We start from the raw sequence: 115343 nt of genomic DNA on the forward strand, positions 1-115343 counted from the left end.
CACCGTATACACTATACTGATGCTGTAATTGAAATGGTGAAAGCCGGACTGGGCGTTACCGTAATGGCCGACTGGATTGTGAAACCTTATTTAAACGGTAGCAACCTGGTAGCCTTGCCCCTCCCCGAGGCCATCAGCCAGCGCACCTGGTATGCGGCTACCTGCCGGCAAACGCCTGCCATTCAAAACTTTTTGCATTGCCTCAAGTTGCATTTTGCAGGTAAGCTGGAGCAGCAGGACAGTGCGGTGTTGGCAGTATGAAAATAAAGAAGCTAATCCAATAATGTAAATCGATTTTTATCAATCGCTATTTTGCAGATACAAGGTATTTGCGCCGCAGCCACAATGCTACATTCACCAAGGCGATTAGTGCAGGCACTTCTACCAGTGGACCTACCACACCTGCAAATGCCTCCCCCGAATTTATACCGAACACGCCGATAGCGACAGCTATGGCCAGTTCAAAATTATTGCCGACAGCCGTAAAAGCAATGGCTGTATTGCTGCCATAATCAGCACCCAAGTACTTACCGATAAGAAAGCTGGCTATAAACATTAGGGCAAAGTAAATGCCCAAAGGTATAGCAATACGCACTACATCAAAAGGAATTTGCACAATAAGGTTACCTTTTAAGCTAAACATCAAAACAATTGTAAATAGCAAAGCCAGTAAAGTAATGGGCGATATTAAGGGTATAAATCTATCTTGAAACCATTCTTTGCCTTTTAACTTCAACAAACCATATCTGCTAACAATGGCAGCAAAAAACGGTACGCCCAAGTATAAGCCTACAGATTGCGCAATTTGGCCGATACCGATGTTAACCACCATTCCTTTGAGACCCAGCCATGCGGGCAATACGGTAATGAAAAACCAAGCATACAAACTATACAGTAATATTTGGAATATACTGTTTAATGCCACTAAACCGGCGGCATACTCCCGGTTCCCCTCGGCCAGCTCGTTCCATACAATTACCATTGCAATGCAGCGGGCAATCCCGATTAAAATAAGACCCACCATGTAAGCCGGATAATTATGCAAAAACATAACTGCCAAGCCAAACATCAGCACCGGACCGATTATCCAATTGAGCAACAAAGATGCAGTTAAAATTATCGTATTTTTGAACACCTCGCCTAATGCCTCATAACGCACCTTAATTAGCGGCGGATACATCATAAGTATTAATCCGATAGCTAAAGGTATGTTCGTAGTACCGCTCGAGTAAGAATTGATGAGCGCAGGTATGGCAGGTAATGTGTTGCCAATAAATACGCCTATAGCCATGGCGGCAAATATCCAAAAGGTAAGGTACCTGTCAAGAAAGCTTAGCCGCCTGCGGTTAGCGGCCGGAGCACAGTTGGTAATACTCATGCTTCCTGAACATGCTTTTCAATGAACTCCCGGCAATAGGTTTTAATCATTTCCCTTACCCGGCTAAATTCCAGCATTATCTCATCATCACTACCAGTAGCCTTCGCTGGATCCGGGAAGTTGTGATGAAAACGCTGGGCCTTTGTAGGGAAGTATGGGCAACGCTCCTGAGCGTTATCACAAACGGTTATCACATAATCGAAAGGTACATTCACGTACTCGTTTACATGATTGGATGTATTGGCCGATATATCAATTTCATCCAAAGCCATAACTTTAATGGCTTTAGGATTCACCCCATGCGTTTCAACTCCGGCGCTGTAAACCTTAGCTCTTCCCTGTACGAAGTGCTTTAAATACCCCTCGGCAATCTGGCTGCGACAACTATTGCCGGTGCATAACACTAAAATATTTTTCATGAAAAATTATATTCAAACCAACTAACAACAACCCGAACCAGGCATACATGCCGACGGATTAACAGCAAGATTAACTAATTGAATTTTAGGCTTTACTTCTACTGCGGGAGTGCAGCACTCCTCACCCTGCTCATTGGTACCGCAGCTACCACCGCGTTCAATGGCTTTGCATTGAACCGCGTCGGGGCGCAGGTCAACAATCAAGTTTTCACCATATACAATAATGTCTTTAGGCAACATATGCCGTGTCTCAAACCCCGCGTTGCCAAACTCAATCTTTACGATGCCGTTTGGATTTAGTGGCAATGACTTTTCAACCAGTTCGATAATAGACAATGCTTTGCTTACTTTCATGGCAGCCTCCTTTTCTTCATTCTGCGGCTCCCATAGCTGTACAATAATTTCGGTCCATGCGTTCATCACGCCGCCACAATCAACCGAGGAAATTGGCGCCTGCTTAATTTCGGTAATGTGATAAGCAGCATTTACCCATATATTTTCCGCATACTGAAATTGTAAGGTGAGTTCCGGCTCCAAAAGCAGGTGCTGCTTAAATGTTTCCCAATTCATAGCTGATATATTCATATCTATTGTAATATTACGATTAATTATTCCAAAAAATTTTAGCAGCAGTTGCTACCGCCTTTATAAGATTTAAAGAACTGGCTTAACTCGCTCTGCAAGGCGGCCCATGCTTTAGGTTCAATGCAGTAACAAACACTGGTACCTTCTATAGTACCTTGAATTATGCCTGCGTTTTTCAGCTCTTTCAAATGCTGAGAAATAGTTGCCTGCGCTAAGCCCAACTCTTCCACCAAATCGCCGCAAATGCAGGCGTTTGCTTGTATTAAATGTTGCAAAATGGCAATCCGCGCCGGATGCGCCAACGCCTTCAGCATGTTGGCCAGCCGGTTTTGCTGTTTTGAAAAAATCTCACTTTTTGTGGTTCCCATTACATCGCAATATTACGATTAATTATATTAACTGCAAATCATACCTACAGTTTTCCTGGTTATCCACCATAACTATGAATTCATGATTTGCTTCGCTACATTCTGCCCGCTGGTCAGGGCAGCTTCTACGGTGCCCATAGCTGTGCCGCTGTACATATACTCACCGGTAAAAAACAAGGTGTCCTCAACGGGTTGACTCAGTACTTTTAATGCATCGGGAGTATCTATAGTATCATAAGCATACGACCCGCGGGTGTAAGGTTCGGCTGTCCAATTGGCAACATGCCAGGCAACAAGCTGCTCCTTTAATCCGTCAACGCTGCGGTTAAAAATATTGCTTAATGATTGTAACGCGTTGGTCAATACCTCTTCCGGCGATAATGCTTTCCATTCCTCCGCGGGTGTGCCGCCCAGCCAACCAGTCAGTAATGGCACATGCGCAGGAGCTTGTGTCCACCAGGTGGGTATCTGTTCATCAGAAAACAAAAACAGCATATCCTTCAAGCTCTCACCTGCCAGTTGCTCCGTAATCTCATCTTCCCAAAAAGCATTATCAAACTGCAGCAAAACTTTAATGATAGCTCCGAAGCCCATTTTTTGTATTGCTTCGGCCTGCGCAACAATTGGCGGGTAAAATGTTACGGCGCCCTGTTGGTTTGCCGGTGCCTGCAGTACCCCTAAAGGCAAGGCTATAATTACTTTATCAGCTTCGTAACTGTTTTGTTCCGCAGTAATAACTTTTGCATTGCCTTGCTGCCAATGCAGTTCTGTTACCGGCTCGTTCAGGTAAATCTGCCCGTTATTTGCTTTAACTTCATTGGCTAAATACTGTATCAGCGCACAATAACCACCTTCAATACGGTATTGATGTTCGTCGTCCTCGTGTAGCCATTCGTTGCGCAGGGCCAGCATGCTTACTCTGGCCGGGTCGCTGGTATCGTAGCCGGCGGCGTAGCGGCGTACAGAGGTTTTTAGTTCCTCGAATTTGATATCGGTAAAATGAGTTTCCAGAAAAGCATCCAGCGTAGTATCTTCTTTCAAAGCGTTCAGCTTTTTCATGAGCAGGTCCCACCCCTCAATCATACCGGCATTTTTGGTAAAAGTACCATTACGGTACTGCCACATTTCGCCATCTATGGGGCTGTAACCGATGCCTGCCTGCTGTAATAATTCAAGCGTAACGGGCAGCTGCCCATGCACAAATTCGGCTCCCACTTCAGCCTGCTTAAAAAACAAGGAATTACCAAGGGTATGTATCCTGCCACCGGTACGGTTGCATGCTTCCAGTACGGTTACCTGTTTACCGGCTTTGGCCAAAGTATAGGCCGCCATCAGTCCTGCCGCACCTGCGCCAATAATGAGTACGTCTGCTTTTTCCATAGATGTGTAGATGCGTGCAATTTATAAATAATTTTATTAGGATGAAGGTCCGGCAACTGTAACCATACTATAATTATTATTTGCCTCAAATCTTTCATTTTCCTTATCATTGTTACTTAGAATACCTGAACTGCCATGAATGTAAAAGTAATAGCCTTTGATGCAGATGATACCCTGTGGGTGAATGAACCTTACTTCAGAGACACAGAAGAGAAGTTTTGCAGCATGTTTGGTGAGTACCTTTCGCAGCATAATATTGAGCGCGAGCTACTGCAAACCGAAATCAAAAACCTGTCATTATACGGTTACGGTATCAAAGGTTTTACGCTTTCGATGATTGAGGCGGCAATTAACATCACCAGCGGCCGGTTAAGTACCGAAGCAACCGAACGCATACTGGCCTTAGGTAAAGAAATGCTAAACCGCCCGGTTGAACTATTGGAGGATGTTGAGCAGGTGTTACAAGCCCTGCAACCACACTACCGCCTGGTGGTTGCCACCAAAGGCGATTTGCTGGATCAGGAACGTAAGCTTAAAAAGTCGGGACTGGCGCATTACTTTCATCATATAGAAATCATGTCCGAAAAAGATGAGGCCAGCTATCAGAAACTGATACGCCACCTGGACATACAGCCGCAGGAGCTGGTGATGATCGGCAACTCCCTCAAATCGGATATTTTACCTGTGCTTCAAATTGGCGGGCACGCCATACATGTACCCTATCACACCACCTGGATCCATGAAATGATTGACAGTCAGGTTGAGCATGAGAACTTCAAGAGTGTAGATCGCATACAGGAGGTATTGCCTTACTTGTTATCAAATAATTAATACCAACCTATTAGTTCCCGACCACTTTAACAAAGCTAAACGGCACCGCTTTTAAAGTATATCCTCTTTTGCGCAGCAGGGCTATCAACCCGTCTTTGCCCCCTAAGTGGCCGCTGCCTACTGCTATCATGATGCTTTGCTTACCCAGCAGGTTAACCATACGGTTGGCCATTACCAGGTTGCGTTTAACAATCAGTGTCTCGTTAAAGTCGGCATCGATAGGCAGGTTTTCGTTCATTGCGGTCATCATGTGTTCGATATCCTGCTTCACGTAAATTTCTGTAATCTTACGTATGGCTATATCGGGCGATACATAACTCTGCAGCATATCTTTCAGCATTCTGACCTGAGTAGCCATAGGGATCGCATCTATAGCATGCAACTGCTTCGCTACCGTTTCCAGTCCGCCAACAGAATCGTTGAGTTGCTGAGCTCGTTTGTACATTTCCATATCTATAGCCACCGCTTTACCGTTATTCATTAAAAATGCCGAAAGGAAAATCGGTTTCACCCGGTAAGCATTATTACCCAACATCTGCATCATAGGCGATGTTTTTATTACTTCTTGCAACTTGTGCAACGATGCGGTATCCAGTACTTTATCCAGGCGCTGTGTGCTGTCGGTAATCATTATACTGCTCATCATTTCCATCGGGTTTACTTTGCCAAAATCAAGCTCAAAGTATACCTGTTTGGTCTCGCTGAGCTTGGCTAAAACGGATTGCGGCACGCGGTAAAGCGTAGTATCGAACAGGTGTATGGTACCATACAGGTAAGTAGGTTGCTTAATGCCCCTGCCTGTAACTTGCCATAGTAATCCCTTTTGCTGAGCACTTACAGAAGCAAAATTAAATACGGTAATAACCAGAGAAATAAATATTATTATGACGGGCCGGAAATGATTCATATACTGATTTTACGAATGAATGCTGATAGTTATCACCATAAACATCCAGATAATTTATTGGTTAAACAAATGTAAAAGCTGTATCGGGTGTAAATATTTAGTGTGATTAACGCCCGGTTTTACTATTTTTGATATCCATGCTACCCATTACCAACCATTCGCTCGAAAAATTAGAAAACCTGCTGAAATGCTCGGGGTACAAGGTGCGTTACGAAAAAGGCAACTTTAAAACCGGTGCCTGCCTGCTGCAAAACAGCCGCATGATTGTGGTAAACAAGTTCTCGAACCTGGAAAGCAAGATACAGGCAGTATTAGAGCTGATCAGGCAATTGGAGTTTGATTATAAACAACTGGACGATAAACAGCTGTCACTTTTACAACAAATTAAACAAACCGAACTGCAGCTGTGATTATAACATTTTTAGGAACCGGAACATCACAGGGCGTACCTGTAATTGCCTGCGGCTGTGAGGTATGTACCTCCACAGATAAGCACGATAAGCGACTGCGCACTTCTATACTGATTGAGGCCGAAGGCAAAACCATTGTTATAGACAGTGGTCCTGATTTCAGGTATCAGATGCTGCGCGAGGGCGTTAAGCACCTGGATGCTGTGGTGTTTACCCATGAGCATAAAGACCATACCGCCGGGCTGGACGATATACGCGCCTTTAATTATTTTCAGCAAGAGGCTATGAATGTATATGCCGTGCCTCGTGTGCAGGAATCGTTAAAGCGGGAATTTGCCTATATTTTTGCCGAGTACAAATATCCGGGCATCCCCGAACTTAACCTGCATACTATTGGCCTTGAACCATTCAACATTGGCCCTGTAAAGCTTACCCCTATCGAGGTGCTGCACTACAAGCTGCCGGTGCTGGGTTTCCGTATAAAGGACTTCACATACGTTACTGATGCCAAAACCATTAGTCCGAAAGAAAAAGAAAAAATCAAGGGCACTAAAGTATTGGTAATAAATGCACTGCAAAAGGAAAGCCATATATCCCATTTCACCCTGGGTGAGGCCATAGCTTTTGCCCATGAAATTGACGCCGAAACTACTTACTTAACGCATATTAGTCACCGTTTGGGTAAGCACGCCGATGTGTGTAAGGAATTGCCGCCAAATATTAAGCTGGCTTATGACGGCCTGAAGTTGGAGCTATAAATCATTTTTGATAAACAAGAACGCCTCACTGAATATTCTCAATGAGGCGTTCTTGTTTATGTATACGCTTTAGCCTATCGTAAGTCTACCACTTCTACACCCGGATGCGCTTTGGGGTTAAAGGTAAATACATTGTCAGCAGCCGGCACGTTTGGCGTAAAGCTGCGGATATTGTAATTATAACGGCTACCGCTTTTATCATAAAGCTCCGCACTGTAAATCTGGCTTTTGGCCTTATCAATCAGCAGCTTTATTTTAAATATGGTCTGCTTCGGATCAGTTGGCGTAAGTTCTATGCCCTGGTATATTTTGCCAGCCTTTTTAACATCACCTGTATATAAGTACTTGTAACCTTTTTGGTATAAGTTAAACAACTGAGCCGGGTTCAAGCCGCTTGCACTGTTGTCGGCATCACTTACCTGCACCTCTTTGTCTTTCGGCACATAAGTCCACTGTATTTTACCATCATTTATAATTTCCTGCGCCGGTGTGGTTTTGTTGCCGGGCGCATAAACGGAAAGTTTGTATTTACCAGCCTTGGTTTTGGTGATCAACGTTCCGCTTTGCGTTTCGTTCAACCCTGCCTGCGGGTTGGATATTCCGATAGTAAAATCAGTTTTTACCGCATCGTATGAGCGGTATTTCTGGCTTACTTGTGCTAATATTTTACCGGCAGCAGCATCTTTTTGTGCAAATGCACCGGTAACGGTAGCTGCCGAAAGCAGCATGCTAAAAATCAGTTTTTTCATATGTATGCCTTATGCCTGTACGTTTATACAGTAAATTTACTGTGTTAGAACGCGCAGGCACCTATAAGGTTTAACGGCCCGAACCTTTCTGTAGTTCTTCCAGGTGTCGCTCTAAGCTATATTCATCCGGGTATAACACCTCGCGGGCCTTGCTACCCTCGAATGGACCCACAATACCGGCAGCTTCCAGCTGATCGATAATACGGCCGGCACGGTTGTAGCCCAGCTTCAGCTTACGCTGGATTAGGGAAGTTGAACCTTGCTGGTGTAATACGATGAGGCGGGCTGCATCCTCGAACATTGGGTCGCGATCATCCGGATCAAAATCCTTCGGACTGTTCTGTTCACCCTCGCCAACATATTCGGGCAGCATCATGGCGCTTGGATAGCCACGTTGATTGCCTATAAATTCAGATATCTTTTCTACCTCCGGTGTATCCACAAAGGCACACTGCAAGCGGATCAAATCACTGCCAGTTGATAGCAGCATATCGCCCCTACCAATCAACTGATCGGCACCGCCCGCATCCAGGATGGTACGAGAATCGATTTTTGACAATACCCGGAAAGCTAAACGAGCCGGGAAGTTAGCCTTAATAGTACCTGTAATAATGTTTACCGACGGACGTTGTGTAGCAATAACCAGGTGAATACCTACCGCACGGGCCAGCTGTGCTAAACGCGCAATGGGCATTTCCACTTCTTTACCGGCCGTCATCATCAAATCGGCAAACTCATCCACAACCAGTACAATGAAAGGTAAAAAGCGGTGGTTGTTCTCGGGGTTCAGCTTACGGTTAATGAACTTGGCATTGTATTCTTTCAAATTACGCACCTGTGCATCTTTCAGCAAATCATATCGCTGATCCATTTCGATACAAAGCGAATTGAGCGTATTAATTACTTTTTTGGTATCGGTAATGATCGCATCTGCCTCATCGGGTAGCTTGGCTAAAAAGTGTCTTTCTATTTTGCGGAACAGGGTTAACTCTACTTTTTTAGGGTCAACCATTACAAACTTCAATTCAGCCGGGTGACGCTTGTACAGCAGCGATACCAGGATAGCGTTTATACCAACCGATTTACCCTGACCGGTAGCACCTGCTACCAGCAAGTGCGGCATCTTGGCCAAATCGGCAATAAATACTTCGTTAGATATGGTTTTGCCCAGTGCAATAGGCAAATCCATTGTGGTGTTCTGAAACTTTTCGGTAGCCAGCACCGAGCGCATGGAAACCATTTCAGGATTTTGGTTTGGCACTTCGATACCGATGGTGCCCTTACCCGGCATAGGCGCAATGATACGGATACCCAAAGCGGCTAAGCTCAGTGCTATATCATCTTCCAGATTTTTGATTTTTGATATACGCACACCCGGCGCCGGAATTATTTCGTAAAGTGTTACCGTTGGGCCAATGGTTGCCTTAATTTTATCAATCTCTATATTGTAATGATTCAGCGTTTCAACGATCTTGTTCTTGTTGGCTTCCAGCTCGCCGGCATCTACACTGATTTTATTACTGCCATAGTTTTCCAGCAATTCCAAGCCCGGATATTTATAAGATGCCAGATCAAGCTTCGGATCGTAGGTACCAAACTTTTCAACCAAGTCATTGGCCGAAACTTCGGGGGCCTGCTCTATAGCCAGTTCAGGCAGCGGGCGGTTTTCTTCTACCGTTAGCGTAATCTCCACTTCGGGTTCCGGCTCGGGGATGATTATTTCAATGTCCTCCTCAATCTCTTCTTCTTCGGCCTGAGCAACAGGCTCGGGTGATAACACGATAGGCTCATGTATCATGGTGTCTGCCAAAACCGTATTTTGCAATACAGAATGCGGCACTACCGGATCATGCACAATGGTTTCGGCTACCGCGGCAACAACCGGCTTGGTAAGCGGATGCTGTTTTAGCCTTTCAGTTGGTACAGCATGCTCGGCTGGCGAAATCGGCATATTATCGCGCATACGGCTATTACCATTTCTGGGCCACTCAACCGGCAGCGAAGGATTTTCTCCTTCCAGTTCCATGTCGTCATCATGTACAGCGTCGGGTACTACGCTTGGCTTAGTCACCGGTTTAACTTTGCGCTCCGGCAGTTTAAAATCTATATTGTAAGCAATAATGAGTGCTGTTAAAGCGGCAAAAATAAGCAAACACCCGGTACCGGCCTGCCCTATCTGGGCATTCAACAAGCGGCTGCTCCAAAAGCCAAACTCCCCTTCCAGGTAATGTGCATAGTCGGTTATAAAACCATGGAAAAAACCAATAGCTACCGAACCGAAAACAAGCCCGAACAAAGAATATCCTAACAGCTTACCTATAGCAAACAACCGTACTTTAAACAATAAGCGGTATCCGATTACGAAAAATACAACTACAAAAAAGTAAGATGCAATGCCAAACCACTGGTACATAAACTGATTAGCCAGTAATGCACCCAATTTGCCGAGCCAGTTATCTACCACAGGATTGGTTATGCCGCCATCCATTAGTTCCTGCTGGGTTTTAAATAAGTTACCCCAGCCGCCGTTTGCCTTACCAACATAGCTTTGATCGTTTTGCCAGGTAAACAGGTAGGATGTAAATGCGATGAGCAGAAAAACAGAAACAACCAGGAACACCAAACCAATTATTTTAATGGCCCGTTCATTTCTTAAATCAAATGAAGGCAGTTTCCTCAACTGAAACTTTACCGCACGCTCACGCTCCGTAGGAACGCTATTGCTCTGGCGTGGCCGGTTCTCATCCTTAAACGAATTTGATTTAAACTGATTTCCTTTTGGCGGCATCTCTATCAACAGTTAAATTACAAATATAAAAGTAATACTTAAAATCTGCTTTGGCATGATTTTTAATCTATTAATTCTATAAGCAACTGAATATGGGTCGGTTAGAATACTACATTACTACAGAAGATTTGAATAGCCTGAATGCCTTGTTGGCTCAAAACCCAACACTGGCTAAAAGCGATGAAGAAAACGAAGTTTCGCCGCTGATGCTGTCATGCTTTTACAAAAAGCCAGCAGCAACCTCGCTATTACTAAAATATATAGATAAATTAGACATCTTTGAGGCTGCAGCAGCCGGTAAGTTCGATATGGTAGCTTATCTGCTGTATTCATCGCCCGAAAGTGTGCATGAATATAACGCTGATGGTTTCACCCCGCTGGCTCTGGCTTGCTATTTTGGCCACTATGAGGTAGCACGTTACCTGGTTTTAAAAGGTGCTGACATTAACCAACCGTTAAACAATGGTTCGGATATAAGGCCTATACACTTAGCCGTTGCGGCCAATCATTTGGACATTGTGCGTATGCTTCTTGAACATGATGTTCAGATTAATGTACAGCACAATAACGGTATCACACCATTACACTACGCCGCAAAACATGGCGATCCGGATATGCTGATCGCATTATTGGAACATGGCGCCGATATAACTTTAGCTATGGAAGATGGCTTGTTGGCTGCGGATTTAGCCCGCGATAATGGTTATGAAGAAATTGCAGAAATACTGAGCTAAGCCTACCTACAGCTTTGCTTATAAGTTTAATAGTTTTAAAAGGCTATCGCTGTTACAGCGGTAGCTTTTTTTATTTACAACATATTTCATAGCTAAAAATGTCTACACAATATATAAGGTAAGCATTATCGCATTCCTGTGATTTTATAACTTTGCTGCATACTAACCAATCAAATCACCTGCTAAGGTGTTTAACCTTTAAATCCGAATACTATGAAATCAGAAAAAATGGTAATGCTTACGGGCAAACAGTACCAGGAAATTAAAAGCCGACTCGAAACAGAAAGCTCCGTTAGTTATAATGTAGGCAGTAACGGCAAACCTGAAACGCTGAACATTACCGATATTTACCTGGATACCGACCCGGAGTTTACCCGTAATTACAACCAGTACGCCAAGGTATCTGACGATCATCATGTACAAGTGCGTGTAGAATATGATGAGCAATAACAGTTCCCGTTAATTCATTTTTAAACCCTGATTGATATACAGACAGCCGCTACTCAGCAAGCGGCTGTTTGCTTTGAATTTATTACAGAAATAGCTTTTTCATGTTATACATCAACCAAAATAACACATCCATCCCGGCGCTTGGCTTTGGCACCTACCAACTGAAGGGCGATGCCTGCGTACAGTCAACCGAAACAGCGTTACGCCTAGGTTACCGACATCTGGACACTGCCGAATTTTACCATAATGAAGCTGAGGTGGGCAAGGCTATGCGCAATAGCGGTCTTGACCGTAAAGAAATATTTTTGACTACTAAGGTATGGCCTACCAATATTACCAAGAGCAAGTTTTTACCTGCGGTAGAGGAAAGCCTGCGGCAACTTAAACTGGACTATGTTGACCTTTTATTAATACACTGGCCTGCAGATGATGAGTTAACCAACCGCACGGCTGTGGATATTTTAGCCGAGTGCCTGCACAAACAGTATGCGCGCCTGATAGGTGTAAGCAACTTTTCCATACCGCAACTGCAACAGGCCCAAAGCCAGGCACCCATAGTTTGCAACCAGGTGGAATATCATCCGTATTATTCACAGCAGGAGATGCTGGATTACTTGAACAGCAACAATATGTTCCTGACGGCTTACAGTCCGCTGGGCCAGGGTAATATGCTTGATGATGCCACTTTGAAAGATGTTGCAGCGCATTACGGTAAAAGCGTGAGCCAGGTGGTGCTGCGCTGGCTATTGCAGCAACCGGGCGTATCGGTGATCCCTAAAGCATCCAGTGAAAAACATCAGTCGGAAAACCTTAATATTTTCGACTTTGAATTAGATGCCGAGCATATGGAGCGGATATCGGCACTGAGCCAAAACAACAAAAAATATTGCTGATATTGTAACAATATTATTATATAAGGCAGCCATAAGTGCTTAATAATGTTAAATTTACTGGATAATTTATCAGCAGCATACTATGAATCAGAGCAAACTTACAGGAAAGATAGCATTAGTTACTGGTGGTAGCCGGGGTATAGGTAAAAGCATAGCCCGCATACTGGCTGCAGCCGGTGCATTTGTGATTGTAAATTACAACACAAACCGTAAAAATGCGGAAGATATTGTAGAAGAGATCAGCAACAAAGGCGGTAAAGCCATTGCCCTGCAGGCTGATGTATCAAATGCTCAGGCGGTTGATGGCTTGTTTAAATCTATTGAAGAGCAGGTTGGCTCGATAGATATATTGGTGAATAATGCAGGCGTTGCTCCGGTAAAGCCGCATGAGGATATCAGTCCGAATGACTGGGAAGAGGTATTGAACATTAACCTTACCTCCGCTTTTTTAACCATTAAAGCTGCAATACCTGCCATGAAACAAAAGCAGTATGGCCGTATCATTAACATCTCATCTGTTGCAGCTCAAACCGGCGGCGTGATAGGCCCGCATTATGCGGCATCAAAAGCGGGTATGCTGGGCTTAACGCACTCTTATGCTTCCTTGTTGGCAGCTCACGGCATTACGGTAAATGCTATAGCCCCTGCACTGGTTGAAACAGATATGATTAAGGATAACGAAAAGATAACGCCCGAGCTATTACCGGTAAAGCGTTTTGGCCAGCCGGAAGAGGTTGCCGATGTAGCCCTGCTGCTGGCTTGTAACGGCTACGTAAGCGGACAAACCATCAACGTGAATGGCGGTATGCACATGAGTTAAAAAAGGATATATGATATCTAAAAGGATGGTTATAGACCATCCTTTTTTGTTAGTGCACTACCAAACCTGAGACGTAATCATAAATTTACTTTCCGCATAAATTTTCCAACAGACCGTTTGCGTACATTTGCCATATTAGTTTTAATATGAAAAAACATATACTATTGGTAGCAGGCTTATTGTATTCATGCTTTACCTATAGCCAAACAGAAAATACGGAACAGCAGGTTGTAAAAAATCGGCAAAACAGCGCCGAGCAGCAGAAAAAGCCTTACGTAATCATGATTTCGGTAGATGGTTTCCGGTATGATTATGCCAAAAAATATCATGCGCAAAACCTGCTTAATCTGGCACAGGAAGGCGTATCGGCCAAAGGCATGATTCCCTCCTACCCATCCATTACTTTCCCCAACCATTACACCATGGTTACCGGGCTATACCCGGCGCATCACGGCCTGGTAAGCAACCGCTTTTATGATCGCAATTATAAAAGTACTTACAGTTACAAAGGCAAAACTACCACCGAAGGTAAATGGTATGGCGGTACGCCGCTATGGGTACTGGCCGAACAACAACAAATGCTGACAGCCAGCTTTTACTGGGTAGGATCAGAAGCGGATATCAAGAATACCTATCCAACCTATTACTATAAATACAACGAAAAGATCAGCATACACGACCGGATACAAACCGTTGTGAACTGGCTCAACTTGCCGCCCGAAATCCGCCCGCACCTGATCACCTTCTATTTTCCGGAGGTTGACCATGCGGGTCACACTTATGGCCCAAACGCTCCAGAAACACGCAAACAGGTACTGTTCATTGATTCGGCCGTTAATGAGCTGAACAAAGCGGTAAAAACTACCGGTCTGCCGGTAAACTTTGTGCTGGTATCTGACCACGGCATGACGCAGATTGACACCGAGCGCCCGCTTGCCTTACCTGCCATCGCAACAGACACCTCAAAATTTATCACTTCGTTCGAGGACATTTTGGTGGAACTATATGCTAAAGACGCCACTCAAATCCAGCGCACCTATACGGCGTTGAAAAAAGAAGCAAAAGGGTATGATGTGTACCTACGCAGCAAAACGCCCGGCCGCTGGCATTATGACGCTGCTAACGACCGCTTTAACCGTATAGGCGATATTTTGCTTGTGCCACACTGGCCGCAGGTATTTGCCATGCCGAAACGTAAACCAAACCCCGGTGTGCATGGTTATGACCCAAAAAAGGTTAAGGATATGCAAGCCATCTTTTATGCCTGGGGGCCGGCCTTTGGGCAGCACGAAACCATAAAGCCGTTCACTAATGTCAACATCTATCCCATGGTAGCGCAATTGCTGGGCTTACCAATTACCGAGCCGGTTGATGGTGATGAATCACTTGCTAAAAAGGTGTTGAAGAAATAATTGCAGGTTGGCCTAACTATGCTAATTGCTCTAATCAAGTGGTGATATAATACTGTTTTGCTTTATTTCAGGGCCAACTCTATATATTAACGGTTTTGATAACCTAAAGAAAATCTGCAAGCTGCAATACTTTCTTAGATAATTTTGATTTGCTCGCATTATTTTGTCGCAAATCAGTCAGCATATACGTATAGACCATAGCTAACGTTATTTAAACGTTTCAAAATTTAACTTTTACCAAATCCTTGATATTTCTTAATAAATGAATGACCCTAAAGTTTCAATAGCATTATGCACCTACAATGGAATAAAGTATTTACAAAAACAACTGGATTCTTTAATTCATCAGAGCTATACTAATTTAGAGATCATCGTAGTAGATGACAAATCATCTGATGATACACTGAATTTTCTTCAGGGTTACGCAAACAGAGACACACGTATCAAGCTACATCAGAATGAAGGTAATTTAGGTCTGGTTAGGAACTTTGAAAAAGCAATTAATCTTTGTACGGGTGAATACATTGCTCTTTGTGACCAGGATGATATTTGGGATCATGAAAAGATAAAGCTAATGGTTGAAAACATTGAAGATCATACTTTGATCTATCATGATTCACAACTAATAAGTGAAGACGAAAAGAATTTAGTTAAAGCATCTGAATGGTTTAATATGTATCAGGGGAGTAATCCTTTGGCCTTCATCTTTTTTAATTGCGTATCCGGACATGCATGTATGTTTAACCGCAAGTTAGTGCCTGTATTAAATGAATATGCTCCGTTAGAGAAACATTTTTATCATGACTGGTGGATAGCTTTCGTGGCGGCCAATTGCGGAACTATAAAGTATTTGAATTTACCATTAGTAAAGTACAGGCAGCATCAAAACTCAGTTACCGACATACAAAATGTTAAAGAGGAATCTTTAGCGATAAAGAACCCGCCATATAATGAAATCAACTTATCCTGGCTATATAAATGCCATACTTTCAATGGCCGTTATAAAAAGTATATAGGCCGTATCATTAACCTACTTGAACACAAAACCTGGCTAAATTCATTCACATTAATGTACCTGCTTATTTTAAAAGCACAGTATACTTATTTCATACACCGCCGAAAGAAAGGCCTGAGTAAGATTAACTATTTAAGAAAGGCAAGCTTTTACAAAAGAGAGTTTTAGCAAATTATCCAATACGGCCATATGCATCTACAAATTAACGCAGCCATTTGGCTGTTAAAATTTTACAGGGTTAGCCGGCATCGTTATTTGAAATGGTATATTCTTTCAAATGCTGTAATTATACTTTTCAAATACAGGCCGCCAGAAATCAACATATTTATCCCAGGCATGGCAACCAAATGGTAGTTGGAACTGATTAATCATCAACGCCCTTTCCAGACTAAGTTCAAAGGCAAACTTTAGTCCTACCTGGTATGAAGGAATGTTCATCACTTTCTTTTTACGATTTACCTCAATGCTCCAAAATACATCCTCGTTGAACTCATGTAAGCCGGGCTTTGATAGGTAATAGTTAATTTTATCTTGAGAAGTACGGATGATTTCCAAGAACTTATCTACTCTCCGTAGCGAAAAGCCGCCATTACCTACTTTATATTCGAATTGTCTGGGGCTGGGGAGGCCATCCTTTTTCATATCATAACGCGTGTGTAAAAAGCGCCTTAAACGGGATTTAATTACTTTAAAAGCACCTTTATCCGCAACAGGTCTTATCCATGGTGCACCAATGTAATCATAGTTCTGATTACACCAATGTGACAACTCATCTCTGAACACAAATGCGTCTAGCTGATAAATTAAGATGTACTCAAATCCCTCAAATTGTTGATAAAATTCAGCCGATAACATCAGTTTATTGTAGCCATCAATACTCTCAAAGTAATGATTAGCAAAACATACAACATTATTGATATTAATAATATCCGAAACCGGTGGGAGGTTGGTTTTCTCCGGTTTTATGATAATTTTAGGATAAGATGCAAGGATAAGCTCACACTGTTTTAGAGCAATCGTATCATAAGCGGAAAGGGACTCCTTATATATAGGAATCACAATACCTACTTTTCTTTTTGACTTAATGATACTCATTGCACTAAGATAATTCGTAGAGGTAGTTAACTAAATATTCAAAGTGATCTTGAAACAAAAAGTCATATGCGTTTTCGCCTTCCGGTACGACATTGATTACTTCAAAACAAACTTCCAGAATACGCGGTACCTTTAAGGCCTCTGCTACAGAATATGGAAAAGACTGATTCCCGATGAAGAGTTTGCACCCGGCAATAACTTTTGCCAGTTCAAGAAAGTTTTCTACCTGTATCCATTCCAGATCAGGCAGGATGCGTTTCATATCTTCAAACTCATCTTTTACTCCAATGAATTTTACCGTTGGGTACTTCTTCAAAAAGCTGTAGTCAATAAGCTTATTTCTATACCGGCTGCTTCTGGCAACAACAATCGTATCTTTAAAGTCAGTTAAAGGTGTTACAGTAAGCCAGCTTTGCCACAATGTTGGATTAACCCCAGTAATATAACCGCACCAGCGGGCAATATTGCCCTTATCTAATTGAATTAAGCCCGCTCTGAAATAGTCTAAATCAATATGTACTTTCTGATCGGTGTAAACCCCACAATGTTGTATGTATGCTTGCTGCTCAATTAAAGGGATCAACATATCGGACATGTTCTTGTTGAGCATTACATTGCCAAGAGGGTGAGTATAATTATCAAGAAGCTTTAATGGCTTGCCTAAAATAAAATACAAGTTGATGGCTGCGCCTGTAATTTCATGAATCTTTTTAAGAGTAGGCAGTGCATATATAATATCACCTGCATTTCCGCTATGTGTTACATTCAGTTGTTTCGTAGTATCTGTTAATGCTTTAATCGCATTAATACTGGTAAGCCTCTCAGCTCCTAAAAGGAAGTTGGTGTATTCCGTTACCTTATAATTGCCAAGCTCCCATTTGTATAATTTATACTTCGGCCTATCACTGTATTTAAGCCACAGCTTACTTAGCAGACTTCGCTTTTTAAACATATTTATTGTTATTGAAGTAATCGGTTGTTACTTTCAGTGATGCAAATTGAATATTATTTGTATTACTAATGGATACCTAATGCGCTATAGCTAAATTTAAAGGTGTATTTAATCTTAACTGTAGGAAATGAAATGCCTATGTATAGAGTAGTCTTATTTTATAAGCTCTTCGTAAAATTATTTTTATCTGCAGTCGTAAATTTCACAAATTGCAGTATCCTTTATGCAGTTTGATGGTTCATCGTGTCTTTTGAAGTCCTCGAGTCTGCGCTTAATATCTCCATCATCAGAACGGCCTCTTTTAATCTTTTCCTGATACTCTTCTAATGACCTGCAATAGTAGTGGTTGATTTGAATTTTTTCTACACTCGTGTCAGAAAATGGCCCGTCTACTCTCTGCAAATTTTCATTAACGCAAAAATAGCCTTTTTTGTAAATAACATAATGAGGGTTGTCTATCCACCTTACATGCTTTGTTTGCACAATACTTTTGATGTGCCTGTTTGTAGAAAAGGTAACATCTGACCGTAGTGTAAAACTGGACAACTGAGATTGATTTGTTTTATTTATCAAACCGCTCGACCCAAAAATAAGCCAGTTAATTCCTAAGCCACCGTAGCGTTCATAATCTTTCAAAAACAACGGCAAATCTCCCTTTGTAGATTTAGGCACAATAAATTCGTCGGTATCGATAAAAGCGGCCCACTGGGATAACATTTTGAAGTTTTTCAAAAAATGCTGGTATGCTTTCATCTGCATTGATTTACCACTAATAGGAATAACTGTAGCATATTGCTGCAAATGCAATTTTTTCAAAGTGTCTGCAATGTCAATCGAACTTTCATTATCATAAATAAAAAAGTGCTTCACACCAATCTTTAAATGATAATTCATCCATTCACTCAAATAATCATTTTCATCTTTGATGATACAGCATATACATAGGTCATAGCGATACCCGAATATAGTTTTGCGTAAATTCCTTAAATGTTTTTGCAGCATAGTGCTTTGTATAAACCAAAACGTACAAGACGTTAGTAATGCAAAAATAAGATTTAGATATTCCCAAGCAATGTAAACAGGCGTTTACATTAGACATTGAGTTAAAGTAATGCTTTTTGTAATTAAATTAATTTGTTTAAATGTGATTACCAAATCAAATGAGAGGGAGTACATGCAACTTCCTTTTTTATCTTAACTTTTGCGACTCTAATCAATTTTTGATCGCATAGTCATATATAGCTTTGCTTATTTGGGCAATCAGCTTTTCGCGTGTAGCCCTATCATCATAAGAGTCGTTCACAAAAATGGCTATAGCCAGGTGCTTGCCGTTTGGCAGTAAAACAATACCGGCATCATTAGTTGCAGAGGCCATTCCCTTTTCATTTACTGGTCCGGTACCGGTTTTGTGTGCAACCTGCGTTCCGGCAGGTAAAAGACCCTTTATACGGTTGGGTCCGGTACTGGTTTCCAGCATCAGCTTCCATAGGTAATTATTGCTCGTTTTGCTTAATGCCTTGCCCGTGTACAAAATGTTCAGTAGCTTAACCATCTCTGCAGGCTTACACCAATTGCGGTATTGCACAGGCCAGGCCGAAGCCATTTGCCGCTCGGAAGCCTTAATATACATCTGCTTCACACCAAGCTCACGCAGGTAAGCCTCAACTGCCGGTGTGCCGCCAACAACTTTCAACAGAATGTCGCAAGCGTCATTATCACTCTGGCTCACCATGTAGCTCAACAGATCAGCAATGGAGACATCCACATTACCGTTGGGATATTTATCGCGCAGGGGGCTGTAGGTTTCTGGCAGATCGGCCTTGGTGATATGAGTTTTCTGATCCAGTTTTAAGTGACCTGCATCTACCCAGTGCAGCACAGCCATGGCTACGGGAAACTTAAATACGCTATGCATAACATAACGCCGGTTGTTATTAACTGATAACGTATCGTTATCTTCGAGTATCGAAAAGGCAACGCCTACTTTACCATTGCTATGGTCAATAGCTTGTCTGATTGCCGCCCGAAGCGTATCTTTTTGTGCAGTAGCCTTTGTAGTACACAGCACGATAGTAAGCAAACCACAGGCGAAAATCCGGATAAAAGAGAAGCTGTTTTTCATGCCCAATATTAGGGAAAGTACAGCTTCTCTTGAGTGCTGTTGCTCGATTTATTTAGAAGTTGGCTAAATGCTTGTAAATCGCCATTACATCTTCATCTCCCAAACCGGCATCTTGTGCTTGCTTAAAGCTGTCATAAAGCGGCGTACTAAGCGGGGTATTCAACCCTTGCTCTTTTGCCAGGCGCAAATCCTTGCTTAAATGCTTCAGGGCAAATGCAGCCGGAAACTCATTGTTGCGTATTGCCGGAGACTTAAGTTTGGTAATACCACTGCCACAAGCACCTTCATTAATGATGGTAAGCATGTCTTCAGTTTTAACGCCATTGGCTTGGGCAAATAATACGGTTTCGGCAAGGCCTTGCAGGTTTAAGCCTAAAAAATAATTGATAGCCAGCTTGGCGGCGGCGCCTGCCCCAACCGGACCAACTAACAAAGTGAGCTTACCTAATGCATCAAACAAAGGTTTCGCTTTTTGATAATTTTGTTCGGTGCCCGCGGCCAAAATAATCAATGTACCATCCTGAGCGGGCTTAACACTACCTGATACCGGAGCTTCCATAAATTCAGCGCCCTTGTTGCGGCACTGCTCATGCAGGTAACGGGATGTATCGGGCGATACGGTGCTCACGTTGATGAACAGTTTACCTTGCACATCGCCAGCTAACAACGCATCAGCACCTGTGAATATTTCCTTTGCCGCAGCATCATCCGATACCATTACCAGTATTACATCGCTTTCCAAACTTAATTGTGCCAAGTCCTTGGCCGATGTTGCGCCAGCATCAAGCACCTCCTGCTCCTTACTGCGGGTGCGGTTATAAACCGCTACCGGGAAACCCGCTTTCAATAAGTTTTTAACCATGGGCGTACCCATATTGCCCAAACCTGCCCAGCCTATTTTTAGTTTACTCATAACTATCTTTTAAATTGAAGCCGCCAATATAGGCAGTCGTATAATTAAACAAAAAGAAGCTTTATAAGTTCAGTGAATGGATAACTAACCAATATACATTGAAAAAGCTGCTGCTCGTTCTGCTATTTCTGTTTAACGCCTTACTTGGCCATGCGCAGCTTACGCAAAATATGGGCTGGCTGTTTATTACACACCAGCAAAAGGTTAATAGCAAAGTAAACGTACTGGCCGATGTTCAGCTACGTTCTGCCAACCGTTACGCTTACTTAACCACTCTCCTTCTACGTAGCGGCCTCAGTTACCAGTTAACAAATAACCATTCGGTTGCTTTAGGCTACGCCTATAAAGGCGATTGGGATCACGAAGGTACCGGCACCGCTTACACCCTCGAGAACCGGATTTTTGAACAATACCTGTATAAATTCTCAATCGGCAAAACTGAACTTAACGCCCGAGCCCGGTTGGAGCAGCGCTGGGTTAAAGAAGAAGTGGTAAAATTTTCACAACGCGCCAGGGCTTTTGTAAGCGCCCAGATACCACTTTTTACCGATACTGCCTTTACCCGCGGTTGGTACGCGGGAATACAAAATGAACTGTTCGTTAACATACAACACAAAGAACGGGTTAACGGCTACTTTTTTGATCAGAACCGCAGCATGGTATCTGTTGGTTACAGGTGGAGCAAGAAGATCGATACCGAGCTGGGCTACCTGTATTGGTACCAGCGGGAAACCGATAATGCATTCCGACGAAACGTTGTACAGTTGATGATTACCACCCAATTTTAAAAATCAATTAATTATTTTTTATCTTAAAAGAATATTCAAAGTCTTTTTAATTTCAAGCGTAACAATTTCGGACAGATTTTGATATTGTCGGGCTGTAGTTATACTTTTATCACGTGCAATTGTTTCCAATTGTGCTTGATAGTAGATTTTTAGCCTGTACTCTGCCTTATTCAATAGTATGCCGCGGTCGATGCAAAGGTTCTTGGACTTGAATATTAGCAGAGAAAATGAACTGCAAAATATAGTAACGCTGGCAGCCGAAACCTGCCAGGCTGCCGCTGCTGTGCTTGTAATTTTAGATCAAGGAAAACTCATCGCCAAATACAAGGCAGGCATTGTAGCCGAGCAGGTTACCAGCCGTAATATTTTTTCTTATATTCAGCTTCCTCCCGGCCAGGTAACGGTTATACCCGACACTCTGCGCGACCAGCGCACAGCTTATGATGTACTGGTTACAGGGCCAGCCGGCATCAGATTTTACGCAGGCATTCCGCTCATTACTCACGACAATGACCAGTTGGGTGCTTTATACGTGCTTGACGGCGAATCCAAAACACTATCTCCCCGCCGTAAAGGGATGTTGCGGATACTGGCCCAACAGGCCGTAAATATGGTTGAATTTGATACCAGTTTGCATATTTTAAAGGAACAGTTCATCGACGCCAAAAACTCTGAAAACAAGCTTCGTTCCTTTTTTGAAAGCTCTAAATCCAATCACCTGCTTATAGGCAGGCATATGGATGTGATCACTTACAACAAAGCTTTTTTCGAAACCATTTATCAACTGATGCATATACGGGTTGAGCCAGGCATAAATGTGATGGAATGTATCCCGCCCAATTACCTGGATGATTTTATCTCCCACTTTCAGAATGCACTCGCTGGTAAATCGATTCAGCACGACCGTATACTGCAGTTCAAAGATGGCCCCCCCATATGGACCAGAATATCATATAACCCGGCTTACGATGAAGAGGGAAAAATCATCGGTGTATCTTTTAATGCAAGCGATATTACCCACCGCAAAATAAGCGAACAACGGATATTAGAACAGAACGAAGCTTTGCGTAAAATTGCCTACATGCAATCGCATGAGTTGCGCAAGCCGGTTGCCACCATTCTCGGCCTCATGAATCTGATAAAAATGCAGGGCTACGGCGATAATGAGGAACTGTTAGTGATGATGGAGAAAACCGTTAGCGATCTGGACAGCAGCATTCGTCAGATTGTTACCATGACCGAAACCCAACCCCGGGTACAGGACGTGCTGAAAGAAAATTATTATAATCAGGATGACATAGATATGGACTGGTAGTATTATCCCGGCCGCCATACTGTACAAAAATTCATGTAACTTTGCCCATAATATCTGTCGGGCGTGGCCCGCTGCATAAATTTATATGGCTGATACAAAAACCTTATATAATGATGTGCTGCAACTGCTGCAGCAATTGATAACTATCCCCTCCTTTAGCAAAGAAGAAGATAAAACAGGGGATGTGATTGAACATTTTCTGCAAAGCCGCGGCATTACCACTCAACGCAAACTAAATAACATCTGGGCTCGTAATCAATATTTTGATGCCGGCAAGCCTACAATCCTGCTCAACTCGCACCATGATACGGTAAAGCCAAATTCCGGCTATACCCGCGATCCGTTTGATGCCAAAATTGAAGACGGGCGCCTGTATGGTTTAGGCAGTAATGATGCAGGCGGCTGCCTGGTATCGCTAATTGCGACCTTTCTGCATTTTTACGATCAGCCCAACCTGAAATATAACTTTTGCCTGGCTACAACAGCCGAAGAAGAAATATCGGGCGTTAATGGCCTGGAACTGATTATACCCGAACTTGGCAAACTGGAATTTGGCATTGTAGGCGAACCTACCCTGATGCAGCTGGCCATTGCCGAACGCGGCCTGATGGTATTGGATTGTACCGCCCACGGCAAGGCAGGCCACGCCGCGCGCGAGGAAGGCGAAAATGCCATATACAAAGCTTTGCAGGATATTGAATGGTTTAGAACCTACCGTTTCCCTAAGGAGTCGGAAGTGTTTGGGCCAATCAAAATGTCGGTTACCATTATCAATGCCGGTTCGCAGCATAACGTAGTGCCGGCCAGCTGTACCTTCACGGTTGATGTGCGGGTAACCGATGCTTACCGTAACGAAGAGGTTTTGGAAATAATACGTCAGCATGTAAGCTGCGAGGTAAAGCCACGCTCCATAAGACTTAAACCATCATCCATCGATAAAAACCACCCCATTGTACAGGCAGGTATTACGTTAGGCAGAACTACCTACGGCTCTCCCACCACTTCAGATCAATCGCTGTTGGATATTCCGTCTTTAAAGATTGGCCCTGGCGATTCGGCCCGTTCCCACACCGCCGACGAGTTTATTTATGTGAATGAAATACGGGAAGGAATTGAGCTATATATTAAAATGCTGGAAAGCATTTGCCTGTAAGCGATATGGATAAGCTGCAAATTATACTGAGCAATGCTAAGGTTATCCTGACTCCGTTACGGTATGAGGATGAAAGCCTGTTGCAGCCCATAGCTGCCGAAAAAGAACTATGGACTTACGGCCTGCAAGATTTATCGCAACCCCAAGAGCTTACAAATTATATGAAAGAAGCTATCATAGCCCGCGAAGCCGGTACCTGCGCAATTTGGCTGGTAACGGATGCAGCAAGCGACCGTGTAGCGGGTTGCACACGCCTTTTTGCCATTGATTGGAAAAACCGCCGTGGCGAAATTGGCGCTACCTGGCTGGGTGCCCATTACCGTGGAACCGGCCTGAACCGGGCAATGAAATATTTGATTTTACAATACGGATTCGAGACCTTGAACCTGAACCGTATTGAACTGAAAGCTGATGAACGCAACCTGCGCTCACGGAAAGCCATTGCTGGTATAGGCGCTATTGAAGAAGGCACCTTACGCCAGCACATGATTACGCACAATGGCTACATCCGTAATACCGTTTACTATAGCATACTGCAAAGCGAGTGGCCGCAAGTAAAAAATAAATACTTTGCCGATTACCTGATATAGCATTTATGGAATTTGGCAAAGTACCCATATCCAATCTGGCTACTACGGATTTTACGCTTCCACCAGATCCGGAACTGACGACGGCAACTCTGAGAGCGGCTAAACTCCAGGGGGAGCTGAAAGTGCATGTGGGTTGCTCCAGTTGGGGGCAAAAAGTATGGAAAGGGAACCTGTTTCCGGCTAAAATTAAGGATGCCGATTTTTTAGCCGAATATGTAAAGCACTTCAACTTTATTGAACTTAATGCCACCCACTACCGCATGTGGGAACCTGATGCTATATGCAAATGGAGAGATAAAGCCGCCGGTAACCCTGATTTTAAATTCAGCCCCAAATTTAATCAGATCATCAGTCATGTGCGCCGCCTTAAGGGAGCTGATGAAATAACCACTGCATTTTACGAAAGCATGCTGGCCTTTGAAGAAAAATTAGGCCCCATGTTTTTGCAGTTGAATGAAAACTTTTCGCCCAATAGCTTTACGGAGCTGAAAGCTTATCTGCAAAGCTTACCGCACGATATACCGGTATTTACCGAACTTCGTCATAAAGACTGGTTTGCACAGCCAGCTATACGCGAAGACGTTTTTGAATTGATGCATAACCTACACATTGGCGCTATTATTACCGACACGGCAGGCAGGCGCGATGTGGTGCACATGTATCTGCCTACCCCTCATGCCTACATCAGGTTTGTGGGCAATGCCCTGCACCCTACCGATTATTTGAGGATAGATGCCTGGGTGGAGCGCATCAAACAATGGGCGGATCTCGGGCTGCAATCCCTTTATGTAGGCATGCACCAATCTGACGAGCGCACGGCCCCTGTACTGTGTGACTATTTAATTCAGCGACTGAACCAAGAGCTTGGTTTGCAGGTTGCACGCCCCAAATTATTGCCGGTTAACGGAACACTATTTTAAAATCAATTTAATACAGCGATTTCCAAGAGTCTTTTTTTGATTGTTACCTGTTTTACTCCTATATAACCGTAACTTGGGCAACACCTCGAACAAAAAAGCCACCCTGCATTCGCAAGGTGGCTCCAATTAAAATATATCCTAATTAGCTTTTTGGATTTAATGCTTCCATAATACGATCTGATAAATCTTGTAAGTGGTATGTGCTCATCGAATCAGAAATATTTGCTGACTTGATGAGATTGTTGATAGAACGCAACTGCGCTTTAGCTACCGATTTGGCATCAGTTTGCTCCAGCTCGGCTGGGCGGCCAAATGAGAATGCCGCTTGTTGTGCACCGGCTGGCTGTGGTTTAACCATATCAATCAGTTTATCAACATACAGCTTTTGCAGATTGCGACGGTATACATCAATAGCCTGATTGCTTTTCACCTCACGGAAAATGATGTTCTGCATATCAGCCATCAAATCGGTTATCTTGTAAGCTTTGCTCCCTTCGGCTGCCTCAAAAGCAACCAGTTTGTTAAAGGTGCGCGGGGTGATGATACGATTTAGAACCGCTTCCTGACGGATATAAACCACTTGTAATGGATTGGCACCTATATTACTCAACACCTGGCGGTTAAACAGCCACGTTGGTGTGGTAAACAACTGTTTATCCAAAAACGCCATTGCCTCGCGCTGGGTAGCTGCAGGCGTATATTCATATACCACACCGGCCTGTTCCACGCTTTTTGGGTTTTCGTAAATACCACCGATATTTTTAGCTACATGCCCCATATAACGGCCAAATTGCGTAGTAAGCTGGTTGTACATATTCTCCAGGTTATCATAACCTTCGGTAGGCTCCTGTGTCCAATCGGGTAATTTAACCAGTATACGTTGCAGGTTTTTGATACCGTAAGTACTGGCTACCATAGCATTATCACTCAAATCCTCATTTTGCGAATGCGGATCGTCGGGGTTAGTTTCGGTACCAAACCACAGGCGCCTGTTTTTTGAGGATTCGATAGCCATCTTATTCAGCTCCTCTTTCTCGGCATCCGGTCCCTTGTTACCTAAATATTTGTAGCCCCACTCAATAGCCCATTTATCATAATCGCCAATGCGCGGATATAAGCCTTTGGCGGTGATATTATCTTCGGGCTGGGCAACATAGTTAAAGCGGGCATAGTCCATAATAGACGGGGTGTGACCGTTGGCCTCTACCCAGGCTTTATCGCGCAGCTTTTCAACCGGAACACTTGAGCTAGAGCCATAATTATGACGTAAACCTAAGGTATGCCCCACTTCGTGCGAGGATACAAAGCGGATCAGGTCGCCCATCAACTTATCATCGAACGTCATTTTGCGGGCACGCGGATCGACTGCTGCGGTTTGGATCATGTACCAATCGTGCACCAGTTTCATCACATTATGATACCAGTTGATATGCGTTTCCAAAATCTCGCCGCTGCGCGGATCTGAAATGTGCGGGCCGCTTGCATTTTCAGTTTCGGATGGTTTGTAAACAATTACAGAATGACTGGCATCTTCCAAACTCCAGGTAGAATCCTGCTTACCTGTAGGTGCCATCTTAGCTACGATGGCATTTTTAAAACCCGCTTTTTCAAACGCCTTTTGCCAGTCGTTTACACCGGCAATAAGGTAAGGTACCCACTTTTTAGGCGTAGCCGGATCTATGTAATATACAATCTGCTTTTTAGGCTCAACCAGTTCGCCGCGTTTGTAGCGGGCCATGTCCTCGGCTTTAGGCTCCAGTCGCCAGCGGGCAATCAGTTGCACATCCTTTACACCCTGCGGGTTCAGGTCAAAGTCGGTATAGTTACTGGTAAAATACCCCACACGTGGATCAAAGTAGCGGCCTTTCATGGGCACTTTCGGCAATATCACCAGCGATGTATTCAACTCCACCGTTACCGAACCGCTTGGCTGGCTACCACCCCCGGCAGGTGCAGGCGCACCGCCCCTGCCTGCTGCAGGCGCTGTAAGGCTGTAAGTTTTAACCGTACTAATCTCCACATTGGTTTTATAGCTGCGGATATTATCAATATAGCTCCTGTCGGCCAGTAAACTACCTAACCGTATACGCTGTTTCTGCATCGGCGAGCTGAAGAAGAAGATATCATTATCGCCATTGATGTAATCAGTCACATCAATTACGCTTCCTTTACTGTCCGGAGAGTAAGCAGCTACGTTAAACGCCGCCGCAATGGCCTGAATATTGGATCGCTTTACCGCCTGGTACATGGATTTTGTACTATCCGGGCTGTAAGCACGGTAGGATATCTTGCGCATAAAAATGCGGTTGCTCGGACCTTTTTCAAAACTGATTACCGTGCTGCCTATCTGGTCGCCGGCGTAACCATCAGCAGCACGAACTTCGGCACCTGCTCGGGAAATACGGCTTACCACCAAAATTTCGCGATTAAGCAGGCTATCGCCAATTTCGAAATAATATTTATCGTCAACCTTGTGGGTTTTAAATAAACCGTTACGGCTTAATGCCTTTTCAGTAATTACGGTTTTGTAAGCTTTAGGCTGGGTACGTTGTGCCGTATTTGTGCCGGCAAAACCGCCCGGCATGGCTGTACGGCGGGCAGCACTATCCGGCTTAGCTTGCCCAAAAGTACTTGCCGCTATGGCCGTCATGGTCATAGTGAGTAAAAATCTATTCATTATAATGATGTTGAGGAATTGTTAAACTAAATGTACAGCAATACAATAAATTTCAATACATATCGCTTATTTGTTACAAATGATAAAAAACAATCATCTAAATCCTATCCCGTCAACTCCGAAATCGATAGATTTGCGATGCAATAATTAACTGTTTCATTTACTATAAAGTTGATAAAACGTTAAACTTGCCAGCTAATTAGAACTTCTGCTATTACATAAGATTTTTCATGAAAGCTTTTTACCCCTGCCTAATTGCGCTCTGCTTATCCTCAGGCGCTTATGCACAAAAGTGGAATGTTGAAAATGCGCCCACACCCAGCAAAAAAGTCACTATTACCACCGATGAAGGCACCTGGATGAACCTGGATGTAAGCCCTGATGGCAAAAGCATTGCCTTCGATTTGCTGGGCGATATTTATACCATGCCCGTCACCGGCGGCAAGGCCACGCTCCTGTCGGGCGGCCGCTCGTGGGAAGTGCAGCCCCGCTATAGTCCGGATGGCCGGAGCATTGCCTACACCAGCGATCGTGACGGTGGCGACAATATTTGGGTGATGGGCGCCGATGGCGCCAGCCGCCATCCGGTTACTAAAGAGAATTTCAGACTGCTTAATAACCCTGCCTGGACACCCGACGGCCAATATATTGTGGCTCGCAAGCATTTTACGGCCAGCCGCTCGTTAGGTGCCGGCGAAATGTGGATGTACCATAAAAACGGTGGCGAAGGCGTACAACTCACCAAACGTAAAAACGACCAACAGGATGCCGGCGAACCCGTCGTATCGCCCGACGGAAAGTATGTTTACTGGAGCGAGGATATTACGCCCGGCCCGGTATTTGAATATAACAAAGACCCTTACAAAGGCATTTACGCCATTAAAAGATTAGACCGGCAAACCGGCAAGATAGAAACGGTAACAGGCGGCAGTGGCGGAGCCTGTCGCCCGCAAATATCACCCGATGGCCGTTATATGGCCTTTGTGAAACGGGTGAGACTGAAGTCGGTTCTGTACATCCATAATTTGCAAACCGGCGAAGAATGGCCCGTGTACGAGGACCTTTCGCATGACCAGCAGGAAACTTGGGCCATATTTGGCGTATACCCTAACTTTGACTGGACACCCGATAACCAGCACCTGATATTTTACGCCAAGGGTAAGATCTGGAATCTGGACATCAATACTCTCAACGCCGTGAACATTCCGTTCGAGGCAACTACGCAGCAAACCATTGCTGAGGCTGTGCACTTTCCGCAAAAAGTTTACCAGGACGAGTTTGCGGCCAAAATGATACGCCAGCTCACCACATCGCCCGATGGTAAGCGCGTTGCTTTTAATGCAGCCGGGTACATTTATATTAAGGATCTGCCATCCGGCAAACCCGAACGTATCACTAGTACGCCAGATTTTGAGTTTGAACCGGCCTTTAGCCCCGATGGCCGCTCACTGGTTTACACCACATGGAGCGATGAGCTGAAAGGTTCGATCAATCTGATTGACCTGGCTACCCGCCACGTAACGCACCTCACCACCGATCATGGCTTTTACTACTCGCCCGTATTCTCGAACCGGGGCGATAAAATCGTATTCCGTAAAGGCGAAGGCAACGATGTGCTGGGCTATGCTTTCGGTAAAAACCCCGGCATTTACACATTGCCAGTAAGCGGTGGCACACCACAGTTAATTATTGATAATGGTGTTCGTCCGCAGTTTTCGGCAGATGATTCTAAGATATATTATCAAAGTTCGCAGGACGGTAAAAAGGCATTGAAAGTAATTGACCTCACCGGCGCTAACGGCAAAACCTTATACACCTCAACTTACACCACGCAATTTACACCAAGCCCGGATGGTAAATGGCTGGCTTTTACCGAGCTTTACAACTGCTATATTACTCCCCTAACCTGGACGGGTAGCCCGCAGGAATTATCGGCCGGCAACAAAGCCCTGCCGCTAACCCGCTTAACCCGCGACGCCGGTACTTACCTGCACTGGAGCAAAGACAGCCAGAAACTGATGTGGACGCTGGGCCCTAAGTATTTTGTGCGCGATATACGCAACGCCTTCTCATTCATTGAAAGCAATGATGAAAAAGTGCCGCCGGCAGATACCATCGGCACCGATATTGGCCTGCGCCTGAAAACCGACGTGCCTAACGGGAAAATCGCGTTTACCAACGCCCGCATCATCACCATGAAGGGCGACGAGGTGATTGAAAAAGGCACCATTGTGATTGACCGCAATATGATTGTGGCTATAGGTAAAGATGTGCAGCCACCGGCCGATGCCAAAGTTTATAATATAGCAGGCAAAACCATTATACCGGGCATTGTAGACGTGCATTCGCACCTGCGCACCAGTCCCGATGGTATTTCGCCGCAGCAGGATTGGAGTTATTTTGCCAACCTGGCATTCGGTGTTACTACCGCCCACGATCCGTCGAGCAATACAGAGATGGTATTCAGCCAATCGGAAATGCTGAAAGCCGGCCGCATGGTTGGTCCGCGGGTTTACTCAACCGGTACCATTCTGTACGGTGCCGATGGCGATTTTAAAGCGGTGATCAACAATTTTGAAGATGCCAAATCGCACCTGCGCCGGTTAAAGGCAGTAGGCGCTTTTTCGGTTAAGAGCTATAACCAGCCCCGCCGTGAACAACGCCAGCAGATTATTGAAGCGGCGCGCGATTTGCAGATGGAAGTGGTGCCGGAAGGTGGCTCTACTTACTTCAACAACATGAATATGATTGTAGATGGGCATACCGGCATTGAACATAACATACCGGTTTATCCTGTTTATAAAGATGTTAAAGCTTTGTGGAACGCCAGCAAAACCGCCTACACGCCTACCCTCATTGTAAGCTATGGTACCCAGTTTGGCGAGAACTACTGGTACGACCGCAGCGAGGTTTGGAAGAATGAGCACTTGCTTACTTTTACCCCTCCATCCGTTATTGATGCACGCGCCCGCCGCCGCACTACATCCGAATACGGCGACTACGGCCACATTGAGGTATCCAAAGCCGTAAAACAGATAGCCGATGGCGGTACCAAAGTAAATTTGGGTGCACACGGCCAGCTACAGGGCCTGGGTGCACATTGGGAATTGTGGATGCTGGCACAAGGCGGCATGTCGCCTATACAGGCACTGCGCTGTGCCACCATCAACGGTGCTGCTTATCTGGGCATGGACAAAGAAATAGGCTCGCTGGAAACCGGTAAGCTGGCCGACCTGGTAGTTCTTAATCAAAACCCGCTGGATGATATCCGCAATAGCGAGAGCATCAAATATGTGATGGTTAACGGCCGACTGTACAACTCCGACTCCATGACCGAAACCGGTAATACCGAGAAGCCGCGTATGCGTTTCTGGTGGCAGCTTAACCGGGGCGACTTGTTCAACGTACCAGTTGGCAATACGGAAACCTATCTGTTTAATGTGGAAGAGGGAAATTAATTAGATCATCCTTAAGATAGAATTCGAAATACTGCATCATCCCGGTAGCTTAATAGCTATCGGGATTTTTATTGATGCATTATAACGATAGCATGAATTGCATCTATCGTATCATTTTACAGAGGCAATACATTCACTTTACATTTGCGTCAGTTTTAATTCATAGTTTGTATATATTCATACTTATATGACCAATAATGAACTGGGTACCAAGCCACACTATCCGATATTAGACGGCCTTCGGGGAGTCGCCGCCATTATTGTTGTTACGTTTCACCTGGGCGAGCCGTTATCTACCAGTAATTTAGATAAGCTTGTTAACCATGGTTACCTGGCTGTCGACTTTTTCTTTCTGTTATCAGGTTTTGTAATCGGCTACGCTTATGACGACCGCTGGCGTAAAATGACCATTGGCAGTTTTTTCAAACGCCGTATCGAACGCCTTCTGCCCATGGTGATTTTGGGGATGACCCTCGGGGCTATCGGATTTTACTTTACGGATTCTACGCTATGGCCGCTCATACATACCGTTCCGGTTTGGAAGATGCTATTGGTAATGCTAATTGGTTATACAATTCTTCCAGTGCCTTTATCGCTTGATATACGGGGCTGGGAAGAGATGCACCCCTTGAATAGCGTAGGGTGGTCATTGTTCTTTGAATACATTGCCAATATTCTATATGCTATCTGGATTAGAAAGTTCTCCAAAACGGCATTAAGTATTCTGGTTGGCATTGCTGCTATTGCACTGACACACCTGGCCATTACTAACGGCGATGTTAGCGGCGGCTGGACATTGAATGTGGCACAAGTACGCATTGGGCTAACCCGAACCATGTATCCTTTTTTTGCAGGGCTGTTACTTTCACGTCTAGCCAAACCCACGAAAATTAAGAACGCTTTTTTATGGTGCAGCTTGTTAGTAGCCATCTTACTTTATATGCCCCGCATTGGTGGCGCTGAACATATTTGGATGAACGGCATCTATGAATCTGTTTGCATTATCATCCTTTTTCCGCTTATTATTTACGTTGGTGCCAGCGGCGTAATACAAACGCATACAGAGAACAAGATATGCAAATTTTTAGGTGATATATCCTACCCGCTTTACCTGGTACATTACCCGCTGGTGTATTTTTACGTTGCCTGGATCAGCAATCATAAAGGCATAACCATTGCGCAGGTATGGCCCTATGCTTTAATCATTTTAGCAGGTACAATCCTTTTGGCTTATGCCACTTTAAAATGGTACGATGAGCCGGTTCGCAAGTGGTTGCGGAAAAAGCTGGCTTAGATTGGGGGCATCAGTAAGTGATTATTTTAAACAATTTATCTTATACAGCCGGCTTTGTAATTTCACTTGCAATTAGATAATCCCCGGTTTGTCGACTGGATATCTTCACCAACTTTTTAGATAAAGAGCTATAACAAGAAAGCCCGGATTTGCGATCCGGGCTTTCTTGTTATGATATTTCTATGTTGACATTAGTTACTTTGCCTTCCAGCTGAAAGTCATTTTAACCGGCAGAATATGACCTTCTTTGTCAAAAAACATTTCGTCCAAACATACCACACGGCTATTAGCACCTTTTTGATCTAACGGGCGGCGATGATATACAATATAATATTTATCGTCCTTTTTGGAATGTATAACCGAGTGGTGACCAGCGCCGGTAGCAACCTTTGGATCTTGCTCCAGCACCGTAGACAGGCGGGTGAACGGCCCCATCGGTGAATCGGCCATGGCATAAGCCACTTTATAATCAGGGCCGGTCCAACCGCCTTCAGACCACATGAAGTAATATTTATTACCGCGTCTGAACATGTATGGTCCTTCTACATAATTTTTCGGTGTAATTTCTTTGTACAGGGTACCATCAGGCATAGGTTCAATGCCGCTAAAGTCAGATTTAAGCTTTACCACATTGCAATGGCCCCAGCCACCGTAATACATATAGTACGAGCCGTCTTTATCTTTAAACACATATTGGTCAATCGGCTGTGCGCCGTTTACAATGGTGTCAATAAGCGGATGACCTAATAAATCTTTATAAGGGCCTTCCGGCTTTTTGGCCACGGCTACACCTATACCTCCTACTTCGCCGGGATGAATATCATTAGCTCCAAAGAAAAGGTAAAACCTTTTACCTTTTTGCAAAACAGCAGGGGCCCACATGGCTTTTTTAGCCCACTTAACTGCACTGGTGTCAATAATACGTGGATGTTTTTTCCAGTTCACCAGATCGGTAGACGAAAAGGCATCCATAAATATCTGATCCTCGTACCGGGCAGAGTAAGTTGGGAATATCCAATACGTATTACCGTATTTAATCCCCTCCGGGTCGGCGTACCAGCCGGTTAGCACAGGGTTTTGCTGAGCAAAAGTTTGGGTTGCTGCTAATAACAGCAAAAAGAAAAATATGCGTTTCATTGAGTTAATTAAGGTATCGGTGCAAAAAGAAGGGGCTGACATGCAATGGCGCCAGCCCCTTGGTTAATATTTATCAAGAATCTTATCTATCGCCCAGCTGGGTATAATCACGGCTGGTAGCGCCTACATAAATTTGACGCGGACGACCGATAGGTTCTTTGTTTTCTTTCATTTCTTTCCACTGTGCAATCCATCCAGGTAAACGGCCCAGGGCAAACAACACGGTGAACATTTCGGTTGGGAAACCTAATGCGCGGTAAATAATACCTGAGTAAAAGTCAACGTTAGGATAAAGTTTGCGCTCTACAAAGTAAGGATCTTTCAGGGCAACCTCTTCCAGGCGTTTGGCAATCTCCAGTACTTCATCATTCACCCCTAATTTATCCAGAATATCATCACAAGCTTTTTTGATGATTTTTGCACGAGGATCAAAGTTTTTATATACACGGTGACCGAAGCCCATTAAACGGAACGGATCGTTTTTATCTTTTGCTTTGGCAATCCATTTATCCGTATCGCCACCATCTGCTTTAATTTTTTCAAGCATCTCGATCACAGCCTGGTTAGCACCACCATGCAGCGGGCCCCACAGTGCCGAAATACCTGCCGAAATTGAAGCGTAAATATTGGCATCCGATGAACCTACGATACGTACAGTTGAGGTTGAGCAGTTTTGCTCATGATCGGCGTGTAAAATCAGTAGCTTGTTCATAGCGCTTACTACAACAGGATCAATTTCGTACTCCTCGGTAACCTGGCTAAAGGTCATGTACAGGAAGTTGGTAACGTAGTCGTGTTTATTTTGTGGGTAGTTAACGCGGTGGCCTAATGATTTTTTGTAGATCCAGGATACGATGGTGCTCATTTTAGCAATCAGCTTCACAATCTCCAGGTTGATGATCTCGGTGCTCAATCCCGGTTCTAACGACTCAGGGTTGAAAGCAGCCAGCGCACCAATTAAAGATGAAAGCTGACCCATTGGGTGTGATTTTGACGGAAAGCCGTCAAAAAACTTTTTCATATCCTCGTGCACCAACGTGTGGCGGCTAATCTGATATTCAAAATCTTTCAGCTGATCGGCAGTAGGCAACTCACCGTAAATCAGTAAGTAGGCTACTTCAATAAAGGTTGAATTTTCTGCCAGCTGCTCAATCGGGTAACCGCGATATTTCAATATACCCTGCTCGCCGTCCAAAAACGTGATGGCACTTTTGGTAGCACCAGTGTTTTTATAACCAACATCCAGCGTAATGTAGCCGGTTAGGTCGCGCAGTTTTGATATATCAATTGCTTTTTCGTTTTCTGTACCCTCTATAACAGGTAGATCATACGTTTTATCCCCGATTTTTAATTGTGCTGTTTCAGACATAGAAATAATAGTTGTATCCGCAACAAATGTAATTAAATCTGCCATTAATCATTTGCCGGGATTGTTTTTATAACATGAAGTTTATCATTCATTAATAGTTACTGCGCCTATTTGTTTGCAGATGGTGCAGCTTTGTTGATTTGCTAAATAATATTACGGTTCAATTACTTAATTTCTTCTTTTACTTCGCCACACTCCAGCATATCATCCCCGTAATACGGATTTTTTACCTCTTTTTGTGCCGATAACCAGTAGCCTCCCTTACCCCCACCGGCCATAGGGCAATACTGCACATAAACAGGTGCTTTATTACTTTTGATACCTTTTACCAACGGAATCATATCCTGGCTCAAGGTCATGAAAACGGCGCGTTGCTTTTTAACATCTGCAGTAGCGGCAATTTGCCCGGCCATCTGGGCAGCATCGCTGCAACCGTTTATTTTCGATAACGGCTCAACCAATTGCTTTGCCGATTCCTGGGCGGCCTTGCCATCGGTTTTCACCAAATTATCTTTCAGGTTTAGGTACTGCTGGTAAGCTTTTGCTGTATCGGTTACATGCAATGAGGTGGATGCAACCGCAGTTTTGGCCTGGTTGTGGTTTTGGCAAGCTGCAAAGCCAGCTATAGCTGCCAATAAGCCAATTGCAAATATTTTTTTCATGAACGGAACGGGTTTACTTGGTCTGTTTACGGCGGCAAATTAAAGAAAAAAATATCGATTGCAATTTACTGCACACAAATCACCTCTCCACGCGTTTAATTTAACTAAATTTTCCGTATATTTGCGCCCTGAAATTTTATTTTAACAAAACATGAAATTATCTCAATTTAAATTCAATTTGCCCGATTCACTTGTTGCACACACGCCATCACCTACCCGTGACGAATCGCGCTTAATGGTATTGCACCGCGACTCCGGAAAAATTGAGCACAAGATATTTAAGGATGTTTTGGACTATTTTGACGACAAGGATGTAATGATCCTGAACAACACCAAAGTATTTCCGGCCCGTATGTACGGCAACAAGGAAAAAACCGGTGCTACCATCGAGGTTTTCTTATTACGTGAATTAAATAAAGAACTGCGCCTGTGGGACGTACTGGTTGATCCGGCCCGTAAAATCCGCGTGGGTAACAAATTATACTTTGGCGACGACGATTTACTGGTAGCTGAGGTGGTTGACAATACTACTTCTCGCGGCCGTACTATCCGTTTCCTGTTTGATGGCACCGATGAGGAATTCCGTCGTAACGTGGAAATTTTGGGCGAAACCCCGCTGCCTAAGTACATCAAACGTAAGGCAACTGCCGAAGATAAAGAGCGTTACCAAACTATCTTCGCTAAAAACGAAGGTGCGGTAGCTGCCCCAACCGCAGGTTTACACTTTAGCCGCGAGCTGATGAAACGCCTGGAGCTTAAAGGTGTTGAATTTGCTGAGGTTACCCTGCACGTTGGTTTAGGTACCTTCCGCCAGGTTGAAGTAGAAGATTTGACCAAGCACAAAATGGATTCAGAGCAATTCATTATCGAACAAAGGCAAGCGGATATCGTGAACCGCGCTATTGAGAACAAACGCCGCGTTTGCGCCGTAGGTACTACATCAATGCGTACTATCGAGTCGGCTGTATCGGCCAATAAAACCTTAAAATCGGCTAACGACTGGACCAGCAAGTTCATCTTCCCACCGTACGATTTCAGCATAGCCAACTCCATGATCACCAACTTCCACACGCCAGAATCAACCCTGCTGATGATGATTTGTGCTTTTGGTGGTTACGAGCACGTGATGAATGCTTACGAAGTTGCCGTGAAAGAAAAATACCGTTTCTACAGCTACGGTGATGCTATGTTGCTTATCTAAGTAAGCAGCTTCTTGCCATACACAATAAAAAACGCCGGGGTAGTTACTCCCGGCGTTTTTTATTGCCGTAACTTTTTCCTGATATTTGGAACGATCCATTTTTTATAATTTTGAATACTATCGACACAACTTCACAGCCTAAATCCTACTATGCCATTATTGTAGCCGGAGGCTCGGGTACCCGTATGCAAAGCGCAGTACCCAAGCAGTTTTTGTTGCTGAATGGCAAACCTGTGCTTACGTACACGCTGGAGGCTTTTTATAACAGCAGTAATAGCACGGAGCTGATTGTGGTATTACCCGACAGTTACCACGATTACTGGAAAAGCCTTTGCCAAGAGCATAACTTTAACATACCACATAAATTGGTTAGCGGCGGCCAAACCCGGTTTCATTCGGTAAAAAATGGCCTGGCGCTGGTACCTGATACCGCACTAGTGGCTGTACATGATGCTGTACGCCCTTTGGTAAGCGGCGCTGTAATTGATGAAGCATATCAAGCAGCCGCCGTAACAGGAGCTGTTGTGGTTGCTGTAAAGAGCCGCGACTCGGTAAGGCGTGTTACCGGCAGCAGATCTGAAAGTTTAATACGCGACGAGATTTACCTGGTACAAACACCGCAAACGTTCAAAGCCAATTTACTTAAGCAAGCATATGCACTGCCCTACCAGGATAGCTTTACAGATGATGCCAGCGTAGCCGAAAAAGCCGGACACAGCATTCAAATTGTGGAGGGCAGCCATCAAAACTTTAAAATTACCTTCCCGGAAGATATAGCACTGGCCGAACTGTTACTGCATAAAAAAAGCCGCCTGTAAACAGGCGGCTTAAACTATTGATCAGTTTGTATAAGTTATGCCCTGCGGATAACACCCAACAGGATAGCAATAATTGCAATAACAAGTAAAACGTGGATAATACCGCCATCGCCAAATGAACCTAAGCCATGGAACAGGAATCCAACTACCCATAATATTACTAATACTACTGCGACAAGATACAATAAGCCTCTCATAAGATTGTTTTTTAAAGTTAAAGTAGATAAATGTTTTATTATCTAAGTAAACCCAAAACATCAAAAAGTGTTGGCTATAAATAAAAAAAACCTGCTTATGCAGGTTTTATATCATTTTAATACTCGTCTTCGTTAAAGAAAAAGTCATCCTTGGTAGGATAGTCTGGCCATATTTCTTCAATATTTTCATAAGGCTCACCATCATCCTCCAGCGCTTGCAGGTTCTCAATAACCTCAACAGGAGCGCCCGAACGGATAGCATAGTCAATCAATTCATCTTTGGTAGCAGGCCATGGTGCATCTTCAAGATGAGACGCCAGTTCAAGAGTCCAGTACATACGTTATAATTTAATAGTTTGGGTTAATATCTATTTTTCGCAAAAGTATAATATTTACAAATGATTTATCAAATTTTTTTTTCACATTTTTAAATGCGCGAAATCCATTTGTTTTCGGCTATCTGCTGATCGTGCGCTACTTTACGTGCTAACACAAACAGGTAATCGCTCAATCTGTTCAGGTAAATGATTACTTTTTCATCTACATCGCTTTCCTGGGCCAGCTGTACCACCAGGCGCTCGGCACGGCGGCATACGCATCTGGCCACATGGCAAAATGATATAGCAGTACTACCACCGGGCAATATAAAATGTTTTAGTTCGGGCAAAGTTGTATTCATTACATCCATTTGCTCTTCCAATAAGGTAATATCCCCTTCGGTTATATCCGGGATTATTATCTTTGATTTATCCGGCTCAGCAGCCAGCATAGCACCTATCGTAAACAAACGGTTCTGAATTTGTTTCAGTACGTCTTTGTAAACTGGTTGTATATCCTGATCGGCAATTAAGCCAATGTGTGCATTCAGTTCATCTACCGTACCATAGCTCTCAATCCGGAGATGATATTTAGGCACCCTGCTGCCTCCTATCAATGAGGTTAAGCCTTGGTCGCCGGTTTTGGTATAAATTTTCATTAGGATTGCAAGTAAACAATTTTTAGAATGTTTTGGTACACCATTAATAAATTTTAAATTTTACCGTTCCATATTATATGGCATATTTAAATATCCGCTATACTTCTGCTTATATGATAAAGATCATCAGCTCCCCTATAAAACTCTTAGCCGTAGGCGCGTTAAGCTTATCACTGCTTAGTTTTAGCTGCGGCAACGGCAATACTGGCAAACCCCATGCTAAAATTACAGTTCCTGTAAAAAAAACTGCAGCCGACCTGCTTACGGAGAAGCAATATAACGAACTATTTCCGCAGCATAACGCTTTTTACAGCTATCAGGCATTTATTAAAGCCATTAAGCAACTCAGCAACATCCAGGTTAAGATAACCCGGAGGGCAGTATCCGTGTACCAGATTGTGCGCACGAATAAGTTGACCGGTAAAACGGCCATTGTGCGGCAAGATGTGGATTGGAATGAAGAATGGGCTAAGCAAAAACCAGACAGCACTTTTGTGGTTGATTTTGGCAACTTCTGCTCCGAAAAAGATGTGCTTGCCAACAAAAAAGAGCTGGCAGCCTTTTTTGCTCACATTGCCCATGAAACCCGCCACGGCGAAAACGAAAAGTATGACGACGGCCTGATGCTGATTCACGAGAACAACACCTCGGCACCGTACATAGGCGAAAGTGACGAATACCCACCGGTTGCCGGCAAAAAATATTATGGCCGTGGACCAATGCAATTAAGTTATAACGGCAACTATGGTTATGCTTCGGATTGTATTTTGGGTGATGACAAGATACTGCTGAACAATCCTGACCTGGTAGAAACCGACCCGGTAATTGCTTTTGAAACCGCTATTTACTTTTGGATGATGCCGCAAACCCACAAACCATCGGCACACGATGTAATGATTGGTAAGTGGCAACCCAAAGCCAGCGATAAAGCCAAAGGCCGCACACCCGGCTTCGGTATGACGATCAACATTGTTAACGGCGAGGTGGAATGCAACAAAGGCGAAGACATGTATAACATGAAAGACCGAATTGGTTATTACCAGCACTTTTTAGCCCAACTGGGCATTAAAGACGATAACTGCGCCTGCAGCTGCGGCAAAATGCAACCGTACCTGTATGGGGTGAATGAATAGTAGCCCCTTCCAATCCTCCCCGGCAGGGAGGGCTTTATAAAAATGTCATCTTGAACGATAGTGAGAGATCCTATGCAAGCGATTATGCTTCGTCTAAGATTTCTCACTATCGTTCGAAATGACATTTTTAGTTTTATTGAACCTGTAAATTAAAGCCCTTCCTATCGGGGAGGGTTGAATGGGCTCTACTCCATTACCAGCACCCCATCGGCCATGATCTGTATATCTTTTTTAGGCTGGGTTATTTTGGCAATTTCTTTGTCAGTCTTGCCTGCATCGGCAGCATAATGGCGCAGGCGCTCAACACTGGTTTCGGTGGATTTAGCTTTACCTTCAACCACTACCTTTTTGCCTACAATGTTTTGCGGCATAAAAAAAGCATAATCAGTGAAGCGAACCATCACATGGTTGCCGTCGGCTTGTTTTAGTTTCATAAAACAACCTTTCTTTTTGCATACCTCCACCACTTCGCCGGATACCTTGCCCTGGTAAACCGAATCGGTGCTCAGCGTTTTATTTAAGCTAGTTAAAGTAATGGCTTTGTCGGCCGTAACCGTTTTACCATAAGTTACGCCGGGGGCAGCGGGTGTAATTGTGCTTTGCTGTGCAAAGGTTGCGGTGCTACAAAAAAGGGCTGCAATGAAAAGTACTTTTTTCATGGTGAAGGTTTTTATGTAATTTGAAGATAAATAAATCTTACTTCTTATCAATCACCTTAGCTACTAAAAAGTGCTGCCCATCGTGCTCAGGTGCATTTTGTAAACCTTCCTGGTGGGTAACTTCATGCTTCACTATATCCTCCCGCAATACGTTCACCTCGTTGGTCATGTAAACTAAAGGCTCTACGTTACTGGTATCTACCTCGTTTAGCTTGGCCATAAAGTCGAGTATACGGCTCATGTCTTGTATCAGTTCCTGGCTTTCCTGCTCGGTTACATCGAGGCGGGCCAGGTGGGCTATCTTATTTACAGTATCCTTATCTATTTGCATAGCTTTCCAGTTTTTGGTTAATTAATTCATACACCTGATCGCGCAGGGCATCGGCATCATCAATCGTTAAGTGCGCCGTTTCGATGGGCGCATGTACAAATATATCACAAACACCCGGACGGCTGCCAAGTTCCAGCCCCGTATCCCATAATACCTGCCAGGTATTCAGCGAACTTACCGGAATAATAGGCACCTTATGCTCAATGGCCAAACGAAACGGCCCGTTTTTAAATTCGTAAAGTTTGGGTGGATAATCATCCGGAATTTTGCCTTCCGGAAAAATTATCATGCTCATTCCTTGCTGCAAACGTTCAGCCGCACTTTTGAAGGCCCGGAAGGATGACATTTTGCTATCGCGGTTTACAGGTATATCAATGGTCTGGAAAAACAGCTTGGTTACCGGATTTTTCAGCAGTTCATCTTTACCAATGAAGCAGAAATTATTTTTAACCATCAGGCTCATGGCCGATATATCCAGGTTGGAGGTGTGATTGGGACAGATGATATAAGTACGCTTCCAATCAATAGGTTGCTCGTATTTGAACCGGTAAAATATACCGGATAGAGATGAACTGCAAAAGGCACAAATGCGCCTGAACACGTTCATACGGGCATACCGCCCGGGCTTACGCGAAAAGTAGTACAGGAACGGGTAAAATAAAAAGAAGAAAACAGCCACGCTGTAGCGGTAAAAATGACTGTGCACTTTCTTCAATAGTTTTTTCATCGGCTCCAAAAATATAAAAATTCCGTACTTTCGCGCCATTATGGAAACTGTTGTTAGTGGTATTCGTTCGACCGGAAAACTGCATTTGGGTAACTATTATGGTGCTATCCAAAATTTTATAAAAATGCAGCATGAATACAATTGCTATTTTTTTATTGCCGACCTGCACTCGCTCACTACCCACCCTACTCCTGCTGATTTACACGGCAATGTAAAACAGGTGCTGGTGGAGTATCTGGCAGCAGGCATTGATCCGGAGCGCGCTACCATATATATTCAATCAGACGTTCCGGAAGTAGCAGAGTTATATCTGTACCTGAACATGAACGCTTACCTGGGCGAACTGGAACGTGCCACCTCTTTTAAAGATAAAGTGCGCGCCAACCCCGATAACGTTAATGCCGGCTTGCTTACCTACCCGGTGCTGATGGCAGCCGATATTATCATCCATAAAGCTACCAAAGTACCTGTAGGTAAAGATCAGGAACAACACCTGGAAATGGCCCGTACTTTTGGCAACCGTTTTAACCGCCTGTACAATAACGATTATTTCCCGGAGCCTTATGCTTTTAGCTACGGCAGTAACCTGGTGAAAATTCCCGGCCTGGACGGTAAGGGTAAAATGGGAAAATCTGAAGGTGAAAACAACGCCGTTTACCTGTCAGACTCGCCGGAGGTGATCCGTAAAAAGGTAATGAAAGCGGTTACAGACGGCGGCCCGACAACAGAGAACCAGGAAAAGCCTTCGGAAGTACAAAACCTGTTCGACCTGATGAAAGTCGTATCAACGCCAGATACGCTTCAGCACTTTGACGACCTGTACAACAAATGCCAGATACGCTACGGCGACCTGAAAAAGCAACTGGCGGAAGACATGGTTCTGGCTACTGCACCAATCCGCGAGCGCATCAACGATATAGCCAATGATCAGGATTATTTGCGCAAGGTTGCCCGTTTAGGTGCTGCCAAAGCACGGGAAAGTGCTTCAAAAACGATCCGGGAGGTTCGGGAGATTATCGGTTTCCGGAATTTCTAAGCTCTACCCAAACCTTCATAGGTAGGGAGGGCTTTAAGTAAAACAATTATATATTAGTACATTAAGAATTCCTCTCAACCGGTGAGGATTATTCGCAATAAAATTAACAAGGCGGCGCTCATGAGGGCTACGCCGTTTAGGAGGGCCCATGCATATTGCAATTGTTGGAAATATAGGAGCTGGTAAAACTACCTTAACAGGTTTATTAGCTAAAAATTACGGATGGGAACCGCAATATGAAGCGGTTGATAATAACCCCTATCTGGAGGATTTTTACGGCGACATGAAGCGCTGGAGCTTTAACCTGCAAATATACTTCTTAAATAGTCGTTTCAGGCAGATTACCGATATACAGAACAGCGGGAAAGACGTTATACAGGATCGTACCATTTATGAGGATGCCTACATATTTGCCGAAAACCTGCACGATATGGATCTGATGGACTCACGCGATTATGAAAATTACCAGTCGATTTTTGAAAACATCACCTCTTTCATTAAACCGCCCGATCTGCTGGTTTATTTAAAGGCCTCCATTCCGAAACTGGTAAATAACATTCATCGCCGCGGACGGGAATATGAAATCGGTATCCGGTTGGATTACCTATCAAAACTTAACGAGAAATACGAAAACTGGATTGCCAACTATAAGCTTGGCAAACTGCTAATTGTAGATATGGATAACCTCGACTTCGCCAACAACAGCGAAGATTTAGGTTCTATCATTAACCTGATTGAAGCCGAAATACACGGCCTGTTTTAATGGTTGTGAGTTATAGGTTGTGAGTTGTCAGTATATAGTATTTGATAAGGATCACTCTGACAACTTGCAACTGACAACTCACAACAAAACCCCACAACTCACATGAAGATTCTTGGCATTATACCTGCTCGCTACGCTTCTACCCGCTTTCCGGGTAAGCCATTGGTGGATATTACCGGCAAGGTAATGATACAGCGCGTATATGAACAATGCGTAAAATGCCCCAGTCTGGATGAAGTAATTGTTGCCACCGATGATGAGCGCATACTGAACCACATCCACAGCTTTGGCGGCAAAGCCGTAATGACCTCGGCCGACCATCAAAGCGGTACAGACCGTTGCGCTGAAGTAGCCGCCAATCACCCCGAATATGATGTGGTGATCAATATACAAGGCGATGAACCCTATATTGACCCCGTACAGATAAGCAAAGTAGCCGCCTGCTTTACCAGTAAAGATGTTGAAATAGCCACGCTCATCAAAAAAATCACTCAGCCTGACGATTTGCACAACGCCAACTCGCCCAAAGTAATTATCAATAAACTGGGTGAAGCCATCTACTTCTCGCGTTCGGCCATACCTCACATCCGCGGGCGGGAGCCGGAGCAATGGCTGTCGCATTTCAATTATTTTAAGCACATTGGTATTTATGGTTTCAGGGCCGATGTCTTGCAGCACGTAACCCGCCTGCCCATATCATCGCTCGAAAAAGCCGAAAGCCTGGAGCAGCTACGTTGGATTGAGAACGGCTACCGTATCAAATTAGCCGAAACAGAGCTGGAAACCCAAGCGGTGGATACGCCTGAGGATTTACAAAAATTACCACAATAATTTATTAAACAGGACTTAAACCTATCACACATGCTTAAACTTAAAACTATCGCACTGCTGTTTTTGAGTGCAATAGCCTTTAACGCACATGCACAAAAAACTGGTTACATCATCACCAATAGCGGTGATACTATCAAGTGTAAAGTACGGTATGTAACATTAAGCTCCAATATCCGGTTCAAAACTGATACGATGAAAGAGTATCAGGAAGAAAGCCCGACAACCATAAAGCAGTATTATCGGCAAAAAGACAAATATCCTTATCGATCGGTAGTATTGCCGGGTAAGAAAGATCCACGATTTGTTAGTGTAATTGAAGATGGTAACATCTCTATTTATGAACAGGCATCTAAACAGGTTATGAGCTCATTCAACCCTGCCGGTGGTATGTTTACGCCGTATAGCAGTAATGTAACTTTTTGGTATATGCAAAAAGGTGATGGTCCGGTTTTAAAAATAAAAACCAATCAACTAATTAACTTTAGAAGCAAGAAAGACCGGAAATCGGATTTTGAAGCCATGATTGCCGACAAACCGGAAGTATTAAAGCTATATGAGAGTGCGGACAGTTTTAGCTTTGATTTACTCAAAGATATAGTTCATTACTATAATACTGGCGAAGCTCCCAAACCTAAAGTTACCGAACCGGCCGAACCAGCCGTGGAGCCGGTTACAGAAGGCAACTAAAACCATCTGTTTCATCATCAGTTATGTGTTAAGTAAACTGATGATGAAACACCGATATACACTACCCTATACATACCTACTTGCCGTTTGCTGCATGCTTGTAAGTGCTTGTAGCAAAAACGGCCCGATGTCGCTCTTTAAAAAGCTTTCGCCGCATGATGCTTATGCCCAACGCCTAAAAGATGCCGGGCTTGACCGTACTGCTATGGGTGGCGCCTGGCTGCAAAGCAGCAATGCCAGCATCAACCGGGCGTTAAGCATTAACATCCCCTATAAAGAAACCGGCTATTTTGCTGCAGAAAAAACACAGGCCACCGCCCTGCGCTTCGATGCACAACGCGGGCAAAAGCTGCACATCGCTGTTTTAAAACGACCGCAGGTTGCTTTTGATATCTATATAGATTTATTGCAGGAGTTGAGCGCGACTGAACGAAAGCTTATAGCTTCGGTAGATACCACAGGTACAGGTATAGAATATGAAGTGAAGCAAACCGGAAGGTATATATTACGCCTGCAGCCCGAGTTATTACGGGGTGGCGAATATACGCTTACTATCACGGCAGGCCCATCGCTCAACTTCCCCGTATCATCAACAGGTAAACCTAACATAGGCAGCTTTTGGGGTGATGGCCGGGATGAGGGCGCACGCCGGCATGAAGGTGTTGATATTTTTGCCAGCAAGCATACGCCCGCCCTTGCTGCGGCTGATGGCATAGTAACCAATGTTACCGAAAATAAACTGGGTGGCCTGGTGGTATTTCTGCACCCTAATGATGCCGACTATACGTTGTACTATGCCCACCTCGATAAACAATTAGTGCAGAACGGACAGGCCGTACACACCGGCGATACGGTTGGGCTGGTAGGCAACACAGGTAATGCACGCACTACCCCACCGCACCTGCACTTTGGTATTTATGCTAATGGTGGTGCAATAAATCCGCTGCCGTTTGTAAACCGGGAGATCAAAGCACCGAAGCCCATCAGTGCCCCGCTCCAATTACTTAACGCAACCGCCCGCACCACAGGCCGCAGCAAACTTTATGCAGAAGCTTCGGAAAAAGCGGTAGTACGAGAAAACCTGCCTGTGAGCACTGCACTTACTGTTGAAGCCGCGACGGATGGCTGGTACAAAGCTGCCTTACCTAACGGTACGCAGGGCTACATTAGCAGCCGTGATGTAGCTTTAGCTGGCAACCTGCGTAAATTGACTTTAAAAAGCGCACAGCCGTTATGGGACGCGCCCGACACCACCAATGCCGCAAGGAAAACCATCCTGTCAGCTGGCGATCAGGTAAACATTAAAGCAGCGTTTAAGAATTATTTCCTGGTGATTGACGACAACGACAATACCGGTTGGATTCCGGCTTCCCGTTGAGCTTCATTCTGCTTCACCCGCTAACGGGTTCTATAAAGAGCTGTTTATAATGCGGAAACTGCTGTTGTATACCAGCTCTTACCAGTTCAATATCGCTGGCCAGCTGCTCGCTGCTAATGTTTGGTTTGAAATGCATTTTAAGCACTAAAATAATTTCCTCGGGTGCCAGGTACATGGATAAGCATTGGGCTACTTTTTCTACATGCTGGTTCTGTAGGGCTATGGCCGTTACCTGTTTCAGTTCGTCGGCATCGGCGCTCTCACCCATCAGCAGGCTGCGGCTCTCGCGTACCAGCAAAATAGCTACCACGGTAAGCAGCAAGCCTATCATTACGGATGCAATACCATCAATGTAAGGATTATGCAGCAATTGGCCTAACAGGATGCCGGTAAAGGCTATCAATATACCGATCACATCGGCTGCATCTTCAAACAAAACCACAAAGGTAGATGGATCTTTACTTTGGTGCACCGCCTGCCAGAAAGGTGTGCTTCCCCGCTGGCGGTTAAACTCGCGGATGGCGGTTATGAACGAAAAGCCATCGAATAAAAACGCAATGCCTAATACTACATAATTCCACATGGGGTTCTTAACCTCCTCGGGGTGCATTAAGTGCTCAATACCCTCATACACCGAAAAGCCGCCGCCCAGCGCAAAAAACAACAGCGATACCACAAACGACCAAAAATACAGCTCCTTACCATAACCAAACGGCCTTTGGGCATCGGCCGGCTGCTGGCTTTTACGTATTCCTAACAGCAGTAGTACCTCATTACTGGTATCCACCAGCGAGTGAATACCTTCGGATACCATAGCCGAACTTCCGGTAAAAACTGCGGCAACTATTTTGGTGATGGCTATAGCCAGGTTTGCGGCAAATGCCGTATAGATGGGTGTTTTTGATGCAGGCATGTATACTATTTGCTTGCTTAACAAGCTTTATAGCTTATAGGTTTGCCGGTAGGCAATCATAATTATTATACGGTTGCAGCTATAAATGATGCGCAACTCCAAAAATGCCTGCCACCTGTAACAAAAAAGCCCACCGTTATGCACGGCGGGCTTTCCCTATTTAAATATCTGGATTAGTCTTTCTCAATATCCAGTTTACCTTCAATCGAATCGTCGAGGGTTTTGCCGATAACGGCACCAGCGGCTTGTTTAATAAGCGCTACTGCGTTGCCGTGTTTGGTATCCCAGTAGTAACCTTCGGTTGGCTCTACTTTAATTACGGTAATACGCGGATCATCCACACCTTCGGTGAACCATGTTTTCAGGATGGGCTCCCATAGTTCTTTGATCTTTTCTTTATCCTTGCTCACTTCGGCAATACCGTAAATGTTCAGGAAATCGGAATGGGCCGAACCCTGGAACAGCAGGTGCACAAATGGATCCTGACTGATCTCGTCGTTCTTGTGGCTATCATCGGCACTCAGGAACCAGAAGAAACCGTCATCATCTACTTTTTGTACCGACATTGGGCGGGTTGAAAACGGAACGCCGGTTTTAATATTGGAGCAAAAAAAGCAGGTTTCGGCTTTTTTTACCAGTTCTCTTACTTTGTCTAAAGCTTCAGTACCTGACAGATCTTTGTAATTCTCCTCAGGCTGCTGTTGGTTGATGCTATCCATAATTATATATTTTTTATCGGTAAATGTATTGTATAAACCAGTCAGCAGCCGTTTTGTGTGCAGCAGTTTTCAATTTGCTTTAAGGAGCCAGGACAGGTGGTGGATAGGAAAGTAAGCCCGAATTTCGGGAAAGCAGAGGGATTAATAACCCGGTTAGGCATAACGTACAGCGGGCCTGTGCCGGGTGTACCACTTTTGAAGTGGTACAAAGCGGAACAAACCGGTACACAGCGGAACAGGTGGTACACTTTGGTACACCTAAAACGCCGTTTGCAGCTCGTAGAGGCTGTTTGAAAAAAGTGGTACAGTGTGGAACACCCGGTACAGTTTGGTACAGGTATTTATACTCGTGACACGATCTTGTCAGTACTTTTTGTGCTTACGATATAAGCAGAAAGCGTGTGGGACTTGAGGGAATTACTTTTGTATAAAATTTAACCATTAGCAACATAATACATGTTGTATATATTAAAATATTATTTACTCCTAAGCAATGTTAATAAATACAACTATTTGTTAATAAGTATATTATACAATATAATTTATTGATTTATAAATTTATGATTCTAATCTAAATATTATGACACACGCAAATCATGAAATATTTATTGCCTCAATTCATTCTAAAAACCATTTAACAATTTGCTTTGATTCTATAGAAAAAGGCACAATTACCAGAACTTGTATACCTTTTGATTATGCTGTAAGCAAAAGGTACAAAGATGGTGCTTACCGCTATCATTTCTACGACTTAGATAGCCCTGAAGGGTCTCATACTCTATCTATATTACCCCAACAAATTATTACTATAGATCTAATGCCCGCGAAATTTGAACCGGCGGACTATATTAGATGGATTCCAAAGTGGAATATAGCAAGGAATTGGGGTGTTTATTCATAAAGATATCATGTTAAGTTATATTATACATTCTGTAAACAATTACTGTACTTAAACACCTACTACATAAATTTTTTAAACCTAAACCTTAATGATATTAATTCTAACAGACAAAAATGATGCACATGCAAATCATGTAATAAAACAAATCATATCTGAACGATTACCTTACTATAGATTTGATTTAGACGTTGATTCTATATCAAAAACCCATTGTACTTTCGTTAACAGCAAATTCATGATTAGCCAAAATGGTAGAAATTGTAGCTTTAACGATATAAAATGTGTATGGAGCAGAAGGACATTCATTGAACTTCATCTTGAAGAAACATATGATCAAAGTAATGACTTCAAGCTGTGGAAAAATGAATGGAATAAAACATTAGTAGGTATATATAATAGCTTAAAACATTTACCATGGTTGAACCCCTGGAGGCAAGCATATGCAGCAGAAAATAAATATCTACAAATTGAGATTGCTCAAAAGCTTGGATTCTATGTTCCGGAAATGATAACAAGCAATGATATTAATATTTTAAAGTCTTTTATGCTTGAACATGATTCAGTCGTAATGAAGTTAATGAACCAAGACTTTTATAGAACAGAAGATGGAAAATTTAAGGGCATATACGTTAACAAACTTTCCATAGATGATTTAAAATCTTTTGGTGATTGTCAAGAAAACCCTATTGTGTTGCAACGATATATAGATAAGCTTTTTGAAGTAAGATATACCGTTGTTGGCAAAAATCACTTTGCTTGCAAAATAGATTCACAGAGTTCTAAAATAGCAAATGTAGATTGGAGGCGATATGACATACCTAATACTCCCCATATAGCAATAGAACCGCCTTTGCAAATAAGAGAAAAAGTCGATATTTTAATGTCTGAATTATCTATTGAATATGGAGCACTTGATTTTATAGTCGACAGGAACCAAAACTGGTATTTTTTGGAAGTCAACTCTATGGGGCAATATCTTTGGACAGAAGATTTAGCAGGATTGAATATTACAAAAGCTATAATTAACTGGTTTAAGATACATTTAAATTAATACACAATGAGAGTTTTTTCTTCAAAGTTTCTCGAGGATTTCGCGACGGAACAAATTTTACCACAAGATCAATGGAATTGGCAGCCATCTAATTCAAGCATGAAAGAAATTTATGCTTCTGGTTCCAAAACAGGTACAAGACAATCAACTTATGCTGCAGAGAAAGATAACGAATCTGACAGTGATAGGCCAAACGAAGGTAGATAAACACTTGCAGTATCTTAACTGTACAGTTTATTCAACAAAAAAAGCATGGCCTAACCCGCCATGCTTTTTTTTAATCTACAATTTCACCACTTTACCCGCACCTGAGGTATGGGACTCTATTTGTGGGGTACCCCGGTAGTAAATGGTGCCGCTACCCGATAGGTTGGCTTTCAGGTAGTCAAGTACGTTTACCTTGGCTTCGCCGGAGCCACTTATTTTTATTTCGGATGTTTTGCTGATGTGGTTGGCGGCCTCCATGTTACCGGCACCGCTTATACTAAATTTCTGGCTGTTGCTCTTGCCGCCTAACAATTTGATATCGCCGCTGCCGCTTATTTCAGCCTCTACCCTGTTGGCCGTTGCGTTGTCTATACTGATGCTGCCCGCGCCGGATACGCCCAGGTTCAAGGTACCGTTGGTGGTAAAACCGTCGTTGTGCACCTCCATGCTGCCTATGCCGCCGGTGTACAGGCCCGCCACGCTTGGCATGGTAATGTGTACGGTTATGTCTTCTTCGCCTATACGCTTGCCGCTTTCGGGCTTTATGTTCAATTTGCCGTTATTTACTGAGGTTTCAATGGCTTCCAAAACGTTGCGTTGCGCTTCAATGGTGATGCTATAATCAGCACCGGTGGTAATAATGGCTTTGCCCGACAGGCGGTAGTCAATTGCCGTAAAGTTCTTCTCATTACGGCTCTCCGTTTGAATGGGACCGTGCCCATCTACTTTTTTGCACGAAGGACTTATCAGCCATAGCATAATCAGCCCGGTAGCAATTGTGAGCCAATGCATAGCGCAATAGTTTTGTGTAGCCGGGTAAATACGGTTTTTCCAGGCTTTGGTAAAGGTTTGGTATATCATGGTATCAAAAATTTCACCTTAAGACACCGCCAAGCCAGCTTACCCTTATGCCTGTTGCAATAATTTTTCAGGAAATAAGATTATACCCGTATAATCATCGACTTAATTACCGTATCCAGCTCTTCGGCACTTTGCTTAATCATGTCAAACATGGCCTGCTGTGGTTCGGTCATATCGTCGGTATCTATCACCTGCATCAATCCCAAAATATTGGCCAGCGGCTTGCGCACCACGTGCGATTGGCTGTAGCTGATTTCCTGTAGCGTGCGGTCGCGCTCATCTATCATTTGGCTGGCTTCGTTTAAACTTGCATTGAGGCTCTCTACCCGTTTTTGCTGGCGCAGGCGGCGCTCGTGTATATTGGTGCACGAACCAAACCATTGGGAAATATTACCGCCCTCGTCCATATACGGTGTAGCGCGCAGCAGATACCAGTCGTACCGGTTTTCGCCGCAGCATATGCGCACCTCGCCATCAAACGGAATAGCTTTTAACACGGCCCTTTCCCAGCGTTTACGCATTCGCGGCTGATCGCCGGGATGAAAAAGTGCAAAAAGATCAACCTGCTGGTTACTTATTTTTGATACATGAAACTCCTCATAAAAGCGGCTGTTCACAAAGCTAATATCGCCGCCCGGTTGCGCCGTCCAGATAATATTGGGAATTACGTTACAAAGGGTTTCAAAGCGCTTGCGCTCTTCTTCGGCCATGCGTTTGCCGCGCAGCAAATCTGCCTCGTGCTTTTTACGGTCGGTTATTTTTACAAATACCGCATTGACCACCTCGCGCTCATCGCCCGGCGCTTTTAAAACTACGGCATTATACAAAGAGGGTACGTAGGTACCGCCCGGCACGGCAATATCAAAATTGATTTCATTTACCGAACCTTGGCGGGCCAACAGCGGCATAATGATCATCTGGTAATATAGCTTACCCCCTACGCTCAGCAGGTCAGAAAAGCGTTTTTTTCCAATCACATCTTCCTTACCCAGCTCCATCCAGTTCAGCAGCGTTTTGTTGATGCTGATGATGGTGCCATCGGTATAGTAAGTTAAACATCCGCAGGGAATGTTTTCGAACATGAAATCGGTGAGAGGCATAACAATAGTTTAGTACCCGGAAAACTATTAATTGAGTAAATAGTTTTTAATGGTTTTGATTACTTCCTGCGGTGCACTCAGGTGCGGGCAGTGGCCGTTGGCGTTCAACTTAACCATCGTATTGCCGGGTGTATGGTCGGCAATGTATTGTGTAGCGCTGGCTGTAGCTAAAATATCTTCCTCGCAGATTATAGACAAACTGGGCACCTGCAGCATTGAAAGATACGGCCGGTTGTCTGACAGAAATGTAGCGCGTGCAAAGTTGGCTGCAATGGCCGGATCATACTCTATCCAATCATTGGCAAAGCCCTCGCCCAGTTCGGGGCGGTCGGCATTGCCCATTATGGCAGGTGCCATAGCACGGGCCCAGCCCTGGTAATTGTTATCCATCACCTCAAACAAAGCATCCAGCTCGGATGGGTTAATACCACCGGCATAGTTACCATCATTAAGGTAGCAGGCCGAAGGACCTAAAAATATGAGTCGTTTAAAATAAGCCGGGCTTTCAATAGCGGCCAGCATACCGACCATGCAGGCAACCGAGTGCCCTACAAATATGGCGTCTTTTAATTGCAGCGCCTGGCAAATATCCAGCACATCTTCAGCATAGCCGCGCAGGGTTTTATATTTGGTAGCACTGTAGGCACTAAAATCGGAATTACCACAGCCTACAAAATCAAAAAGCACCACACGGTATTGTTCGCTCAGGGCATTGCTTAAATGGCGCCATGCATTCTGGTCGCCGCCAAAGCCGTGGGCAAATAGGATGGTTTGCGGGCCGTTACCCACAATGTTTACGTTGTTGCGAAGTAAAATATCGGTCATATATATGGCCTTATACGATACCAACAGGGGTTTGGATGTGTTAAGCCCCAAATATATTCCTGAATGCTATAAGAATATCGGCTCAGTTAAGAATAGCGATTGGTTTTAACCGGCAGTTCGCCTACTACCTCCATTTGCGGATACAGCTTACATTCAGCGTAAAAGCGCAAACCTTTTTTTACTAAGGCCAGCGGCTGGTTTTGGTAGCCATGCGTTTCGAACGCCATCCACCAGCTGAATATTTTTCCGTAAAAATGAAGTTCGCCAGTGCGCGGTGTAAACGCTTGCTGGTGCAAAGGATAAATATTGATACGCAAGCCGCTTCGGCGGTGATAAAGGTACTGCAATGAAGTACGCACGTTGTTGTTGATGACCGGCAAAAGTTGAAAAGTTTCGGCATGCATAATCGTGAACTTAAGGCAGCCCAAATTAGGCAAAAATGTAACTGACAGTAAGTAATATTTTAAGATTTTTGACCGGCTGCAAAGCAGGCTTAAAACAGGCGTTATTGCCATTTATATATTATTCTGCTTAAATTAGCCAGCCGATGCATTTGGCATCCATCTGCCCAATAACGATGAAAGATAAATATTTTTACTTACCGACAATTCCTTGTTTAACTGCCCTGGTGTATATGGCTATGCTGGGTTTAGGCTGTAAGCCCAAGCCTGCCCCGGTTGTGCAACAGGACAAGCCACCGGTAATAAAAAAGATATCGTTTAAAGAGATAGAAGGCATACCCTACACCGAGGTAAAACGGGTGTATGACAACGGCCTTTCATTCGGCTCGGAAGGCTATCAGCTGATACCCGATTGGCAAATTACGTTTTTACCGAAAGACTCTATGCGCATATACAGCCCCAAGCTAAAGCGCTTTGTAATTACCCCGGCCATGGTAGATCATGGCAACGTGGTAAACCTGGCCTGGTCATGGTTGCGGGTAATGAAGATGAGTAAAGACAGCCTGGTATTTAAAGTGTTGCACGTAACCCGGATTATTGAAGACGGCAAACCACCCATCTTTTTAACCTTATACAGTAATGATTACATAAAAAACGTGCTCCATAAAACGCCGGCAGAGATGATACGGCCCAGCCGCAGGGATACGCTTTTTATACAAGAAAAGGTAAAGCAGTCAAAAGCCGACTACAGCAAGGCATTTGCTGCAACCACCCCGGTAACGTTAACCAGCATAAACACCAAAGCAGCGGTAAAACGCCAGCCGGTGAACGTTGACCCGCTGAATAATATTTATCCGCAGGATGCTTACCTGTCGCCTACTTTTGAAGTAACTATTCGTAAATCGTATAGCAACTTTGACCATTTCATGCTGGTTGTAGTAGACGAGAACGGCAAACTGCACTTTATAAAATCGCTCGATTATATGATGGATGACGGCGAACAGGAAAGCCACCTAAAGGCAATGAAGGGAATTGTGGATGGGTACTTGTCATACTATTTTAAGGCTACCCCGGGCAAAACATTGGGCATTACACATGCGAGTGCTATCATGATAAAAGCTATTGGCATAGCCGATTGATGAGAACACACCTTAGCTTAGGGTTGTAAAAGCCATATTTACAGTCTATTAAACGCTACACAACCAACTGCAACCGCCTACAATAAAGGACTTGTGTAGTATTTTACATACAACTTATTGTTGTATGTAAAATACTGTTTCAAATTATTTAGTAGGCGCTACCCTTCTATTACACAGACCACAGGCGAGTTAATAATTTTTATTATTATTTAAATACATTTTCCATATACATGGTATGCACTTTGTATTGTAGGCTTACAGTACACACCAACACATTAACTAACGAATATGAAATCAATCATAACAACTCCGGAAACACCAATGATGGGAAATGTAACAGAAGTGGCGAGTTTACACATGGTGTCAAAAACGCCGGCAGGTGATTCGGTTTCTCCATATCCAATTTCACGTCAGGATTATAAAGTGGTTTACAAAAAAGATGCTAATGGCTACTGGAGCTTTGTTCAGTGCGATTGCATTGAAGTAAACTAACAACAGTTAGCAACGCTTAACGATATTATAAAAACAGCCGGATGGGTTTAGCAAAGCTAAGCACATCCGGCTGTTTTGTTTTTGAACCCTCCCGTGTGTTGGATACTGCCTATCTCATCAAAACTGACAATTATTAAAATCTTAATATTCACCTAACAATTAATATACATTATATACAGAATAAATATTTTTAATATTTATACACTTTGTAATTGCTTTATTCATAAGGTTTTTCGAAATTTGATTTACAACCACAGTAAGTTATTTTTTTATGTGGAAATGATAACTGATCATAAAAGTTTCACCGTTATGACTTACAAAGAACACGCTTTTACCGAGCACAATAATAGTACAGCTAAGATCAAAAACTTCTTCAAGCTGTCTATTTTACTGGCATTCGCCTTTCTTATTATTTTGCTGATTCTGCCTTATTTTGAAAAATACATGCTGAGTAAGTAAACACACTGCATGTGTTTTATAACCGCTTGAGTATTTGAATTGTCTGTATACGGTGTAATACGGTGGTGATAGCTTTTGCTTATGCGAACCCATGCCCACTAAACAACTTGTTACAAATAAGAAAGCGGCTCCGAAAAACATTCGGAACCGCTTTATATTGATGTCTGATTATATTATCACACAGTTGATGGGTTTCTGATAACGCCAATCAGTAATGAAATGATGGCAATTACCAGTAAGGCATGAATTAAACCAGATGCTGCATAAGCAAATACGCCAATCGCCCATCCAATAATCAGAATAACAGCGATGATATACAATAGTGATCTCATGGTAGATAGAATTTAGTTTGTTATTTAATTATTTACACTGTATCAGTATCAAAACTGTGCCAACTTAACCTGCAAGCAACTTTTGTGATACTGAGTATAAAAAATGCCTGATTTTTGCTACAAAAGTGTCTAAAAGGGTAAATAGATGCTGTTGTAAACGCTATCAATAGCTATAACCCCAAGCCATTTAACTTGCTTTTCCTTTGTTTTCCCAGTGGTCTTTAATGATTTCGCCGTCCGGACCCAGCTTCAAACGGCGTGCATAGCGCTCGCCCTTGATCTGCCCGCTCTCATCCCGTTGGCCCATAAAGAGTAGTATTGGGCGGCCAGCTTCGTCTGTTTTGAAGGCCAAATCGTAACGTTTAAATGTTGTTTCAATCATCCGGTCAGGTTCGTATACCTTGTTCAAAATTTTCAATACTTCTTCTCCTAGTTTCATAGTTTTATTACTTTTCATAAACCAACTATATTACCTGCTAAATAGTTTCAGCGCGTTAAAAATGCAGCCATGGCAAACCAAACCAGCAATGTAGTGGTTATAGAGCCATACACTTAAATTTAAAACACATCATCATGGCAAAGGCTAAAAAAGAAGAGACCAGCGGTATCACCGCATATTCAGTGAAAACCAAAACTAAAAACGTACCCATGATTGACCCGGTTATCGACGTAAAATCAGGTCGTTATATAGCTACCGGTAAAGACAGCGAAGGCAACAAAATGGCTGCTATTATGGGCAAAGCCACAGCCGAAGAGCATATCAAAAAAGGTAATGCTAAAAAAGGAAGCGGTTGGGAATAATGTTATAGTGCCGGATATTACCTGTTCTACAGGCAGGTATCCGGCATTTTACTTAACCAAAACTTAAACACAATACCCCCGCAGGTGTTATCTATCTAAAAATAACACCATTATGAAAAAACCCATTTCAAGACAGGCACACGGTATAGCCGATTATGGATATGCCCTGTTAGTATCGGCCCTGCCCGAACTGGCCGGTTTTACAGAAGAAAAAAAAGCTACCACACTTTGCCGCGCCCTGGGTGGCGGAGCACTGGCATACAGTTTATTTACTAAAGCTGAGTGGGGCGTAATTCGCACCATACCCTTCAAAGCACACTTACTGCTCGATTTTTCGGCTAATTTATTTGCGTTAGGCTCACCGTGGTTGTTGGGTTTTTCTAAAAATAAACGTGCGCGCAATGCCGTGATGGCCGCAGCCTTAACGGGTCTGCTTACTTCTATCCTAACCGAAAACGAAGAGATGGATGAATGGAAAGCGCCGTCAAAATGATACTGCGCTGATATAAACCGTTAAACTTTGCCCTATTCACAACTGTTGACATAAATATCAAAACACAAATTATGGCTAACACAGTTTCATTTCAAAAAACATTCAACCTGGGCGGCGACCTTACCATTAATCGCTTGGGCTACGGCGCCATGCGCATTACCGGCGAAGGTATATGGGGCCCGCCAAAAAATCATGACGAAGCGATAAGTGTGTTAAAGCGCGCTGTTGAACTTGGCGTAAATTTTATAGACACGGCCGATAGTTATGGCCCGTACGTATCCGAAGAACTGATTGCCGAAGCACTTTACCCTTACCCTGCCGGCTTAGTGATAGGCACCAAAGGCGGTTTAGTACGCACCGGCCCTAACCAATGGCCGGTAAATGCCCATCCAGATCACTTAAAGGAAGCCTTGGAAGGCAGCTTAAAGCGACTGAAACTGGAGCGCATTGATCTGTACCAGCTGCATCGTATTGACCCACAGGTACCGGCCGAAGACACCTTTGCATTTTTGCAAAAAGCACAGCAGGAAGGTAAAATTAAACACATTGGCCTATCAGAAGTAAGCGTAGAGGATATTCAGAAAGCGCAAGAATATTTTGAAGTGGTATCCGTACAAAATATGTACAGCGCCGATAACCGCAAATGGGAAAGCGTATTGCAGTATTGTAAAGATCATAACATTGCATTTATTCCATGGTACCCGCTAAGCGGAGGTAATATTCGCGCTATGGAAGTATTGAAACGCGTGGCCGACAGGTATCAAGCTACACCGCATCAAATAGCATTGAGCTGGCTGCTGCACCATGCCGATAATATTTTGTTGATACCAGGAACATCGAGCGTTGCCCACCTGGAAGAAAACATGAAGGCTGCCGAAATAGTGCTGACCGAAAATGACATGCAGGAACTGGATAGCATTCCGCAGGTATAATAACAAACCTCAGGTAATAAAGAAGGCTTTAAAGATATTCTTTAAAGCCTTTTTTGTGCATAATATTAATGTTTGCCCAACTAAATCTATATATTCCTGCCTTTAGCAAACCTGCCCAAGCTGTTAAAGGTGATCAATAAAGGCAATATTTTATCCTAAAATCCGTCTCAATAATTTAGGTATGCTCATAATTTTTTGTAACACTACTACTCAATATTCCGTATTGTACTACTGCATTGCCTAAAGCAAAAATATAAGCTGACACTAATACCTATTTTAAACTGTAATTTCTGGATGCTATGCCGCATAATGAGCTGCAACGACTACAAGCCGTTAAACGTTTTTTGAGCCTGGATTTAAATAAGGATAAAGAATTACAAGAGATTGTTGAATTGGCGTCCGAGCTTTGCGAAACACCCATCGCGCTGATTACCCTCATCACCGAGGATATTCAGTACATGAAATACAAAGTGGGTACCGATCTGGAGCAGATTGCCCGGGAATTTGCGTTTTGCAACGAAATGATTGAGCAGGAAGATATGCTGGTTGTACCCGACACCCATCAGCACCACAACTTTTGTAACAACCCCTACGTAACCGGTCAGCCTAACATTCGCTTTTATGCAGGTGCTCCCCTTATTACGCACGATGGCATGTTTTTAGGCTGCCTGAGCGTATTGGATACCCAACCCCGTAGCTTTTCTGCAGCGCATCAGAAACTGCTCCGGGTATCAGCCAAAAGGGTGATACAGATCATGGAGTTTGATTTAAGTTTAAAGGTATTGAACCAGCAATATTTCCAGGCAAAAGATTCGGCAATAAAACTCCGTTCTTTCTTTGAGAGTTCAGCCGAATGCCATCTGCTTATTGGTACTCATTTCGAGGTTATTGTTTTCAATAAAAATATGGCCGAGTTTACCCAACGGGTTTACGGCATTAAACTTTACCAGGGTATTTCGATAAATGAAGTTTTGGAAGGCGAAGAACTGAATGCATTCAAAAGCAATTACGAATTAGCGCTAACCGGCGTTCCGGTTAGCCTGGAACGTAAAATGAACTATAACGGCGAAGATATTTGGTGGGCTATTACTTATACACCCTGCCTAAATGCTGATAGTGAAGTGATAGGCGTATCCTACAACGCGCGTGATATCACCAGGCACAAGCTGCACAAACAACAGATTTTAGACCAGAATGAATCGCTCAGAAACATTGCTTACGTACAATCGCATGAACTGCGCAAGCCAGTGGCTTCCATTATGGGTTTGATGCATATTTTTGAAGAAGAAGGCTTTACGGCATCAAAAGAAGGCCTGATGATAATGAAGCAAGCTGTAAACGACCTTGACACACAGATCAGAAAGATTGTAAGCTATACAGAAGGTGTTTACGCCAACAGTACAGAAAAGCAAACATAATAGCAAAGTGTGGGGAGCGAAGAACGAGGTTTTTACTTTCCCCGATCTCCGCTCCTATCACTCGGTAGCACTTAAACAATAGCTTGTTTAAACGGTTTTACGTCTACGGTTTCCCAAACCTTTTGCAGAACGTAAGGGTCGTTATTTTTCCAGGACTCCATTTCCTCATCTGTTTCGAACTGCACAATCATGCTCGAACCTATCATTTGTCCTTGCTCATTTAAAATTGCGCCACCAACCACAAAGTTGTTGCCCGACTGTAGTTTCTTGATATTATCTAAATGGTGCGGGCGAACATCTAAACGGCGCTGCAAAGCACCTTCATCTTTATAATCATAAGCGGTAACCAGATACTGTTTCATGGTGTGTTATATTGATAAGTATATCTTTAGTAAGTAAACAAGTATACAAATAGTTTCACTATGCCTGTAGCCGCTTCATGCAAATAATGCAACGCACTTAAACATTCAACCAGATTTCATGTTATAGTTAAACAACCGCAACACCTGACATGAAATTTCTCCGCAACCTTGCCATATATTATATTGTATTGGGATTACTATGCGGCGTTACATTTGCACTTTTCGGATTTTTTTGGATTGGCGTTGTAGGTTTGGTATTACTTGCCGCTTATTACATAGCTAAATACTTTTTTAAAGTTGAAGCGATATTACCGGGCCTTTCTAAATGGGCTAAGCGGCTTCTTAGTGCTTTTTTAATACTGTTGCCCATTCTAACCCTCACAGGTATTGAACTTTATTATCACCGCTCTTTTAAACAGCTTATTGTTATTCCCGATAATTACGAGGGACTTGTTATTGTAGCTTATGAAAACGGCCAGGTTAACAATGAAGCCTGGCAAGATGGCTATCGCCTCATAAAGGCGGATAGCCGGGGCTTGGCCAAAACCAGTTTTGAAATGCCGGAACATATTGTAGCCACACTAAGCGAAACGCGTATATGTTATACTGGTAATTTGAGCAAAAGCCTGCCTATAGAATACCATGCACCTGTTAACCATCAAAATGAGCCCACCGCCTATATGGTTGATTTCACAGACAATTACCAGATATATGTAATCACAAGCGACTTCAACAATTTTTTTGTGCCACAATCATCAAACGAACTGAAGGCGGAGGTAGATAAGAAATTATCGTCAATAATGGAGGAGATTAAGGTTAAATACCATTAAGGGAGCAGACTGAATTTCCAAAATCTGAAACAGTGCTTGCTTTCAGCCGTTTTTTTACAATATTTGTTTCTCTACAACACCTAAAATGAACCAACATCTATCTCAGGAATTTCAACAAGCTTATAACCAACAGCCACAGGCTACATTTTTTTGTCCGGGCAGGATTAACCTTATAGGCGAACACATAGACTATAACGGCGGCCTGGTAATGCCTTGCGCTATAGATTTTGGCACAACATTACTGATAGCACCCAACACGGAAGGTGTATTTCGGTTGCGCAGCCTTAATTTTGATGAAACGCTGGAAATACCCGTGCAAACCGCTTATGAAAAAACTGGTCGCGAGTGGTACAATTACCCATTGGGTGTAATGCACCATTTTGTTCAGGACGGCAAAGAAATTAAAGGCTTAGACATGCTTTACCATGGCAACCTGCCTATCGGTTCGGGCTTGTCATCTTCTGCCTCTATTGAGATTGTAACCGCCTATGCGCTGAATGAATATTTTAAAAGCGGCTATACCAAACTGGAGCTGGTTATACAGGCCAAATCTGTCGAAAATAATTTCATTGGCCTCAACAGCGGCATCATGGATCAGTTTGCCGTAGCATTTGGCGAAAAAGATAAAGCACTGATGCTGAACTGCGATACGCTTGATTATGAAGCTGTAGATGCTAACCTGGGCGACCATGTACTGGCCATCATCAGCACCAACAAACCCCGCAAACTGGCCGAATCCAAATACAACGAACGCGTTAAGGAATGCCAGGAAGCACTGGCCGACCTGCAAAAGGAGTTAAGTATAGATTATTTATGCGACATCGATGCAGAAACCTTCCGCAAGCACCAGCATCTGATCACCAACGAGGTAGTTTTAAAACGTGCCACCCACGTAATTGAAGAGAATGACCGCGTAAAAGCAGCAGCGGCAGCCCTATCGGCAGGTAACTTGCAGGAATTTGGTCAGCTGATGTACGCCTCGCACGAATCTCTGCAAAACTTGTACGAAGTGAGTGGCCTGGAACTGGACACCATTGTAGCCTACAGCAAAACCGATGCTAACGTTACAGGCGCACGCATGACGGGTGCCGGCTTTGGCGGCTGTGCCATTGCCCTGGTTAAAGCGGATGCTTTTGACGATTACAGCAAAAAGGTTACGGCGCATTACACGGAAATTGTAGGCTATGAACCTTCTGTATACCGCACCTCAATTAACGATGGTGTGCGTTTGCTGAGTGGCGAATAAATACCTGAAATCAATTTTATTGAATATTTTTGTACGGTAGTCTGTGCCTTGGGCACAGACTACTTTTTTTATTTATATACTTTGTAACTAGCCTCATGCAGGGAGATAATCATATACGAAAATTAAAATTGGATGAACTGAACCGGGTATCGGTTGATGAGTTTAAAGCACAGGAAAAGCTACCCGTAGCCGTGGTGTTAGACAACGTACGCAGCATGCATAATGTAGGCTCGGTTTTTCGTACCGGAGATGGCTTTGCAGTGGAACAGGTTTGTTTGTGCGGCATAACCGGTCAGCCACCACACCGTGAAATTGAAAAAACGGCGCTCGGTGCTACCCAATCCGTAAACTGGACCTACTATGCCGATACTGTGCAGGCCGTTGAGCAATTGCGTAGCGAAGGCTACCAGATTATTGCCGTTGAGCAGGCCGAAAACAGCGTAATGCTTAATAATTTCAAACCCGAAGCCGGACATAAGTACGCGCTTATTTTCGGTAATGAGGTAAATGGCGTAAGCGAAGAAGTTATGGCCCGCATTGACACCTGCCTGGAAATTCCGCAGTTTGGCACCAAGCACTCCTTCAATATAGTCGTATCAGCCGGCATTGTGTTGTGGGACTTTTTTGCTAAGCTGAATTTTTAACAAATTTATAGCATGAGTGTACTTGCCAAAAAACTCTTAGTAAAGCCCGGGCAACGCTGGCTTTTGTACAATGCGCCCGAAACTTATTTGTCGGTACTGGAGCCATTGCCCGACGGCGTTGTGCTAACTTTTGTACCTGAGAGTGAGGTGAACGGCATACAGCTTTTTGCTAAAAATTCTGCCGAATTAGGAATTAGCCTGCAAGCTTTACAACCGGTACTCAAGCCTGATACAATATTATGGATTATGTACCCCAAAAAAACATCGGGTATTGCAACTGATTTGGTCATGACACGTAACTGGAAGGAAACCGACATCTACGCGCTGCGTCCGGTGGCTTCCGCCGCCATAGATGCGACCTGGACTGCATTGCGCTTCCGTCCTGAAGAACAAACAAAAACATCGGTCACAAGCAACAGTGAAATAGGTACTACTACCTATGCCGAATATATTGATGTAGTGAATAAAACCATTACGCTGCCGGCATCCATTCATGAAGTTTTGCAGCAGCATGCCCCGGCTTTAAGTATCTTCGAAAAGTTATCTTACACCAACCGTAAAGAATATTTGCTGTGGGTACTCACTGCCAAGCAGGAAAAAACTCGTACCGACAGGATGCAAAAAATAGCAGATAAGTTACTAAGCGGAAAGAAAAACCCGTCAGATAAATAGTTGAGACATCAGCGCATTGTCAGTATAAAATAAAAAACTGTCGCTAATAATATTAGCACCGATATTTTATTTATTTTTGGAATAGATGTATGCGATTGTTGATATTGAGACTACGGGCGGGCATGCCAGCGCTAACGGAATTACCGAGATAGCGATATGTATTCATGATGGGAAGGAAGTTGTACAACGCTACCAAACATTGGTTAACCCCGGCCGGGAAATACCTGTTTATATACAATCATTAACTGGTATCAGCAACGATATGGTGCAACAAGCACCATATTTTAAGGATGTGGCTTATGAAATTCACAACCTGTTGCAGGGGCATATCTTTGTAGCCCACAACGTTAATTTCGATCATTCTTTCGTTAAACATCATTTGGCAGCAGCCGGATATGATTTGCAGTGCAACAAGCTATGTACCGTGCGCCTGAGCCGCAAGATCATTCCCGGCATGGCATCTTACAGCCTGGGTAAATTATGTCATCAGCTGGGTATAGGCAATTCGGCCCGGCACCGGGCCGGTGGTGATGCTGATGCCACTGCGGAGCTGTTTACGCTCCTTTTAAGTAAGGACGAAGACAACCATATTCCACTTGCTGCCAGGCAACGCTCCAAAGAGCAGGTGCTGCCCCCTAACCTGCATACGCAGTTTATTGAAAAGCTGCCCCCTACACCGGGGGTATATTATTTTCATGACCAGAAGGGCAAGGTGGTATATGTAGGTAAAGCCGTAAACATTAAAAAACGGGTGGCCAGCCACTTTGCTGGTAACAACTCAGGGGCACAACGGCAGGAATTTATGCGGCATATACACCGCATCAGCTACCAGGAATGCGGCACCGAACTGATGGCCCTGCTTACCGAAGCTGTGGAAATAAAACGCCTGTGGCCAAAATTCAATCGCTCACAAAAAAAGCTGGAGTTTAATTTTGGGTTATATACTTACGAGGACCAACGCGGTTATTTACGCCTTGCGGTTGATAAACGCCGCAAATACTCCGTACCGGTACATACCTGCAGCTCACTGCTCGATGGCCGGAATATTTTATTGCGTTTGATTGATGAGTTTGAGCTATGCCCTAAGCTATGCTTTATACAAACCAATACCGACGCTTGCACCGGTGCCAAAAAGGAAACATGTGCCTGCACCGGCCAAGAAACCCCAACTGATTATAACCAAAAAATCAATCAGGCTATAGCTACCTTAAAGCAGACACTGCCTACCTTTTTGATACGTGATGAAGGCCGTAAGGACGATGAGCATAGTTGCATTTTAATTGAAGAAGGTCGCTTTTACGGCATGGGGTATATTTCGCAGTACTTTGCAGCCGAAAACTTAGAGCATATCAAAAAACATATCGTACCCTACCCCGGCAACGATTATATGCAGAATATGGTGCTCAATTATGCCGAAAAACATCCGTGGAAACGTGTAGACTTTCAAAGCATAAATGAAGCAGCGTTAGAAATACATGTTTAAACATACAATTGCCATAATAATGTCAATATAGCGGTAAATACATCTGTGTTTAACCATATATTCAAACTAAGGTGCTATGTTCGTGTTAAACGATAACAAACATACAACCATGGCAAAAATTCTTCACGTGATTTCGAGCCCGAGAGGCGCGGCATCAAACAGCATTAAATTAGGCAACGCAATTATTGATCGTTTAAGAGAAAATGATGCGGCAGCTGCAGTAACAGTAAGAGATTTAACCAACGGCCCGTTCCCTCACCTGGAAGAAGCACACTTAAACGCATTCTTTACACCGGTTGAGCAACATACAGAAGATAACAAAGCAGCTATCCGCCACTCAAACGAAGCTATTCAGGAAATTTTTGATGCAGATGTAATTGTGATTGGTGCACCGATGTACAACTTCACCATTCCATCAGTATTAAAATCATGGATTGACCATATTGCACGTGCTGGTATCACTTTCAGATACACTGCATCAGGCCCGGAAGGCTTGGTAAACGGTAAAAAAGTTTACGTAGCTGTAGCTACAGGTGGGGTTTACAGTTCTGGTGATGCGTCATCATATGACTTTGTAACCCCATACCTAAAAGCATTTTTGGCTTTCATTGGTCTTACTGATGTTACCTTTATCCGTGCCGAAGGCTTTGCCATTGGCGATTTGCAAGCAACCGCTCTGGATAAAGCTATCGACAGCATTTCTTTGTAAGTACATAATCACATATAAAAAGCAAAGCGCCTGTGCAATTGTACAGGCGCTTTGCTTTTTATTACCGTACGCTATATTATATAATACCGGCTTTTTCCAACTCTGCCTGCATTTGCTGTTGCAACGCCAGCGCCTCGGCACGGGCTGCTTCGGCAAAGTCTTCGCCGTTGGATGCATAGATGATGGAGCGTGAAGCATTTACCAGCAGACCACAATCTTTGGTTATGCCATAGCGGCAAACTTCTTCCAAGCTACCACCCTGCGCACCAACGCCGGGTACCAACAAAAAGTTATCAGGCGCATGCTTACGTATGTTTTCAAATTCTGGTCCGCGGGTGGCGCCTACCACAAACATGGCGCGTTCTACACCGGCCAGTTCATTGGTGCGGTTCAAAACAGCTTCGTACACCAGTCCGCCGTTGGTTTCCAGGTACTGGAAATCGCGGCTGCCAGGGTTTGATGTTAATGCCAGCACAATGATCCACTTGCCCTCGTAAGCCAGGTAAGGTGTTAAGCTATCGTGCCCCATGTATGGCGTTATGGTAATGGCATCAAAACCCATTCCGGTGGTGGCTTCATCAAAAAAGGCTTTGGCATACTGGTCGGATGTATTGCCAATATCGCCCCTTTTGGCATCAATTATACTCAGGCAACTTTTAGGCAGGTGCTGGTAAGTACCAATCAAACTTTGCCAGCCGGCTATGCCACGGCTTTCATAAAAAGCAGCGTTTGGTTTATAGGCTACACACAAATCATGCGTAGCATCAATGATACGCTTATTGAATTCCAGAACCGGATCCGGATAATTGTTTAAAAAGGACGGTATTTTTGCAGGATCGGTATCTAAACCAACACACAAAAATGACTTCTTTTGCTTTATTTGTTCAATAAGCTGCTGACGGGTAAGCATAATTAAGAAAATTTAAAATATTTCAGGCTTCAAAAAAACTAAAAATAGCCGTAAGTGTTAGGCTGGTATAAATCTTTTTTAAAGATTTTTGTTTTTGAAAAATTATAGGTATAATTGCAGCGTTTCCAATACAATTTTTCTTGCACTAAAGAAAGATTCAAAAAAATCCCGCGTTGCTTAAAACTTGTAAATTTTTCAGATAGCGCCTTACAGCTGCAAGACAATTTTCTTTTTAATTACTAATAATCCTTTGTGAATTATATCTCATCTCATGCCTGAAACACTCGAATTGAATGACAAGCTTGTGTCCGAACTACGTCAAATAGCGAAAGACCTGGGTATTGCTGAAGCGGATGACCTACGTAAGCCACAATTAATTACCCGCATCAACGAGCAGGAAAAGTTAATTGAGGCTGCCCGAGCCCAACAAGATACTTTAGATAATAACTATAGCGCCACTAATAATGCTGAGGCACCAGCCGAAACAGAAGAAAAACCGCGCAAAAGAACCCGTACCACTAAAACCAAAACAGCCAAAGCTGCTGCTGAAGAAGCAGGCGCTGATCTGTTTGCCGCACCTGAACCGGTTGTGGCAGCCGAAGCACCGGCCGAACCAATACCGGCTGTTGAGGAAGCTCCTGTTGCCGAAGTTGCCGAGCAGGCACCATCTGCGCCGGCGGCACCAGCTGCCCGCCCTGCCAAACAAGGCAACGAGCAACGTGAACGCCGTTTTGAGCAGCGTGAACGCCGTCCTAATAACAAAGACGGTAATCAGAACCAAAACGGACCTGGTACTAATCAGAATCAAACCAACCAGAATCAGGGCAATAATCAACAAGCGCAAAGAAATCAGGAACCAATTAACCTGGATTTTGATAATGTGATTGTTAATGAAGGCGTGCTGGAAATTATGCCTGATGGTTATGGTTTCTTACGCTCATCAGATTATAACTACCTGACTTCGCCTGATGATATTTATGTATCTCAGTCGCAGATCAAATTGTTCGGTTTAAAAACCGGTGATACCGTTCGCGGCAGCATCCGTCCGCCTAAAGAGGGCGAGAAGTATTTCCCGCTGGTGCGTGTTGAGGCCATCAATGGCCGCATACCGGCAGAAGTACGCGACCGTGTACCTTTTGATCACTTAACGCCGCTTTTCCCGTCAGAAAGATTGAACCTGTTTACCGACGGCAGCAACTACTCCACCCGTATTATGGACCTCTTTTCCCCTATCGGTAAAGGTCAGCGTGGTTTGATTGTGGCACAGCCAAAAACAGGTAAAACCATGTTGCTGAAGGATGTGGCTAATGCGATAGCCAAAAACCACCCGGAAGTATACCTGATTATCTTACTGATTGACGAGCGCCCTGAGGAGGTTACTGATATGGCTCGCAGCGTACGTGCCGAAGTGGTATCATCAACATTTGATGAGCCTGCCGAACGCCACGTAAAAATTGCCAACATTGTGCTTGAAAAAGCAAAGCGTATGGTTGAATGCGGACACGATGTGGTAATCTTACTTGATTCCATCACCCGTTTAGCCCGTGCTTACAATACTGTTGCGCCGGCATCAGGAAAAATCCTGTCGGGTGGTGTGGATGCCAACGCACTGCACAAACCGAAACGCTTTTTTGGTGCTGCCCGTAACATTGAAGATGGCGGTTCATTAACCATTATTGCTACGGCACTTACCGAAACCGGCTCTAAAATGGACGAGGTTATCTTTGAAGAATTTAAAGGTACCGGTAACATGGAGCTGCAGCTGGATCGTAAATTATCTAACAAACGTGTATTCCCTGCCATTGATATTACGGCATCGAGCACCCGCCGCGATGACCTGTTGCTGGATCGCGATACATTGCAACGTATATGGATATTGCGTAACCACCTGGCCGACATGAATTCGCAAGAAGCAATGGAATTTTTGCTGGGTCAGATCAGGGGAACAAGATCAAACGAAGAGTTCCTGATTTCAATGAATTCATAAACTCTTTTGTTCAAGGTTTTATAAGATTGGCGGGGTTAGAATTCCATTAAAACCTCACAATTTTATAAAACCTTAACATTAATTGGCTACCTTCATCGCCAACAATGAGGAAACGCGTTCAAAAGCATGTACCTAATGCTATTACCTGTGCCAACCTGTTTAGCGGTTGCGTAGGTATTGTTTTTGTAACATTACAGGATAACCTGGTTTATGCAGCTTACTGCATTTTTTTAGCCGCCATATTTGACTTTTTTGATGGCCTGGCCTCACGCGTACTTAAATCATTCTCAGTAATTGGTAAGGACTTAGATTCGCTGGCCGATATGGTAAGCTTTGGCGTACTGCCTTCTCTTATCATGTACCAACTGTTTTTGAAAGCGCCGCAGATTGACCATGTAAGTACTTATCTAAACTTTGTTGCTTTCCTGATCCCTGTATTTTCGGCACTCAGGCTGGCAAAATTCAACCAGGATACCCGGCAGGTGGAAAACTTTATAGGATTGCCTACCCCGGCCAATGCCATACTGATCGGGTCTTTTCCGTTAATTATTAAAGATCCCAGCCATTACGACTTCTTTATTAACTTTATACTGAATCCATTCTTCCTGACCTTGTTTGTGGGCATCATGTGCATGCTACTGGTAATAGAAATGCCGCTCATGTCGCTCAAATTCAAGAACCGCGATTTTCAGGGAAATATTTATCGGTATTTCTTGCTGATGATTTCGGCAATTCTGATACTATTTTTTAAATTTGCCGCAGTTCCGGCGATTATCATAATGTATATCGCCTTATCCGTAATACAATTCAGACTCGTAAAATGATGAAATTCCAGGCCGAAATAGACGTAATGCCTAAAAAAGAAATTCTTGATCCGCAAGGAAAAGCAGTAACCGGCAGCATGAAAAACTTAGGCCTTCCCGAAATTCAAAACGTGCGCATAGGCAAACACATATCTTTTGAAGTTGAAGCCGAAAATGAAGAGGCTGCCCGTGCCAAAACAGAACAAGCCTGCAAAAGCCTGCTGGCTAATCTGATTATGGAAGATTATACAATAACTGTACAAGCAATATAAAAAAGGGGCTTACGCCCCTTTTTCTGCTTTTATCTCAACCAGCCTGTTTAGGTTGGCATCTATAATTTCACGTACACTGTTAAACTTGCCGGTAATTGCCTGTACATCAGGCGCGCCGGTTTTAGCCATGTGCTCAATATCCTGCATCAGGCCCTGGCAGGTAAGCATACCAAAAAATCCTAAATTTGGTTTTAGCTTATGAGCTGCGGCTGCAGCTACGGGCCAGTTTTGCCCGGCAATGCCGTTATCAATATCCCCCATCAGCTGCGGGGTTTGCTGCATAAACATATCAATTGATTCGATGATAAAATCATCGCTGCCATCAGCAATTTCTTCTAAAAAACTAAGATCCAGATCGGGTGTAACGTTCGACATAACGATGAAATATTTATCAAAATTATAATTTTTTCACTTCTAAATTATCGCTCAGTTTGTTTTTAAGCACTAAAATAGCTTCATCCAAAAGCGGATGCTGTAAATGCGGTGCAATTTCGGCCAGGGGCTCTAAAGTAAACCGGCGCTTATGCAATTCAGGGTGCGGGATAATAAGCCCGGGCTCGTTAATGATATCATTATCATAAAATAATATATCTATATCCATCGTTCGCGATCCCCACTTCTCTTCCCTTACCCGGCCCAGCAGCAATTCAATTTGCAGCAGTTCGTTAAGCAACGCACGAGGCTGGTAATTGGTTTGCACCAGCAGCACCTGATTTAAATAAGCAGGCGCATCGATTTTTCCCCAGCTTGCGGTTTCATAAACGGCCGACTGCCTGATGACCTGCCCTACCTGCGCTTGTATATGTGTAATGGCTTGCTGTAAAAACAATTGCCGGTTGCCCAGGTTACTGCCTAAGAGCAAATAAACATCTATCATGTTGTAACAAATATTATAGATGAAGCTCTAATTTATATAAGACTTCAAATCGTTAAGTTTGCATAGATATAATATTTAAAATAGTTAATGAAACAATTTTTCAAGTTTGTACTCGCCTCGGTTGTTGGGTTCTTTATAGCGGGGTTTGTGGTATTCCTGCTTTTTGCCATGCTTATTGGCGGCATTATCGCATCGGCCAGCAAAGATAAGCCTGAAGAGGTAGCTGAGAATTCCATCCTCAATGTTTCTTTCAAATCTGAGATTAACGAACGTTCGCCCAATAACCCCCTGTCGGGATTAAGCTTTCTGGGTTTTGATAAAGATAAAAGCGTTGGACTAAATGATATCCTTGCCGGTATTAAAAGAGCCAAAACGGACGATCATATCAAAGGTATATTTTTGAACGATAGCTATATGCTGTCTGGCCAGGCCACTACCGAAGAGATACGTAATGCGCTTATCGACTTCAAAAAATCAAAAAAATTCATCATTGCGTATTCGGAAATTTATAGCCAGGGCTTTTACTACCTGGCATCCGTAGCTGATAAGGTATATATCAATCCAAAAGGTATATTCGAATTCCGGGGATATAGCTCACAAATCACTTTCTTTAAAGGTGCATTAGATAAACTGGGTATCGAAGCACAGGTAATTAAAGTAGGCACCTATAAAAGCGCGGTTGAGCCTTTTATTCTGGATAAAATGAGTGATGCCAACCGTATGCAGGTTAATGCTTATCTGGGTTCGCTTTACAACCATTTTTTAACCAGCATCAGCACCAGCCGCAAAATCCCGGCCGACAGTCTGGCCAGCATGGTTAACCAATTAAAAATCCAGTTTCCGGAAGATGCAGTTAAATATAAACTGGTTGACGGCCTTAAGTATAAAGACCAGGTATTGGACGAGCTGAAGAAAATGACCGGCACCGGCCTGAAGAAGAACCTGAAGAGCGTTGACTTGAGCGACTATGCCCAAAATGCAGCGCAGGGCGACGATGAGGATGGCGATAAGAAAGATGTTAAAAACCAAATTGCCATTGTGTATGCCTCAGGCGAAATTAACGGTGGTGAAGGCGACGATAACAGCATCGGATCAGACCGGATATCGGCTGCCATTCGCAAAGCACGGTTGAATGATAATGTTAAAGCGATAGTACTGCGTGTTAACTCACCGGGCGGTAGTTCATTAGCATCAGACGTTATATGGCGCGAGGTAAGCGAAACCAAAAAGGTTAAACCGGTAATTGTTTCCATGGGTGATTATGCAGCATCGGGCGGCTACTATATTTCTTGCGCGGCCGATTCCATTATTGCACAACCCAATACCATTACCGGCTCAATCGGAATATTTGCTATTCTGCCTAATATGCAAAACTTTTTGCATGGCAAGCTGGGCTTAAGCTTTGATGGTGTAAAAACCGGCAAGTATGCCGATTTGGGAGACGTGAGTCGCCCGCTTACAACAGAGGAGCGTGCAATTTTACAAAATGAAGTTAACCACGGTTACGACGATTTTACCAAGGCAGTAGCCAGTGGCCGCCACAAAACACAGGCTTATATAAACAATATTGGCCAGGGCCGCGTATGGACCGGCGAGCAAGCCTTGAAAATTGGCCTGGTTGACCGCTTAGGCAGCATAAACGACGCCATTAACAGCGCAGCCCGCAAAGCCAAACTGGGTAAAGATTATAAACTGGTAGCCTACCCCGAACAGAAAGGCATACTTAGCCAGCTAAATACTGGTATGGTGGCCCAGGCAAAAGCTAAAATGGTAAAATCAGAACTGGGTGAAAATTACGAGTACTATCAACAGCTAAAAAGTATACAAAAGATGATGCGTGTGCCGCAAGCCCGTTTACCATTTGTACTCGACATTAAGTAAGCTCAACCCATACAAACTAAATATCCACAAAAGCCGTTCATTGAAACGGCTTTTGTATTTTTGCAGCCTTTCAAGTATGGAAAACAAACCAATTTCCCGCAAACTTAAGTTGTTAGCGCAGTTAATGGAACTGCACGAAGTAAATGCCTTTAAAGTACGTTCTGTAAGTAATTCTGTTTTTAAAATAGATAAGCTGCCCTACCCGGTTGCCGGCAAAAGCATTGAGCAACTGAACCAGATTGAAGGTATAGGAAAGAGCATATCCGGCTACATTATGGAACTGCTGCAAACCGGCACCATCCAAGATCTGGAAGATTTGCTGCAGGCTACCCCAGCCGGTGTGGTTGAGATGCTGGGTATAAAGGGCATTGGTCCGAAAAAGATTGCCACCATCTGGCATCAGCTGGGTATTGACAATATAGGCGAACTCTACTATGCCTGCAATGAAAACCGATTGGCCGAGGCCAAAGGCTTTGGTTTAAAAACGCAGGAAGAAGTAAAACGCTTGCTCGAATTCCGTATGGCCAGCAGCGGCAAAATGCTTTACGCACAATCTAAACCAGAGGCTGATGAATTAATGACTGGCCTGAAAGCAACTTTTCCGGATGCGCTTATAGATTTTGCTGGTGAATACCGCCGTTGCTGCGAAATAATTGAAAAACTGGTTATGGTAATTGGCACACGTGACGCACAATTGGCATTGCAAACGCTGTCGACAACCACCCTCCTCACTGAAATACAAACAGACAATAACCTTGTTACTGGTAAAACGGCCAATGGGTTGTCTGTTCATCTTGTAGTGATAGATAAACATTTTTATTACAGCACATTATTTGAGCAAACCGGTAGCGAGGAACATATTAAAGCGGTGCTATCTTACATGGATGCATCACCCGACCAGCCAGCGAGCGAGGAAATCATTTACAAAGCAGCCGGTATGTGCTGGATACAACCCGAACTGCGCGAAGGCGATAGCTATATACAAAAAGCCATTGACAATAAGCTGCCCGACCTGATTGATTTACATGATTTGAAAGGATCGCTGCACAACCACAGTACTTGGAGCGATGGCATCAATACCCTGGAAGAAATGGCCCTGTATTGCCGCGACGAAATGATGCTGAAATACCTCGGCATTTGTGACCATAGCAAAAGTGCATTTTACGCTAAAGGCTTAAGTATTGAGCGCGTGATGCAACAACATGAAGAAATTGATCGTCTGAATCAGAAACTGGAAGGCTTCCATATATTTAAAGGCATCGAATCAGATATCCTTAGTGATGGCTCGCTGGACTATCCTGACGAAATACTGCAAAGTTTTGATTTCGTCGTAGCATCTGTGCACTCCAACCTGAAGATGGATGAAGACAAAGCGACCGCACGTTTAGTTAAAGCCATTGAAAATCCATACACCACTATATTAGGCCACCCTACAGGTCGCTTGTTACTAAGCCGAAAGGGGTATACTTTTGACTATAAAAAAGTGATTGATGCCTGTGCCGCCAACAGTGTGGTAATCGAAATCAATGCCAATCCGCTAAGGTTGGATTTGGACTGGCGCTGGTGCCAGTACGCGCTGGATAAAGGTGTATGGCTATCCATTAACCCAGACGCACACCGCGTAGAAGGTTTTCATGATATGGAATACGGTATCTTATCGGCACGCAAAGGAGGTTTAACCAAAGAAATGTGTTTAAACGCCCTGCCGCTGGAGGGTATCAAAGAAAAGTTTCAACAAAAAAAGCAAATCAGGGCATAGTATGTTAATAGCATCGTATTCAACCAAACTTGATATTATAAATGTTAATAGATAAAGTACATGCCATACGCCAGTCGGGCGAGCAGCCTGATATTCTGGTAATAGGTGACCTCATGATTGACCATTATGTGTGGGGCGATGCTACCCGCCTTTCGCCCGAGGCACCAGTACCGGTGGTTAATGTAAAAAGCGAAACCACTACTTTAGGCGGTGCTGCCAACGTAGCACAAAACCTCATTACACTGGGAGCCAAGGTAACCCTGGCCGGCGTGGTTGGTGACGATATTTCGGGCGGACAGTTAACAGCCATTTTGGAAAAAGAGGGCATTAACACTTGTGCCATTGTAAAAGACGGCAACCGCCCAACTACTGTAAAAACACGCATACTGGCAGGCAGCCACCAACTTGTACGCGTTGACAGGGAAGTGACGGAGCCGGTAAGCGAAAACATGGAATATGAGCTACTCGAGAAACTAACTTCATGCATCGCCCGCGCTGATATGGTTCTATTTTCTGACTATAATAAAGGTTTGTTCTCCCCCTCATTAAGTCAGAAACTGATAAAGGCGGCTACTGAGCAGCAAAAAAAAGTAATTGTTGACCCAAAAGGCTTAAACTACGCCAAGTATAAAGGTGCGCATATCATCAAACCCAATCGCAAAGAACTTACCGAAGCGGCTAAGATCGAGAAGATCCGCACAACCGAGGATCTGCAGGAAGCTGCTAAAGTCATCTTTAACCAAACAGATACCGATTATTTAGTGGTAACACTTTCCGAAGAAGGGATGGCCATTATGAGCGAGCTAACTTACAAGATGCTGCCCGTAAAAGCTACAGAAGTTTTTGATGTAACCGGTGCCGGAGATACGGTACTGGCTACCTTAGCTTACTTTATGTCGTTGGGCATGAGTTTGGAGGAGGCCGGCGAACTGGCTAACCATGCTGCCGCCATTGTAATACGTCGGGTTGGCAGTGCTACTACTAACCTGGATGAAATAATGGATGATATGGTTCGCAACCAATAATCTTTAATTTTGTGAACGAGCAATACGCTTAAGGCTATTGCTCATCACTCAATATTCAAAACTATTTAACCTTTACTTCCAATGAAAGCCTGTATAGAAAACGAGCTGCTTGCTAAAATAAATAACCTGACAGGCTTAAAAGAGCAGGTTGACAACTGGAAGCAGCAAGGCCAAAAAGTGGTTTTTACCAACGGCTGCTTTGATTTGCTGCATATCGGTCATATCACCTATATGGCCAAAGCCGCCGAACTGGGTGATAAATTGATTATTGGCTTGAACTCAGACGCTTCTGTAAGACGCTTAAAAGGTCCCGACCGGCCGGTTAATAACCAAAACAGCCGGGCTATGCTGCTGGCCACTCTGTTTTTTGTAGATGCCGTTGTGGTGTTTGAGGAAGATACGCCACTCAATCTGATCAGTACCCTCTTGCCTGATATCTTAATTAAAGGCGGTGATTACCAGATTGAAAACATTGTTGGCGCCACCGAAGTAATGGCCAATGGCGGCGAAGTGAAAACCATAGATTTTGTTGAGGGCTACTCATCATCGGCAATCATAAAAAAGATAAAAGGTTAATCCGTATATTTGCCCTTTTATAGGGCCATATGGTTAGCGAAGAATTTAATCAGCTTTTTGATCAGGTAGTAACCGATTACCACAAACTAAATAAGATTGACAGTACACCTGTTGTACCTTATTCGGCCGGTACGCTATCGTATTTACTATACCAAAAATGCTGGATTGATACCGCGCAGTGGCACATGGAAGACGAAGTGCGCAATCCGGATATTGACCCGGTGGCTGCATTGAGCTGGAAACGCATGATCGACCAATCCAACCAGGATCGTACGGATATTGTGGAACAGATTGATGATCATTTTTATCAGCGTTACCAGCACATTGAACCCAAACCTTCAGCACGGTTCAATACCGAAAGCCCTGCGTGGGCTATAGATCGCCTTTCTATTCTGGCACTCAAAATTTATCATATGCGCGAGGAAACTTTGCGCACGGATACTGATGCACAGCAATTACTCAAGTGCCAGAACAAACTGGCCGTATTACTGCAACAGCGCCGGGATTTGACCTTAGCTATCGACCAATTACTGCAAGATATTGAGAACGGCGACCGTTACATGCGGGTATACCGCCAGATGAAAATGTACAACGACCCCTTGCTAAACCCTATTTTATATGGTAATAAGCAGTAATGAGCGCTGGTAAGCACATATTGGTATTACGCTTTTCGGCCATGGGCGATGTGGCCATGACGGTGCCCGTAATAAAAGAACTCTTGCAGCAGCATCCCGATTTGCATATCACCTACGTATCGCGCCCCGGCTTTGCCGCCTTTTTTGACGGCATTGATCGTCTGCACTTTTTCCCGGCCGATTTTAAAACCGAATATACTGGCTGGACAGGCAGCATTAAACTATTTAACCGCCTCAAAAGCCACGTGCGTATTGATGCCGTTGCCAACCTGCACAACAACTTAAGAAGCAATATTTTACAAAGCTTATATCTGCTTTCGGGTATTCACGGCCAGCGTGTAGATAAAGGCCGGGATGAAAAAAAGAAGCTGGTCCGGTTTCCCAACAAAGCACTTAAACCATTAAGAAGTACGATTGAGCGTTATGCTGACGTTTTTAGAAAGCTTGGATTTCCTGTTACACTTAACAACCGAATACAACCGCAGCCAGACAAGCTCCCGGATAATTTTATAGAATTAACGGGCGAAAAATCGGGCAAGTGGATCGGCATTGCGCCTTTTGCCCAACACAAAGGCAAGATTTATCCCTTGGGGCGCATGGAAGAAGTTGTAAAACTCTTGAACCATGAATCCATTCGCATTTTTGTTTTTGGCGGCTCCCCCAATGAACAGGCGGTTGCTGAAGATTGGGAACAGAAGTACCAAAACGTCACCTCAGTGATCAACAAAATAAACATGCAGCAGGAACTGGCGCTTATTAGCCAGTTGGATGTAATGCTTAGTATGGATTCATCCGGCATGCACCTGGCTTCCCTGAAAGGTATACCTGTAGTATCGGTATGGGGGGCAACGCATCATTATGCAGGCTTTTTGGGTTATGGCCAGTCAGAAAATAATATTATTGCAGATGATATAGCCTGCAGGCCGTGTTCGGTTTACGGTAACAAGCCCTGCTTCCGAAAAGATTATGCCTGTTTGTACAATATTGAGCCACAAAGTATTTTGGATAAGCTACTGCCTTTTATCCTCTAAATTGACATCAATAGTTGATTTTATATTTTTTATACAGAACTTTTATTGTAGTTTGTTTCACTATTATACATCACAACGTATATAACCTAAACCTCAATTACAATTATGAAAAGACTGTTCGTAACTGCCTTGATGGCTGCTGCCACCTTTGCCTCATTTGCTCAAAGTAAAACCGTATTCGGTGTTAAAGCCGGTGTAAACTTCGCAAAATTCAATACTGAGTCAACTTCGCCCATATTTATATCTGACGAAAATATAACATCATTTTTACTCGGCATCTATGCCGATCAACAGCTGGGTGGAAACTTTACCATACAACCTGGTTTGTTTTTTACCGGGAAAGGTGGCGGAAGCGTATACCCCAATGGATATATAAGGCAAAGACAGGACACCAAAACGAAATTACACTACTTGCAAATCCCTGTAAATATAGTATACAATATACCTTCAAAAGGTGGTATTTTCTTTTTCGGTGTAGGCCCCTATGCGGCTTATAATTTATCTGGTAATGTGAAAGAAAACATTGATTATTCACTTGCACTTGTTTCAAATGTTGTTGACATAATACCGCCTGATAATGACCTAAGGCGCGGTACCAAAAAATTTGATTTCGGTGCAACTGGCTTGGCAGGGTTTAAATTAAAAAGCGGTTTCTCAATAAACGTGAATTATGATTTGGGGCTGAGTAATATAACTCCGGATTATACTCCAAAGATCAGTATGAAGAACCGGGTGTGGGGGATTTCATTTGGATACGAATTTAAATAAGCAATTTTAAACTTGTTGTTATTTATACTACAATCGCCTGTATGTACTGCACCAAAATTTGCAGTTAATTTGGTTACTTTAATAAGCTCTTTTTTTGTACCTTCGCGGCCACAAACTTTATTACAATTTATGAAAAAAGTATTTCTGGCTATCGTATTAGCCGCATCTTCTTTTGTTGCATCTGCACAAACTCAAACTAAATTCGGTATCAAAGGCGGCGTTAATTTCGCGAATGTTCATCTAAGTACAGAAGGCTCCTCTACCAGTGCAAACGCAGGCAACTTGACCAGCTTCTCCGCAGGTTTATTTGCGGATGTCCAAGTTTCGGAAGGTTTCTCTATTCAACCAGCATTACTCTATTCGGGTAAGGGATTTAAAATTAGTCAAACTGCAACAGCAACGTTTGAATCTGTAAATGTCAATGCCGAAAGTAAGCTAAAAACGAAGCTCAATTACATACAAGTACCTGTTAACTTCTTGTATAATTCAAGAACAAATGCAGGAAACTTCTTTATTGGTGGTGGCCCTTTCGCTGCTGTTGCCGTTAGTGCACATTACAAGGGTTATGTATATGGTTCAGGGACAGATGGCCAAAATACTGTAGAGCAAAGAGAAGATATGGATGAAAAAATTGAGATTGGTAAAGATAGCGGTATTAAACGTATGGATTATGGAATAACTGGTTTAGCAGGCTTCCGTTTTAATAACAACCTGTCTTTAAACGTAAATTACGACTTAGGCTTAGCCAATATTAACAACGGTGACGATACCAAAATGAAAACTCGCGTAATTGGTGTGTCAATAGGTTATAGCTTCTAATCATTCATTAATAATACTAATTAAAAGAGGAGCTCGTCTCCTCTTTTTTGTTTATAGCAATTTCTTGTTTGAAGGCTATTGCTATAAACGAGGCAAATTCACCAGATCTTTTGCCATTTAGCTACATTTGACCGAAATGAAAAAGCTACTTTTAATTCGGCATGCTGAAGCCGTAAGCCATGCGAAAGGCGGCGACTTTGCGCGCCCGTTATCAGACCAGGGCAAACAAGACGCTGTTAAAACCGCAGTATATTTAAAATCGCATGGCTTTGTGCCCGAAAGCATGGTTATTAGTCCGGCACTGCGTACTGCAACCACTGCTCAAATCATTGCAGATCACCTGCACCTTTCCTCCGTCAGCTTCAATGATGATATTTATGAAGCCAGCGAAAAAGTTTTACTTAAGGTAATTAATTCCTGGAACAACCAACAAAACTTTATGGCCATGGTTGGCCATAATCCCGGCATAGCCTACTTATCCTATAACCTAAGCAACGAGATACGTGATGTAATGCCAGGTACGGCTTTAATACTTACGTTCGATGTTGATGAGTGGGCACATATAACCAGTGGAACAGGAACAATTACGCATTATTTTGCCCCTTGATCAGTTCAAAGTATAAGCCTTGCCAGGCAGTGATTTGATATAGCCCTGCATCTCCATGTTCAGCAAGTTCATGGCCAGCTGGCTGGTAGGCAGATTCAATTTTATGCTAAGATCATCAATGGCAATAGGCGCATCGTGGTGCTGCAAAGTTTCGAAAATGAGGCGTTCCTGCCCGGTTAAATCAATAGGCAATGCAAACTGTTTTGGTTGCGGCTTGGCTGGTTGCTGCCCTGCATCCCAGCCTAATATATAGGCCAAATCTGCCGCGCAGGTTAGCAAGCCAGCTTTATGATTCCTGATCAGGAAATTACATCCTTCCGAAAACTCATCATCCACCCGGCCGGGGAAAGCAAACACATCTTTGTTATAAGAGTTGGCGATCTCGGCAGTTATTAAAGCGCCGCCTTTTATACCAGCTTCTACCACCACTATAGCATCGGCCATGCCCGCCACAATGCGGTTACGTTGCGGAAAATTTTCACGATCGGGCACCGTTCCGGAAGGAAACTCAGTGAGCAAACCGCCGTTTTGTTGCATCTTTTCGGCTATGCCACGGTGCTGACTGGGATATATGCGATCAAGCCCATGCCCTAATACACCTATAGTAGGTAAATCAAGCCGTAAGCTTTCTTTATGGGCTGCCCCATCAATGCCCAAGGCTAAACCACTTACTACTAAAACACCATACTGCTTCAGGTCTTCCAGAAGCTGTTTGCAAAGCGTGCGGCCATAGTCGGTTGCGTTTCGGGTACCCACAATACTTACCACCCTTTGATTATTTAAGTCGGCGTTGCCTTTACTGTATAACAAAACAGGTGAATCGTTGCAATTTTTCAGACGCTTAGGATAACGGCTATCTGTGTAAAAAACAACATCAATACCATTCTCCTCTACATACTCGGCCTCCTTCTTCGCTCGCTCTAAAGCGGTGTTGAGATTAAGCAGATCGGCACGATAGGTACCGATACCCGGCACCTTAGAAAGCTGACTTTTGGGAACGCTGAATATCTCTTCGGCACTGCCAAAATACGCTAATAAAGATTTAGATGATGAGGGGCCAATACCTCTAATAAAGGTAAGTGCAAGCTGATGTATAATAGACATAAGTGAGCATTAAAAATATGGATTTTTAGTCACCTTCAAAAATAGATACTACTTAACATAATATTAGCGAACAGATAGTAATGACTTGACCTTTGATCGATAGAAACTGGTGTATAAGTAACCATTAAACTCAGTGTTATTAAAGCAAGGCTTCTCTATTTAACATAATATATCCTACATCAAGTCTCTTAGCTATTATTATGAGTAAGTAAGCATAGAATTACTACACTACATGCAACGAGGTTAGCAAAATATTATAAGTAGCACTATATCAGTAACTTAATTTATTTTAAACTATCAAAACAGTTATCAAACTATTAAAATAGTACAATTTAACACTATTGAAACTATAAAAATAGTATTAAGACTATATAAATAGTTTATTAAAACTATGGAAATAGTTGTTTATTTTTGCTTTGAAAAATCATGAAGGAATTAACTAAGGCAGAAGAGCAGGTAATGCAGATTTTATGGCAACTTAAGGAAGCCATTGTTAAGGATATTTTGGCTAAAATGCCTGACCCCAAACCGGCATATAATACCGTATCTACCGTGGTGCGGGTGCTGGAAGGCAAGGGATTTATCGGGCATAAAGCTTACGGTAATTCACACGTATACTTCCCTACCGTGGGCGCCGAGGAATACAAAAAATTTGCTTTTGAGCGGGTGATCAAAGCCTACTTTAATAATTCGTATAAAGAGCTTATATCCTATCTGGTGAAAGAGCAGAAGCTTAACATTTCGGAGCTGGCTGAATTAATTTTGTTGGCTGAGCGAAGTAAGAAGTAAACAGCGCTAAACAATGCTGGCATTTGTGAGGTTTGGTAGCATTATCCTATCATATTTGATTAGGCTTATTTTTAAGCCACAGAATGCATTTAACAAAAAAAGACGACTCAATGGTCGTCTTTTAATTTTTATGGCCTTATATCGCTTTATTTAAAGTCAGTATTTTTGAGATTTGTGTGCTGGCATTTCCTTTCAGCATGTCGGATAATATTGAGTTATCTTTTTTGACCACTCATTAACCTTTTACATAGATCACCTGCTTAGTTTCAAAAAACTCTTCTGCAAAATAATCTTTCAGGTAAAATTGCTGTACTGCTAAACCCGATTCGGCAATCTCCTGCTGCAGATCTCCCCCTTTCAGGTACAGTATACCATTGGCCAGTCTGTTCGCTGATTTTTTACTGAACTTATCCTTCACCCAAGGGTAAAAATCTTTAAGCTGGGTAACCGCCCGCGATACCACAAAGTCGAACTTACCCGACACCTGCTCGGCACGGCTATGCGTGGCTTTTAAGTTTTGCAACCCTAATGCGCTGGCCACCTCCTGCACTACCTTGATTTTTTTACCAATGGAATCGACCAGATGGAAGTTAGTTTCCGGAAACATAATAGCCAGCGGCACGCCTGGAAAACCACCGCCAGTACCCACATCCAACACCTGTTCGCCAGGCAAAAATTTCATCACCTTGGCTATACCTAACGAGTGCAGCACATGCCGTTCATATAGCGAATCCATATCCTTGCGGGATACGACGTTGATCTGGCTGTTCCAATATCCATAAAGCCTGGCAAGCTGCGCATACTGCTCCTGTTGCTTTGCCGTAATTTCGGGAAAGTATTTAAGTAAAAGTTCTATACCCATGTATTATCTGTCCATACGATTGATGATGTTTCCTAAAAGATATTTTGCACGGAACAACTGTGCTTTTACCGTACCTAAAGGAAGGTCGAGCTGCTGTGCAATTTCTTCATAAGATAACTCATCGAAATACCTTAAAGTTAACAAGTTACGATACCTTGGCGGCAAACTTTCAATCAACAGTTTAAGCTCTGTTGATTGTTGCTTTTTGATGGAAGTTTCTTCCGGGTTCAGCACATCTGCTTTGATTTGCAGCGGGCGGTCATCCTCTTCATCCATCATGTTATTGATCGATACCGTGTTCAATTTTTTCTTGCGTAAAAAATCGATGCAATTATTGGTAGCCACCCGGAAGAGCCAGGTACTGAAAGCATATTCGGGCTGGTACTTGTCCAGCTTTTCAAAGGCCTTGGCAAAGGTTTCAACCGTGATATCCATGGCATCCTCCTTGTTGTTCACCATTTTGAGCGACATAAAGTATATTGAATCTTTATAACGCTGCATCAAATCGGCATAAGCTTTCTGATTTCCTTCACGGGCTTTTTGCACCAGCATGAAATCATTTTTAGCGTTCGGGGTAAAGTTGGCATTTACTTCCATTGCGTAGTTTTTATAAAAGTTCCTACTAATCCAAATACATTCAGATACACATAGTATATCAAATCAAAAAACGGCAAAAACCATAATAGCTTGCTACCGCTAAGCTTACCGGCTGATTTCTGGTAAATAACCAACTGGGTTATTAACCGCACCAAATAGGCACCTGCCAAAACAAGCAACTGAGTATTGAAATACAGCAAGATACCTAATGTTACATAAAATAAAAATCCAGATAATGCTTCAGCGCTTAACAGACGGCGGTGTTTGTTTTTATACAAACCACCTACCCCCATATGGCGTTTTTTTTGCCTGAAAAAGGATCGGAAAGTACGCTTAGATTCACTAAAGGTAAAAGCATCTGGATGCACCTCAATTACAGTATTCACGGGCGTTGCGTTTTGGTTTACAAACAGGTCATCATCCCCTGCCATTACATGCAGGTGAGACGCAAAGCCTTTATTTTTAAAAAATAAGGATTTGGTATAAGCCAGGTTTCTACCTATACCCATGTAAGCATTACGTGCCAATGCGGCCGAAAAATAATTAATAGCTGTACGGAGGGTTTCAAACCTTACAAATGCATTGATAAACCCACGCTCTTTGATATAAGGCGAATACCCCAAAACAATTTCGGTATTGCCCGAAAAGTTGCCGGCCATACGGGCCACCCAATGGGCAGAGGCTGGCTGGCAATCAGCATCCGTAAATAGCAGATGTTCGTATTTCGCGGCTTTTATACCCATCGTTAAGGCGAATTTTTTTCCGGTTTTAAACCGGCGATGCTCTGTTACACTAACGATTTTCAAATGCGGATGGTTTTTACTGAATTCCAATAAGATATGATGTGATTCATCAACAGAGCAGTCGTCCACTACAACTACCTCAAATTCAGGATATTCCTGCTGCAATATAGCCGGTAAAAATTTTTGCAGATTTTCTGCTTCGTTACGTGCGCTGATGATTACAGAAACAGGTATAACAGCCGTCGATAACTCCTTGGCCGGCACCGTGTAAGCAGCAAACAGCCGCAGCCTGATTAGCAGATAACATAGCTGTATTAAAAAACAAATTACAAATAGAATAAATAATGCTTGGGGTATATAAGCTTCCAAATTTTACAGGGAATTTTTATGCTGCAAAGGTGTTAAAATTAAGCGAAAAATGCCGCACCTAAAATTATCAACCAGTGTACCCGCTTATTTGTTAATTTTGCAGATTAAAGATGAAATTTAAATTAACTGCACAAGATAAACTTTCAAAGGCACGTGCCGGCGAAATCACTACAGATCATGGCGTTATACAAACGCCCATTTTTATGCCCGTGGGTACAGCAGGCACTGTAAAGGCTGTACATCAACAAGAACTGAAAGACGATATTAAGGCCCAGATCATCTTGGGCAATACCTATCACCTTTACCTTCGCCCCGGGTTAAATACATTGGAACAAGCTGGCGGCCTGCATAAATTTAACGGCTGGGATAAACCCATTTTAACTGACAGTGGTGGCTACCAGGTTTACTCGCTGACCCAAGTACGCAAGATAAAGGAAGAAGGGGTAACTTTCCGCTCACACATCGACGGATCCAAACACCTGTTCACGCCCGAATCGGCTATGGATATCCAGCGCGTTATCGGTGCTGATATCATTATGGCTTTCGATGAATGCACTCCCTACCCCTGTGATTATCATTACGCACGCAAATCTATAGAGATGACGCACCGCTGGCTTAAACGCTGCTGCGACCGTTTTGACAGCACGGAACCTAAATATGGTTATAGCCAAACTTTGTTCCCTATTGTGCAAGGGTCGGTTTATAAAGATCTGCGTGTAAAATCAGCCGAGGTAATTGCTTCTTTTGAGCGCGAGGGCAACGCCATTGGTGGCCTATCGGTAGGCGAACCAGCCGAAGAAATGTATGCCATGACCGAATTGGTTTGCAACATACTACCCGAGCAAAAACCACGTTACCTAATGGGCGTAGGTACACCGGTTAACATACTGGAAAATATTGCTTTAGGCGTAGATATGTTTGATTGTGTTATGCCAACACGCAATGCCCGGCACGGCTTGCTGTTTACAGCCAACGGCATCATCAACATGCGTAACGAAAAATGGAAAAACGACTTTAGCCCTATTGATGCTGATAGCGATTTATGGGTTGACCGCGAGCATTCCAAAGCCTACCTACGCCACCTGATCACATCGGGCGAGATGCTGGGCGCACAGATTGCGAGCCTGCATAACCTGCATTTTTATTTATGGCTGGTTACCCAGGCACGTGAAAAGATAATATCCGGCGAGTTTTACAGTTGGAAAGAAAAAATGGTTAAACAATTAGCCCAACGCCTTTAATGTTTAAGTTCATCAACCGGTTCGTTAAAACCATCGACAGGTACATCATAGGTAAATATCTCAGCACCTTTGCGTTTACCCTGTCTATCTTTCTGGTTATCATCGTGGTTTTCGACGTATCCGAACATCTTGACGACTTTTTAAAAACACAGGCACCCCTGCGGGCGGTTGTTTTTCAGTACTATGGCGGCTACCTGCCTTATTATGCCAATATACTTTTCCCGCTCATTAACTTTTTGGCCGTTATTTTCTTTACGGCCAAAATGGCTAATCAAACCGAAATTGTGCCTATACTCAGCGGAAAAGTGAGCTTCAACCGCTTTTTGTGGCCCTATTTCCTGGCATCCAGTATACTGTTCGTTATTTTCTTTTTTGGTAACATTTACTTTATTCCTTTTACCAACAACCTGAGTGTAACCTTCGAAAGAACGTATAATAACAGCAACGACCCTACCCTTAAAGAGGTACATATGCAGCTGGACAAACGCACGTTTATCTACCTGCAGAACTATGACAACATCGTTCACAAGGGCTATAATTTTACGCTTGAAAAGTTTGACGGCGATGAGATGAAAGAGAAATTAACTGCTCAATCCATTGTTTATGACTCATTAAAACACGTGTGGTCGATACAGGACTTCCAGGTCAGGTACGTGAACGGACTAAAGGAACAATGGGTTACGGGCTCCAAAAAAGATACGGTGCTTGACATGCGCCCAAGCGATTTTGAAGAACAGCGCGATATCAACACCAATATTTACCGGGCAATGTCTACCTCAGAACTGAGCAAGGCCATTGAAAAAGAGAAAATCAGGGGCACAGGCAGGCTTGTTGACCTGGAACTAGAGTTGTACCACCGCTTTATTTCGCCTTTTTCGTGTTATGTATTGACGCTGATTGGCGTCTCGCTCTCTTCCCGCAAGGTGAGGGGAGGGATTGGTCTGCCTTTAGGTATCGGCATATTCATGTGTTTTTTATATATCGTTGTAGACCGCTTTGCCAGTGTTTTTTCGCTGAAAGCCAACCTTCCACCTATCATTGCAGCCTTTGTACCTAATGTTGTTTTTGGCTTATTAGGCTATTATTTACTGCGCAAAGCGCCTAAATAAGCAAAGTTACATCCTATCAAAATTATATTTCGACCAACACTCACTACATTTTATGGAACAACCCGCAGGTAGTCAGCTTAATAAAAACCTGCTGATCTTACATTTTACAGTTTTTATATGGGGCTTTACAGGCATATTAGGCAAGCTTATTACTATTACTGCCGTTAACCTGGTTTGGTACCGGGTACTGATTGCTTTTTGCACGCTGTTTTTATACTTTAAGTTCAATAAAACGGCGTTTAAGATTAGCCGCAACAGTTTATTGAAGCTAATTTTTACCGGAGCCTTAGTGGGTGGGCACTGGATCTTATTCTTTCAGGCCATCAAAGTTTCAACCGTTTCGGTAACCTTGGTATGCCTTTCATCTATCACGCTTTTTACGGCAATTTTTGAACCCATCATTAACAAAAAGCCTATTTCTAAATTGGAGATACTGGCAGGCATATTTATCATTGCAGGCATTGTTTTGATCTTTAAATTTGAAACTCAGTACACTTTGGGGATCATTATGGGTTTATTAAGCGCCTGCTTTGCCAGTTTATTTTCTATAATCAACTCCAGACAGGTTAAAAAGCTTCAGCCTCCGGTAATAGCCTTTTATGAGTTAATTGGCGCATTCATATGGATATCCCTTTACATGCTTTTTTCGGGTGGATTCAACCAACTTTCCTTCCCAAAAAACACTGACATTGGCTACCTGATCATCTTAGGAACCATCTGTACCTCACTGGCTTATGTAGCAGGAGTATCAGTAATGCGCGAATTATCTGCTTTTAAGGTAGCCCTGATCACTAATTTGGAGCCTGTATACGGCATTATCATGGCATTTATGTTCTTTGGCGATATGCACACCATGAGCTTAGGTTTTTGGGGTGGAGCCATACTGATCCTGTCAACCATCTTTCTTTTCCCAGTTGCTCAGAAGCAAATAAGACAATATAAAAGCAATAGATAATACCCCATTAGGATAATAACCTCTTTTTACCTTCTAAAGAATACCGTATTTAGGCAGTTATACAGCCATTGAATACGGTATTTTTTTGTCCTTAACATTCTTAAGTAAACTTACAATAAGGACTCTTATCTAAATATTGATATCATTGAATGACCTGGCATCTGCAACGGTTGACATAAATTCAACACCTATTTAAATCTCAATATAACGCTACCACACCCCTTGTAAAATGAATTTAAATGCCTTCTAAGCGTATTTAAATTTTTCCGGATCCAATACACAATCAAGAGCCAAAGGTCGATTTCGATAAATTTGCAAATCTGCTTAGTGTTATACACAAACTTCTAAAATTTATTAATGATCACTATATAAAGCAAGGAAAACCAATTCACATCCACATTGAAAGCTACATAAACTGACATACAATAATCTGAATATTAGCTAATTAAAATAAACATATAAAATTTTGGTATACGTCAAATACAACTTACATGTTAAATAAAACTAATAAAATTAGTAAATAGGAATTTTTAATAAATTTTAATACTATAAATCTTTGTTTTTCAGAATAATAAATTGCTTTTATTAAAGTAAATTCTCTTTAATTAAAAATTTAGAATCATGCGGACATAGTGTAATGGTATGTGAGCAGAATTTTATAATAATTGTATATACATCTATCAATATAAATACCCACCCTACACTAAGATAAATCTGTTTGCACCTTGAATGAGTATATAAAAAGACAAGAAAGAATGATTGAATGAAGTGCAGATATAAATTGAATCGACTTTGGGCAACGCCAAAAAACCTGCATCTTAGTATCAGAAAAAATTAGAAATTTAAAGATGAGTTTTCGAACACTCGTATCCTTGGTAATTACTATCTGCCTTACTATCCTGATTGTACAGAATACGGATGAGGCTGTATTTACTATCTTTTTTGTACCGGTTAAATTAGCGAAGGTTGCAGTGCTGACTTCCGCTTCGGTTGGTGGATTTTTGGTAGGCGTGTTAGTGAGCCGCCCTAAAAGAAGAAAAAGCAATGATGAGAACTCTCCTATTAGTAATGTAGAAAACACAGACCCACGCAGGTCAGATACACTAAGTGATGAGGATAGGGAATATATTAGTTAAGCAACGACTTATAGATTATAATAAACCTGGTTACTTTTTTCGAGCAATGCCACATCCGGCTTTTCACTAAAAATACCAAAAACAGAAGCCCCGCTCCCGCTCATGCTTGCATACAATGCACCGGCATTATATAGTGCCGTTTTCACATCCGCTATAGCTGGGTGGTTTTGAAAAATATGTTGTTCAAAATCATTCTTAATATGATGCCGCCATTCTGTTATGGGCAGCTGTATCAAATCTTTTAAAGAGGCAGCAATGGGCTGTGGTTTAATGCCACCATAAGCTTCGGCGGTAGACACATGTACCGGCGGCATTACCAGCACCAGATGATAGGCGGACAGATTTAATTCAACGGGTTCGAACTTATCCCCTTTTTCAAACGCAAAGGTTGGTTTGTTATCAACAAAGAAAGCACAATCCGCACCCAGCTGCCGGGCATAGCCCATCATATCATCGCTGGTTAGTTCAAGATTAAATTGCTGGTTAACGAGCCTTATAAAGAAAGCAGCATCGGCCGATCCACCACCAAGGCCAGCGCCAATCGGGATATGTTTGTGCAAATGAATTTTTACCGGTGGTAAATCAAAATCCTTTTTTAATAATTGGTAAGCTTTCAGGCATAGGTTATGTTCACTACTTCCTGGTATGATGATACCCGATGATGTAAATTGCACCTCTCCGCTTTCAACCACCTCCAGGGCATCCTTTAACTGAATGGGATAAAATATTGTTTCCAGATTATGATAGCCGTCAGCACGACGCTCGGTTACATTTAACCCGATATTGATTTTAGCGTTAGGAAAGATAATCATAAAAAGTATTCAGTTTACCGAATTTTACACACATCAGTAGGAAACCAAAATTAGATTAATTTTCTTTGCAATTGCATGCATTTAAAAATGCGGCCTTTATTACCGGCTTGATACCATGAAACAATATCTTGACTTAATGCGCCACGTGTTAGAAAACGGCGCTCAAAAACACGATCGTACCGGCACTGGCACCATCAGCATATTTGGCCATCAGCTGCGTTTTAATTTACAGGAAGGCTTCCCGCTGGTTACCACAAAAAAACTGCACTTGAAATCCATTATTCATGAGCTTATCTGGTTTTTACAGGGCGATACCAACATTAAATACCTTAAAGATAACGGAGTGCGTATATGGGATGAGTGGGCAGATGCCGACGGCAACCTGGGGCCTGTATACGGTTACCAGTGGCGCTCCTGGCCTACGCCAGATGGCAGTCATATTGATCAGATCAGTCAGGTTGTAAACCAGCTTAAAACCAACCCCGATTCGCGCCGCATCATGGTTTCAGCCTGGAACGTGGCCGATGTTAATCAGATGGCCCTTCCACCCTGCCATACCATGTTCCAGTTTTATGTAGCGCCGCCGGACGTCACCAAAGGCGAAACACGCGGCAGGCTATCATGCCAGCTATACCAACGCAGTGCAGACATTTTTTTAGGTGTGCCATTTAACATTGCATCCTATGCTTTGCTTACTATGATGATGGCCCAGGTTTGCAACCTTGAGCCGGGAGAATTTATTCACACCTTCGGCGATGCGCATTTGTACAACAACCACATCGAGCAAGCTAACCTGCAACTAAGCCGCGAACCCCGCCCGCTGCCTGTCATGAAAATCAACCCGGATGTGAAAAACATCTTTGATTTTAAGTACGAAGATTTCACACTGGAAAATTACGACCCGTGGCCACATATTAAAGGTGTAGTAGCGGTGTAGTGATAATTTAATGTTTCGAACGATAGAATTTGATTCCATTAAAAGCCTCTATCGTTCGAAACAACATTCAGTCTGCTTATCAATTAACCATTAAACTACTTAACCTATGACCGTATCCATTATCGTAGCCACAGGCGAAAATAACGCTATTGGCAAAAACAACCAGCTACTTTGGCACCTGCCGGCTGATTTGAAGTTTTTTAAAGAAACCACCGCGGGCCATACCATCATTATGGGCCGCAAAACTTTTGATTCCATAGGCAAACCGCTGCCTAAACGGCGCAACATCATTGTAACCCGGCAGCCTATAAAAATTGAAGGATGCGAAGTGGTAAACTCGCTGGAGATGGGACTGGCCCTGTGCCAGAACGATGAAGAGGTTTTTATTGGTGGCGGCGCCGAAATCTACCAGCAGGCCCTTCCCCTAACTAACCGCATTTATCTTACCATAGTACATAAGGAATTTGATGCCGACACCTTTTTCCCGGAGCTAAACCCGGACGAATGGCAGGAAACCAGCCGGACAGATTCTGAACCCGACGACAAAAACCCGCTTCCCTATTCATTCATCATACTCGACCGCGGCAACAGGTAACGACTTTATTTTGTTTTAATTAAAATCTTATGGTTGCGAAATTTTATTAGATTTGCCGTCTTATTTTAAAATGCTTATAAACTAATTAATTTACATTTAGACTACCATGCAAGGTAAAGGGGTTATTAAATTTTTGGCTGTACTGCTGGCTTTGGTTTGCTTGTATCAGCTTTCGTTTACCTGGGTAACCAGGAGCGTTGAAGAAGATGCCAGAGCGTATGCAAAAGGCAACGCTGAAAAAGAAACAGCTTATCTGGATTCCATTTCTAACCAACCGGTGTACCCGGTGTTTAAACACAGCTACCAGTATTGTAAAGATCGCGAACTGGCCTTAGGTTTGGACTTGAAAGGCGGTATGAACGTAACTATGCAGATCTCGTTGAGCGAGCTGATCCGTTCACTGGCCAACAACAATCCAGATGCTACATTCAATCAGGCGCTGCACAATGCTGATGTAGTTGCACGCACCAGTCCGGACAATTACATTGACATTTTTATGCGGGAATACAAAAAGCTGAGCCCTAACGGCAAGCTTGCTCCTGTTTTCGCTACCCAGTCCAATCAAAGCCAACTGAAATTTGACGCCAGCAACAGCCAGGTTGAATCTTATTTAAGAAACCAGGCTAACACTGCGGTAGGCCAGTCATTCAACATCCTGCGCAACCGTATTGATAAGTTTGGCGTAGCCTCTCCTAACATTCAGTTACAAACCGGCACCAACCGCATTCTGATTGAGCTGCCAGGTGTATCTGAATCAAACAAAGAGCGTGTTCGTAAACTGTTGCAAGGTTCGGCCAAGCTGGAGTTTTACGCTACTTACGAGAACGGCGAAGTATATCAAATGTTAGGTAACATCAACGGCATCCTGGCTGCTAAAAACAAAACAGCTAAAAAAGACACCGCTGCACAAGCTACCGCTGCTAACGATACTACCAAATCAGCAGGTTCATTACTGAGCAAAGCTAAAACTGCCGGTAAAGATACCACCGGTTTAAAAGGCAAAGCACAAGCTGCTGAGCAAAACCCGTTATTTGCTGTACTTACTCCGGCGATTTATCAAGGCCAGAACGGTCAGGCGCAGTTAGTACCTGGTCCGGTTGTAGGCTCTGCATCTGTAAGTGATACTGCAAAAATCAACGCCATGCTGCGTACCGAAGAGGTTGCTGCCGTGTTGCCACAAAACCTAAGATTACTTTGGGGTTCTAAAGCAGACGAAAAAAATAAATCTATCCCACTGTATGCCATTAAACTTTCAGGTGCAGAGAATGGCCCTGTATTAAGCGGCGAAATGGTTACCGACGCGAAAAGCGATATGGACCAAACTCAAGGTGGCTGGGAAGTAAGCATGGAAATGAATTCTGACGGTGCTAAAACCTGGAGAAACGTTACCCGTGAGGCAGCTGGCAACCCTGGCGACGAAAACGATAACCGTGCTATCGCCATTGTGTTAGATGAAAACGTTGTATCTGCTCCGCGTGTAAGTAACGAGATTGCAGGTGGCCGTTCATCTATCAGCGGTAACTTTACCCAGGATGAAACCAAAGATTTGGCAAACGTTTTAAAAGCTGGTCGCTTACCTGCTCCTGCCCGCATTGTTGAAGAAGCCATTGTTGGCCCTTCATTAGGCCAGGAAGCAATTACTGCAGGTTTAACTTCATGTGCTGTTGGTTTAGCAGTTGTACTGGTGTTCATGGTGTTCTATTACAACCGTGCCGGTACCGTTGCTGACATCGCGGTATTTGTGAACGTTTTTTTCCTGATGGGCGTATTAACCAGTATCGGTGCAGTATTAACGCTGCCAGGTATTGCCGGTATCGTACTTACGGTAGGTATATCGGTAGATGCCAACGTACTGATTTATGAACGTGTACGTGAAGAATTGGCATTAGGCAAAACGCTGCGTTTGGCTATTGCCGATGGTTTCAAACACGCATTATCATCAATCCTCGATTCTCAGATCAGTACTTTCTTAACCGGTTTAATCCTGTTCCTGTTTGGTACTGGCCCTATCCAGGGTTTTGCTACCACGTTGATGATCGGTATTGCAACCTCCCTGTTCTGTTCACTGTTAATCTCAAGATTGATTTTTGAGTGGATGCTGGACAAAAACATGGAGATCAAATTCTCGAACCCATGGAGCTCTAACCTGTTCAAAAATTCAAACTTTGGTTTTGTTAAAAACCGCTTTAAGTTCTATGCCTTGTCAGGTATCTTCATCCTGGCTGGTATCGTATCTATGTTTACCCGCGGCTTTAGCTACGGTGTGGATTTCCAGGGCGGCCGTACCTACGTGGTTCGTTATGAAACTGCAGCCAGCACCGAGAATGTACGCGATGCTATCGATCAAACTTTAGGTAAAGGTAAATCAGAAGTTAAATCGTTCGGTGGCAAAAACCAGGTACGTATCACTACCAACTACATGATTGATGATAACTCATCAGCTGCTGATGATAAAGTTGAAGCGACTTTACGTTCAGGTTTGGCAAAAGTGTCTCCGCAATACAAAATCCTGAGTTCACAAAAGGTAGGTCCAACCATTGCTAATGATATTAAACAATCAGCAATCTGGACGGTAATCATTGCCATCATTGTTATTTCGGCATACATCCTTATCCGTTTCCGCAGATGGCAGTTCAGCTTAGGTGCAATGGTTGCTACCGCACACGATGCATTGCTGGTATTGTCGTTCTTCTCTTTGTTTAACGGCATATTACCATTCGCACTGGATATCGACCAAGCTTTCATCGCAGCTATCCTGACCGTTATTGGTTACTCAATTAACGATACCGTGGTTGTGTTTGACCGTATCCGTGAGTTCCTGCACTTACGCCACGCTAAAACCGACGATCCGGCTGTAGTGGTTAACGATGCAATCAACAGCACATTAAGCCGTACTATAATTACTGCATTAACTGTTGTATTTGTTTTGATTGTATTGTTTATCTTTGGCGGCGATGTAATCCGTGGTTTCTCGTTTGCCTTACTGGTAGGCGTATGCTTCGGTACTTACTCGTCAATCTGCGTAGCTACTCCTGTTATGTTAGATTTTGGCGGCAAGAAGCTTAATTAAGAATATATAAATTTTTACAAAAGGCTTCAAAGAACATTTGAAGCCTTTTTTGTTACTAACACAGACATCACTTCAACAAAAACTCATATAGTTATGGATGCACCCGTAAATTCCAAATTTCCAAAAATAGTAATCATAGGCGGAGGCTTTGGCGGTATAGAAGTTGCCAAAGGTCTGAAAGATGCAGAAGCAGAAGTTCTGTTACTCGACAGAAACAACTACCATATTTTTCAACCGCTGCTGTATCAGGTAGCAACCGGAACTTTAGAACCAGATACTGTATCCTACCCTTTACGCAAAATGTTTGCGGGCCAGAAAAACTTCGAGTTCAGAATGACCGAGGTTACAAAAGTTAGCCCGGAAACCAATACTATCGAAACTAATTTAGGCACCATTACATATGATTACCTAGTAATTGCTACCGGTGCCAATACCAACTACTTTGGTAATAAAGAGATTGAAGCCAACGCCATGCCGATGAAAAGCACCGTTGAAGCTTTAAACTTAAAATCAAGAATACTGCAAAGCCTGGAAGAAGCTACCTTAAGAACTACCCGCGAAGAGCGTGAGCCTTACCTGAACTTTGTATTCGCAGGTGCAGGCCCTACCGGTGTTGAGCTGGCTGGTGCTGTTGCCGAAATCAGAAATAAAGTATTACCAAGAGAATACCCGTCTTTAAACAAAGATGAGTTCAACATCTATTTGGTTGATATGATGCCAAGAGTACTACCTCCGTTGTCAGAGAAAGCTTCAAAGAAGGCACAGGAGCAATTAGAGAGCATGGGTGTACAGGTGATGACCGGCGTAAAAATAAACACCTTTAACGGCGACGAAATTAGCTTTGAAGGTGGTCGCGTGATCAGAACCAAAAACGTGATCTGGTCGGCCGGTGTGGCCGGTGTGGTACCTGATGGTATTGCCAGAGAATCGGTAGTTAGAGGTAACCGTATTCAGGTTGATAACATTGGCCGCGCTAAAGGTTATCAAAATGTTTTCGCGGTGGGCGACGTAGCTGCCGAGATTTCTGAGAAACTGGAAAGAGGCCATCCGATGGTAGGTGCAGTAGCATCGCAAGCAGGTAAACAATTAGGTAAAAACCTGGCGCGTATTATTAAAGGACAGCCTACCGAACCATTTAAATACTGGGATAAAGGCTCTATGGCCGTTATCGGTAAAAATAAAGCCGTAGCTGACATTGGCAGCTTTAAAACCGCAGGCTTTTTTGCCTGGGTAATGTGGATGGGTGTTCACATGCTGTTAATGGCCGGTTTCCGTAACAAGGTAGTTGCCTTTGTTAACTGGTTCGGCTCTTATTTTACATACAGCGGCGGCACTCGCTTAATTTTAACCAAACCAAAGAAAGATCCGGTACCGGTACCTACCGATTTGCCAAGAGCATAACGGTAAATCTCATAAAAACAAAAAGGCTTCTGCAACTAACGTTACAGAAGCCTTTTTCATTAAAAAAGTCTGCTTCTATTTTTTATAGATCATTTTAAAGTGTTTGATGCCCGCCTCTTCAAACTCAGGCCCGGTTGTTTCGAATCCCAGCTTGCTGTAAAGGCCCATCGCCTTTGTTTGGGCATGAAGGTACACGTAATCAGCATCTGCCGGCAAATCGCTTAAAACAGCCTTTACCAAGGCCTGCCCTACGCCAAGTCCTCTAAATGCTTTTAATACAGCAAAACGCTCCAGCTTATAGCCTTTCTCTGTTTTACGCCAGCGCGATGCACCGGCAGGCTCGCCATCAACAGTTGCTAAAAAGTGCTTTGATTCTTCTTCAAATTCCCATTCCAGCTCAGGCGGGCAATCCTGCTCTACCACAAACACCTCTTTCCTGATAGCAAATACCTGCTCCAGATCAGCCGGCGCTGTTACTTTCCTTACTTCTATTTTTTTTTGACTCATTGATTTTTATAGTTGTATGCTTAGTTCGTTCCGATTTATTTTCGTGATTCAGGTCTGCAGCATCAATGGTATGGGTACAGCCCAGGTTATCCTCGCTTTTTGCAAGTTGCGATAAGCGCACATAAAACTGGTGTATCTGCTCCAATTCCTTTTCGCTTAAGTCTTCGATATTCACCATACGGTTACTTGCTCCCTCATGTGCTGCAATCAGCTCATTTAGCTTCAGATGCACTGCTTTTGAATCCTTGTTTTGTGATTTCTGAATCAAAAATACCATCAAAAAGGTAATTATGGTAGTACCTGTATTGATAACCAGCTGCCAGGTTTCAGAATATTTAAATACCGGACCGGTTACAGCCCATACAATTACCACCAGTGCTGCTAAGATGAAGGCTGCTGAACTGCCGGTGGCATTGGTAGCCCAGTTGGCAAAACGTTCAAAAATTCCGCTGTTTTTCTTCGACATATCTATCAGTTTTAGCTATAATAAAAAAAGCGCCTATACACAAGGTATTGGCGCTTTTAAATATATCAAAAAAGATAAGGATTAAAGCTTGCTGTGTACGTCAAGGCAATTTAAGTCCTCAAAAGCAGCAGTTAAGCGTTTAACAAAAGTTTCTTCGCCTTTACGCAGCCATACACGTGGATCGTAATATTTTTTGTTTGGAGAATCCTCACCTTCAGGGTTACCGATCTGGCTTTGCAGATAACCTTCTTTTGATTGATAGTAATCTTTAATGCCTTCCCAGAATGCCCACTGCATATCGGTATCAATATTCATTTTGATGGCACCGTATGAGATAGCCTCGCGAATTTCTTCCTGGCTTGATCCAGAACCACCGTGGAATACGAAGTTGATCGGTTTCTCAGCTTGCAGGCTGTATTTTTGTTTGATGAACTCCTGAGAGTTGTGCAGAATAACCGGTTGTAATTTTACGTTACCCGGTTTGTATACGCCGTGTACGTTACCGAAAGCAGCAGCTACAGTAAAACGATGGCTAACAGCTGATAAGTGCTCATAAGCATAAGCAACTTCTTCTGGCTGGGTATATAAGCGTGAGCTATCCACGTCGCTGTTATCAACGCCGTCTTCTTCACCGCCGGTTACGCCTAATTCAATTTCAAGCGTCATGCCCATTTTTTCCATACGGGCTAAGTACTGAGCAGATATTTCGATATTCTCTTCAATTGGCTCTTCAGATAAATCGAGCATGTGTGATGAGAATAATGGTTTACCAGTTTCGGCAAAATGTTTTTCGCCGTGCTCAAGCAGGCCGTCAATCCATGGTAACAATTTTTTAGCAGCATGGTCGGTATGTAAAATTACCGCTATACCATAATGCTCAGCCAGCAGGTGCACGTGTTTAGCTGCTGATACAGCACCTAAAATGCAGGCTTGCAGTTTAGAGTTATCCAGTGTTTTACCGGCATAAAACTGCGCACCACCGTTTGATAACTGAATAATAACCGGCGAATTAACCGCTTTAGCCGTTTCCATAACAGCGTTTATGGAGTTAGTACCAATAACGTTTACCGCTGGCAAAGCAAACTGATGCTTTTTAGCAGCCTCAAACAGCTCCTGCACTTGTTCGCCGTGCAGTACGCCTTTATAGTTTTTTATTTCCATGAGCAATTAAAATTTCGGGGCTAATGTATGAAAAATATACTTTATACGATAAACCGTTGTGCTTATTCTGGTTACTTAGCCTAATGCGACCAAAATAGACTAACAAATTATCTATTCGGTAAGCAAACAATTAATTGAATTAATTTTTTTGTTTCTTTGCACCTGATTATACAAGAAAGTATTTAGTAATGGCGTGGTTTAAAAGAGAATCAAAAGGGATAACTACAAGTACGGAAGATAAAAAGGAAGCCCCCGATGGCTTGTGGAATAAATGCCCGAACTGTAAAAGACCTTTACATTATACCGAGCAGGTTGAAAATCAGTATGTATGTCATTACTGCGGTTACCACCTGCGTATCGGCTCTAAGGAATATTTTTCTATCCTGTTTGATAACAACGAGTTCACCGAGCTGTTCACCAACCTGCGCTCGGATGACCCGCTGGAGTTTATTGACACCAAAAAATACAGTGACCGACTGAGAGAAACCCAAGCTAAAACCGGCCTCAAAGATGCCATCCGTGCAGCACACGGCACTGTTGACGGCATGCCTTTAATGGTGGCCTGTATGGACTTTAACTTTATTGGTGGTTCAATGGGTTCTGTTGTAGGCGAAAAAATTGCCCGCTCAATCGATTATAGCATCCAAAACAAAGTACCATTCCTGATGATTTCCAAATCGGGCGGTGCGCGTATGATGGAAGCTGCTTTCTCTTTAATGCAGATGGCTAAAACATCAGCTAAATTAGCGCTGCTGGGCCAGGCAGGCGTTCCTTATATATCTTTACTTACCGACCCTACTACTGGTGGTGTAACGGCCTCGTATGCTATGCTGGGCGATATCAACATTGCAGAGCCGGGTGCATTGATCGGCTTTGCTGGTCCGCGTGTAATTAAGGAAACCATTAAGAAAGATTTGCCTAAAGGATTTCAAACTGCTGAGTTTTTACAGGAGCACGGCTTTTTAGATTTTATTGTTGATCGTCGTGAAATGAAGGAAAAATTAGGGTCATTCTTAAAAATGATGGCTAATTAATATATCTCGAAGCTATTTAAAACGCTCTGCGCCTTTGGTTCAGAGCGTTTTTTGTTTCTGCATATATCTTGAAAATAAATAATTCCATTAGGCGAAAGTTATTCAACTCAAAGTAAAACAGCATATTACCAACAAGTGTTAATCAATAAACTTCTCCTATGAAAAACACTAAAACCGCTGTTATAACCGTAACACTGTTTCTTTTTATTTATACGGCTTTATTTAGTACTGGCTTATCAGTTACTATATTGTCGTACATGTTTTTGGCATCGCCGTTTTTACTGATTTGGATGGTTTATACCGTTTTGAAAGACGATTATAAATACCCGGAACTGGCTGAAGGCGATGAGTGGGGCTACCGGGACAAAGCCAAGGATACGTTAGGGATGTTTTAACCAAACACAAAATTTGCCTTAACAAAAAAGCCACATCTTTGGATGTGGCTTTTTCAATTAAATACTGATCAAATAAAGAAAACTTAAATGTTTTCGGTACCTGGCTCATGGCCCAGCATACGACCTGTGGTACGGCCATGCGGGCGGCTGGTAAAGTCGGTTTCGGCACGACCTACAGAAGGCATTTCATGCGGTGTAGGTGGCGTTACGTCTATCTGCTCGCTGAAGTTACCTTCATCGTCACGACCAGCGGGCGGCACTTCGTCTTCGTTAGGATATCTTAAATCCTCATTGTCTGCCTCTCCCTGCTCAGGAATTTCGTTAGGCTCGTCGTCGTTATCGTAGCTTTCCGGAATACCTGTTGACGGATCGGTGTCAGCTTCGCCGGTGATGCGGTCGTAATTTTCATCGTCCTCATCATCCAGATCATCTTCGTCCAGATCCTCATCATAATCCGGTACTATATCGTCGTCTGCATCCAGGTCATCATCCTCTAAATCCAGATCGTCATCTTCTTCTAAATCCTCCTCATCATCAGGATCAGGAGCTTCGGCCCTTGATATCCTGGTATGATTCAATTCGTCTTCTCTTGTTAATATGTCCTGTTCCGTAGTCCAGGGCTCCTGATTAAATGCTAACATAGGTTCCTCGTTTTAATTAATAGTATAACCTATGCGGCAAAAGCTTTGTTTTCAAAAATTCTGATAAAAACCAGCCGGAAGCATTTATAAAGACGTAATTAGTGCTTAATTAACTGCTGCTTTAAGCATTTACCATCACAATATCCCGAATCTTTGCAACCGTATAATCCACCTCTTCGCGTGTGTTATATTTGGAGAAAGAAAAGCGCACAGCCGGCCTGTCGGGATTTGCACCAATACCAGTTAACACGTGTGAACCAATGTTGGTACCCGAACTACAGGCGCTGCCGCCCGAAGCGGATATACCTGCAATATCCAGATTAAACAACAGCATATCGCTCATGTCCATTTCAGGGAAAGAAACATTCAGTACTGTATATAAGCTCTTTTCGGGCGCTATTTCACCATTAAACTGCACGCCGGGTATCTGGCGCAGTTCATTAATCATATGCGTTTTAAGGCCTTGTATATGCGCCTGATGTTGTGGCATTTCTGCGTAAGCAATTTCAATTGCTTTGGCCAGCCCTACAATACCGTAAATATTTTCGGTACCGCCACGCATATTGCGCTCCTGTGAACCACCGTAAATCATTGGATTGATTTTTACCCGATGATTGATATGTAAAAAGCCCACGCCTTTTGGTCCGTGCAGTTTGTGACCGGCGCATACCATAAAATGCAGTTTCAGTTTGCTCAGGTCGTGCGCATAATGCCCTACGGTTTGCACCGTATCACAATGAAACAAGGCGTTGTATGCTTCGCAAAGTTCGCCTACTCTTTCGATATCGGTTAACGTGCCAATTTCGTTATTAGCGTGCATTAACGATACCAGGCTGCGCTCGTTTTGCTGCAATAGCTGCTCCAGGTGGTCATAGTTAACGTTACCCTTGTTATCTACCTCAACAAAGCTCAGTTTAATATACCCGGCCTTTTCCATAGCCTCAAGCGTGTGCACTACAGCATGGTGCTCTAAGCGGCTGGTGATAGCATGTTTTAGCCCGTGATCGATAATACCACAACGGATAGCCGTATTGTCAGCCTCGGTGCCGCCTGATGTAAAAAATATTTCGGCAGGCGATGTATGCAACAAATTGGCTATGGTTTTGCGTGCTTTTTCAACCAAAGACCTGGCTTCGCGACCATGCGCATGAATGGATGAGGGATTGCCGTACTGGCTTTCCATTACCTGCACCATTTGCTTCATCACTTCCGGATCAAGCGGGGTGGTTGCTGCATTATCTAAATATACACGGGTCATAATATATACTGGTTTAGTGTTTATTTATAGTTTATGGCTCTTTTCCAAGAGTTCACGAATATCAGTGTTTACAGATTTAAAATTTCCTTAATGTCGGCAATGATCTTATTAGCCAGGTTATTTGCGACAGTTTCCGAATCACCTTCTGAATAGATACGGATAATAGGCTCTGTATTAGAACGACGCAGGTGCACCCATTGCTTATCAAACTCTATTTTGAGGCCGTCAATAGTGCTATGCGGCTGTTTTTGGTACTTCTTCTCTACCTCCAGCAGCAAGCGGTCTATATCCATTTCGGGCGTTAAGGTGATTTTATTTTTAGATATAAAATAGTTGGGATAGGTGCTGCGCAGTACCGATACCGATTTGCCAAACTTAGCCAAATGCGTTAAAAACAAAGCTATACCCACCAGCGCATCACGGCCGTAGTGCAGTTCAGGGTAAATTACCCCACCATTGCCCTCGCCACCTATTACGGCATTTACCTCTTTCATTTTGGTTACCACGTTTACCTCGCCCACCGCTGCGGCATGATACTCGCCACCGGCTTTCTCGGTAACATCGCGCAGGGCACGGGTTGATGATAAATTGGACACGGTATTGCCCTTATTGTGCTTTAAAACATAATCAGCAACAGCTACCAGGGTATACTCCTCACCGAACATATTGCCGTCTTCGCATACAAAGCACAAACGGTCAACATCCGGGTCTACGGCAATGCCCAGGTCGGCATTTTGAAACAATACTTGTTTGGATAGCTCGCCCAAGTTTTCAGGCAGCGGCTCAGGGTTATGGGCAAAGTGACCATCCGGCTCGCAGTATAACTCGTGAATAACTTTGACACCCAATGCTTTCAGCAGGGCAGGCACATATATACCGCCTGTAGAGTTAACCGCATCTAAAACTATTTTAAAATTCGCGTTAGCAATGGCTTCTTTATCTACCAATGGTAAAGCCATTACCTGGTCTATATGCTTCTGCAGGTAGCTATCATCAACGGTTACCTTACCCAGGTGATTTACATCGGCATAATTAAAATCGTTATTATCGGCAATTTCCAAAACTTCCTTACCGTCGGCATCGCTGATGAATTCGCCGGTAGCATTCAGTAATTTCAGGGCGTTCCATTGCTTTGGATTGTGGCTGGCCGTTAATATAATACCACCTGCAGCCTGCTCCAAGGGAACGGCAATTTCAACAGTTGGCGTAGTAGAAAGGCCCAGATCAATTACATCAATACCTAAACCTTGTAGGGTACCTACAACCAGGCGATTCACCATATCGCCCGATAGGCGTGCATCACGGCCAATCACCATTTTGCTGATACCTGTTTTTTTCACCGCCCAGGCACCAAACGCCGAAGTAAACTTAACTACATCTAACGGTGTTAAGCCCTCGCCGGTTGCACCGCCAATTGTACCACGTATTCCTGATATTGATTTGATTAATGTCAAAGCTTAAAATTTTAGTCACCAAAAATACATATTCTTGCCGGATACTTTTGTAATGGGCATGTTGTTTTCGGGCCAAGCTGAATATGGCTATATTTGCGCCCACTTATTGTCTCGCTTGTGTGAGTGGCAATGACTAACCAGCTGCTAAAAGCAAGTAGTAGCAAATGGTTTATTTTTTATTTGCACCCAAACTAATGCCCGATTACTTACTTCAGCTAGACCGCACCTGGTTTTACTTTGTTAACCATACGCTAACCAACCCGGTTTTTGATGGGGTAATGCCGTGGTTCCGTAATCCTTTGTTTTGGATACCCCTTTACGTATTCATTATCGTATTTAGCATTTGGCGTTACCGGACCAAAGGTATATGGCTTATTATGCTGTTGCTACTTACCGTTGGCGTTGCCGACTTTGTTAGTGCAAGCATCATCAAAAAAATGGCAAAGCGCGACAGGCCCTGCCGCGACGCGGCGTTGACGGCTACCGTTACCAGCCGTGTACCCTGCGGCACAGGTTACAGTTTTCCATCCACCCACGCAAGCGATCACTTTGCCATGTCAATATTTTTGAGCCTGGTGTACTACCGCAAATGCCGGTGGGTATGGCTATGGGCGATACTCTGGGCTGCGTTGGTATGCTTTGCCCAGGTTTATGTAGGTGTACACTATCCTATTGATGTATTGAGCGGCGCGGCATTCGGCGCACTTACCGGAACACTGTTTGCCTATTTATTTAAAAGACTTCAACCTGATTTTTAATGTACTGGAAACTTATATTGCTATTTTTAAGTGCCTTTATTGGTGGTGCGGCTGTTTTTTGGTTTAAAGGAAGTAACCACAAACGGTTAAAGCTGGTATTATCTTTTAGCGGCGCTTATCTGTTCAGCATCACGGTACTGCACCTTATACCTGATGCCTATCATGGAGCCGACCACTGGGTGGGCGTTTTCATCCTCATTGGCTTTATCTTCCAGATTGTGCTTGAGCAATTCTCGGACGGTATCGAACATGGACACATGCATGCTCATGAGCACGAAAAAGCCACCTTTCCGCTTGGCATTATGGTGAGCCTGTGCCTGCACGGCTTTTTGGAGGGTATGCCTCTGGCGCAAGGTTATCAAACCGAACTGGTGTTTGGCATTGCGCTGCACCATATACCTGCGGCGTTTGCGCTGGGTACGGTACTACTGGCCAATCATCAATCCAAAAACAAAACCCTGCTTTTTATTGCCCTGTTTGCCGTGATGGCCCCTACCGGTTACTTTTTTAGCAATGCATTAAGCAATGGCGGTATTGGCAACCTACAGCACTACTTTAACCGTATTATGGGCGTGGTGATCGGTATATTTTTACATATTTCGACTACCATTCTGTTCGAGGCTGGCCCTGATCATACTTTTAACCGCCGAAAGCTCATAGCCGTATTGCTGGGCGTTGGTGTAGCTTTAGGCACCTTTATGGGTGAGGTATTATAAAGGCTATCTTTCATCTTGAAAGCAAAAAGCATCCGTTGAGTACGGATGCTTTTTGCTTTTAGTTCACTTTGGATAAACGCCGTACTGCCAGTGCATCTCCTTGTCTTATTTCGACGGAATAAATCCCAAGCGGCATCCCGGAAAGGTCGATATACTCAGAAAAATCGCCCGGTTGTTTTGTAGCGCTAAGCTGCTTGTACACACGGCCCGAGGTGGAGTCGGATACACGGATATTAACCGTACCGCTCAGATTATTGTTAAATGTTACCGTAGTTGATTGCAATGCCGGATTAGGATAAACCTTCAGCGTACTATCAATAATACCGTTACGATTAGTTATAAGCTTATTTAAGCTATCGGTTTGCAGATTTAAGGAACTAACAGCAACTGAATCACCTGCCTGCGTTAACGAAGGTATCACAAATAGTGGCGTTTCAGTCACCGTAAGTTCCAGCTGGCCATCAGTTAACTTAAGCTTTTTAACATCCATGTTATCGCTGCCAATTTTAGGCGTATAAATACTGGCCGAATCTGCACCACCCAAATCAAGCGTATACTTTGCGGTACGGCCTTTTTCATCGGGCACCAACAGCGCGTAAGCCGGTCTTCCGTTGTATTCATAACAGTCTACAATCGGGTCTGCATTCAACGTCTGTTTATAAACATATCTGCCTAAAATTTTTTGTGTTTGATAAAGGTAATCGGCAGCGGGCTTACGGGTACGGTCGGGGTTAATTAAACCCGATGAGCCAAACTGTATCGGGCTGGCAGCATTGTCGTCATAAGCCTGATAAAAGAAAATGCGATCCACACCAACGCGGGCATATAGCAGTGCCGATCGCAATATCCAGTCGGCCTGCGTTTGTAAAGTTGTTTTATCTCCTATCGGGATAGCTTTGTAAATGCTGCCCTGATTTACATCGTACCCTAATTCAGTTACCCAAACCGGCATATCGCCAACATACTGATGTGCGGTTTCCAAAAAATTTTGCGCTACCTGACCAGCCTCAGACACCTCAGGTGCTACGCCACGGGTTGAATATCCGTTCTGTGTAGAATGCGCATCATTTGAATACAGGTGGTAATTAATTACATCCCAACAAAGGTTTACGCTGCCATCCGGCTTATAACCGCGGTGCTGTATGCACCAGTCAACCATAGCGCGCACATAATCGGTATTTGGAGATGCCAGTCCGGCCATAACCACCTTCATATCCGGGTCGGCGTTCTTTACACCTACGCCGGGGCCCATGGTATTCAAATGCCCGTCGTAAAAAGCAGATAAATTGGCGGCATACTCATAAGCAGTTTGATAGGCCTTGCGGCCCTTCCACCATTTATCGCGCTCATTATCGCACTCTATGTATTGGATTAGCCCCATGCCTCTTTTCACAACGTTAACGTCATCATGCGTCCAGCGTTGTTTAGGATTAACGCTCACCAAGGTGCTATCAACACCGGTATTAGAACCATAGCGCGCAACGTACTGAAAAGCTACCCTGGCCTGCTCCATGTATGATTTTGGATCGGTGAAATCCTTCCCATAACGTACCGGTACGTTTTCCGAATCGCGCATATCCTCGGGGTAGGTGACCAGCATCCAGTCGGGTAAGGTTTTTAAATCGGCCAGCACTTCTATGCCTTCAGCTTTACAGCGCTGGTATATAGCATCATAATTCCAGCCGCCGCTATGCACCGGACTAAAAGTATAACTGCCCTGCTGTGATTCCAGCTTTTGCCAATCCATGTAATGGCGCACCTGGGTAAAGGTTTTCATAGCTTTAAGCCGAGACTCATCGATTTGCATAGGGTTTACGCCGTCCTCAAAATCCCACTCAAAGGCATTAACACCAAAGTAATTACTAAATGGGATATCGCGCTTAACCGGCGAACTTGCCAATACTGGTGCCGGCTGATAAGTACCATAAAGCTCCATTTCGGTTGGGAACTGGTACCAGCAGTTAAGTACCAGGAACTTGATATCGGTAAGCGTGCTATCCAGCTTGTATTGTGCTTCGCTGGTAAGGTGCCGGTCGGGATACGGGCCTACCCAGCCATTATACTGATCGCCTATAAAAGTGGCTACTTTAACTTTTTTACCGCTGTTGGTAATCGCATAGAGGGTAACCGGATAATCGCCCAGCATACCAGCACCATCAAAAAACTTGATTTTTGATAGCGTTACTTTTTCGCCTGCATTGATTGGGTAATAAGCCTCATAGTTATTAAAAATCTTACCGTGTGAGGTACGTACCGGCACATCAATTATACCGTCAAACAGGTCCTCCAACGCATCATTATCGCTATTGATCTGGTACCAACGTTTGGTTTCGATAGGTATTTTAACCAGCTTGGCTGTGTCAACAGATGCATTCGTAACCAGTGGTACGGATGGCGTAGTTGGCGATGTTGCCGAGCCTTGCCCCGGATAACCGTAAACAAAAACTTTTTGCGGTATATTATTGCTGTATTTATGAATAATAATGGCATCTGCATCCATGGGCTGCGGCAGGTTCAGGTCCTGAAACGTCATGTATCCCGGACCGGTAAAGGTGCCTACCAAGGTTTTTTGCGTACCGTTTTGTATGTATATTTCGGCGGGCTTATCGGTAAACACGCCGGTATAATCGTAAAACGATAAACGGTTAACGGTGCTGTGCTGCTGCAGTTGCAGCGTAACATCCACGTATTTAAAATTATTTTCCCAAGCCTCGGCAACCAGGCTATCGGTATTATCATTAAGCCATGGTGAATAGTCTTGCCCGGTGTTTTCGCTTGGTATGGCCGATACGATCTTTATACGCTGCTCCGTTTGTGCAAAGGCAGGCGATGATATAACCATGGCGCACAAAAAGCTCAATATCATACCATACACAAATACGTAAGTGTTGTAAAAGTTTTTAAGCATATTGCTGTTTTATAGTTCCTGTTGTTGCACTTATCTCAAAACGGCAGCTGCTTTTTCAAAAGAGGATGTATTACAACTTTTACGCATAATTAAACTTTATGTTACGGCTTACTTATTAAGCAATAAACTTTTTAGCGCACAAAATAAACCTGCCTGCTGTATGTTTGTAGTGTTGATAAGAAATATGGGCGTACATACTCTAATTAAATTCAAGCCGCTGGCGTTACTCATCAGTTTGCTGATCACACTGGGCATAGGCATTACGGCATCGCTGGTTACACGGCCACAAATACCGTCATGGTATCCTACCCTGCATAAGCCAAGCTTTAGCCCGCCCAACTGGTTGTTTGCACCGGTATGGACTACGATTTACATTTTAATTGCTATTGCAGCCTATATGGTTTGGCAGCGCAGGCAGCAAGCACCCGTATACCATACAACCCGCTGGGTTTACATTGTACAACTGGTGCTTAACTTTTCATGGTCGATTGTGTTCTTCGGCATGCATCAGGTTTTAGGCGCTTTGGTTGTGATTGGCTTGTTGTGGCTCAGCATTGTGGCCAATATTTACTTGTTCGGTAAATTTAGCCGCACGGCTGCATGGCTGCTGGTGCCTTATTTATTATGGGTAAGCTTTGCCTCGATGCTAAATCTGTATATTTACCTGTTGAATTAAGCAATAATCTGTCCTTATCTTTTTATAAACGTTATGATTAAAAAAATACTTTTCTTAGTGACTATATGCCTGCTTAGCGCTTTTGCCTCCTTTGCAGATACCATCAGTATTAACCATTTTGTGATTAAGGAGAATCCGTTTGCCCAGCATGAGGTTGCCATTGTGGCTACCGATACCGCCGGTACTATTCAGGAGAGTGTAAACGGCCGCTTCAACTTCACCATCAACGGGTTTGAAAACGAGCTTAGCTTCCAGAACGGTACGGCATTTTACCGGCATAAGGTTGATAAATCAGCCTTTATGTACATAAAGCACAAAAACGAAAGCGGCACGCACTCCATGCTCTACTACATTTATAAACACGGCGAAAAACTAAGTCCCTGGAAAATAAGCGTGATTTGGCTCGTAGCCATCCCACTTATTTTGGTATTTATTGCCTACCTGTTTAAGCGTTTTATTGTAATTGCAGCCATTGTGCTTATTCTGTTCCTATACTTTAACCACCACAATGGCTTAAGCATTCCTACCTTCTTTGAAAGTATTTTTGATGGATTGAAGGGAGCCGTTGGCTGGTGAGTATCTGAGGGATTCCGCTCATTGCTGTGGATAGCTACTTACTTTTTCTTGATTAAAAGTAACCAAAGGCTTTTATGTTGGCTGAGATTGCAGAAGCCAGGCTTTTTATTTATGCTATGACAAAAGAGATCCCCTGCGGCATTGAGAATAAGTTTGTATTATTAAAAGGAGTTAGAAAGCTTACATTCGAGCAACTTGATCTCTCACTCAAAACCTATTTCAACTCCCCTAATAACCCTTCCAAATCCAACCTGCGGGTATACATTGTGAAATCTCCGCTTTCATCTGTTGGCCAGTCGGTTCTTGGGCGGTCCCAGTAAAGTTCTACGCCGTTACGGTCAGGGTCGTCCAGATAAATAGCCTCCGATACGCCGTGGTCTGAAGCGCCGGTGATATGCGGGTACTGAGCGTCTACCAAACGTTTAAATATGGCAGCCAGGTCTTTACGCTCCGGATATAAAATTGCAGTATGATATAAGCCAGGTGCACGCTCAGGTGCCGGGGCCGAACCTTTGCTGTGCCAGGTATTTAAGCCAATGTGATGATGGTAACCACCTGCCGATATAAATGCAGCCTGATCGCCATACTTCATCATCAGTTCAAAGCCTAATAAGCCGCAATAAAAGTCGAGCGATTGTTGCAAGTCACTTACCTTAAGGTGCACATGCCCTATGCGGGTCTGCGCGGGTATCTGGTAGTCAGCCATATCAATTATATGTTTAAACACCAAATTTAACAGAAACATCTATTACCTTTGCAGTATGATTGTAAAATCTGCTGAATTTATTTGTAGTAATACCCAAATATCAAAACTACCGCCACCCGAGAAGCCGGAGTACGCTTTTATTGGCCGTTCAAACGTGGGCAAATCTTCACTGATCAATATGTTGGTGAATAAAAAAGGCTTGGCTAAAACGTCGCAAACACCCGGTAAAACACAATTAATTAATCATTTTTTAATTAATGACGATTGGTACCTGGTGGATTTGCCCGGTTACGGTTACGCCCGTATTTCCAAAAGTAAAAAAGAAGACTGGGATAAATTTATCCGTACTTACCTGGATAAGCGCGAAAGCCTGCAATGCGTACTGGTTTTAGTTGACAGCCGGCTGGAACCACAAAAAATTGACCTTGATTTTTGCAATTGGCTTGGCGAAAAGGGTTTGCCGTTTGTATTGGTATTTACTAAAGCCGATAAGCAATCGGGACTTAAAACAGATCAGAACATTGCTAAATTCAAAAAAGCCTTATTAGCCTGGTTTGAGGAAGTACCACAATGCTTTGTTACATCATCCGATAATAAACTGGGCCGTGATGAAGTGTTGGGTTTTATTGATAGCGTGAACAAGAACTTTGTTAAATAATTAAATGAAAAAATACTTTTCGTTAGTTACTTTTTCGCACACCATTTTTGCTATGCCGTTTGCTATTATCGGCTTCTTTTTAGCCATAACTACCACCGAGCATACCTTTGAATGGCCTAAACTGGTGATGATGCTGCTTTGTATGGTGTTTGCCCGTAACTCCGCCATGGCCTTTAACCGCTACCTGGACCGTGATATTGATGCACTAAATCCACGCACTAAGGTACGCGATATACCCGCTGGGCGTATATCGGCCAACGCAGCGCTTACTTTTACTATTATCAATTGCCTGCTGTTTGTAGTAACCACCTGGTTCATCAATGTGCTATGCTTTTACTTGGCGCCGGTAGCTTTGCTGGTAGTTTTGGGTTATAGCGCTACCAAAAGGTTTACATTTTTATGCCATATGGTATTAGGTTTAGGTTTATCGCTAGCTCCTATTGGTGCTTATTTAGTAGTAACCGGCGAATTTGCCAAGCTGCCCGTATTTTTCTCCTTATCGGTTTTATGCTGGGTGAGCGGGTTTGATATTATTTATGCCTTGCAGGACGAAGATTTTGACCGCGAACAGAAATTACACTCCATACCCAGCCGCATGGGCAAAGTAAACGCACTTAACCTATCCAGCTTTTTGCACGTTTTATCGGCTGTGTTTATCATTATACCAGCAATTATTACTCCTGTTGGCATCCCGTATTATATTGGCATTGCCGTGTTTTGCACCATGCTCATCTACCAGCACCGTTTGGTGAAACCCAACGATTTAAGCCGGGTGAACTTTGCCTTTATGACCACTAACGGCATTGCCAGTGTAGTGTTTGCCGTACTATTTCTGCTGGACAGGATTTGGATCAGGTAATAGCTTAATACCCTTTAAACCCTTCTTTAAGCGTAATTACATCTGAATTTCAATTTACGCAAATTCATTTGGTTTATCATTTGCACATACGCACATTTGCATAGCTGCATTATTTGCAAATGATAAACCATGATAAAAGAAAAAGACCGTAAATACATTCCGACCGAGCTGGAAATAAAATGGGAAAACCTGGAGCCTCTTTACCAGGAACTACAAAACCGCCCGATTAGTTCTGTAGCCGAACTTGAGCAATGGCTGCGCGACCGCAGCGAGCTGGAAGCCGCCCTGGAAGAGGATTTTGCCTGGCGCTACATCCGCATGACCTGCGATACCGCGAATGAAGAACTGCTGCAAAAGTTCCAGTACTTCGCTACCGAAATTGAGCCCAAAATAGCCCCTTACAACAACGAACTTAACAAAAAGCTGGTAAGCAGCGAATATGTTGACCAAATGGATAAGGACAAGTATTTTGTGTACCTGCGCAGCGTTAAAAAGTCGCTGGAGCTTTTCCGTGAAGAAAACATCCCTATCCAGACCGAGATACAGGTAGAGCAGCAAAAGTACCAGTCGATTACCGGAGCAATGTCTGTACACATCAGCGATAAAGAATTTACTTTAGAGCAAGCTGCCGCCATTTTAAAAGATACCGACCGCAGCAAACGCCAGGAAGCCTGGGAAAAGATAACCGGTCGGCGCCTGCAAGATAAAAAGCAACTCGATGAGCTGTTTGACCTGCTGATGGTATTGCGCCACAAAGTAGCACTGAACGCTAAATTTGAAAACTTCAGAGATTATATGTTCCAGGCGCTGGGCCGGTTTGATTATACGCCGCAGGATTGCTATAATTTCCACGAAGCTATTGAAACCGAGGTAGTGCCCATCCTGCGTGAGCAAGCTGAGAAACGCCGTGAAGCTTTAGCTTTGGATGCACTAAAGCCTTGGGATATGGATGTGGATATTACCGGCAAACCAGCATTAAAGCCTTTTCAGAATGGTGACGATCTGATTGATAAATCAATCCAGTGCTTTCACAAAATAAGCCCCTACTTAGGCGAGCGGTTGGAAATAATGAAAGCCAATGGCTTGTTTGATGTGGAAAGCCGTAAAGGTAAAGCCCCCGGTGGCTACAACTATCCGTTAGCCGAAACCGGCGCACCGTTCATTTTCATGAACTCGGCCAATACATTCCGCGACCTGACCACTATGGTACATGAAGGCGGCCACGCCGTGCATACCTTCCTGACTGCCGATTTGGAGCTTAACGATTTTAAACACTGCCCAAGCGAAGTGGCCGAGTTGGCATCCATGTCGATGGAACTGATATCGATGGATAACTGGGATGTATATTTTACCGACCCGGAAGAATTAAAACGCGCCAAACGCGATCAGTTGATCGACGTACTGAAAACCCTGCCCTGGGTAGCGGTGGTAGACCAGTTTCAGCACTGGCTTTACACCAACCCCGACCATACCGATGCCCAGCGTACCGACGCCTGGAAGCAGATTTATGAACGCTTTGGCGCAGGCTTTATTGACTGGAACGGCCTGGAAGAAGCAGAAGTAAACCTATGGCAGAAACAGCTCCATATCTTCGAGGTGCCATTCTATTATATTGAGTACGGCATGGCTCAGCTGGGCGCGATAGCAGTATGGAAAAATTACAAGGAGAACCCGGAGAAAGGCATACAACAATACCTGGATGCACTGAAACTGGGCTACACCAAAACCATTAAGGAAATTTACGAAACCGCCGGAATCCAGTTCGATTTCAGCGCCAGCTATGTTAAAGAACTGGCCGAATTTGTAAAGAGCGAGATGGATAAGTTGTAAGTAAGTAGTCGATTAAATCAATATGTTGTGGTATACCACAACATATTGATTTAAATTTTAAAAAGGTAGATCTTCATCATCAGGCGCAGATGACGTTTCACCAATAACTTTATCAGAGTTTAACTCATCAAAAAATCCATCTATAGTTTCATCTACCTTGTAATAAGAACGCCTAACCATTGAATATAATTCGTTTGCTAAAACAAACTCGTGATCGTCAGATTCAACATTCAATGTATCTATCCTATCTCCAGAAGCATTGTAAATGCTTATAAATACAGCTGGATTATTATTGTAATCTCCATCATACTTGCTCACAGTCACTATTCCTGATGATAGTTGAAGCTGAAACTGTCCTTGAGTGCTAGATTTCTGCCAAATGGCAGCTTTCGATTTCGTCTTCTCAAAGAGCTTTTTTATCAAACCTATATATTTTTCACTAAGCATTGTTATTAAATTTTAATTCGTTTTCAAACTCTATAATAGTGGATTTTGCAGATTCTAAATGCTTTATAATTAACAGCTTGTCAACATTATCAACTTTATTTAATATAGAATCATTTAATGATTCCATGTCGATTCCGGTATTAAGAATGATGGTTTTGAAGGCTTTTGATGCAGTTAGTTTACTCAGATCATCATTATATTTAGTTTGAATCAAAGTTTCCTTAAGGTCTTTAATTCGAATTAATGCTCCATTTAAATTGGCATTATGCAAATAATATTGTATTTCGTCAACTAGCTTCTTAGATTTTGATAATTCAGAAATAGCTATAATATTTTTTAATCGGATCAAGGCATCATTGACGGTAACTTGCGTCTGTCTTGATAACTCCTTTAATGATAATATTTGAATATAACCTATAGCTATGCCATAAATAGAAAAAAAACTTCCAATTAACGAAGCACCATTTAATAGTGTTTTGTCCTTAGCTGGAAGAAACCAAAAAAAGACACCAGTAAAAAACAAACCCAATAAAAATATAATTATGGCATTTTTCCGTTGCATGGATTTTGAACAGTATTATATCTACAATATATAATCAAAACCTGATAATATCAAACTTACTTCCTCCTTAACAATCCCCTACTCCAGCGTTCCGATTTCATGAATGGACGGCCATCCAGCCAGGTGATCCAGATGATGGTGCCGATAGTACCGATAATGGAACCTGCGGTTACATCCTCAAAAAAGTGCTGGCTCAGGTACATGCGCGAGTAACCCACACCTATGGCAAAAAGCAGGTAAATAAAACCCAGGCGCTTGTTGATGGCCAGGTAGGCCAATACAACAGCTGCCGTAAAAGCCGTAACGGTGTGTCCGGATGGGAAACTGTTGGTCATGTTGATATGAATGCCTTTAACAAAGTATATTTTACTCAGCTCACTAGCAAAGTATACCTTGGGCCGTGGTGCATGGAATATATTCTTCGCTATTTGCACCAGTATACCTGTAAAAGCAAAGCTGGTCACCAGCAACAGGGCCTTACGGTAACTGAACATCAGGAAAATAATAGCCAGGCTGGTTACCATCATCCAGGCGCCCAGTTCGGTTGCATAGGTAAAAACCACGTCGGCCCACAGATCGTGCCGCTTATTTACGGCAAAATAGATTGCTTCACGGGTATAAGTAAGCTTTATAATCAAACAAAGTATTAAAATGACCAGATAAGGCACAAAAAGAAACCTTATTTGGTGCAACACATCAGTTATGCGGGTATTCATGCTACAAATTAAACATATTATGCGCAATCCCTTCAAAAATTTGGTATGTTTGATGCTTGGTAATTGATTAAACTTAGATGTCGAAAAGTATATTTCGAAGAAAATCTTTAGATAAGATTTTAGCCGACGTACAAAGCGGCTTTAGTGACAGTGAACATTCCGGCAATCATCTTCAAAAAGAACTGCGCGTAAAAGACTTAACCCTGATGGGTATTGCCGCCGTTGTAGGCGCAGGCATATTCTCAACTATTGGCGAAGCCTCTTTTAACGGCGGACCCGGCGTAACCATCCTTTTTGTACTTACAGCCATCACTTGCGGATTTTCGGCCATGTGCTACGCCGAGTTTGCATCGCGCATACCGGTAGCAGGCAGTGCCTATACTTATGCCTACGCATCCTTTGGCGAACTGATAGCCTGGATCATCGGCTGGGATTTGCTGATGGAGTATGCTATCGGTAATATAGCCGTAGCCATATCCTGGAGCCAGTACTTTGTGAACCTGCTGGAAGGCTTTCACATTCACGTACCGGCCTACCTTACTCTGGATTACTTTTCGGCCTACCGGGCCCATAATGATATAACGGCTTTAACCGCAGCCGGCAAAGGTACCGATATTACCGATACCATGAAACATGCCGCGCATGCCTGGGCAACCGCCCCGGATGTAGCCGGTTTTAAACTGATCGCAAACATCCCTGCACTGCTCATTACAGCTATTATTACTTACTTGGTATACATTGGCATACGCGAAACCAAAAAGGTTACCAACGCTATGGTATTACTTAAAATAGGTGTGGTAATTGCCGTAATACTACTTGGCTTTTTTTACGTTACACCGGCCAACTGGCATCCTTTTATGCCTAATGGTTTTAAGGGGGTGATGAAAGGCGTATCGGGCGTATTTTTTGCTTACATAGGTTTCGATGCCATATCAACCACGGCCGAGGAGTGCGAAAACCCACAGCGCGACTTACCTAAAGGCATGATCTACTCGCTCATTATCTGTACCGTTTTGTATGTACTGATAGCCCTTGTACTAACCGGCATGGTGAGCTACAAAGATTTACAAGTGGGCGACCCATTAGCTTTTGTATTTGCAAAAGTTGGGTTAAATAAAATCAGCTACGTTATTTCGGTAAGTGCGGTAATTGCCACAGCCAGTGTGTTACTTATTTTCCAACTGGGGCAACCCCGTATATGGATGAGCATGAGCCGCGATGGCTTGTTGCCGAAAGCTTTTTCGCGTATTCACCCTAAGCACAAAACGCCATCTTT

Annotated in this window: 123 protein-coding genes (2 of these 123 only partly in view); 72 read left to right on the top strand and 51 right to left on the bottom strand. The window is 43.4% G+C overall.

What is annotated here, in order from left to right; translation table 11 throughout:
- Positions 1 to 261 carry the 3' end of a LysR family transcriptional regulator gene (locus tag KHS38_RS03505; protein ID WP_213487109.1) on the top strand. 666 nt of this gene lie to the left of the window's left edge, so the window shows 261 of its 927 coding nt (coding positions 667-927); its start codon lies beyond the left edge, outside the window; its stop codon occupies positions 259 to 261.
- Between the two features lie 46 nt (positions 262 to 307).
- Here the strand turns inward: KHS38_RS03505 and arsB are convergent, their stop codons facing one another.
- The 5 genes from arsB to KHS38_RS03530 all read right to left on the bottom strand — a co-directional run bounded on the left by arsB (position 308) and on the right by KHS38_RS03530 (position 4130).
- Positions 308 to 1378, bottom strand: a complete 1071-nt coding sequence (gene arsB / locus KHS38_RS03510; RefSeq protein ID WP_213487111.1) for an ACR3 family arsenite efflux transporter — start codon at positions 1376 to 1378, stop codon at positions 308 to 310.
- Complete coding sequence (locus KHS38_RS03515) at positions 1375 to 1797, bottom strand: arsenate reductase ArsC (protein ID WP_213487112.1); 423 nt, start codon at positions 1795 to 1797, stop codon at positions 1375 to 1377. Before KHS38_RS03515 ends, arsB begins: the two co-directional genes overlap by 4 nt.
- 21 nt (positions 1798 to 1818) lie before the next feature.
- Entirely contained in the window at positions 1819 to 2382 is a 564-nt protein-coding gene (locus KHS38_RS03520; RefSeq protein WP_213487114.1) for a DUF6428 family protein, read from the bottom strand.
- 38 nt (positions 2383 to 2420) lie between these two features.
- A complete protein-coding gene (locus KHS38_RS03525; RefSeq protein WP_213487115.1) occupies positions 2421 to 2750 on the bottom strand; it encodes an ArsR/SmtB family transcription factor in 330 nt (109 codons plus the stop codon).
- A gap of 72 nt (positions 2751 to 2822) precedes the next feature.
- Positions 2823 to 4130, bottom strand: a complete 1308-nt coding sequence (locus KHS38_RS03530) for a flavin monoamine oxidase family protein (RefSeq protein ID WP_213487116.1) — start codon at positions 4128 to 4130, stop codon at positions 2823 to 2825.
- A 135-nt stretch (positions 4131 to 4265) separates the two neighbouring features.
- On the opposite strand from KHS38_RS03530, the gene KHS38_RS03535 reads away from it, so the two are divergent.
- Positions 4266 to 4961 (top strand): HAD family hydrolase, encoded by a 696-nt coding sequence (locus KHS38_RS03535; RefSeq protein WP_213487117.1) that lies wholly within the window; start codon positions 4266 to 4268, stop codon positions 4959 to 4961.
- A gap of 10 nt (positions 4962 to 4971) precedes the next feature.
- Here the strand turns inward: KHS38_RS03535 and KHS38_RS03540 are convergent, their stop codons facing one another.
- Positions 4972 to 5868, bottom strand: coding sequence for a TraB/GumN family protein (locus KHS38_RS03540; protein WP_213487118.1), 897 nt, complete (start codon positions 5866 to 5868; stop codon positions 4972 to 4974).
- 137 nt (positions 5869 to 6005) lie between these two features.
- Between KHS38_RS03540 and KHS38_RS03545 the strand changes: the two genes are divergently transcribed.
- Positions 6006 to 6278: a hypothetical protein gene (locus KHS38_RS03545; protein ID WP_213487119.1), complete on the top strand. Its 273-nt coding sequence runs from the start codon at positions 6006 to 6008 to the stop codon at positions 6276 to 6278.
- A complete protein-coding gene (locus KHS38_RS03550; protein WP_213487120.1) occupies positions 6275 to 7036 on the top strand; it encodes an MBL fold metallo-hydrolase in 762 nt (253 codons plus the stop codon). The genes KHS38_RS03545 and KHS38_RS03550 overlap by 4 nt, the downstream gene beginning before the upstream one ends.
- 74 nt (positions 7037 to 7110) lie before the next feature.
- Here KHS38_RS03550 and lolA1 read toward each other — a convergent pair whose 3' ends face one another.
- Together lolA1 and KHS38_RS03560 are read right to left on the bottom strand one after the other, a co-directional pair.
- Positions 7111 to 7785, bottom strand: a complete 675-nt coding sequence (gene lolA1 / locus KHS38_RS03555; RefSeq protein ID WP_213487123.1) for an outer membrane lipoprotein periplasmic chaperone LolA1 — start codon at positions 7783 to 7785, stop codon at positions 7111 to 7113.
- 70 nt (positions 7786 to 7855) lie between these two features.
- Positions 7856 to 10573, bottom strand: coding sequence for an FtsK/SpoIIIE family DNA translocase (locus KHS38_RS03560; protein WP_213487124.1), 2718 nt, complete (start codon positions 10571 to 10573; stop codon positions 7856 to 7858).
- Positions 10574 to 10665: 92 nt separating this feature from the next.
- Between KHS38_RS03560 and KHS38_RS03565 the strand changes: the two genes are divergently transcribed.
- The 6 genes from KHS38_RS03565 to KHS38_RS03590 all read left to right on the top strand — a co-directional run bounded on the left by KHS38_RS03565 (position 10666) and on the right by KHS38_RS03590 (position 16065).
- A complete protein-coding gene (locus tag KHS38_RS03565) occupies positions 10666 to 11307 on the top strand; it encodes an ankyrin repeat domain-containing protein (RefSeq protein ID WP_213487126.1) in 642 nt (213 codons plus the stop codon).
- Between the two features lie 213 nt (positions 11308 to 11520).
- Complete coding sequence (locus KHS38_RS03570) at positions 11521 to 11757, top strand: hypothetical protein (protein WP_213487128.1); 237 nt, start codon at positions 11521 to 11523, stop codon at positions 11755 to 11757.
- Positions 11758 to 11858: 101 nt separating this feature from the next.
- Positions 11859 to 12650 carry an aldo/keto reductase gene (locus tag KHS38_RS03575; RefSeq protein ID WP_213487130.1) on the top strand — a complete coding sequence of 264 codons (792 nt, stop codon included), beginning with the start codon at positions 11859 to 11861 and terminating at the stop codon, positions 12648 to 12650.
- An 82-nt stretch (positions 12651 to 12732) separates the two neighbouring features.
- On the top strand, positions 12733 to 13470 hold the full coding sequence (locus tag KHS38_RS03580; protein ID WP_213487131.1) for a 3-oxoacyl-ACP reductase family protein: 738 nt from the start codon (positions 12733 to 12735) through the stop codon (positions 13468 to 13470).
- Between the two features lie 146 nt (positions 13471 to 13616).
- Positions 13617 to 14882 (top strand): alkaline phosphatase family protein, encoded by a 1266-nt coding sequence (locus KHS38_RS03585; RefSeq protein ID WP_213487139.1) that lies wholly within the window; start codon positions 13617 to 13619, stop codon positions 14880 to 14882.
- Between the two features lie 262 nt (positions 14883 to 15144).
- Positions 15145 to 16065 (top strand): glycosyltransferase family 2 protein, encoded by a 921-nt coding sequence (locus KHS38_RS03590; RefSeq protein ID WP_213487141.1) that lies wholly within the window; start codon positions 15145 to 15147, stop codon positions 16063 to 16065.
- A gap of 105 nt (positions 16066 to 16170) precedes the next feature.
- Here KHS38_RS03590 and KHS38_RS03595 read toward each other — a convergent pair whose 3' ends face one another.
- The 5 genes from KHS38_RS03595 to KHS38_RS03615 all read right to left on the bottom strand — a co-directional run bounded on the left by KHS38_RS03595 (position 16171) and on the right by KHS38_RS03615 (position 20979).
- Complete coding sequence (locus KHS38_RS03595) at positions 16171 to 16992, bottom strand: DUF5672 family protein (RefSeq protein ID WP_213487143.1); 822 nt, start codon at positions 16990 to 16992, stop codon at positions 16171 to 16173.
- Positions 16993 to 16996: 4 nt separating this feature from the next.
- Positions 16997 to 17944 carry a glycosyltransferase family protein gene (locus tag KHS38_RS03600; protein WP_213487145.1) on the bottom strand — a complete coding sequence of 316 codons (948 nt, stop codon included), beginning with the start codon at positions 17942 to 17944 and terminating at the stop codon, positions 16997 to 16999.
- A gap of 183 nt (positions 17945 to 18127) precedes the next feature.
- Positions 18128 to 18946, bottom strand: coding sequence for a glycosyltransferase family 2 protein (locus tag KHS38_RS03605; protein WP_213487146.1), 819 nt, complete (start codon positions 18944 to 18946; stop codon positions 18128 to 18130).
- 211 nt (positions 18947 to 19157) lie between these two features.
- A complete protein-coding gene (gene bla / locus KHS38_RS03610) occupies positions 19158 to 20066 on the bottom strand; it encodes a class A beta-lactamase, subclass A2 (protein WP_213487147.1) in 909 nt (302 codons plus the stop codon).
- Positions 20067 to 20118: 52 nt separating this feature from the next.
- Positions 20119 to 20979 carry an NAD(P)-dependent oxidoreductase gene (locus tag KHS38_RS03615; RefSeq protein WP_213487148.1) on the bottom strand — a complete coding sequence of 287 codons (861 nt, stop codon included), beginning with the start codon at positions 20977 to 20979 and terminating at the stop codon, positions 20119 to 20121.
- A gap of 98 nt (positions 20980 to 21077) precedes the next feature.
- Here KHS38_RS03615 and KHS38_RS03620 point away from each other — a divergent pair, with 98 nt between their 5' ends.
- From KHS38_RS03620 to KHS38_RS03640, 5 genes are all read left to right on the top strand, one after another.
- The gene (locus KHS38_RS03620) at positions 21078 to 21767 is read left to right on the top strand and encodes a DUF2490 domain-containing protein (protein WP_213487149.1); all 690 of its coding nucleotides are present in this window, start codon (positions 21078 to 21080) and stop codon (positions 21765 to 21767) included.
- Positions 21768 to 21957: 190 nt separating this feature from the next.
- Positions 21958 to 23082, top strand: a complete 1125-nt coding sequence (locus KHS38_RS03625; protein ID WP_213487150.1) for a GAF domain-containing protein — start codon at positions 21958 to 21960, stop codon at positions 23080 to 23082.
- 85 nt (positions 23083 to 23167) lie between these two features.
- On the top strand, positions 23168 to 24235 hold the full coding sequence (locus tag KHS38_RS03630; protein WP_213487151.1) for a M20 family metallo-hydrolase: 1068 nt from the start codon (positions 23168 to 23170) through the stop codon (positions 24233 to 24235).
- Positions 24236 to 24240: 5 nt separating this feature from the next.
- Positions 24241 to 24825, top strand: a complete 585-nt coding sequence (locus KHS38_RS03635; RefSeq protein WP_213487152.1) for a GNAT family N-acetyltransferase — start codon at positions 24241 to 24243, stop codon at positions 24823 to 24825.
- Between the two features lie 5 nt (positions 24826 to 24830).
- Positions 24831 to 25745 carry a DUF72 domain-containing protein gene (locus KHS38_RS03640; protein ID WP_213487153.1) on the top strand — a complete coding sequence of 305 codons (915 nt, stop codon included), beginning with the start codon at positions 24831 to 24833 and terminating at the stop codon, positions 25743 to 25745.
- 142 nt (positions 25746 to 25887) lie between these two features.
- Here the strand turns inward: KHS38_RS03640 and KHS38_RS03645 are convergent, their stop codons facing one another.
- Positions 25888 to 28422, bottom strand: a complete 2535-nt coding sequence (locus tag KHS38_RS03645) for a zinc-dependent metalloprotease (RefSeq protein ID WP_213487154.1) — start codon at positions 28420 to 28422, stop codon at positions 25888 to 25890.
- 230 nt (positions 28423 to 28652) lie between these two features.
- Between KHS38_RS03645 and KHS38_RS03650 the strand changes: the two genes are divergently transcribed.
- Both KHS38_RS03650 and KHS38_RS03655 read left to right on the top strand, forming a co-directional pair.
- Positions 28653 to 31880 (top strand): amidohydrolase family protein, encoded by a 3228-nt coding sequence (locus KHS38_RS03650; protein ID WP_213487155.1) that lies wholly within the window; start codon positions 28653 to 28655, stop codon positions 31878 to 31880.
- 187 nt (positions 31881 to 32067) lie between these two features.
- On the top strand, positions 32068 to 33174 hold the full coding sequence (locus KHS38_RS03655) for an acyltransferase family protein (RefSeq protein ID WP_213487156.1): 1107 nt from the start codon (positions 32068 to 32070) through the stop codon (positions 33172 to 33174).
- Between the two features lie 195 nt (positions 33175 to 33369).
- On the opposite strand, the gene KHS38_RS03660 is transcribed toward KHS38_RS03655, so the two are convergent.
- The 3 genes from KHS38_RS03660 to KHS38_RS03670 all read right to left on the bottom strand — a co-directional run bounded on the left by KHS38_RS03660 (position 33370) and on the right by KHS38_RS03670 (position 36342).
- Positions 33370 to 34311, bottom strand: a complete 942-nt coding sequence (locus tag KHS38_RS03660) for a glycoside hydrolase family 43 protein (protein WP_213487157.1) — start codon at positions 34309 to 34311, stop codon at positions 33370 to 33372.
- 82 nt (positions 34312 to 34393) lie between these two features.
- Entirely contained in the window at positions 34394 to 35680 is a 1287-nt protein-coding gene (locus KHS38_RS03665; RefSeq protein WP_213487158.1) for a citrate synthase, read from the bottom strand.
- 164 nt (positions 35681 to 35844) lie between these two features.
- Positions 35845 to 36342: a DUF3347 domain-containing protein gene (locus KHS38_RS03670; protein WP_213487159.1), complete on the bottom strand. Its 498-nt coding sequence runs from the start codon at positions 36340 to 36342 to the stop codon at positions 35845 to 35847.
- 151 nt (positions 36343 to 36493) lie between these two features.
- Here KHS38_RS03670 and queA point away from each other — a divergent pair, with 151 nt between their 5' ends.
- Together queA and KHS38_RS03680 are read left to right on the top strand one after the other, a co-directional pair.
- Positions 36494 to 37543, top strand: coding sequence for a tRNA preQ1(34) S-adenosylmethionine ribosyltransferase-isomerase QueA (gene queA / locus KHS38_RS03675; protein ID WP_213487160.1), 1050 nt, complete (start codon positions 36494 to 36496; stop codon positions 37541 to 37543).
- Positions 37544 to 37653: 110 nt separating this feature from the next.
- On the top strand, positions 37654 to 38361 hold the full coding sequence (locus KHS38_RS03680; protein WP_249665263.1) for a 2-C-methyl-D-erythritol 4-phosphate cytidylyltransferase: 708 nt from the start codon (positions 37654 to 37656) through the stop codon (positions 38359 to 38361).
- A 35-nt stretch (positions 38362 to 38396) separates the two neighbouring features.
- Here KHS38_RS03680 and KHS38_RS03685 read toward each other — a convergent pair whose 3' ends face one another.
- The 3 genes from KHS38_RS03685 to KHS38_RS03695 all read right to left on the bottom strand — a co-directional run bounded on the left by KHS38_RS03685 (position 38397) and on the right by KHS38_RS03695 (position 39534).
- Positions 38397 to 38558 carry a lmo0937 family membrane protein gene (locus tag KHS38_RS03685; RefSeq protein ID WP_213487161.1) on the bottom strand — a complete coding sequence of 54 codons (162 nt, stop codon included), beginning with the start codon at positions 38556 to 38558 and terminating at the stop codon, positions 38397 to 38399.
- Between the two features lie 116 nt (positions 38559 to 38674).
- Positions 38675 to 38896 (bottom strand): DUF2795 domain-containing protein, encoded by a 222-nt coding sequence (locus KHS38_RS03690; protein ID WP_002996718.1) that lies wholly within the window; start codon positions 38894 to 38896, stop codon positions 38675 to 38677.
- 89 nt (positions 38897 to 38985) lie between these two features.
- Positions 38986 to 39534, bottom strand: coding sequence for a cob(I)yrinic acid a,c-diamide adenosyltransferase (locus KHS38_RS03695; RefSeq protein ID WP_213487162.1), 549 nt, complete (start codon positions 39532 to 39534; stop codon positions 38986 to 38988).
- 113 nt (positions 39535 to 39647) lie between these two features.
- Here KHS38_RS03695 and KHS38_RS03700 point away from each other — a divergent pair, with 113 nt between their 5' ends.
- Positions 39648 to 40667, top strand: coding sequence for a chitinase (locus KHS38_RS03700; RefSeq protein ID WP_213487163.1), 1020 nt, complete (start codon positions 39648 to 39650; stop codon positions 40665 to 40667).
- 185 nt (positions 40668 to 40852) lie between these two features.
- On the opposite strand, the gene KHS38_RS03705 is transcribed toward KHS38_RS03700, so the two are convergent.
- From KHS38_RS03705 to KHS38_RS03715, 3 genes are read right to left on the bottom strand one after another with little or no spacing between them, the layout of a single operon-like run.
- On the bottom strand, positions 40853 to 41326 hold the full coding sequence (locus KHS38_RS03705; RefSeq protein ID WP_213487164.1) for a DUF4920 domain-containing protein: 474 nt from the start codon (positions 41324 to 41326) through the stop codon (positions 40853 to 40855).
- A 37-nt stretch (positions 41327 to 41363) separates the two neighbouring features.
- Complete coding sequence (gatC, locus tag KHS38_RS03710) at positions 41364 to 41657, bottom strand: Asp-tRNA(Asn)/Glu-tRNA(Gln) amidotransferase subunit GatC (RefSeq protein ID WP_213487165.1); 294 nt, start codon at positions 41655 to 41657, stop codon at positions 41364 to 41366.
- Positions 41644 to 42384: a lysophospholipid acyltransferase family protein gene (locus KHS38_RS03715; RefSeq protein WP_213487166.1), complete on the bottom strand. Its 741-nt coding sequence runs from the start codon at positions 42382 to 42384 to the stop codon at positions 41644 to 41646. Before KHS38_RS03715 ends, gatC begins: the two co-directional genes overlap by 14 nt.
- A 40-nt stretch (positions 42385 to 42424) precedes the next feature.
- Between KHS38_RS03715 and trpS the strand changes: the two genes are divergently transcribed.
- The 5 genes from trpS to KHS38_RS03740 all read left to right on the top strand — a co-directional run bounded on the left by trpS (position 42425) and on the right by KHS38_RS03740 (position 47079).
- Entirely contained in the window at positions 42425 to 43420 is a 996-nt protein-coding gene (gene trpS / locus KHS38_RS03720; RefSeq protein WP_213487167.1) for a tryptophan--tRNA ligase, read from the top strand.
- Positions 43421 to 43568: 148 nt separating this feature from the next.
- Positions 43569 to 44183 (top strand): deoxynucleoside kinase, encoded by a 615-nt coding sequence (locus tag KHS38_RS03725; protein ID WP_213487168.1) that lies wholly within the window; start codon positions 43569 to 43571, stop codon positions 44181 to 44183.
- A gap of 102 nt (positions 44184 to 44285) precedes the next feature.
- On the top strand, positions 44286 to 45014 hold the full coding sequence (gene kdsB, locus KHS38_RS03730; protein ID WP_213487169.1) for a 3-deoxy-manno-octulosonate cytidylyltransferase: 729 nt from the start codon (positions 44286 to 44288) through the stop codon (positions 45012 to 45014).
- 30 nt (positions 45015 to 45044) lie between these two features.
- On the top strand, positions 45045 to 45701 hold the full coding sequence (locus tag KHS38_RS03735; protein WP_213487170.1) for a hypothetical protein: 657 nt from the start codon (positions 45045 to 45047) through the stop codon (positions 45699 to 45701).
- A 127-nt stretch (positions 45702 to 45828) separates the two neighbouring features.
- On the top strand, positions 45829 to 47079 hold the full coding sequence (locus KHS38_RS03740) for a M23 family metallopeptidase (RefSeq protein ID WP_213487171.1): 1251 nt from the start codon (positions 45829 to 45831) through the stop codon (positions 47077 to 47079).
- Between the two features lie 13 nt (positions 47080 to 47092).
- Here KHS38_RS03740 and KHS38_RS03745 read toward each other — a convergent pair whose 3' ends face one another.
- Positions 47093 to 47992, bottom strand: coding sequence for a cation diffusion facilitator family transporter (locus tag KHS38_RS03745; protein WP_213487172.1), 900 nt, complete (start codon positions 47990 to 47992; stop codon positions 47093 to 47095).
- A 173-nt stretch (positions 47993 to 48165) separates the two neighbouring features.
- The gene (locus KHS38_RS03750; RefSeq protein WP_213487173.1) at positions 48166 to 48711 is read right to left on the bottom strand and encodes a pyridoxamine 5'-phosphate oxidase family protein; all 546 of its coding nucleotides are present in this window, start codon (positions 48709 to 48711) and stop codon (positions 48166 to 48168) included.
- Positions 48712 to 49291: 580 nt separating this feature from the next.
- Here KHS38_RS03750 and KHS38_RS03755 point away from each other — a divergent pair.
- The 3 genes from KHS38_RS03755 to KHS38_RS03765 all read left to right on the top strand — a co-directional run bounded on the left by KHS38_RS03755 (position 49292) and on the right by KHS38_RS03765 (position 50870).
- Positions 49292 to 49612: a hypothetical protein gene (locus KHS38_RS03755; protein WP_213487174.1), complete on the top strand. Its 321-nt coding sequence runs from the start codon at positions 49292 to 49294 to the stop codon at positions 49610 to 49612.
- 88 nt (positions 49613 to 49700) lie between these two features.
- On the top strand, positions 49701 to 50663 hold the full coding sequence (locus KHS38_RS03760; RefSeq protein ID WP_213487175.1) for an MvdC/MvdD family ATP grasp protein: 963 nt from the start codon (positions 49701 to 49703) through the stop codon (positions 50661 to 50663).
- A gap of 6 nt (positions 50664 to 50669) precedes the next feature.
- Entirely contained in the window at positions 50670 to 50870 is a 201-nt protein-coding gene (locus KHS38_RS03765; protein WP_213487176.1) for a hypothetical protein, read from the top strand.
- A 75-nt stretch (positions 50871 to 50945) separates the two neighbouring features.
- Here the strand turns inward: KHS38_RS03765 and KHS38_RS03770 are convergent, their stop codons facing one another.
- The 4 genes from KHS38_RS03770 to KHS38_RS03785 form a co-directional block, all read right to left on the bottom strand.
- Positions 50946 to 51731, bottom strand: a complete 786-nt coding sequence (locus KHS38_RS03770; protein WP_213487177.1) for a head GIN domain-containing protein — start codon at positions 51729 to 51731, stop codon at positions 50946 to 50948.
- An 80-nt stretch (positions 51732 to 51811) separates the two neighbouring features.
- On the bottom strand, positions 51812 to 52831 hold the full coding sequence (locus KHS38_RS03775; protein ID WP_213487178.1) for a PAS domain-containing protein: 1020 nt from the start codon (positions 52829 to 52831) through the stop codon (positions 51812 to 51814).
- A 27-nt stretch (positions 52832 to 52858) separates the two neighbouring features.
- Positions 52859 to 53656, bottom strand: coding sequence for an alpha/beta fold hydrolase (locus KHS38_RS03780; protein ID WP_213487179.1), 798 nt, complete (start codon positions 53654 to 53656; stop codon positions 52859 to 52861).
- Between the two features lie 86 nt (positions 53657 to 53742).
- A complete protein-coding gene (locus KHS38_RS03785; protein ID WP_213487180.1) occupies positions 53743 to 54060 on the bottom strand; it encodes a hypothetical protein in 318 nt (105 codons plus the stop codon).
- Positions 54061 to 54233: 173 nt separating this feature from the next.
- On the opposite strand from KHS38_RS03785, the gene KHS38_RS03790 reads away from it, so the two are divergent.
- The 3 genes from KHS38_RS03790 (at position 54234) to KHS38_RS03800 (ending at position 56147) form a co-directional block, all read left to right on the top strand.
- Positions 54234 to 55196, top strand: coding sequence for a hypothetical protein (locus KHS38_RS03790; protein WP_213487181.1), 963 nt, complete (start codon positions 54234 to 54236; stop codon positions 55194 to 55196).
- Between the two features lie 288 nt (positions 55197 to 55484).
- A complete protein-coding gene (locus KHS38_RS03795) occupies positions 55485 to 55688 on the top strand; it encodes a hypothetical protein (RefSeq protein WP_213487182.1) in 204 nt (67 codons plus the stop codon).
- A gap of 309 nt (positions 55689 to 55997) precedes the next feature.
- Positions 55998 to 56147: a hypothetical protein gene (locus tag KHS38_RS03800; protein WP_213487183.1), complete on the top strand. Its 150-nt coding sequence runs from the start codon at positions 55998 to 56000 to the stop codon at positions 56145 to 56147.
- 176 nt (positions 56148 to 56323) lie between these two features.
- Here the strand turns inward: KHS38_RS03800 and KHS38_RS03805 are convergent, their stop codons facing one another.
- Positions 56324 to 56479 (bottom strand): lmo0937 family membrane protein, encoded by a 156-nt coding sequence (locus KHS38_RS03805; protein ID WP_213487184.1) that lies wholly within the window; start codon positions 56477 to 56479, stop codon positions 56324 to 56326.
- Positions 56480 to 56666: 187 nt separating this feature from the next.
- Positions 56667 to 56918, bottom strand: a complete 252-nt coding sequence (locus tag KHS38_RS03810) for a hypothetical protein (protein ID WP_213487185.1) — start codon at positions 56916 to 56918, stop codon at positions 56667 to 56669.
- A 134-nt stretch (positions 56919 to 57052) separates the two neighbouring features.
- Here KHS38_RS03810 and KHS38_RS03815 point away from each other — a divergent pair, with 134 nt between their 5' ends.
- The 4 genes from KHS38_RS03815 (at position 57053) to KHS38_RS03830 (ending at position 60123) form a co-directional block, all read left to right on the top strand.
- Complete coding sequence (locus KHS38_RS03815; protein WP_213487186.1) at positions 57053 to 57280, top strand: hypothetical protein; 228 nt, start codon at positions 57053 to 57055, stop codon at positions 57278 to 57280.
- A gap of 112 nt (positions 57281 to 57392) precedes the next feature.
- Positions 57393 to 57773 carry a hypothetical protein gene (locus tag KHS38_RS03820; protein ID WP_213487187.1) on the top strand — a complete coding sequence of 127 codons (381 nt, stop codon included), beginning with the start codon at positions 57393 to 57395 and terminating at the stop codon, positions 57771 to 57773.
- Between the two features lie 71 nt (positions 57774 to 57844).
- Positions 57845 to 58705: an aldo/keto reductase gene (locus tag KHS38_RS03825; protein ID WP_213487188.1), complete on the top strand. Its 861-nt coding sequence runs from the start codon at positions 57845 to 57847 to the stop codon at positions 58703 to 58705.
- A 299-nt stretch (positions 58706 to 59004) separates the two neighbouring features.
- A complete protein-coding gene (locus tag KHS38_RS03830) occupies positions 59005 to 60123 on the top strand; it encodes a GAF domain-containing protein (RefSeq protein WP_213487189.1) in 1119 nt (372 codons plus the stop codon).
- A 71-nt stretch (positions 60124 to 60194) separates the two neighbouring features.
- Here the strand turns inward: KHS38_RS03830 and KHS38_RS03835 are convergent, their stop codons facing one another.
- Positions 60195 to 60485: a YciI family protein gene (locus KHS38_RS03835; RefSeq protein ID WP_213487190.1), complete on the bottom strand. Its 291-nt coding sequence runs from the start codon at positions 60483 to 60485 to the stop codon at positions 60195 to 60197.
- A 149-nt stretch (positions 60486 to 60634) separates the two neighbouring features.
- Here KHS38_RS03835 and KHS38_RS03840 point away from each other — a divergent pair, with 149 nt between their 5' ends.
- The 6 genes from KHS38_RS03840 (at position 60635) to KHS38_RS03865 (ending at position 66069) form a co-directional block, all read left to right on the top strand.
- Positions 60635 to 61315 carry a DUF6843 domain-containing protein gene (locus KHS38_RS03840; protein WP_213487191.1) on the top strand — a complete coding sequence of 227 codons (681 nt, stop codon included), beginning with the start codon at positions 60635 to 60637 and terminating at the stop codon, positions 61313 to 61315.
- Between the two features lie 85 nt (positions 61316 to 61400).
- Entirely contained in the window at positions 61401 to 62561 is a 1161-nt protein-coding gene (locus KHS38_RS03845) for a galactokinase (RefSeq protein WP_213487192.1), read from the top strand.
- Positions 62562 to 62674: 113 nt separating this feature from the next.
- Positions 62675 to 63205: an RNA methyltransferase gene (locus tag KHS38_RS03850; RefSeq protein ID WP_213488176.1), complete on the top strand. Its 531-nt coding sequence runs from the start codon at positions 62675 to 62677 to the stop codon at positions 63203 to 63205.
- Positions 63206 to 63217: 12 nt separating this feature from the next.
- Complete coding sequence (locus KHS38_RS03855) at positions 63218 to 63877, top strand: YdeI/OmpD-associated family protein (RefSeq protein WP_213487193.1); 660 nt, start codon at positions 63218 to 63220, stop codon at positions 63875 to 63877.
- Positions 63878 to 63962: 85 nt separating this feature from the next.
- Positions 63963 to 65360: an exonuclease domain-containing protein gene (locus KHS38_RS03860; protein WP_213487194.1), complete on the top strand. Its 1398-nt coding sequence runs from the start codon at positions 63963 to 63965 to the stop codon at positions 65358 to 65360.
- 109 nt (positions 65361 to 65469) lie between these two features.
- Complete coding sequence (locus KHS38_RS03865) at positions 65470 to 66069, top strand: FMN-dependent NADH-azoreductase (RefSeq protein WP_213487195.1); 600 nt, start codon at positions 65470 to 65472, stop codon at positions 66067 to 66069.
- Between the two features lie 76 nt (positions 66070 to 66145).
- Here KHS38_RS03865 and pyrF read toward each other — a convergent pair whose 3' ends face one another.
- The gene (gene pyrF, locus KHS38_RS03870) at positions 66146 to 66979 is read right to left on the bottom strand and encodes an orotidine-5'-phosphate decarboxylase (protein ID WP_213487196.1); all 834 of its coding nucleotides are present in this window, start codon (positions 66977 to 66979) and stop codon (positions 66146 to 66148) included.
- 271 nt (positions 66980 to 67250) lie between these two features.
- Here pyrF and rho point away from each other — a divergent pair, with 271 nt between their 5' ends.
- From rho to purS, 3 genes are all read left to right on the top strand, one after another.
- Positions 67251 to 68966 (top strand): transcription termination factor Rho, encoded by a 1716-nt coding sequence (rho, locus tag KHS38_RS03875; protein ID WP_213487197.1) that lies wholly within the window; start codon positions 67251 to 67253, stop codon positions 68964 to 68966.
- Positions 68967 to 69070: 104 nt separating this feature from the next.
- Positions 69071 to 69790 carry a CDP-alcohol phosphatidyltransferase family protein gene (locus KHS38_RS03880; protein WP_213487198.1) on the top strand — a complete coding sequence of 240 codons (720 nt, stop codon included), beginning with the start codon at positions 69071 to 69073 and terminating at the stop codon, positions 69788 to 69790.
- The gene (purS, locus tag KHS38_RS03885) at positions 69787 to 70041 is read left to right on the top strand and encodes a phosphoribosylformylglycinamidine synthase subunit PurS (RefSeq protein ID WP_249665265.1); all 255 of its coding nucleotides are present in this window, start codon (positions 69787 to 69789) and stop codon (positions 70039 to 70041) included. Before KHS38_RS03880 ends, purS begins: the two co-directional genes overlap by 4 nt.
- 9 nt (positions 70042 to 70050) lie before the next feature.
- Here the strand turns inward: purS and KHS38_RS03890 are convergent, their stop codons facing one another.
- Positions 70051 to 70416 carry an Hpt domain-containing protein gene (locus KHS38_RS03890; RefSeq protein ID WP_213487199.1) on the bottom strand — a complete coding sequence of 122 codons (366 nt, stop codon included), beginning with the start codon at positions 70414 to 70416 and terminating at the stop codon, positions 70051 to 70053.
- 22 nt (positions 70417 to 70438) lie between these two features.
- A complete protein-coding gene (folK, locus tag KHS38_RS03895) occupies positions 70439 to 70918 on the bottom strand; it encodes a 2-amino-4-hydroxy-6-hydroxymethyldihydropteridine diphosphokinase (RefSeq protein WP_213487200.1) in 480 nt (159 codons plus the stop codon).
- Positions 70919 to 71005: 87 nt separating this feature from the next.
- Here folK and sppA point away from each other — a divergent pair, with 87 nt between their 5' ends.
- From sppA to KHS38_RS03940, 9 genes are all read left to right on the top strand, one after another.
- Positions 71006 to 72799 (top strand): signal peptide peptidase SppA, encoded by a 1794-nt coding sequence (gene sppA / locus KHS38_RS03900; protein WP_213487201.1) that lies wholly within the window; start codon positions 71006 to 71008, stop codon positions 72797 to 72799.
- Between the two features lie 76 nt (positions 72800 to 72875).
- On the top strand, positions 72876 to 74558 hold the full coding sequence (locus tag KHS38_RS03905; RefSeq protein WP_213487202.1) for a DNA polymerase/3'-5' exonuclease PolX: 1683 nt from the start codon (positions 72876 to 72878) through the stop codon (positions 74556 to 74558).
- Between the two features lie 41 nt (positions 74559 to 74599).
- Positions 74600 to 75583 carry a D-glycero-beta-D-manno-heptose-7-phosphate kinase gene (gene rfaE1, locus KHS38_RS03910; protein ID WP_213487203.1) on the top strand — a complete coding sequence of 328 codons (984 nt, stop codon included), beginning with the start codon at positions 74600 to 74602 and terminating at the stop codon, positions 75581 to 75583.
- An 81-nt stretch (positions 75584 to 75664) separates the two neighbouring features.
- A complete protein-coding gene (gene rfaE2, locus KHS38_RS03915; protein WP_213487204.1) occupies positions 75665 to 76159 on the top strand; it encodes a D-glycero-beta-D-manno-heptose 1-phosphate adenylyltransferase in 495 nt (164 codons plus the stop codon).
- A gap of 29 nt (positions 76160 to 76188) precedes the next feature.
- Positions 76189 to 76794, top strand: a complete 606-nt coding sequence (locus KHS38_RS03920; RefSeq protein ID WP_213487205.1) for a DUF4254 domain-containing protein — start codon at positions 76189 to 76191, stop codon at positions 76792 to 76794.
- The gene (locus KHS38_RS03925; RefSeq protein ID WP_213487206.1) at positions 76794 to 77825 is read left to right on the top strand and encodes a glycosyltransferase family 9 protein; all 1032 of its coding nucleotides are present in this window, start codon (positions 76794 to 76796) and stop codon (positions 77823 to 77825) included. Before KHS38_RS03920 ends, KHS38_RS03925 begins: the two co-directional genes overlap by 1 nt.
- Positions 77826 to 77957: 132 nt before the next feature.
- Entirely contained in the window at positions 77958 to 78593 is a 636-nt protein-coding gene (locus KHS38_RS03930; RefSeq protein WP_213487207.1) for a porin family protein, read from the top strand.
- Positions 78594 to 78722: 129 nt separating this feature from the next.
- Positions 78723 to 79412, top strand: coding sequence for a porin family protein (locus tag KHS38_RS03935; protein WP_213487208.1), 690 nt, complete (start codon positions 78723 to 78725; stop codon positions 79410 to 79412).
- Between the two features lie 136 nt (positions 79413 to 79548).
- Entirely contained in the window at positions 79549 to 80019 is a 471-nt protein-coding gene (locus KHS38_RS03940) for a SixA phosphatase family protein (RefSeq protein ID WP_213487209.1), read from the top strand.
- Here KHS38_RS03940 and dprA read toward each other — a convergent pair whose 3' ends face one another.
- On the bottom strand, positions 80020 to 81123 hold the full coding sequence (dprA, locus tag KHS38_RS03945; RefSeq protein ID WP_213487210.1) for a DNA-processing protein DprA: 1104 nt from the start codon (positions 81121 to 81123) through the stop codon (positions 80020 to 80022).
- 426 nt (positions 81124 to 81549) lie between these two features.
- On the opposite strand from dprA, the gene KHS38_RS03950 reads away from it, so the two are divergent.
- Positions 81550 to 81912 (top strand): BlaI/MecI/CopY family transcriptional regulator, encoded by a 363-nt coding sequence (locus KHS38_RS03950; protein ID WP_213487211.1) that lies wholly within the window; start codon positions 81550 to 81552, stop codon positions 81910 to 81912.
- Positions 81913 to 82147: 235 nt separating this feature from the next.
- Here the strand turns inward: KHS38_RS03950 and rsmG are convergent, their stop codons facing one another.
- The 3 genes from rsmG to KHS38_RS03965 are packed head-to-tail and all read right to left on the bottom strand — an operon-like array spanning position 82148 to position 84483.
- Positions 82148 to 82774: a 16S rRNA (guanine(527)-N(7))-methyltransferase RsmG gene (rsmG, locus tag KHS38_RS03955; RefSeq protein WP_213487212.1), complete on the bottom strand. Its 627-nt coding sequence runs from the start codon at positions 82772 to 82774 to the stop codon at positions 82148 to 82150.
- Between the two features lie 3 nt (positions 82775 to 82777).
- Entirely contained in the window at positions 82778 to 83371 is a 594-nt protein-coding gene (locus KHS38_RS03960) for an RNA polymerase sigma factor (RefSeq protein WP_213487213.1), read from the bottom strand.
- Positions 83362 to 84483 (bottom strand): glycosyltransferase, encoded by a 1122-nt coding sequence (locus tag KHS38_RS03965; RefSeq protein ID WP_213487214.1) that lies wholly within the window; start codon positions 84481 to 84483, stop codon positions 83362 to 83364. The genes KHS38_RS03960 and KHS38_RS03965 overlap by 10 nt, the downstream gene beginning before the upstream one ends.
- A gap of 110 nt (positions 84484 to 84593) precedes the next feature.
- Between KHS38_RS03965 and tgt the strand changes: the two genes are divergently transcribed.
- The 4 genes from tgt (at position 84594) to KHS38_RS03985 (ending at position 88924) form a co-directional block, all read left to right on the top strand.
- The gene (gene tgt / locus KHS38_RS03970; RefSeq protein WP_213487215.1) at positions 84594 to 85724 is read left to right on the top strand and encodes a tRNA guanosine(34) transglycosylase Tgt; all 1131 of its coding nucleotides are present in this window, start codon (positions 84594 to 84596) and stop codon (positions 85722 to 85724) included.
- Positions 85724 to 86833 carry an LptF/LptG family permease gene (locus KHS38_RS03975; RefSeq protein ID WP_213487216.1) on the top strand — a complete coding sequence of 370 codons (1110 nt, stop codon included), beginning with the start codon at positions 85724 to 85726 and terminating at the stop codon, positions 86831 to 86833. The genes tgt and KHS38_RS03975 overlap by 1 nt, the downstream gene beginning before the upstream one ends.
- 52 nt (positions 86834 to 86885) lie before the next feature.
- Positions 86886 to 87788, top strand: coding sequence for a DMT family transporter (locus tag KHS38_RS03980; protein ID WP_213487217.1), 903 nt, complete (start codon positions 86886 to 86888; stop codon positions 87786 to 87788).
- A gap of 848 nt (positions 87789 to 88636) precedes the next feature.
- A complete protein-coding gene (locus KHS38_RS03985) occupies positions 88637 to 88924 on the top strand; it encodes a LapA family protein (RefSeq protein WP_213487218.1) in 288 nt (95 codons plus the stop codon).
- An 8-nt stretch (positions 88925 to 88932) separates the two neighbouring features.
- Here the strand turns inward: KHS38_RS03985 and ispE are convergent, their stop codons facing one another.
- Entirely contained in the window at positions 88933 to 89736 is an 804-nt protein-coding gene (gene ispE, locus KHS38_RS03990; RefSeq protein ID WP_213487219.1) for a 4-(cytidine 5'-diphospho)-2-C-methyl-D-erythritol kinase, read from the bottom strand.
- Between the two features lie 115 nt (positions 89737 to 89851).
- Here ispE and KHS38_RS03995 point away from each other — a divergent pair, with 115 nt between their 5' ends.
- The 4 genes from KHS38_RS03995 to KHS38_RS04010 all read left to right on the top strand — a co-directional run bounded on the left by KHS38_RS03995 (position 89852) and on the right by KHS38_RS04010 (position 95739).
- Positions 89852 to 90673: a thymidylate synthase gene (locus tag KHS38_RS03995; protein ID WP_213487220.1), complete on the top strand. Its 822-nt coding sequence runs from the start codon at positions 89852 to 89854 to the stop codon at positions 90671 to 90673.
- A gap of 106 nt (positions 90674 to 90779) precedes the next feature.
- Complete coding sequence (locus KHS38_RS04000) at positions 90780 to 91268, top strand: dihydrofolate reductase (RefSeq protein WP_213487221.1); 489 nt, start codon at positions 90780 to 90782, stop codon at positions 91266 to 91268.
- Between the two features lie 106 nt (positions 91269 to 91374).
- Positions 91375 to 94338: a protein translocase subunit SecDF gene (gene secDF, locus KHS38_RS04005; protein ID WP_213487222.1), complete on the top strand. Its 2964-nt coding sequence runs from the start codon at positions 91375 to 91377 to the stop codon at positions 94336 to 94338.
- Positions 94339 to 94431: 93 nt separating this feature from the next.
- Entirely contained in the window at positions 94432 to 95739 is a 1308-nt protein-coding gene (locus KHS38_RS04010; protein ID WP_213487223.1) for an NAD(P)/FAD-dependent oxidoreductase, read from the top strand.
- Between the two features lie 75 nt (positions 95740 to 95814).
- Here KHS38_RS04010 and KHS38_RS04015 read toward each other — a convergent pair whose 3' ends face one another.
- From KHS38_RS04015 to fbaA, 3 genes are all read right to left on the bottom strand, one after another.
- Complete coding sequence (locus KHS38_RS04015) at positions 95815 to 96246, bottom strand: GNAT family N-acetyltransferase (RefSeq protein ID WP_213487224.1); 432 nt, start codon at positions 96244 to 96246, stop codon at positions 95815 to 95817.
- Complete coding sequence (locus KHS38_RS04020) at positions 96200 to 96712, bottom strand: low affinity iron permease family protein (RefSeq protein WP_213487225.1); 513 nt, start codon at positions 96710 to 96712, stop codon at positions 96200 to 96202. Before KHS38_RS04020 ends, KHS38_RS04015 begins: the two co-directional genes overlap by 47 nt.
- A gap of 81 nt (positions 96713 to 96793) precedes the next feature.
- Complete coding sequence (gene fbaA, locus KHS38_RS04025; RefSeq protein ID WP_213487226.1) at positions 96794 to 97873, bottom strand: class II fructose-bisphosphate aldolase; 1080 nt, start codon at positions 97871 to 97873, stop codon at positions 96794 to 96796.
- Between the two features lie 188 nt (positions 97874 to 98061).
- Here fbaA and accD point away from each other — a divergent pair, with 188 nt between their 5' ends.
- Together accD and KHS38_RS04035 are read left to right on the top strand one after the other, a co-directional pair.
- The gene (gene accD, locus KHS38_RS04030) at positions 98062 to 98907 is read left to right on the top strand and encodes an acetyl-CoA carboxylase, carboxyltransferase subunit beta (RefSeq protein WP_213487227.1); all 846 of its coding nucleotides are present in this window, start codon (positions 98062 to 98064) and stop codon (positions 98905 to 98907) included.
- 158 nt (positions 98908 to 99065) lie between these two features.
- Positions 99066 to 99302: a hypothetical protein gene (locus KHS38_RS04035; RefSeq protein WP_213487228.1), complete on the top strand. Its 237-nt coding sequence runs from the start codon at positions 99066 to 99068 to the stop codon at positions 99300 to 99302.
- 83 nt (positions 99303 to 99385) lie between these two features.
- On the opposite strand, the gene KHS38_RS04040 is transcribed toward KHS38_RS04035, so the two are convergent.
- The 3 genes from KHS38_RS04040 to glmM form a co-directional block, all read right to left on the bottom strand.
- Positions 99386 to 99943, bottom strand: a complete 558-nt coding sequence (locus KHS38_RS04040; protein ID WP_213487229.1) for a hypothetical protein — start codon at positions 99941 to 99943, stop codon at positions 99386 to 99388.
- 121 nt (positions 99944 to 100064) lie between these two features.
- Positions 100065 to 101201, bottom strand: coding sequence for a cysteine desulfurase family protein (locus tag KHS38_RS04045; RefSeq protein WP_213487230.1), 1137 nt, complete (start codon positions 101199 to 101201; stop codon positions 100065 to 100067).
- A 68-nt stretch (positions 101202 to 101269) separates the two neighbouring features.
- Positions 101270 to 102655, bottom strand: coding sequence for a phosphoglucosamine mutase (gene glmM, locus KHS38_RS04050; RefSeq protein ID WP_213487231.1), 1386 nt, complete (start codon positions 102653 to 102655; stop codon positions 101270 to 101272).
- 194 nt (positions 102656 to 102849) lie between these two features.
- On the opposite strand from glmM, the gene KHS38_RS04055 reads away from it, so the two are divergent.
- Together KHS38_RS04055 and KHS38_RS04060 are read left to right on the top strand one after the other, a co-directional pair.
- Positions 102850 to 103413: a phosphatase PAP2 family protein gene (locus tag KHS38_RS04055; RefSeq protein ID WP_213487232.1), complete on the top strand. Its 564-nt coding sequence runs from the start codon at positions 102850 to 102852 to the stop codon at positions 103411 to 103413.
- Positions 103413 to 104129 carry a ZIP family metal transporter gene (locus KHS38_RS04060; protein WP_213487233.1) on the top strand — a complete coding sequence of 239 codons (717 nt, stop codon included), beginning with the start codon at positions 103413 to 103415 and terminating at the stop codon, positions 104127 to 104129. The genes KHS38_RS04055 and KHS38_RS04060 overlap by 1 nt, the downstream gene beginning before the upstream one ends.
- A 58-nt stretch (positions 104130 to 104187) precedes the next feature.
- Here KHS38_RS04060 and KHS38_RS04065 read toward each other — a convergent pair whose 3' ends face one another.
- Positions 104188 to 107037 (bottom strand): T9SS type A sorting domain-containing protein, encoded by a 2850-nt coding sequence (locus KHS38_RS04065; protein WP_213487234.1) that lies wholly within the window; start codon positions 107035 to 107037, stop codon positions 104188 to 104190.
- Between the two features lie 184 nt (positions 107038 to 107221).
- Between KHS38_RS04065 and KHS38_RS04070 the strand changes: the two genes are divergently transcribed.
- Entirely contained in the window at positions 107222 to 107713 is a 492-nt protein-coding gene (locus tag KHS38_RS04070; RefSeq protein ID WP_213487235.1) for a TspO/MBR family protein, read from the top strand.
- 33 nt (positions 107714 to 107746) lie between these two features.
- Positions 107747 to 108289: a hypothetical protein gene (locus KHS38_RS04075; protein WP_213487236.1), complete on the top strand. Its 543-nt coding sequence runs from the start codon at positions 107747 to 107749 to the stop codon at positions 108287 to 108289.
- Between the two features lie 214 nt (positions 108290 to 108503).
- On the opposite strand, the gene KHS38_RS04080 is transcribed toward KHS38_RS04075, so the two are convergent.
- Entirely contained in the window at positions 108504 to 108995 is a 492-nt protein-coding gene (locus tag KHS38_RS04080; RefSeq protein WP_213487237.1) for a VOC family protein, read from the bottom strand.
- A 55-nt stretch (positions 108996 to 109050) separates the two neighbouring features.
- Here KHS38_RS04080 and yihA point away from each other — a divergent pair, with 55 nt between their 5' ends.
- From yihA to KHS38_RS04095, 3 genes are all read left to right on the top strand, one after another.
- Entirely contained in the window at positions 109051 to 109653 is a 603-nt protein-coding gene (gene yihA, locus KHS38_RS04085; protein ID WP_213487238.1) for a ribosome biogenesis GTP-binding protein YihA/YsxC, read from the top strand.
- 4 nt (positions 109654 to 109657) lie between these two features.
- On the top strand, positions 109658 to 110512 hold the full coding sequence (locus KHS38_RS04090) for a UbiA-like polyprenyltransferase (RefSeq protein ID WP_213487239.1): 855 nt from the start codon (positions 109658 to 109660) through the stop codon (positions 110510 to 110512).
- A 129-nt stretch (positions 110513 to 110641) separates the two neighbouring features.
- A complete protein-coding gene (locus KHS38_RS04095) occupies positions 110642 to 112342 on the top strand; it encodes a M3 family oligoendopeptidase (protein WP_213487240.1) in 1701 nt (566 codons plus the stop codon).
- 57 nt (positions 112343 to 112399) lie between these two features.
- On the opposite strand, the gene KHS38_RS04100 is transcribed toward KHS38_RS04095, so the two are convergent.
- The 3 genes from KHS38_RS04100 to KHS38_RS04110 are packed head-to-tail and all read right to left on the bottom strand — an operon-like array spanning position 112400 to position 114067.
- Entirely contained in the window at positions 112400 to 112789 is a 390-nt protein-coding gene (locus KHS38_RS04100; RefSeq protein ID WP_213487241.1) for a hypothetical protein, read from the bottom strand.
- A complete protein-coding gene (locus tag KHS38_RS04105; RefSeq protein ID WP_213487242.1) occupies positions 112782 to 113351 on the bottom strand; it encodes a hypothetical protein in 570 nt (189 codons plus the stop codon). The genes KHS38_RS04100 and KHS38_RS04105 overlap by 8 nt, the downstream gene beginning before the upstream one ends.
- A 56-nt stretch (positions 113352 to 113407) precedes the next feature.
- Positions 113408 to 114067 (bottom strand): phosphatase PAP2 family protein, encoded by a 660-nt coding sequence (locus KHS38_RS04110; protein ID WP_213487243.1) that lies wholly within the window; start codon positions 114065 to 114067, stop codon positions 113408 to 113410.
- A gap of 77 nt (positions 114068 to 114144) precedes the next feature.
- Here KHS38_RS04110 and KHS38_RS04115 point away from each other — a divergent pair, with 77 nt between their 5' ends.
- Positions 114145 to 115343 carry the 5' portion of an amino acid permease gene (locus KHS38_RS04115; protein WP_213487244.1) on the top strand. 511 nt of this gene lie beyond the right edge of the window, so the window shows 1199 of its 1710 coding nt (coding positions 1-1199); it begins with the start codon at positions 114145 to 114147; its stop codon lies beyond the right edge, outside the window.

Source organism: Mucilaginibacter sp. Bleaf8 (assembly GCF_018390515.1).
Classification (GTDB): Bacteria; Bacteroidota; Bacteroidia; order Sphingobacteriales; family Sphingobacteriaceae; genus Mucilaginibacter.

Coding starts and splice junctions, on each gene's coding strand:
- KHS38_RS03545 (WP_213487119.1), top strand. CDS start 6,006: ATGCTACCCATTACCAACCATTCGCTCGAAAAATTAGAAAACCTGCTG.
- KHS38_RS03740 (WP_213487171.1), top strand. CDS start 45,829: ATGTCGCTCTTTAAAAAGCTTTCGCCGCATGATGCTTATGCCCAACGC.
- lolA1 (WP_213487123.1), bottom strand. CDS start 7,785: ATGAAAAAACTGATTTTTAGCATGCTGCTTTCGGCAGCTACCGTTACC.
- KHS38_RS03615 (WP_213487148.1), bottom strand. CDS start 20,979: ATGAGTAAACTAAAAATAGGCTGGGCAGGTTTGGGCAATATGGGTACG.
- KHS38_RS03920 (WP_213487205.1), top strand. CDS start 76,189: ATGGTTAGCGAAGAATTTAATCAGCTTTTTGATCAGGTAGTAACCGAT.
- KHS38_RS03560 (WP_213487124.1), bottom strand. CDS start 10,573: ATGCCGCCAAAAGGAAATCAGTTTAAATCAAATTCGTTTAAGGATGAG.
- KHS38_RS03700 (WP_213487163.1), top strand. CDS start 39,648: ATGATAAAGATCATCAGCTCCCCTATAAAACTCTTAGCCGTAGGCGCG.
- KHS38_RS03520 (WP_213487114.1), bottom strand. CDS start 2,382: ATGAATATATCAGCTATGAATTGGGAAACATTTAAGCAGCACCTGCTT.
- KHS38_RS03890 (WP_213487199.1), bottom strand. CDS start 70,416: ATGTCGAACGTTACACCCGATCTGGATCTTAGTTTTTTAGAAGAAATT.
- KHS38_RS03985 (WP_213487218.1), top strand. CDS start 88,637: ATGAGTTTTCGAACACTCGTATCCTTGGTAATTACTATCTGCCTTACT.
- KHS38_RS03735 (WP_213487170.1), top strand. CDS start 45,045: ATGCTTAAACTTAAAACTATCGCACTGCTGTTTTTGAGTGCAATAGCC.
- KHS38_RS03925 (WP_213487206.1), top strand. CDS start 76,794: ATGAGCGCTGGTAAGCACATATTGGTATTACGCTTTTCGGCCATGGGC.
- KHS38_RS03605 (WP_213487146.1), bottom strand. CDS start 18,946: ATGCTGCAAAAACATTTAAGGAATTTACGCAAAACTATATTCGGGTAT.
- rsmG (WP_213487212.1), bottom strand. CDS start 82,774: ATGGGTATAGAACTTTTACTTAAATACTTTCCCGAAATTACGGCAAAG.
- KHS38_RS03745 (WP_213487172.1), bottom strand. CDS start 47,992: ATGCCTGCATCAAAAACACCCATCTATACGGCATTTGCCGCAAACCTG.
- yihA (WP_213487238.1), top strand. CDS start 109,051: ATGATTGTAAAATCTGCTGAATTTATTTGTAGTAATACCCAAATATCA.
- KHS38_RS04080 (WP_213487237.1), bottom strand. CDS start 108,995: ATGGCTGACTACCAGATACCCGCGCAGACCCGCATAGGGCATGTGCAC.
- KHS38_RS03715 (WP_213487166.1), bottom strand. CDS start 42,384: ATGAAAAAACTATTGAAGAAAGTGCACAGTCATTTTTACCGCTACAGC.
- KHS38_RS04060 (WP_213487233.1), top strand. CDS start 103,413: ATGTACTGGAAACTTATATTGCTATTTTTAAGTGCCTTTATTGGTGGT.
- rfaE1 (WP_213487203.1), top strand. CDS start 74,600: ATGTTAATAGATAAAGTACATGCCATACGCCAGTCGGGCGAGCAGCCT.
- tgt (WP_213487215.1), top strand. CDS start 84,594: ATGAAATTTAAATTAACTGCACAAGATAAACTTTCAAAGGCACGTGCC.
- KHS38_RS03820 (WP_213487187.1), top strand. CDS start 57,393: ATGAAAAAACCCATTTCAAGACAGGCACACGGTATAGCCGATTATGGA.
- KHS38_RS04000 (WP_213487221.1), top strand. CDS start 90,780: ATGACCGTATCCATTATCGTAGCCACAGGCGAAAATAACGCTATTGGC.
- KHS38_RS04015 (WP_213487224.1), bottom strand. CDS start 96,246: ATGAGTCAAAAAAAAATAGAAGTAAGGAAAGTAACAGCGCCGGCTGAT.
- KHS38_RS03845 (WP_213487192.1), top strand. CDS start 61,401: ATGAACCAACATCTATCTCAGGAATTTCAACAAGCTTATAACCAACAG.
- KHS38_RS03750 (WP_213487173.1), bottom strand. CDS start 48,711: ATGGATAGCATCAACCAACAGCAGCCTGAGGAGAATTACAAAGATCTG.
- fbaA (WP_213487226.1), bottom strand. CDS start 97,873: ATGGAAATAAAAAACTATAAAGGCGTACTGCACGGCGAACAAGTGCAG.
- KHS38_RS03810 (WP_213487185.1), bottom strand. CDS start 56,918: ATGAAACTAGGAGAAGAAGTATTGAAAATTTTGAACAAGGTATACGAA.
- accD (WP_213487227.1), top strand. CDS start 98,062: ATGGCGTGGTTTAAAAGAGAATCAAAAGGGATAACTACAAGTACGGAA.
- KHS38_RS04065 (WP_213487234.1), bottom strand. CDS start 107,037: ATGCTTAAAAACTTTTACAACACTTACGTATTTGTGTATGGTATGATA.
- KHS38_RS03540 (WP_213487118.1), bottom strand. CDS start 5,868: ATGAATCATTTCCGGCCCGTCATAATAATATTTATTTCTCTGGTTATT.
- KHS38_RS03830 (WP_213487189.1), top strand. CDS start 59,005: ATGCCGCATAATGAGCTGCAACGACTACAAGCCGTTAAACGTTTTTTG.
- KHS38_RS03655 (WP_213487156.1), top strand. CDS start 32,068: ATGACCAATAATGAACTGGGTACCAAGCCACACTATCCGATATTAGAC.
- KHS38_RS03930 (WP_213487207.1), top strand. CDS start 77,958: ATGGCTGCTGCCACCTTTGCCTCATTTGCTCAAAGTAAAACCGTATTC.
- KHS38_RS04095 (WP_213487240.1), top strand. CDS start 110,642: ATGATAAAAGAAAAAGACCGTAAATACATTCCGACCGAGCTGGAAATA.
- KHS38_RS03585 (WP_213487139.1), top strand. CDS start 13,617: ATGAAAAAACATATACTATTGGTAGCAGGCTTATTGTATTCATGCTTT.
- KHS38_RS03835 (WP_213487190.1), bottom strand. CDS start 60,485: ATGAAACAGTATCTGGTTACCGCTTATGATTATAAAGATGAAGGTGCT.
- KHS38_RS03980 (WP_213487217.1), top strand. CDS start 86,886: ATGGAACAACCCGCAGGTAGTCAGCTTAATAAAAACCTGCTGATCTTA.
- KHS38_RS03705 (WP_213487164.1), bottom strand. CDS start 41,326: ATGAAAAAAGTACTTTTCATTGCAGCCCTTTTTTGTAGCACCGCAACC.
- KHS38_RS04090 (WP_213487239.1), top strand. CDS start 109,658: ATGAAAAAATACTTTTCGTTAGTTACTTTTTCGCACACCATTTTTGCT.
- kdsB (WP_213487169.1), top strand. CDS start 44,286: ATGAAGATTCTTGGCATTATACCTGCTCGCTACGCTTCTACCCGCTTT.
- purS (WP_249665265.1), top strand. CDS start 69,787: ATGATGAAATTCCAGGCCGAAATAGACGTAATGCCTAAAAAAGAAATT.
- KHS38_RS03785 (WP_213487180.1), bottom strand. CDS start 54,060: ATGCATGCCGAAACTTTTCAACTTTTGCCGGTCATCAACAACAACGTG.
- queA (WP_213487160.1), top strand. CDS start 36,494: ATGAAATTATCTCAATTTAAATTCAATTTGCCCGATTCACTTGTTGCA.
- KHS38_RS03795 (WP_213487182.1), top strand. CDS start 55,485: ATGAAATCAATCATAACAACTCCGGAAACACCAATGATGGGAAATGTA.
- KHS38_RS04040 (WP_213487229.1), bottom strand. CDS start 99,943: ATGTTAGCATTTAATCAGGAGCCCTGGACTACGGAACAGGACATATTA.
- KHS38_RS03590 (WP_213487141.1), top strand. CDS start 15,145: ATGAATGACCCTAAAGTTTCAATAGCATTATGCACCTACAATGGAATA.
- KHS38_RS03905 (WP_213487202.1), top strand. CDS start 72,876: ATGGAAAACAAACCAATTTCCCGCAAACTTAAGTTGTTAGCGCAGTTA.
- KHS38_RS04100 (WP_213487241.1), bottom strand. CDS start 112,789: ATGCTTAGTGAAAAATATATAGGTTTGATAAAAAAGCTCTTTGAGAAG.
- KHS38_RS03725 (WP_213487168.1), top strand. CDS start 43,569: ATGCATATTGCAATTGTTGGAAATATAGGAGCTGGTAAAACTACCTTA.
- KHS38_RS03645 (WP_213487154.1), bottom strand. CDS start 28,422: ATGAATAGATTTTTACTCACTATGACCATGACGGCCATAGCGGCAAGT.
- KHS38_RS04070 (WP_213487235.1), top strand. CDS start 107,222: ATGGGCGTACATACTCTAATTAAATTCAAGCCGCTGGCGTTACTCATC.
- dprA (WP_213487210.1), bottom strand. CDS start 81,123: ATGTCTATTATACATCAGCTTGCACTTACCTTTATTAGAGGTATTGGC.
- KHS38_RS04020 (WP_213487225.1), bottom strand. CDS start 96,712: ATGTCGAAGAAAAACAGCGGAATTTTTGAACGTTTTGCCAACTGGGCT.
- KHS38_RS03630 (WP_213487151.1), top strand. CDS start 23,168: ATGGCTGATACAAAAACCTTATATAATGATGTGCTGCAACTGCTGCAG.
- KHS38_RS03775 (WP_213487178.1), bottom strand. CDS start 52,831: ATGCCTCTCACCGATTTCATGTTCGAAAACATTCCCTGCGGATGTTTA.
- KHS38_RS03865 (WP_213487195.1), top strand. CDS start 65,470: ATGGCAAAAATTCTTCACGTGATTTCGAGCCCGAGAGGCGCGGCATCA.
- trpS (WP_213487167.1), top strand. CDS start 42,425: ATGGAAACTGTTGTTAGTGGTATTCGTTCGACCGGAAAACTGCATTTG.
- KHS38_RS03530 (WP_213487116.1), bottom strand. CDS start 4,130: ATGGAAAAAGCAGACGTACTCATTATTGGCGCAGGTGCGGCAGGACTG.
- KHS38_RS03575 (WP_213487130.1), top strand. CDS start 11,859: ATGTTATACATCAACCAAAATAACACATCCATCCCGGCGCTTGGCTTT.
- KHS38_RS03815 (WP_213487186.1), top strand. CDS start 57,053: ATGGCAAAGGCTAAAAAAGAAGAGACCAGCGGTATCACCGCATATTCA.
- KHS38_RS03670 (WP_213487159.1), bottom strand. CDS start 36,342: ATGAAAAAAATATTTGCAATTGGCTTATTGGCAGCTATAGCTGGCTTT.
- pyrF (WP_213487196.1), bottom strand. CDS start 66,979: ATGCTTACCCGTCAGCAGCTTATTGAACAAATAAAGCAAAAGAAGTCA.
- KHS38_RS04035 (WP_213487228.1), top strand. CDS start 99,066: ATGAAAAACACTAAAACCGCTGTTATAACCGTAACACTGTTTCTTTTT.
- KHS38_RS03565 (WP_213487126.1), top strand. CDS start 10,666: ATGGGTCGGTTAGAATACTACATTACTACAGAAGATTTGAATAGCCTG.
- KHS38_RS03755 (WP_213487174.1), top strand. CDS start 49,292: ATGACACACGCAAATCATGAAATATTTATTGCCTCAATTCATTCTAAA.
- KHS38_RS03695 (WP_213487162.1), bottom strand. CDS start 39,534: ATGAAAATTTATACCAAAACCGGCGACCAAGGCTTAACCTCATTGATA.
- rfaE2 (WP_213487204.1), top strand. CDS start 75,665: ATGAAAGCCTGTATAGAAAACGAGCTGCTTGCTAAAATAAATAACCTG.
- KHS38_RS04010 (WP_213487223.1), top strand. CDS start 94,432: ATGGATGCACCCGTAAATTCCAAATTTCCAAAAATAGTAATCATAGGC.
- KHS38_RS03995 (WP_213487220.1), top strand. CDS start 89,852: ATGAAACAATATCTTGACTTAATGCGCCACGTGTTAGAAAACGGCGCT.
- KHS38_RS03665 (WP_213487158.1), bottom strand. CDS start 35,680: ATGTCTGAAACAGCACAATTAAAAATCGGGGATAAAACGTATGATCTA.
- KHS38_RS03950 (WP_213487211.1), top strand. CDS start 81,550: ATGAAGGAATTAACTAAGGCAGAAGAGCAGGTAATGCAGATTTTATGG.
- KHS38_RS04075 (WP_213487236.1), top strand. CDS start 107,747: ATGATTAAAAAAATACTTTTCTTAGTGACTATATGCCTGCTTAGCGCT.
- KHS38_RS04045 (WP_213487230.1), bottom strand. CDS start 101,201: ATGACCCGTGTATATTTAGATAATGCAGCAACCACCCCGCTTGATCCG.
- KHS38_RS03860 (WP_213487194.1), top strand. CDS start 63,963: ATGTATGCGATTGTTGATATTGAGACTACGGGCGGGCATGCCAGCGCT.
- ispE (WP_213487219.1), bottom strand. CDS start 89,736: ATGATTATCTTTCCTAACGCTAAAATCAATATCGGGTTAAATGTAACC.
- KHS38_RS03690 (WP_002996718.1), bottom strand. CDS start 38,896: ATGTACTGGACTCTTGAACTGGCGTCTCATCTTGAAGATGCACCATGG.
- KHS38_RS03975 (WP_213487216.1), top strand. CDS start 85,724: ATGTTTAAGTTCATCAACCGGTTCGTTAAAACCATCGACAGGTACATC.
- KHS38_RS03760 (WP_213487175.1), top strand. CDS start 49,701: ATGATATTAATTCTAACAGACAAAAATGATGCACATGCAAATCATGTA.
- folK (WP_213487200.1), bottom strand. CDS start 70,918: ATGATAGATGTTTATTTGCTCTTAGGCAGTAACCTGGGCAACCGGCAA.
- KHS38_RS03525 (WP_213487115.1), bottom strand. CDS start 2,750: ATGGGAACCACAAAAAGTGAGATTTTTTCAAAACAGCAAAACCGGCTG.
- KHS38_RS03535 (WP_213487117.1), top strand. CDS start 4,266: ATGAATGTAAAAGTAATAGCCTTTGATGCAGATGATACCCTGTGGGTG.
- secDF (WP_213487222.1), top strand. CDS start 91,375: ATGCAAGGTAAAGGGGTTATTAAATTTTTGGCTGTACTGCTGGCTTTG.
- KHS38_RS04105 (WP_213487242.1), bottom strand. CDS start 113,351: ATGCAACGGAAAAATGCCATAATTATATTTTTATTGGGTTTGTTTTTT.
- KHS38_RS03940 (WP_213487209.1), top strand. CDS start 79,549: ATGAAAAAGCTACTTTTAATTCGGCATGCTGAAGCCGTAAGCCATGCG.
- sppA (WP_213487201.1), top strand. CDS start 71,006: ATGAAACAATTTTTCAAGTTTGTACTCGCCTCGGTTGTTGGGTTCTTT.
- KHS38_RS03855 (WP_213487193.1), top strand. CDS start 63,218: ATGAGTGTACTTGCCAAAAAACTCTTAGTAAAGCCCGGGCAACGCTGG.
- KHS38_RS03595 (WP_213487143.1), bottom strand. CDS start 16,992: ATGAGTATCATTAAGTCAAAAAGAAAAGTAGGTATTGTGATTCCTATA.
- KHS38_RS03580 (WP_213487131.1), top strand. CDS start 12,733: ATGAATCAGAGCAAACTTACAGGAAAGATAGCATTAGTTACTGGTGGT.
- KHS38_RS03660 (WP_213487157.1), bottom strand. CDS start 34,311: ATGAAACGCATATTTTTCTTTTTGCTGTTATTAGCAGCAACCCAAACT.
- bla (WP_213487147.1), bottom strand. CDS start 20,066: ATGAAAAACAGCTTCTCTTTTATCCGGATTTTCGCCTGTGGTTTGCTT.
- KHS38_RS03640 (WP_213487153.1), top strand. CDS start 24,831: ATGGAATTTGGCAAAGTACCCATATCCAATCTGGCTACTACGGATTTT.
- KHS38_RS04055 (WP_213487232.1), top strand. CDS start 102,850: ATGCCCGATTACTTACTTCAGCTAGACCGCACCTGGTTTTACTTTGTT.
- KHS38_RS03960 (WP_213487213.1), bottom strand. CDS start 83,371: ATGGAAGTAAATGCCAACTTTACCCCGAACGCTAAAAATGATTTCATG.
- KHS38_RS03790 (WP_213487181.1), top strand. CDS start 54,234: ATGAAAGATAAATATTTTTACTTACCGACAATTCCTTGTTTAACTGCC.
- KHS38_RS03770 (WP_213487177.1), bottom strand. CDS start 51,731: ATGATATACCAAACCTTTACCAAAGCCTGGAAAAACCGTATTTACCCG.
- KHS38_RS04110 (WP_213487243.1), bottom strand. CDS start 114,067: ATGAATACCCGCATAACTGATGTGTTGCACCAAATAAGGTTTCTTTTT.
- gatC (WP_213487165.1), bottom strand. CDS start 41,657: ATGCAAATAGATAAGGATACTGTAAATAAGATAGCCCACCTGGCCCGC.
- KHS38_RS03765 (WP_213487176.1), top strand. CDS start 50,670: ATGAGAGTTTTTTCTTCAAAGTTTCTCGAGGATTTCGCGACGGAACAA.
- KHS38_RS03650 (WP_213487155.1), top strand. CDS start 28,653: ATGAAAGCTTTTTACCCCTGCCTAATTGCGCTCTGCTTATCCTCAGGC.
- arsB (WP_213487111.1), bottom strand. CDS start 1,378: ATGAGTATTACCAACTGTGCTCCGGCCGCTAACCGCAGGCGGCTAAGC.
- KHS38_RS03840 (WP_213487191.1), top strand. CDS start 60,635: ATGAAATTTCTCCGCAACCTTGCCATATATTATATTGTATTGGGATTA.
- KHS38_RS03800 (WP_213487183.1), top strand. CDS start 55,998: ATGACTTACAAAGAACACGCTTTTACCGAGCACAATAATAGTACAGCT.
- KHS38_RS03880 (WP_213487198.1), top strand. CDS start 69,071: ATGAGGAAACGCGTTCAAAAGCATGTACCTAATGCTATTACCTGTGCC.
- rho (WP_213487197.1), top strand. CDS start 67,251: ATGCCTGAAACACTCGAATTGAATGACAAGCTTGTGTCCGAACTACGT.
- KHS38_RS03625 (WP_213487150.1), top strand. CDS start 21,958: ATGCAAAGGTTCTTGGACTTGAATATTAGCAGAGAAAATGAACTGCAA.
- KHS38_RS03515 (WP_213487112.1), bottom strand. CDS start 1,797: ATGAAAAATATTTTAGTGTTATGCACCGGCAATAGTTGTCGCAGCCAG.
- KHS38_RS03935 (WP_213487208.1), top strand. CDS start 78,723: ATGAAAAAAGTATTTCTGGCTATCGTATTAGCCGCATCTTCTTTTGTT.
- KHS38_RS03825 (WP_213487188.1), top strand. CDS start 57,845: ATGGCTAACACAGTTTCATTTCAAAAAACATTCAACCTGGGCGGCGAC.
- KHS38_RS03570 (WP_213487128.1), top strand. CDS start 11,521: ATGAAATCAGAAAAAATGGTAATGCTTACGGGCAAACAGTACCAGGAA.
- KHS38_RS03635 (WP_213487152.1), top strand. CDS start 24,241: ATGGATAAGCTGCAAATTATACTGAGCAATGCTAAGGTTATCCTGACT.
- KHS38_RS03805 (WP_213487184.1), bottom strand. CDS start 56,479: ATGAGATCACTATTGTATATCATCGCTGTTATTCTGATTATTGGATGG.
- KHS38_RS03600 (WP_213487145.1), bottom strand. CDS start 17,944: ATGTTTAAAAAGCGAAGTCTGCTAAGTAAGCTGTGGCTTAAATACAGT.
- KHS38_RS03685 (WP_213487161.1), bottom strand. CDS start 38,558: ATGAGAGGCTTATTGTATCTTGTCGCAGTAGTATTAGTAATATTATGG.
- KHS38_RS03780 (WP_213487179.1), bottom strand. CDS start 53,656: ATGACCGATATTTTACTTCGCAACAACGTAAACATTGTGGGTAACGGC.